Source organism: Nocardioides ginkgobilobae (genome assembly GCF_054781275.1).
This window is the reverse complement of the sequence record NZ_BAAGUS010000016.1, coordinates 1-91,081: the sequence shown is the minus strand read 5'-3', so window position 1 is coordinate 91,081 and position 91,081 is coordinate 1. Positions and strand designations below refer to the sequence as shown.

Sequence of the window (91,081 nt, the reverse complement as noted above, 5' to 3'; positions counted from 1 at the left end):
TCAACCTAGCTGCGCGAGAGGCGCAACCGAGCGAATCCGAGACGACATGCTTGCTCGGATCGCCGCCGTCTTGGATGCCGCCGGCAGGACACCGCGGCCGGAGCGCGAGTACGTCGCCACCAGTCGCCTCCCGATATAGCGGCAACCTTCGACGAGCGGGTCGGGGCTGTTGTGCCGGCGTCGAGCTGGAGCGGGTCCCGGCGTGCACGGACTCCGAAATCTGCACGCTCGCCCGTCCGCGCCGAAGCCGGCAGCGTAACGACTGCCAACGACACGCACCACCGATCAGTCTGACACCTCCCGGCGTGTCCGGGGACTCGGTTTCCTGAGTCACCCGGCGATTGCCGGTGTGCTCCAGTGAATGTAGTGGAGCTCTTCGGCCTTCGCGGGGGTGAGGTCGTCGAGGTACTCGTGGGGTCGCTCGGTGTTGACCCAGTCGACCCAGTTCAAGGTCTCGATCTCGACGTGCTCGACGTCGCGCCAGGGGCCTTCGCGCCAGATCAGTTCGTTCTTGAACGACCCCACGGTGGTCTCGGCCAGGGCGTTGTCCAGCGCATCGCCGACCGAGCCGACCGAGGGGTCGACTCCAGCCTCGATCAGGCGGGTGGTGAAGGCGACCGAGGTGTAGACGCTGCCGGCATCGGCGTGACTGACCAGCCCGGTCAGGTCGGTGATGCCTTCCTGGCGCCGGGTGAAGATCGCGTGCTCGAGAGCGTCGAGGACCAGAGCGGTCTTCATCGACCGCGCAGCACGCCAGCCGATGGTGCGGCGAGCGAAGGCGTCGATGACGAACGCGACGTAGACCGTGCCGGTCCAGGTCGCGACATAGGTGAGTCGGCTACCCATAGGCGATTGGGGGTCGCGGGGGCGAAGTCGCGATCTACGAGATCCGGGCTGCGTTCGTGGCGTTCGTCGGGTCGAGTGGTGGTGTGCTTGGACCCGTAGCGGGCGCCTTCCCAATCGTTGTCGCGGTAGAGCCGCTCCACGGTGCAGCGGGCCACGTCGTGGCCGGCCTCGCGCAGCTTGATCCACATGTTGCGTGAGCCCAGCCGGGCGTTGAGTCTGTTGCGCTCCCACATCGCCACGATCAGACCGATGACTTCCTCATCGCGCAGCTGGCGCCGCGTCGGCTTCTTCTCGCCCCACTCGTAGTAGGTCGAGGGGCTGATCTTGATGCCGTGCTCAGCCAGCTTGGCGCACATGGGCTCGACACCCAGCGCAGCCCGACCCCGCCGGTGGCGGGGTCGGGCACCTGGTGGTCCTTGTGCTCGGTGATGAACCTGACTACCGCTTCGCGGGCCGGTCGAGCTCGGCCGCGAAGAAAGCCGAAGCCGCCTTCAAGATCTCATTCGCTCGCCGCAGCTCGGCGTTCTCCCGCTTCAGCCGCTTCAGCTCCTCAACCTCTGCGGTGGTCACACCCGTGCGCTTGCCCGCATCGACCTCGGCGCGGCGCACCCGCGTCCGCACCGTCTCCGGTGCGCCGACCCCGAGCTTGCCGGCCACCGCGCAGATCGCTGCCCACTGCGAGCCGTAGTCCGGGGCCACCTCGTGGACCATCCGCACCGCCCGCTCCCGAAGTTCATCGGGGTACTTACTCGGTCGTGCCATGTTCTGGATCCTCCCAACGATGGGAGCCTCCGGACACGCCGGGAGGTGTCACTCTATGCCCGCTGGCCCACTGGACATTTCTTGGACAGCGAACTCAGGACCGTGGTCGGCGACTGTGCGTCGGCGTTGGCGAGTGGACCGCTCCGGCCGTGCCCGCAATGGGCAGCGCGGCACGGGCGGACCGGATGTGCTGGTCGACGAGTTCGGCCGCGGTCTCGCCTTGCCCGCTTTCGATGGCGGCGTAGATGGCGCGGTGGTCGGCGCGCAGCTGATCGGCGACCCCCTCCCAGTCCGGACCGAGCGCATGCAGCGCCTGCAGGATGGGGCGCCGCATCGAGTCGCGCAGCGCGATGGTCATGTCCGCCACCAGTCGGTTTCCACTGGCCTCGGCGATCGCGACGTGGAATGCCGTGTCAAGGTCGTTGAACGTCTCTTGATCGACGCCGGGACTATCCATTCCGTTCAGCGCCTCACGCATCGCGTCGAGATTCGCTGGAGCCGCGTTGCGCGCGGCTAGGGTGGCGCTGGAGCGTTCCAGCATGACGCGGGCATCGACGACGTCTTCCATGGGAAAGTTGGCCAGGGCAACGTGCAGCCGCAGCAGGCGGGTGAGGGCTTCGCTGGGCATCGCTGACACGAGGGTGCCGGAGTCCTTGCCCGATCCGACCGCCGACCGCACCACCCCTTGGGCCTCCAAGCTGCGGATGGCCTCACGCACGGCGGCTCTGCTGACCTGCAGGTGGCTGGCCAGGTCTCGCTCGCCCGGCAGCCGGTCACCCACCCGCAGCGTCCCCGCGAGGATCTGCTCCTCGATCTGGTCCACAACCAATTCATGTGAGCGACTGCGGGCGATGGGTTGCCACGACCCCTGATCGCTGCTCGGGACGTTCTCAAACGATGCGCGCTCGCTCATCGGCGACCTTCCACTCTTGACGGGTGATGGACGTCACTCTAGAGTCCTCTCTGTGGTCAGACCACACAGAGGTCGACCGTGGCCAGTATCTTCGACTGATCGCCCCTGTGGAGGTTCCCATGTATGTGCCCGATCTCGCCCCGATCGGAGACAGCCTCGCTTGGTCGTCGCTCGTGGCTGCGCTCCCGCTCATGACGATCTTCGTCACCTTGGGTTGGCTGCGATGGAAGGCCCACTTCGCCGCCCTCGCTTCGGTCGCGGTGGCCGTAGCGGTGGCCGTGGTGGCATACGGCATGCCGGTGGATTTGGCTCTGCTCTCGGCCTCCGAGGGTGCTGTCTTCGGTCTCTTCCCGATCATGTGGATCGTCCTGGGCGCCCTATTCCTGCACCAGCTCACGGTCGTGAGCGGGAAATTCGAGGATCTCCGCGCCACCTTTCACCTGATCTCCGACGACCCTCGCATCCAGGCAATCATCATCGCCTTCTGCTTCGGCGGCCTGCTGGAGGCGTTGGCCGGCTTCGGTGCCCCCGCCGCCATCTCCGGCGTCATGCTGGTCGCGGTTGGCTTCCCCGCGCTGCGCGCCGCGATGGTCGTCCTGCTCGCCAACACCGCACCGGTGGCTTTCGGCGCGATGGCCATCCCGATCATCACCGCCGGCACCCTGACCGGGATCCCGTACGAGGACATCGGCGCCATCGTCGGCCGCCAGACGCCGTTCCTCGCCCTGTTCGTTCCGCTCATTCTCGTCTTCGTGGCTGACGGTCGTCGCGGCGTTCGCGAGGTCTGGCCGTTGGCTTTGGCCGTGGGCGCAGTCTTCGGTCTCGCCCAGTTCGTCAGTTCCAACTTCATCTCCGTCGAGCTCACTGACATCATCGCCTCGCTCGCCGGACTGGCCGCCGCGGTGGCGATGCTCCGCGTGTGGCAGCCCAAGGGGTCGACCGAGGCCGCGGAGCGGCTGACGAGCATGCGTGCCGACGACGCTGAGGCCAGCGGGCTCGGCGGCGACGGGAACGTCGCGGTCCAGGCGAAGAAGGAGATCGACCAGGTCGCGCAGCGTGCCGCTCTCCTCACGCCCGGTCGCATCACGATGGCGCTGTTCCCCTACCTCTTGGTCATCGCGGTCTTCTCCACCGCCAAGCTCGTCCCCCCGGTCACCGACTTCCTGGCCGCGACCGACCGCTTGGTCGAGTGGCCCGGTCTGCACGGGGCCGTCGAGTCGGCCTCCACCGTCTACAAGTGGCAGTGGCTCTCCTCCCCCGGCACCCTGCTCGTCATCTCCGCGCTCATCGTCGGGCTGGTGCAGGGCGTGACGGTCGCACGTATCGCCACCACGTTCCTCGAAACTGTCAAGACGCTCCGCTTCGCGTTCCTCACGGTTGCCTCCGTGCTGGCGCTGGCCTATGTGATGAACTTGTCGGGCCAGACCCAGACGATGGGCCACTGGATCGCCGGCACCGGTGCCGCGTTCGCGTTCCTCTCCCCCATCCTGGGATGGCTGGGCACGGCGGTGACCGGCTCCGACACCAGCGCCAACGCGCTCTTTGCGACCTTGCAGCAGAGCGCGGCGGAGAAGGCCGGCCTCGACCCGACTCTGATGGTGGCCGCCAACACCTCCGGCGGCGTGGTCGGCAAGATGATCAGTCCCCAGAACCTCACCATCGCCGCTGCGGCGGTCGGCCTGGCCGGGCGGGAGTCCGACATCTTCCGCAAGCTCATCTTCTGGAGCCTCGGGCTGCTGCTGGCCTTGTGCCTGCTGGTCGGGCTGCAGTCCACCGTGCTCTCCTGGATGGTGTGACCCAGATGACCTCGCTTCCCGGCCACGGCATGCGTGTGGCGCTCTTCGCGACCTGCTTCAACGACACGATGTGGCCCGAGACGCCCAAGGCGGTTGTCACCGTCCTCGAGCGCCTCGGGGTCACCGTGGAGTTCCCGTTGGAGCAGACGTGCTGCGGGCAGATGTTCACCAACACCGGCTACGCCCGCGAGGCCCTGCCGCTGGTGGAACGCTTCGCCGACGTCTTCAGCGAGTACGACGCCGTCGTCGCTCCCTCCGGCTCCTGCGTCGGCAGCGTCCGGCACCAGCACGCCACCGTGGCCCGGGGGTGCGGACAACCGGCGCTCGCCGACCAGGCCACCACGACTGCCCGCAAGGTATATGAGTTCAGCGAGCTGCTCGTCGACGTGCTGGGCGTGATCGACGTCGGCGCAACCTTCCCGCACCGCGTCACCTACCACCCCACCTGTCACTCCCTGCGGATGCTGCGGGTGGCCGACAAACCGCTACAGCTGCTGCGGGAGGTCCGCGGCATCGACCTCGTCGACCTGCCCGAGGCCGAGGAGTGCTGCGGGTTCGGCGGCACCTTCGCGATGAAGAACGCCGACACCTCGGTGGCCATGGGCGCCGACAAGGCACAGCACGTGCGCGAGACCCACGCCGAGGTGCTGGTCGCCGGCGACAACAGCTGCCTGGCCCACATCGGCGGACTCCTCACCCGGCAACGCTCCGGCATCCGGGTCATGCACCTGGCCGAGGTACTCGCCTCCACCGAACGCGACTTCGCCGCCGAGAACGAGCTCGGCACAGCAGGCGACAACCCCACCAACCAGCCCACCGACCGGCCCACTGAGGAGGAGGTGACGGCATGAGCGGCACGTTCATCGGGATGCCGAAGTTCCAGACCGCGGCCAAGGAGGCGCTGGGCAACTCCCAGCAGCGCCGCAACCTGCAGCACGCGACCGGCACCATCCGCCGCAAGCGGGCCGGGGTCGTCGACGAGCTCGACAACTGGGACGAGCTCCGCCAGGCGGGAGCGGCGATCAAGGACAACGTCCTGTCCCACCTCGACACCTACCTGGTCCAGCTCGAGGAGTCCCTCACCCAAGCCGGCGCCACCGTGCATTGGGCGGCCGACGCCGAGGAGGCCAACCGCATCGTCACCTCACTGGTGAGGGCCACGGGCGCGGAGGAGGTCGTCAAGGTCAAGTCCATGGCGACCCAGGAGATCGGCCTCAACGAGGCCCTCGAAGTGGCTGGCATCAACGCCTGGGAGACCGACCTCGCCGAGCTCATCGTCCAGCTCGGGCACGACAAGCCCAGCCACATCCTGGTCCCGGCCATCCACCGCAACCGAGCCGAGATCCGCGAGATCTTCCTCCGCGAGATGGGCCAGGTCGGCACCCCGCCCCCCACCGGGCTCACCTCCAACCCCCGCGAGCTCGCCGAGGCCGCGCGGGTGCACCTGCGCGAGAAGTTCCTGCGCGCCAAGGTCGCCATCTCGGGGGCAAACTTCGCGATCGCCGAGACCGGGACCCTCGTGGTCGTCGAGTCGGAGGGCAACGGCCGCATGTGCCTCACCCTGCCCGAGACCCTGATCAGCGTCGTCGGCATCGAGAAGGTACTGCCGACGCTGGAGGACCTCGAGGTGTTCATGCAGCTCCTGCCCCGCAGCTCCACCGGCGAGCGGATGAACCCCTACACCTCCACCTGGACCGGCATCACCCCCGGCGACGGCCCCCAGGACGTGCACGTGGTGCTGCTCGACAACGGACGCACCGACGCGCTGGCCGACCAGGTCGGCCGACAGGCCCTGCGCTGCATCCGCTGCTCGGCCTGCCTCAACGTCTGCCCCGTCTACCAACGCGTCGGTGGCCACGCCTACGGCTCGGTCTATCCCGGGCCCATCGGCGCCATCCTCAACCCCCAGCTACGTGGCACCACCAGCGACGTGGACCAGTCACTGCCCTACGCCTCGTCACTGTGCGGCGCCTGCGGCGACGTCTGCCCCGTCAACATCGAGATCCCCGAGCTCCTCGTGCACCTGCGCACCCGCGTGGTCGACGAGCACCGCGGCGGCATCCCCTCGGGCGAGCAGATCGCCATGAAGGGAGCCGCCTGGATGTTCTCCGACCACCGCCGCTGGGAGAAGGCCCAGAAGGGCGCCGAGCTGAGCGGCCGGGCCCTCGGCAAGAAGGACACCATCGGACGCCTCCCCGGGCCACTCTCGGCCTGGAGCGACGCCCGCGACGCACCAACACCTCCCGCCGAGTCCTTCCGATCCTGGTGGAAGCGCGAGAAGGGAGACCCCCGATGAGCACCCGAGACGACATGCTCACCCGGATCGCCGCCGCCTTGGAGGGCGCCGACCGGATACCGCCACCCCAGCGCGAGTACGGCGCCACCACCCCGCTCCCCGACATCGCGGCGACCTTCGTCGAACGCGTCGAGGACTACCGTGCCGTCGTCGAGCGGGTCAATCCCGAAGGCATCACTGCGGCCGTGGCCGCAGCTCTGACCCGAGCCACACGCGTCGTCGTACCGCCCGGGCTGCCGCGCGAGTGGGTAGCCGCCCTCGACGGCGCGGAGGTGGTAGCTGACGACGGAGATTTGTCCCCCGACGAACTGGACCATTTCGACGCGGTTGTCACCGCCGCCGCGGTGGGCATCGCCGTCACCGGCACCATCGTGCTCGACCACGGCCCCGACCAGGGCCGCCGCGCGCTCTCGCTGGTGCCCGACGTGCACGTGTGCGTCGTGCGCGAGTCGCAGCTCGTCGGCGACGTGCCCGAGTCAATCGCGCCGCTTCGCCACGCCGTCGACGCCGGCCGGCCCCTGACGTGGATCAGCGGCCCCTCGGCCACCAGTGACATCGAGCTGGAGCGGGTCGAGGGCGTGCACGGACCCCGGACCCTGCACGTCCTGCTTGTCAGCACCGACCATCCCCTGCCGCCGGCGTGATGACGCGCGAGGAGGCGCACCACGGGTCGGCGAGCGCCGTGGTGCCGGTGTTCTTCCTCTCGGACAGCACGGGCATCAGCGCGGAGACCATGAGCAACGCGCTGCTGATCCAGTTCCCCGACCTGCGCTTCGACCGGACCGTGATCCCGTTCATCTCCACCGTCCAAGAGGCTCGTGATGTCGTGGCCCGCCTCGACCGCGCCATGGACGAGAGCCCCGCACCCCATTGGTGTTCACCACCGCCGCCAGCGACGAGGTACGCCTCGAACTGCGGCGCACCCGCTGCCCGGTCATCGACTTCTTCGACCTGCACATGGGCTCGGTGGAGTCGATCCTGCAGACCCGCGGGGTACGACTGCCCGCCCGGCTGCATGGCCTGTGGAGAGAGCCCGACGCCCGGACGCGGATCCTGCTTGCATCGCTCGCATGAGCGAATCCACCCACGTACACCCTCTGAGCGCGCAGGACACCCGGTGGCTGCTGCGCGAGGTCGAGGCCGTGCTCCGCACGCGCGGTCATACCTGGACCCTGGTCGACGGGCGCGCCTTCCAGCTGACGGACGGGCCGATCATGGGGCTCGACAACTTGGCGCGACGACTGCACCTGGCGCCACGGCGGGCATGGCGTCGTCTGGTGCAGGAACAGGTCACGACACTCCTCTCCGGCTTCGACCCGACGGCGGCGATCCGGGCTGAAGACCTGCGGGTGCGGCTCGTGGATCCGGCAACGATGCCCGACCTCGAGTACGAACCACTCCGCCCGCTGCCGGGTCTGCACGGAGTGCTGTCGGCCCAGGGTCCTGGCCTGACCGCACTGTTCGGCAAGCTCGACAACGTCGAGGTCGAGCGCGACGACGCCTACGTCCGTGCGCTCGAGAACCTCGCGGCACTCCCCCTGCCACAGCACGTACGTCGTCGCCTCGACCCCGACCTCCCCGGCTCGTGGGTCGACGTGCTCCGCGCCGACGACTCCTTCGGAGCCAGCCGCGTCATGGTGCTCCCGGAGGTGCTGCGCCGGACCCTGCGCCGAGAGATCCCACCGTCCGGCGTCCTGGTCGCGGTCCCCCACAAGTTCGAGATGTGGCTGCACTTCCCGGTCGATGACTCGGTGCTGGACGTGTCCGTGGAGATGGCCTTCGAGGCTCTCTGCGCCTGGGCCGAGGAGCCGTTCCCGCTGTCACCGCACGTCTACCTGGTCTCACCCGACATGCACGCCGAGGTCCTGGTGGCCGCCGACGCCGAAGGGGCGTCGCTGGACCACCGTCGCCTGCGGCAGCTCATCCGCAGCCTGCCGCCCTCAGCGGCTGCCTGACCCGACCGCTCGTCCGGGTTGCCCGGGTCGCCGGCGGACGACCGGCTACCGCTCCGCGCACACCGCGTCGAGGGCGACCCGGGCGGCCTCGGCGACCAGCGCGTCGCGCGGCTCGGCGTCCGCGGTCTCCCCGCGCGTCAGCACGGCGAGCACGATCGGCTCCCGGCCCGGCGGCTCGAGGACGGCGATGTCGTTGCGCGTGCCCCAGTCCGCGGTGCCGGTCTTGTCGCCGACCACCCAACCCTCGGGGGCCGCCGCGCGCACCAGGTCGTCGCCCGTCGTGTTGCGCCGCAGCAGGTCGACCAGCACCTGCCGGTCGCCCTCGCCCAGCGCGTCGCCGACCGCGAAGGCGGCCAGGCTCTCCGCGAGGGCACGCGGCGTCGAGGTGTCGCGCGGGTCGCCCGGCGTGAAGTCGTTGAGCGTGGGCTCGGTGCGCACGGCCTCGGTGGTCTCGTCCCCCACCTCGGCGAGCGCGCGGTCCAGGCCGGCCGGGCCTCCGACAAGCTCGAGGAGCAGGTTGGCGGCGGTGTTGTCGCTGACCGTGACGGCGGCCTCGAGCACCTCGGCGACGGTGAGCCCTCCGTCGACGTGCTGCTCGGTCACCGGCGAGTAGTCCACGAGGTCGGCCTCGGTCCACCGCAGCCGCCGCTCCAGGCCGGCCTCCGGCAGCCGGTCGAGCACCACCGCGGCCAGGAGCGCCTTCACCGTGGAGGCGAAGGCGAACCGCTCGTCCTGGCGATGCCCGACCGACTCCCCCGTGCCGGTGTCGAGCAGGTGCACCCCGACGCGTCCGCCCTCCCGACGCTCGAGCCGGTCGAGCCCGTCGCCCAGCGCGGCCTGACCCCCGGCGCACGTCGGGGTCGCCGGGCTCGACGCGGCCGATTCGCCGGACGTCGTACGGCGGTCCGGTGCCGTGTCGGTGGACCCAGCGTCCTGCTCGCCCGTCGTGGCGCAGCCCAGCGACAGCGTCGCCGTCGCGGCCAGGGCCACCAGCATCCCCTGCCTGCCTGCCGGTCGCCGCCCCCTCATGCGCTCCCCCAGGTCCGCAGGACGGCGTCCAGCTGCTCGAGCGCCCGCACCCACGACTCCTCGGCAGGCGGGCTGCTGCCGGCGAAGGCACCGCCGCCCTCCAGCTCGATGAAGCCGCGCAGCAGGCTGCCGACCAGGCGGGCGGCGTGCACCTGCTCCTCGGCCGGGACCGCGTAGCCCCGCAGGACCGCGAGCAGGTGGTCCGCGTGGCGCCGCCCCGCACCGAGGAGCTCCGCGTCGACGGGGCCGGCGCCCGCTGCTCCCGCGGCGGCGAAGCGGCCCGGGTGCTCCGCGGCGTACGCGCGGTGGGCGTCAGCCAGCGCCACCAGGGCATCGGCGCCGGCCAGCCCGGCGAGGGCGCGGTCCACGCGGTCGGCGAGCTCGGTCAGGGCCAGTGCGGCGACGGCCGTGCGCAGCTCCTGGGCGCCCGCGACGTGGGAGTACAGGCTGGGCGGGCGCACCCCCAGCTCGCGCGCGACGGCGCTCACCGTGAGCGCAGCGGCCCCGTCCCGGTCGGCGAGGCCGGCGGCCGTCGCCACCACCCGCGCCCGGTCCAGGCCGGCCCGGGTCACCGGAGCACCCGCCGCAGGAAGGCGCCCAGGTTGTCCTGCAGCCGCTCGGTGCGCCGCTCGGCCGGGATGGTCTCGGCCACCGTCGAGACAGAGGGCGCGGGCAGCGTGCCTCGGGCGTACGCCGAGCACCGCAGGTCCGCGCAGACCTCGGCACCCGTCGTGTTGCCGTCGCGGCCCGCGCGCCCGGCCCGGTTGGCGACCATGAGCGCGACGCCGCTGCCCGGGTGGACCGTGCAGCACCACGAGCACATGCGTGCCCGCCCGGACCCGCCCTGGTTGCGACGCAGCCGGACGCCCACGGGCTCGCCCTCGTGGGGCACGACGACGGCGGCCTGCAGGGGTGCGCGCGGGTCGACCCAGCCGAGGTAGTCCAGCTCGGGCCACGCGACGAGGTCGAGGTCCGGGACGGTCAGCCGGGCCACCTCGCCCCGGCTGCAGTTGACGAAGGAGCCGCGGATCTCGCGTTCGGTGAGGGCCAGCATGGCGACGACGCTACGTCGCCTATGCCCTATAGGCAAAACCCTACGACTCGTAGATGGCAGGACCGGTCAGGGCGCCCCCCGCGGCTCCTCGTGGTCCAGGACCTCGCTCAGCTCGTCGACGACCAGCAGGTCGTGGCGCACCTGCCCGGCCCGGAACGAGGCGCGCCCGATCAGGTGGCTCGACACCACGCTCGTGGTCATCTGCAGCACCACGACCAGGGCGAGCAACGCCACGGTCGAGGGGTCGCGCAGCCGCAGGCCCACCCCGAGGACGACCAGCACCGTCCCGAGCACCTGAGGCTTGGTCGCGGCGTGCATCCGGCTCAGCAGGTCGGGCATCCGCAGCACCCCGATCGCGGCGATCAGGGCGAGCAGCGCGCCGGTCAGCAGGCAGGCCGCCGCGGCGACGTCGAGCGCCACCGTCCACGTCATCGTCGGTCCCCCCGCGTCTCCTCGGCGCCGTCGCGTCCGGCCTCCAGGTCGTCGCTGCGACTGGCGTAGCGCGCGACGCTGGCCGCGCCGACGAAGCCGAAGCCCGCGAGCACCAGCACGATCGGCAGCGCGACCGTCTTCCCCGTCGACGCCACGTGCAGGCCGATGCCGCACACGGTGACGGCGACGAGGACGTCCAGCGCGACGCTGCGGTCCAGGATGGTCGGGCCGATGGTGGCCCGCACCGTCAGGAGGACCGCTGCGGCGACGAGCATCGCGGTCGCCAGGAGGAGCACGAGGTTCACGCGGCCACCTCCTCGCTCGCGCGGGGCGGCAGCGCGGCCAGGACCCGCTGCTCCAGCTCCAGGGCGCTGCGACGGAACGCCTCGGCCGCCTCGGCGTCCGGCACGTTCAGGACGTGCAGGTAGAGGGTGTGGGTGGAGCGCCGCGCCTCGACCACCACCGAGCCCGGGACCAGCGAGAGCATTGCTGCCACCAGGGTCAGCACGAAGTCCGAGGAGCTCTCCAGGTCCACGGCCACCACGGCGTTGCGGACGTGGCCCCGGGTCAGCACGACCCGCGAGACCTGCACGCTGGCGCGGACGACGTCGACGAGGAAGCGGCCCAGCAGCGCCAGCAGCCGGAGCGGACGCACCCGGGCGGCGAGGTCGACGGGCGGCAGCGGGAAGACCAGGCAGGTGCCCACCGCGACCAGCACGCCGCCCAGGACGTAGAGCGGCGCGACCGAGCCCCAGAGGGCGAGCCAGACCAGGGTCAGCACCACCACCGCCGGGAGCTGGACCGCGCGGTGCCGCGCCGGTCGCGAGGTCCCGTCGCGCCGGGTCCGGGTCACCGGGCTCATCGCAGGTCCTCCCCGAGGACGGAGGTGAGGTAGGGCCGCCGGTCGTGGAGGTCGACCGCCGCTCGGTCGCCGTAGGCGTAGAGCGGACCGGCCACCAGGGTCAGCGCCACGCTGAGCGCCACCAGGAGCCCGGCGGGCAGCAGCATGCCCAGCGGGGAGTCCTTCGTGTCCTCGCCGGCCTCGATCAGCGTGTGGAAGTCGCGGTCGGGAGTGTCGTCGTCGCCCAGGCGCCGCGCCTCCTCGATGTCCTGCTTGGACACCACCCCGCTGGGCGTGTGCACGTGGCCGCGGTGCTCGTGCACGAGCCCGGTGTCGTGGCCCGGGATCGGCTCGCCGTCCCCGCCGATGGCCGCGAGCGCCTCGTGCGCCTCGCGGGGCGTGCGCCAGAACGCCACCGCCCAGGTCTTGGCCACGGCGTACAAGGTCAGGAGGCTGGTCAGCGCACCCGCACCGACCAGGGTCCAGGCCAACCAGCCGTCGTCCGCCTGCGCGGCCTGGAAGAGCCCGACCTTGCCGATGAAGCCGGAGAAGGGGGGGATCCCCGCGAGGTTCATCGCCGGGACGAAGAAGAGCACCGCGAGCAGCGGGGCGATCCGCGCCAGCCCGCCGATCCGCATCAGCGCCGTGCTGCCGGCCCGGCGCTCCACCAGCCCCAGGACGAGGAAGAGTGCGGTCTGGATGGTGATGTGGTGGACGACGTAGAAGGTCGTGCCCGCCGTGCCGAGCCGGCTGGCGAGCGCGATCCCCATCACGAGGTAGCCGATGTGGCTGACCAGCGTGAAGGAGAGCATGCGCTTGATGTCCGACTGCGCCACCGCGCCCAGGATGCCGACCAGGAGCGTCAGCAGGGCCGCCCACAGCAGCAGGTCGGTGAGCGGGCTGTCGGGGAAGAGCAGGGTCTGCACCCGCAGGATCGCGTAGACGCCGACCTTGGTCAGCAGCCCCGCGAAGACGGCCGTCACCGGTGCCGGTGCCGTCGGGTAGCTGTCGGGCAGCCAGAAGGAGAGCGGGAAGACCGCCGCCTTGATGCCGAAGGTGGTCAGCAGCAGCAGCTGCACCAGCAGCGACACGTGGTCCGGGAGCTCCTCGAGCCGCACCGCGAGGTGGGCCAGCGTGAGGGTGCCGGTGGCGGCGTACACGACCGCCAGGCTGATGAGGAAGAGCGTCGAGGACAGCAGGTTGACCAGGACGTAGATGGTGCCGGCACGCAGGCGGGTCGCGGTGCCGCCGAGCGTCAGCAGCACGTAGCTGGCGAAGAGCAGCATCTCGAAGCTGACGAAGAGGTTGAACAGGTCGCCGGCCAGGAAGGCGTTGGCGACGCCGGCGACCAGCACCAGGAACGTGGGGTGGTAGACCGAGATCGGCGCACCCTCCTCGTCCTCGGTCATGCCCTGGGCGACGGAGTACGCCAGGACAGCGAGGGTCACGACGGCACTGACCAGCAGCATCAGCGCGGCCAGCCGGTCGGCGACCAGGACGATCCCGAGCGTCTCGGGCCAGCCCCCGATCCACACGGTCTGCGGGCCCTCCTGGTCGGCCTGCACGAGCAGCACCGCGGCGACCGCGACGACCGCGACGAGCACCAGCAGGCTGAGCCACCGCTGGACCCGCGGGTAGCTGGAGAGGGCGAGGGAGGCCCCCGCACCCAGGATGGGCAGCAGCACGGGCAGCGGGACCAGCGCGCTCACGTCGTGCCCCGCTCGTCGTGCAGCGCGACCACCGGGTCGTCCTCGGGCGCCTGACCGGCGTCGCCGCTGGAGTCGTCACCGGGGTAGTCCGACGTGGTGGCCTGGTAGGCGTCGGAGGTCGCGTCGCGCAGGGCGAGGCGACGCACGGTGGCGTCCTCGACGTCGTCCTGCACGTCGTCGTGACCGTTGAGCTGCCAGCTGCGGTAGGCCATGGCCAGCACGAAGGCGGTGGTCGCCAGGGTGATGACGATGGCGGTGAGCACCATCGCCTGCGGCAGCGGGTCGGAGATCCCCGTGGTCACCCCGTCCTCCACGATCGGGGCCCGGCCCGCGGGCCCGCCCGCGACCAGGAAGGCCAGGCTCACGGCGTTGCCGATCATCACCAGTCCGACCAGGACCCGCGACAGGCTGCGCTCGAGCAGCAGGTAGACCCCGCAGCCCATGAGCCCGGCCGTGATCATGACCAGCGTCAGGTTCACCTCCACGCCGGCACCTCCCCCGCTCTCGACACGCACCCCGACCGCGAACCCGTCCTCGTCCTCGTCCTCATGCCGGGCTCGCCTCCGCCTCGCGCAGCGCGCGCTGGATGTCGCGGTCGATCTGGGCACCGAGGGCCCGCAGCAGGTCGAGGACCAGGCCGACCACCACGAGGTAGACGCCGATGTCGAAGAGCACCGAGGTCACCAGCTTCACCTCGCCCACCACCGGCAGCACCGTCTCGAGGATCGCCGACTGCAGCACGATCCCGCCGAAGGCCATCGGCAGCACCGCCGCGAGCGCCGCGATCGCCAGGCCCAGGCCGATCAGCCGACCGGCGTCCACCGGTGCGGCCTCGTTGAGCTCGTAGCGGCCGCCGGCGAGGTAGCGCACGACCAGCGCCAGACCTGTCGTCATGCCTGCGGCGAACCCGCCGCCCGGGGCATTGTGGCCGGCCAGGAGCAGGTAGATGGAGACGACGAGCAGGGTGTGGAAGAGCATCCGCACGACCACCTCGAGGATGATCGAGCGCTTCTCCGGGGGAAGGGTCCGAGAGCCCGGCAGCCAGGCGCGCCGGCCGGTGGCCGTGGGGATCTTGCGCACGCCCTTCGGGTACGGGATGTCGTGGACCCGCCGGATGTCGGCGCCGCGCGCGTTGACGAACACCAGGCTCGCGACACCGGACGCCGCGGCCACGAGCACCGCGATCTCCCCCAGCGTGTCCCACGCGCGGGTGTCGACGAGCACGACGTTGACGATGTTGTAGCCACCGCCGTACTCCACCGCCTGCTCGGGCAGCGCGGCCGAGACCGGCTCGGCGGTGCGCGCGGAGCCGGCGACCAGCAGGAAGCCCGCGGTCACCACGCCGACCGCGAGACCGAGCGCGGCGCGGACGTAGCGCTGACGGCTCAGCGGGCGGTCGGTGAAGTACTCCGGGAGCCGGCGCAGCGCCAGCACGAAGACGACGAGGGTCAGCGTCTCGACCAGCACCTGGGTCAGGGCCAGGTCCGGCGCGCCGTGCAGCACGAAGAGGTACGCCGTGCCGTAGCCCGTCACGCCCACCAGCAGGATCGCGCGGACCCGCCGGCGGCTGCGGGTGGTCATCACGGCCGCGACGAGCACGACCGCGCCGACGGCCGCCTGCGCGGGGGTGTCCCACAGCTGGATGCGCACGTCGCCGAGGCCGGTGAGCAGCGTCGACCCGGGCAGCACCACGACGACGAGCAGGATGATGCCGAGGTAGGCCGCGGCCGAGCCGCGCTGCACGACACCGGTCACCTCGACCGCGGTGCGGTCCAGGAACCGCATGCCCGCGCGGTAGGCCCGCTCGCCGCTCCAGTCGTGGGCGAGCGCGGTCTGGAACCTGGCCACGGCCTCGCGGGCGAGGAAGAGCAGCGCGCCGCCCAGGACCGAGACGGCCGTCAGCAGGAGCGGCAGGCCCACCCCGTGCCAGAGCACCAGCTCGGGCTCGTGGGCGCCTGGCGGCAGGGTCCCGGCCTGCGGGGCGAGGAGCGTGGTGAGCGGAGCGCCCAGGAAGCCCAGGACCAGCGAGGCGGCCGCGAGCAGGACGGGCGCGGCCAGGAAGGCCGGGCCCGGCACGTGCACCGTCGGGCACTCCTCGACCGGGCGGCTCCCGAAGGCACCCCACACGAACCGGGCGGAGTACGCCGCGGTGAGGACCGAGCCCAGCACCACGCCGACCAGCACCAGCCACCCCGCGAGGCCGGCCAGGCCGGTGCCGTCGCCCTCGCGGGCCACGTCGACCAGCGCCACCAGGACGCTCTCCTTGGCGACGTACCCCAGCAGGGGCGGGAGCCCGGCCATCGAGGCGGCCGCGAGCGTGGCCGACACGGCGAGGACGGGCATCCGGCGCGCGAGCCCCGTGAGGCGGCGCAGGTCACGAGTCCCGGTGCTGTGGTCGATCACGCCGACGGTGAGGAAGAGGCAGGCCTTGAACAGGGCGTGCGCCAGCAGCAGGCCCAGGCCCGCCAGCATCGCGCTGCGGGTGCCGGTGCCGACGACGAGCACCAGGAAGCCGAGCTGGCTGACGGTGCCGTAGGCCAGGAGCAGCTTCAGGTCGTGCTGCCGCAGGGCGCGGACGCCGCCGAGCAGCATGGTCGCCAGGCCGAGCACGAGCAGGACCGCACGCCAGCCGGCGACCTCGGCGAACGCCGGCGCGAGCAGCGCGACGAGGTAGACGCCGGCCTTCACCATCGAGGCGGCGTGGAGGTAGGCGCTCACGGGGGTGGGGGCGGCCATCGCGGCGGGCAGCCAGAAGTGGAAGGGCACGAGCGCCGACTTGCTCACCGCACCGACCAGCAGCAGGTGCACGCCCACGGTGACGGCCGCGCCCGTGGGCGGGTCGGCGAGGACCTCGGTGATCCGGTAGGTCCCGGCGGCTGCACCGACGAGCAGCACGCCGACCAGCAGCACCAGCCCGCCGAAGGTGGTCACGACCAGGGCCTGGATCGCCGCCCGCCTGCTCGTGCGCCGCTCCGGGGAGTGCCCGATGAGCAGGAAGGAGAAGACGGTTGTGAGCTCCCAGAAGACGTAGAGCAGCAGCAGGTCGTCGGCCAGGACCAGCCCGAGCATCGCGGCGACGAAGGCGACCAGGACGCCGCCGAAGCGCGGCACCCCGGGCTCGTCGTCCTCGAAGTACCACGCGCAGTAGGCCAGCACGAGCGCGCCGATGCCCAGGACCACCAGGGACAGCACCCACTGCAGGGTCCCCATGGCCAGCGCGAGCTCCAGCCCGATGCCTGCGACCCACGGGTGCACCTCGACCAGGGTCTCCCCCCGGGTCACCGCGGGGCCCTGGGCGGCGACCCAGACCGTCCCCGCGAGCGGGACGAGCGCGACGACGACGAAGGCGCGGGCCCCTTGGCGCAGCAGCATCGCGGGCGCCAGCACCGCCGTCGCGAGCAGGGCGAGGATCAGCACCAGCACGGGGGATCCTTCCGGGTCTGGCGACGGGTCACGGCAGGGTCGAACCTACCGGGCCGGGCACCCCTCGACCGGAGGAGGCGAGCGGGCGGAGGGTCCTCAGTCGGAGGAGCCGGATACCAGGCTGACCGCGAGCAGCAGGTCGATCAGCTCCTCGACCCGGCGCACGTCGCAGCCGGTGCGCTCGGCGATCCGCTCCAGGCGGTAGTAGACGGTGTTGGCGTGCACGTGCAGCGCCATCGCCGCCAGCTTGGCGTTGAGGTCGCAGGCGACGTACTGGCGCAGGGTCTCCACGAAGGTGCCGCCCGAGGCGAGGTCCTCCTGCACGAAGGCGCGTACCTCGGGGCGGACCAGCCGGCGGGCGGTGCGGTCGTGGGTCTGCACGAGGTAGTCCAGGGTCGACATCGTCGACAGCGACTGGACTCCGGCCCGGCCGCGCAGCGAGCGGCGGGCCAGCCGTGCCTCCTCGTAGGCCTCGGGGACGTCGAGGAAGCCCTGGCGGACCGAGCTGACGCCGACACTGGGGAAGACCCCTCGACCCGAGAGTGAGGCGATTCCGGCACGGATGCGGGCCAGGGTCCGCTCCTCCCCGCTGGGGTCCACCGGCATGACGGCCACGACCTCGTCGTGGCGCACCACGACCAGCCCGCGGCCGGGGTTCGTGAGCGCACTGCGCAGCATCGCCTGGCTGGTCCGGTCCGCCGACTGCTCGGCGTTGACGGTGAACGAGCCGGCCACCACGACGAGCGGACTGTCCTCGGCGATGCCCACCTCGGCGAGCATCTGCACGCGCGGCTGGACCGTGGGCGGGCGACCCTCGAGCAGGTCGTCGAGCAGGTCGCGCGCCAGCCGGGCGGAGTCAGCCAGCTGGAACTGCTGGGCCTCGAGGTAGGCCTCGGCGGCCGCGGTGCTGCCCACCTCGATGGTGCGCATGACCTGGCCGACGATCGTCAGCGCGGCGTCCTTCGTCTCGGGGTGATGTGCGACGCCGTCGAGGACACCGTCCCACAGCTGGATCTGGCCGATCCGGAAGGCCTTCATGAAGTCTGGCAGGGCCACTCCGAGGTCGACCCGACGCATGGCGTGCCGCCCCGTCCAGGGGAAGTCGCGCCGAATCGGGTTGCGCCGGTCCTCGACGCTGCTGAGGAAGGCGCCGAAGACCTGGCGGCAGTGGGACTGGACCTCCGAGCGCAGGGTGCGGTCCTCGAAGGAGGAGTAGACGTCGACCTGGTCCCAGATCGCGGCGGTCGCCCCCTCGGCGATCTCGTCGACGCGCCCACGCACCCAGCCCGCAAGGAGGTCAGCCCCCTCGGCTGTGCCCAGGCGCCGACGAGCCTGCGGCACGGCTGGGGCGACATCGTCGTCGCCGGGCGCGCGCTCCACCGTCTCTGGTTGGTTCGCTGTGCTGCTCTCCGTCACTGTCCTGCCCGTCCTGCTCGGTACTCGGTCCCCGGCTGGTCCCGCCAGTCTCCCCCGGTGACCCCCGTCACACCAGCACCTGTCCACGGACTGCGCGTCCCGTGGCACCACCCGTCCGTCAGCTGGCCGGCGGGTGTAGTGATCGGGTCCCACAGAAGTCTGTGGAGCCGCACAAAGACGGCGGAGGGGCGTGGCGGCACGATGAGGCGCACGTCACAATCGACGAGCCCACCTACACATCTCCGCAGTGCCCCACCGGGCCCCACACCGGGTCGCACCCCGTGCGTCCCCACGACGACAGGAGCGCATGTGCTGAGCGCGCGCAACCTCGAGGTGGTCTACGACGACGTCGTGCTCGCCCTCCGAGGCGTCAGCCTCGAGGTCCCCGACGGCCGGATCGTGGCCCTGCTCGGCGCCAACGGCGCGGGCAAGACCTCGCTGCTGCGGGCCCTGACCGGCCTGCTCGACGTCCACGAGGGCGAGATCACGAAGGGCTCGGTGAGCCTGGACGGTGAGGACCTGCGGCGTACGCCGCCCGAGGCGGTGGTCCGCAAAGGCGTGCGCCAGGTGCTGGAGGGTCGGCGGGTCTTCGTCGAGCTCAGCATCGAGGACAACCTCAAGGTCGGCGCGCACACCGCGCGCGCCGAGATGGCCGAGAACCTGGAGCGGGTCTACTCGCTGTTCCCGGTCCTCTCCGACCGCCGCACCCTCACCGCGGGCTACCTCTCCGGCGGCGAGCAGCAGATGCTCGCCATGGGCCGGGCCATGATGTCCAACCCGCGCTACCTGCTGCTCGACGAGCCGTCCCTGGGCCTGGCGCCGCTGATGGTCGAGGCCATCCGGGACGTCATCGTGGAGATCAACAGCACCGGCACGGGCGTGCTCCTCGTGGAGCAGAACGCCTCGATGGCCCTGTCGGTCGCCCACCACGGCTACGTCATGGAGACCGGACGCGTCGTCCTGGACAAGCCCGCCGCCGAGCTCCTCGCCGACGACGACGTCCGCGAGTTCTACCTCGGCCTCCACCCCGGCGAGGACGGCTCGAGCCGCAAGTCCTTCCGGGACGCCAAGCACTACCGCAGGAAGAAGAGGTGGTCGGCATGAGCGCCGCCAGCCCGGTCGTCCAGCTGGACGACGTGCATCTGTCTTTCAAGGGCGTTAAGGCCATCAACGGCGTCAGCCTGCACGTGGAGCCCGGCGAGCTGTTCGCCGTCATCGGGCCCAACGGCGCGGGCAAGACGTCGCTGTTCAACGTCATCTCGGGTGTCTACCGGCCGCAGGAGGGGCGCGTCCGCTTCATGGGCGAAGACGTCCTGGGCAAGAAGCCCAGCGACATCGCCCGTCGCGGCGTGGCCAGGACGTTCCAGAACATCGCGCTCTTCGAGCAGCTCACCGTGACCGACAACCTGATGCTGGGTCGCCACCAGCACATCGAGTACGGCTGGCTCTCCGCCTTCGGCTGGTGGGGCCGGGCCAAGACCGAGGAGGTCCAGCACCGCAAGGTCTGCGAGGAGATCGTCGACTTCCTGGAGCTGGAGTCGTGGCGGGGCATGCCCGTGGGCCTGCTGCCGTACGGCGTGCAGAAGCGCGTCGAGCTCGGTCGCGCCCTGGCGATGCAGCCCCAGCTGCTGCTGCTCGACGAGCCGGTCGCCGGCATGAACCTCGAGGAGACCGAGGACATGGCGCGCTTCGTCCTCGACATCCGCGACGAGCTCGACGTCCCGATCATCATGGTCGAGCACGACATGGGCCTGGTCATGGACCTCGCCGACCGGATCCTCGTCGTCGACTTCGGGACCCCCATCACCACGGGCACCCCGGCCGAGGTCCAGCGCCACCCCGACGTCATCCGCGCCTACCTCGGACAGGAGCTCTCGTCGTGACGACCACCGCCGAACGCACCACGGGTCCGACCGGCCGCACCGGCACGACCACGCCGGTGACCCGGATCCGCGACCACGCCCGCACCCGCGCCGACGCCGTCGCGTTGCGCGACAAGCACCTCGGCGTGTGGCGGGAGTGGACCTGGGCGCAGTACTGGGAGCACGTGCAGCTCGCCGGGCACGCCCTGCTCGCCCTGGGCCTCGAGCCCGGCGACCGGGTCGCGATCCACTCCGAGAACCGGCCCGAGTGGCTGGTCGCCGACATGGGCGCCATGGCCGTGCGCGCCGCCTCGGTCGGTGTCTACCCGACCAACCCGGCGGCCGAGGTGGCCTACCTCCTGGAGGACTCCGGCGCCCGGGTGCTCATCGCCGAGGATCAGGAGCAGGTCGACAAGGCCCTCGAGGTCATCGACCGGGCGCCGCACCTGGAGAAGATCGTCTACATCGAGCCGCGCGGCATCCGCGGGCGCTACACCCACGAGAAGCTCATGTCGTGGGAGGAGTTCCTGCACCTCGGCGAGCGGCACCTCTCCTCGCACCAGGGCGCGGTGGACGCGATCGCAGCGGCTGCCGAGCCCGACGACCTCGCGACGCTGATCTACACCTCGGGCACCACCGGTCCGCCCAAGGGCGGCATGCTCACGATCCGCAACGTCGAGTTCGCGATCAGGATCCTCGCCGAGGAGGGGGCCTTCACCAACCCGCCGCCGGGACCCGACGACCTGCTGCTGTCCTACCTGCCGCTCTCACACGTGGCCGAGCGCATCTTCACGACCTGGTTCAACGCCGCGGCAGCCACCCAGGTCAACTTCGCCGAGTCCATCGAGACCGTCCCCCAGAACCTCCGCGAGGTCCAGCCGACCGTGCTCTTCGGCGTCCCGCGCATCTGGGAGAAGCTGATGGCCGGTGTGGAGATCCGGATCGCCGCCGCGAGTCGGCTCAAGCGCGCCAACGCCCAGTTCTGGCTCAAGGTGGCCGCGGGCATCGGCGACGAGCTGGTCCGCACCGGCGGCAAGCACACCGCCGCCACCCGGCTGAAGTACGGCGTGGGCTGGATCTTCTGCTACCGCGCCCTGCGCGAGCGGCTGGGCATGCGCCGGGTGCGGTACGCCGCCTCGGGTGCCGCCCCGATCGCTCCCGAGGTGCTGAAGTTCTTCATGGGCCTGGGCGTGCCGATGCACGAGGTCTACGGCATGACCGAGAACACCGCGGTGGCCACCGCCAACCGCCCGGGCCGGGTCCGGCTCGGCACGGTGGGCGAGGCGCACCCCGGGGTCGAGGTGAAGATCGACGAGACCACCGGCGAGATCCTCACCCGCCACCCCGGCGTCTTCGCCGGCTACTGGCGCAAGCCGGAGGCCACGGCCGCGGTCCTCCAGGAGGACGGCTGGTTGCACACCGGCGACGTCGGCGAGTGGGTCGAGGGCACGCACCTGAAGATCACCGACCGGATGAAGGACATCATCATCACGGCCGGCGGCAAGAACATCTCTCCCTCGCAGATCGAGAACGAGCTGAAGACCTCCCCCTTCGTCAAGGAGGCGCTGGTCATCGGCGACGGCCGCAAGTACCTCACGGCCCTCATCGGCATCGAGCTCGACACCGTGGGCGAGTGGGCGCAGCGCAAGAAGCTCGGCTTCAGCACCTACCGCGACCTCACCGAGAAGCCCGAGGTCGTCGACCTCGTCCGGACGGTCGTCAACGACGTCAACAGCAGGTTCGCCTCGGTCGAGCAGATCAAGGAGTTCCGCCTGCTGCCCAAGGAGCTGGACCACGAGGACGGTGAGCTCACCGCCACGCAGAAGGTCAAGCGTTCCGCAGTCACGAAGTCATTCGAGGAGATGGTGGAGTCCATGTACGGCGGTGGTGCCCGATGAGCACCTTCCTGGAGGCGGTGATCCGCGGACTCGGCACGGGCTCGGTCTACGCACTGCTGGCCCTGGGCTTCGTGATCATCTACAAGGCCACGAGCGTCATCAGCTTCGCGCAGCCGGCGCTGATGCTCACCGGGGCGGTCGTGACGTCGTACCTCGTCCCGGCCATGGGCGTGGTGCTCTTCACGGGCTTCTCGTTCTTCTTCTCGGTGGCCGTCGCGGCCATCATCACGGCGGCCTTCGCACTGTTGATCGAACGGCTGGCCATCAGGCCGATGGTGGGCAAGGCGGTCTTCGTGGTCGCCATCATCACCTTGGGCATCGACATCGCCGTGCGCGTCGTCGTCAACGGCTTCATCGGCCTGGGCGCCCGGCCCATCGGCTTCCCGTGGGGCCTGGACGCGGTCTCGGTGCTCGGCCTGGACGTGCAGATCCGGCACCTCGTGATGATGGGCACCGTCGCCCTGGTCATCACGGCGCTCTACTTCTTCTTCCAGCGCAGCAAGTACGGCCTGGCCATGCGCGCCGCCGCCCTCGACCAGGAGGCCGCGATGACCATGGGCGTGAGCGTGGGCGGCGTCTTCGCCCTCTCGTGGGCGATCGCCGGCGGTCTCGCCGCCATCGCCGGCTCCCTCCTGGCGACCGGGGCCGGTGTCGACCGCCAGCTGTGGATCGTCGCCCTGGTCGCCCTGCCCGCGATCATCCTCGGCGGCCTGGACTCCCTCGAGGGAGCCGTCATCGGCGGCCTGCTGATCGGGGTGGCCGAGGCGCTGGTGGGCACCTACCAGCGCGACTACGCCCCGTGGCTGGGTGACAACGTGGCGCTGGTCTCGCCCTACGTCGTGATGCTCGCGGTCCTGCTGGTCCGCCCCTACGGAATCTTCGGCACTGCAGAGGTGAGGCGCGTATGAGCACCACGACCACGACCAAGCCGACCGCCCCGAAGCGGTCCCTGCCCGGGACCGCCCGGGTCAGCACCAAGGTCTCCGGACGGCCCGGCTTCTACCGGTCCTACTCCCAGGAGCTGGCGCTCTTCAACACCCGACCCAAGCAGGTCGCGGTCGGGGCGATCATCCTGCTCGGCCTGCTCGGGCCCTTCGTGCTCGAGGACGCACTGCTTCGTACCCTGGCGATCGCCTTCGTCTTCGCCATCGGCGCGCTGGGCCTCAACATCGTCACCGGGCTCGCCGGCCAGGTGTCGTTGGGCCACGCCTTCTTCCTGGGCGTCGGCGCCTACACGGCCGCGGCGATCTCCGGCGACCCGGAGGGGCGCACCATCGGCTTCGGCATCGAGGAGATGTGGATCTGGCTGCCCGCCTCGGGCCTCGTCGCCGCCGCGTTCGGCGTCGCGGTCGCTCCCCTGGCCACCCGTCTGCGCGGCCTCTACCTGGCCATCGTGACCCTGGGCCTGGTCTTCATCGGCGAGCACGTCTTCCGCGAGTGGAGCGACCTCACCGGTGGGGCGGGCGTCGGTCGCTCGGCCGCGACGCCGCAGCTCTTCGGCTTCGACTTCTCCGAGGGCACCGAGATGTTCAGCCGCGAGCAGCAGCTCTACCTGCTGATGTTCGTGCTGATGCTGGTCTTCGCCCTCGGCGCCCGCAACCTCGCACGCTCCCGCGTCGGCCGTGCCTTCTCGGCCGTGCGCGACCGGGACATGGCCGCGGAGATGATGTCGATCGACCTGCCGCGCACCAAGGCGCTGGCCTTCGGCATCTCCTCCTTCTACGCCGGCTGCGCGGGCGGACTGCTCTACACCGTCTCGGGATTCTTCGACCCGGCGTCGTTCAACCTCCTGCTCTCGGTGCAGTTCATCGCGATGGTCCTCATCGGCGGTGCCGGCACCGTGGGAGGCACCATCGCGGGCGCCCTGTTCGTGTCGCTCCTACCGACACTGACCCGCGAGCTGCCCGCCTTCATCCCCCTGATCAGCCAACAGGTGACAGAGACACCCAACGTGTTCCAGGTCGAGCAGATCCTCTACGGACTCTTGATCGTGGTGTTCCTCTTGTTCGAACCTCGGGGCCTGTTCGGTATCTGGATGCGGATCCGCATCTACTGGAAGAGCTGGCCGTTCAGCTACTGAACGTCCGGATCAACGCAAAAGGAGAACTGCAATGAAGCTGCGCAAGATGGGGGTGCTCCTCGCAGCCCTCGCGATGGCCGCCACCGGCTGCCGCGGTGGCGACACCGAGGAGGGCGACGGCGCCATCTCGGCACCGGGCGTCAGCGACGAGCCGTGCCCGGACGCCGTCAACGAGGACAACGGGTGCATCTACCTGGGGACCATCTCGGACCTCACCCAGGGACCGTTCGCGCCGCTCGGCGTGCCGATCACCGACGCCCAGGCGGCGTTCTGGGAGCGGGTCAACGAGGACGGCGGGATCGGTGGCTACGACATCGACGTCACCGAGTACGTCCGTGACAACCTCTACAACCCCGAGACCCACGCCCAGGTCTACAGCGAGATCGAGGGCGACGTCCTCGCGCTGGCCCATACCCTGGGCTCGCCGACCACGCTCGCGATCCTGGAGCAGATGAAGAGCGCCGACGTCATCGGCGCCCCGGCGTCGTGGACGTCGCTGTGGGGCTTCGAGGACAACATCCTGGAGTCGGGCTCGTCGTACTGCGTCGACGCCATGAACGGCGTGGACTACTTCGTCGAGAACGAGGACATCTCGTCGGTCATGGCCGTCGGCTTCCCCGGTGACTACGGCGGCGACGCCGCGGCGGGCGCCGAGATCGCGGCCGAGGCCAACGGCATCGACTTCACCAACGTCGAGACCGCTCCTGGCCAGGAGGCGCAGTCGGGCGCCGTGTCGGCCATCGTCCGGCAGGACCCGGACCTGGTCATCCTCGGCACCGGTCCGACGGAGACCGCGGTCATCGTCGGCCAGGCCGCGGCCCAGGGCTATCAGGGCCAGTTCCTCGGCTCCTCCCCGACCTGGAACCCCGCCCTCCTGCAGAGCCCGGCCGGCCCGGCGCTCGAGCAGCTGTTCGTCCACGTGGGCCCGTGGGGCTCCTACGGCACCGACACGCCCGGCCACGAGGCCATGCGCGAGGCGCTGGGCGAGGTCGACCAGCCCAACGACGGCTACACCTCCGGCTGGGCGTGGAGCTACCCGATGAAGGCCGCCCTCGAGGAGTGGCTCGGCGGCGACTACGAGGGCACCCGCGCCGGTCTGCTCGAGGCCGTCCAGGCACTGGAGACCGTCGACTTCGAGGGCATGCTGCCCGAGGAGGCCGGCAACCGCACTGGTGACAACGACCTCTTCCGCCAGAGCGTGCTCTCGAGCGTCGACCCCGACGCCGACGCCGGCCTGGCGCTCCTGGAGGACTTCTTCACCGGTCCCACCGCCGAGGCCGCCGAGATCGACGGCGCCTGCTTCGAGGGCTGAGCCACCCCCGCTCCCCCGCAGCGCACGGCACTGCAGCACACCACGACGGCGTCGCACCCCCACCGGGGTGCGGCGCCGTCGCGCGTGCGCAGCCCACTGGGAGGGTGACCCCGGGGGTCCTAGGTTGGGGTGCATGGAGTTTCGATACCTCGGCAACAGCGGGCTCAAGATCTCGGAGATCACCTACGGCAACTGGCTGACCCACGGGTCGCAGGTCGAGAACGACGCGGCGACCGCCTGCGTGCGGGCCGCCCTGGACGCGGGCATCAGCACCTTCGACACCGCCGACGTCTACGCCAACACCAAGGCGGAGACCGTGCTCGGCGAGGCACTGGCCGGCGAGCGGCGCGAGTCGCTGGAGATCTTCACGAAGGTCTACTGGCCGACCGGTCCCGGCGGCAAGAACGACACCGGTCTGTCCCGCAAGCACATCATGGAGTCGATCAACGGGTCGCTGACCCGGCTGAGGACCGACTACGTGGACCTCTACCAGGCGCACCGCTACGACACGGAGACGCCGCTGGAGGAAACCATGCAGGCCTTCGCCGACGTCGTGCGGCAGGGCAAGGCGCTCTACATCGGCGTCTCGGAGTGGACCGCCGAGCAGATCCGTGCCGGCCACGCGCTGGCGAAGGACCTCGGGATCCAGCTGATCAGCAGCCAGCCGCAGTACTCCATGCTGTGGCGCGTCATCGAGGGCGAGGTCGTCCCGACCTGCGAGGAGCTCGGGATCTCCCAGATCGTGTGGAGCCCGATCGCCCAGGGCGTGCTGACCGGCAAGTACCAGCCCGGCCAGGCCCCGCCGGCCGGTTCGCGCGCCACTGACGAGAAGGGCGGCGCCGACATGATCAAGCGCTGGATGGACGACGACCTGCTCACCCGCGTGCAGCAGCTCAAGCCGCTCGCCGAGGAGGCCGGCCTCACGATGGCCCAGCTCGCCGTCGCCTGGGTCCTGCAGAACCCCAACGTCGCCTCCGCCCTGGTCGGCGCCTCGCGCCCCGAGCAGGTCCACGACAACGTGGCCGCCGCGGGCAAGAAGCTCGACGCCGACCTGCTCACGAAGATCGACGAGGTGCTCGGCGACGCCGTCGTCTCCGACCCGGGCATGACCGCACGCACGGCTCCCCAGGGCCGGGTCGCCTGACCCGGCGGCGGGTCAGGGCACGATCACGTCGTCCAGGGGTCGACGCGGCGAGGGGGCCAGCCGGGCCGAGGCGGTGTGCGGCCACCCCACCTGCAGCAGCAGCTGCGGGTGGGCAAGCAGCCCCAGCACGTCCTCACGGAGCCGCACGCGCACCTCCGCCACCTCCACGGGCAGCGAGACCGGCACCATGCCGAGGCCCTCGGACACCGCCTCGAGCCAGACCGCGCTCATCGCCTCCCCGGTGGCCAGCCAACCGTCGGGGCTGTCGTCGGGGTGGCACAGCGCCAGGACCGCCGTGTGCTGCGAGGCGCAGTCGTCCGGGGCGTCCACCTCGAGGGCCCCGCCCTCGCACCGACCGATCCCGAGGGGGTCGAGGAGCCGGTCGGGCACCAGTGCACCCGGCACGCCCGCGCCCTCGCGGTCCCCGCCCCACCACTCGGCCAGCTCGCCCGCGGTCAGCGGCGAGCCATCGTGGTGGCCCGCGGCCGCGGCCACCAGCCGCTCCACCGCCACGCGCTGCCGGGCGTCGAGCCGCACCGTCGTGACGCCGTACGACGCCGCCAGCTCGCCCAGGTGGCGCAACCGGTCCTCGGGCAGCTCCCAGGAGCTGAACGGCCTGCGGTCGGTGCGGCGCGCGACCAGCGAGGAGAGGGCGATCCGCTCGGCGGGACCTGCGTGCACGACCTCGCCGAGGTGCAGCCGGGCGACCAGGTCCGGCGGTCCGTCCGCGGGGAACCGCTCGACCGTCACGGCCCGGTCCACGGCGCGGGCCGCGACCACCGCGTGGTGCAGGGCCGCCCCGAGGCTGAGGGTCATCAGCCGCCCGCGCGGGTCCAGGACGCGCAGCTGCCGGTCGTGGTCGGCGAAGAGCTCCAGGACGTCGTCCGAGGCGATCCGCCAGCGCCAGGGCTGGGTGTTGTGCAGGCTGGGGGCCCGGGTGGCTAGGGCGACGACGTCGCGCGCGACCGAGGGCGCCCGCCCACCGGTCGTGGCACGGGTCATCGCGAGGGCGGTCTCGCAGGGGGCGTGGGACGTCATGGTCCCAGCGTGGGCCGGGCGTCGGGCGGCTGCACGAGCCGGAGGGCACGGCTGCGCGGGACCGAAGTCCTGCCCGGTTCAGGCGAGGTTCACGGCCCGTCAGGACAGCCGGTCCAGCAGGTCCTCGGAGAAGGCCACCTCGTCGACGCAGCGGCTGGTGCGCCCGGGCACGGCGACCTCGCGGGACATCCGCAGCGAGGCCCGCACGGCCGTGGGCGCGGCCCCCTCGACCCGGTCGCAGAGCTCGCGCGCCACGGCGAGCCCGCTCCCCCGCGGCACGACCCGGCTCACCAGCCCCGCGGCCAGCGCCTCCCGGGCGTCGAGCACCCGGCCGGTGAGCACCAGGTCGTCGGCGAGCCGGCGGCCCGCCAGCCCGGCGAGCCGCTCGTGGGCGCCGTGCTCGGCGACCAGCCCCTTCCAGGGCTGGGTGAGGGCGAAGGTCGCACCCTCCTCGGCCACGACGACGTGGCAGGCCAGCAGCACCTCGAGGCCGGCGTCGTGCGCCGCACCCGCGACGGCCGCAACGACCGGCTTGTCCAGGTCGGCGCGCCCGGTGAGGCCGGCGGCCCCGTGCGGCGGGGTGACCAGGGTGCCTCCCCAGCCGATCTCGGTGAGGTCGAGACCCTCGCAGAAGACCTCGTCGCCGCCGTGCAGCAGCAGGGTGCGCGCGACCGGGTCGGCCAGGTAGGCGCTGACGACCTCGTCGAGCTCGGTGTGCGCGAGCCGGTCGAGGACGGGGCGCAGCACGCCCACCTCCACCCGGTCGCCGACGCGCTCGACGACAACCCGGTCGAACGCGCGGTCCAGCCGCGGCCGCCGGAGCGGGTGCAGCCGGTCAAGGGTCGCCCGTGTGAGGGCCACCCGGTTGACGTGCTGGACGTGGCGGGCATGGACCCGCACCCCGATCGGCTCGACGTCCTCGTCGGCGAGCAGCCCCAGCAGCTCGTCGTCGGCCGCGGCCGTCGCCAGGAACCGTCGTCCGGCCAGGTCGCGGCAGACCAGCAGGGCGGTGCGGGTGCCGTCGCGGCGCGGCTCCACGCTGAAGGTCTCCACGACGGCCGGACCGTCGGCCACCTCGGTCCACGGCACCCGCGGGCCGGCGTCGAGCGCCGCCTGCACGGCCGCCGAGTCGTCGGGGACCCAGGGGCGCGGGCGGGCGGCGTACACGCCGACGGCGAACTTGGAGAGCTGGCCGCCGTTGGCGCCGACCAGGACCGTGGCGGCGGGGTCGCGGCGGGTGCGGCGCACCGCCTCGGCGACGGCGTGCAGCGAGTAGTTGCTGCCGGCGCCGCCGAAGAAGGGCAGCCCTCCGGTGAGCGTGAGCCGGCGCGGGTCGGAGGTGTCGATGCCCAGGGCGTCGGTGACGGTGGTGATCGCGACCGGGAAGCAGCTGTAGAGGTCCATCGCGTCGACGTCCTCGATGCCGAGGCCGGCGCCCTCCAGGGCGTGCTGCACCGCGGCCACGGTCGCGGGACCGCGGGAGAGGTCGGGGCGCTCGAGCATGGTCTGCTCGGCCAGGCTGGCGTGCCCGTGCAGGAAGACCCAGCGCTCCTGCGGCACACCCAGCGCGCGGGCCGCCTCGACCGAGGCGAGCAGCACGGCCGCACTCTGGTTGACCTGGTCGCGGGCCACCATGAGGCGGCGGTAGGGGTCGGCCACGACCCGGTTGTCGGCGGTCGTGGTGGCGACCTCCTCGACCGAGCGCACGGTGGGCGCCGCGGCGTGCGGGTGGGCGGCGGCGACCTCGCTCATGGGGGCCAGCAGCTCGGCCATCTGCCGGGCGTAGGTGCGCCGGTCCAGCCCCAGCCGGTGCCGGCGGGCGTGCTCGAGCAGGGCGTACTGCACCGGCGCGTTCGTCATCCCGTGCAGCACCTGGTGACGGGTGTTGACCAGGTGGGTGCCGCGCCCGCGGTCGACCTCGGGCCCGGTGACGTCCTCGTGGAAGTCCGGCCGCTCGCCTCCGGCGCCCGCGCCGCGGGCGAAGTGCCAAGTCGTCGAGGTGACGTCGGCACCCATGACGAGCGCGACCCGGTGCTCGCCGTCGGCGACCGCCTGGGCGAGCTCGTTGACCAGGCTCTGGGGCGTCTGCCCGCCGAGCGCGTCGTGCACGACGTACGACGGCGACGCACCGACCCGGCGCAGGACCGCCCAGGGGTAGGACGTCGGCGTGCCCAGCGGGGAGCCGAACCCCATGGCCTCGAAGGAGCGGGTCATCGCCGCCGCGTCCAGCGCCGCCAGGACCTCCGCCGGGTCGGTGCCGGAACCGGCGACCGCGTCGGCCGCCGCGGCGCGGACCGCGTCGGCGGCCAGGGCGGCCTCCGACCGCGCGACGTAGTCGGGTGAGCCGAGGGTCTCCGAGACCTCGCCGACGCCGATGAGGACCGGCGTCGTGGGGGGCAGCAGGTCGTAGGGGTCGGCGTCCGCGTGCACCGCAGAACTAGAACACGTTCCTGTTCGTGGCGGCAACGCGGGGTGCCGGGGCTCAGCCCTGGTTGACCAGGCGCCCGTCGGCGGTGACCGGGTGGTCCTCGTTGATGGCCACGACCGCCAGCGTCGGTCCGCGCTCGGCCACGGGTCGCCGGTCGAGGTGGATGCCGGCGATCATGCAGCGCACCGACCCCCCGGCCAGCTCGATGGTCGGGATGTCGACGGAGACGATCTCGCAGGACTCCTCGATCACCGCGACCTGGTCGGGCCGCAGGCTGGCCCGGGCCCGCGCCGACATCGCCATCACGTAGCGCCGGCGGCCGTCCGGGTGGCGCCCGCACAGCTCGACGGCGTTCCCGGCGAACTCGCGCACCTGCTCCTCGGTGAGCTCGACGAGGCGGCGGCCGTTGACGGTCAGCCGCTCGCGCACCTGCTCGCGCCGCACCGGGTCGGGGATGAGGTCGAGGGCCATGAGCGCGACGTCGGTGCCCACACAAGCCATGACGTTGGTGTGGTAGACGGGGATCCCGGCGGAGTCGACGGCGTCGAAGGCCATCGGCTCGTAGAGGAAGTCGGCGCAGAAGCGCTCCAACACCTGCTCGTCGGCGCGGTGGCTGCGCGCGACGTAGGCCACCCGTGAGACGTGGTCCAGCACCATCGCACCGGTGCCCTCGAGGAAGATGCCGTCCGGCTCGAGGCCGGAGTAGTCGACGACCGCCTGGACGCGGTACTCCGACTTGAGCATCTCCAGCACGTCGGCACGCCGCTCGTGGCGCCGGTTCGAGGCGTACATCGGGAAGACGCCGACCAGGCCCCCGGCGTGGGTGGAGACCCAGTTGTTGGGGAAGACGCTGTCGGGGCGGGTGTGGTCGTGGTCCTCGAAGACGTGGACGCGCACCCCGACCGCCCGCAGCGCGTCGGCCACGGCGTCCATCTCGGCCAGCGCCCGCGCCGAGATCACCTCCGGGGACTCCCCCGCCGGCACGTCAGACTGGAAGGCGTTGTCGGCAGCGGTCGCGGGGTTCGGCAGGAACCGGGTCGCGCGGACGAGGACGACGGCGGAGGGGGCTTGGGCGCTCACGGCGAGAGGCTAGGTCACCCCAAGGTGCGTGCGCACAACGGCGCGGACTGGGAACGTGTTCCACATGACGTCCCCCTCCAGCCTGCCCGACGACGCCTGGATCGGCAGCGACCCCGCCTGGCGCGGCGTGCGGCAGGAGTCCCTCGACGTCCTCGGCCGCCCCGTCCGGGTGCTGCGCGCCGACGCCGGCGAATCCGCCGGCCCCGGCGGGGGCACCCCGCAGCTGCTCGTGCACGGGCTGGGCGGGAGCGCGGCCAACTGGATCGAGGTGATCGCCCCGCTCGCCGCGCACGGCCCGGTGGTGGCGGTCGACCTGCCCGGCTTCGGGCACACCCGCGCCGTGCCCCACGACCCGCTCACCGTCGGCGGCCACGTCCGCTTCGTACGCCGGGTGCTGGACGCGCTCGGGTGGCAGACGGCCACCGTGCACGGCAACTCCATGGGCGGCCTGGTCGCCACGCACCTCGCGGCCCGCCACCCCGAGCGGGTCGACCGGCTGGTGCTGGTCTCCCCCGCGTTCCCGCCTGCGTGCGCGCTGCGCCTGGTGCCGCCCTCGGTGCCGACCCTCCAGGGCATCGTGACGATGGGCCTGCCCAGCATCGGCGGCGGCCTGCTCGCCGCAGCGACCCGCCGCGACGCCAACCCGGGAGCCCGCGCGCTGCTGGGCCTCATCTTCACCGACCCCGCGGCCGTGCGCCCCTCCCTCATCGCCGCCATGGCGGCCGACGCGCTCTCGGCCGACGCCGCCCAGGTCGCCGACCGCAGCCGGGCACTGCGCACCAGCACCCTCTCGATCGCCCGCAGCTGGGTCGACCCGCGCTGGACCTGGCGGGCGATCCGCTCCGTGGAGGCGCCCACCCTCGTCCTGGGCGGCACCGCCGACGCCCTGGTGCCTGCCCGGGTACTGCGCGAGGTGCTCGCCGCCCGCCCGGACTGGCACGGCGAGGTCATCACCGACCGCCGGCACGCACTCATGCTCTCCGAGCCGGAGGAGTACCTCCACCACGTCGGCGCCTGGTTCAGCCAGCACTTGCAGGCGGCCTGAGCAGCCACGCGGTCCAGACCGGCCGACGGGTCGCTCAGGTCGCTGCGAGGCGCGCCGATCGGTGCGGCACTGAGGGTCGACGGACCGCACTCCACACCGGGTCCGCCGCTCGTGAGCGGGACCCTGGCGCGCGTCGCGGGAGTGCGAAAGGCGCCGGGGGACCGCTCCCCCTCGGGCCTGCCGCCCCGGGCGTAGCGCCGCTCAGCCTCGCGTGAGCGAGCGGGCGATGACCGCGTTGGCGGCCCGTTGGAAGCCGGTCACGACCGCCTCCAGGGTCAGCTGGCGCAGCCGGGAGACGGTGTGCTCCATCTGGGCCGCCTGCTCCGGCGACTGCCCGGAGGCGCGGGCGGCACGGCGGTAGGGCTGGAGCACCTGGGTGCGCAGGATGGTGGTGAGCTCCTCGGCCAGCGCCTCCATGTGGCGCCCGATCGCCTCGGAGGCGGCCCCGAGGCTCTCGGCGCTCACGTCGAGGTCGAGCAGCTCCAGACCGGTCTCCAGGTTGGGCGCCGCCAGGTAGGTGCCCTCGTCGGTCTCCTGGAGGGCACCCATGACGACCAGGAGCGTCAGCTCGTCGTCGACGAGCGGGCGCCCGGCGCGGCGCTCGAGGGCAGCGCGGTCCACCGGCACGGGGGCCGAGGTCGTCCAGGAGGTCATCATCGCCCGCTGCAGGGCGAGGTCCTCGGTGGTGGCGTCCTCGGGCAGCCGGCTCACGACCCGCTCGATCGCCTGCAGGGTGAACCCGTGCTCCTGCAGTGCCCGCACCAGCTCCAGGTGCGCCAGGTGCATCCGGTCGTAGTAGGCCATCCGCCCGCGGCGTACCGGCGGGGGCAGCAGGCCCAGGCCGGAGTAGTAGCGGGTGTTGCGAACCGTCAGGCCGGCGGCGGTGGCCAGCTCGTCGACGGTCATCAGCCCGTCGAGGGGCTCGAGGGCGGCGGTCATGGAGGGCACCCTAGCCGCTGAGATGACACTTGAACTGTGACAGTCGTGCTGTCAGAGTTCTTCCACCGGCCGTGCGTGACGTGGGCCACCCACCTGCGCACTGCCTCCGCACCACCACCGCACCACCACCGGCACGACCCAGCGACCCCGAGGAGCCCATCTGATGGCCACGCCGACCTCCATCTACACCCAGGAGCACGAGGACTTCCGCGCCATGGTGCGGACCTTCATGGAGAAGGAGGTCGCCCCCCACATGGAGCAGTGGGAGAAGGACGGCCAGGTCAGCCGCGAGCTGTGGACCAAGGCCGGCGAGCAGGGGCTCCTCTGCTTCGACGTGCCCGAGGAGTACGGCGGGATGGGCATGGACGACTTCCGCTACAACGCGGTGGTCTCCGAGGAGCTCTCCCGCATCGGCGCGAGCGGCCCGGGCTTCCCGGTCCACACCGACATCATCGTCCCCTACATCACCTCCCTCGGCACCGAGGAGCAGAAGCAGCGCTGGCTCCCCGGCTGCGTCAGCGGCGAGCTGATCTCGGCCATCGGCATGACCGAGCCGGGCGCCGGCTCCGACCTCCAGGGCATCAAGACCAGCGCCGTCGACAAGGGCGACCACTACGTCCTCAACGGCGCGAAGACCTTCATCTCCAACGGCATCATGAGCGACATCGTCATCGTGGTCTGCCGCACCGACCCCGACGCCGGCCACATGGGCTTCAGCCTGCTGGTCGTCGAGCGCGGCATGCCCGGCTTCGAGCGCGGCCGCAACCTGGACAAGATGGGCCTCAAGGCCCAGGACACCGCCGAGCTGTTCTTCGACAACGTCGAGGTGCCCAAGTCCAACCTGCTGGGCAAGGAGGGCGAGGGCTTCATCTACCTCATGCAGAACCTCCCCCAGGAGCGGATCTCCATCGGCGTCCAGGCCGTGGCCGCCGTCGAGTACGTCCTCGAGCTGTGCCTGGCCTACGCCAAGGAGCGCGAGGCCTTCGGCAAGCCGATCGGCAAGTTCCAGCACAACCGCTTCGTGCTCGCCGAGATGGCCACCGAGGCCTACGTCGCCCGCACCTTCATCAACGAGTGCATCCTCAAGCTCAACGCCGGCGAGGCCGACCCGTCGCTGGCCTCGATGGCCAAGTGGTGGACCACCGAGCTGCAGGCCAAGGCCGTCGACGCGGGCGTGCAGCTGCACGGCGGCTACGGCTACATGAGCGAGTACCCCATCTCGCGCGCCTACACCGACTCCCGCATCTCGCGGATCTACGGCGGCACCACCGAGATCATGAAGGAGATCATCGGGCGCAGCATGGGTCTCTGACTCACCGCTGTTCTCCCGGCACCCCGCAGCACCCCGCAGCAGCCCTCGCCCGGCCGGCCCTCAGACCGGCCGGGCGAGCCTGCGTCCGGTGACCGTCGTGGGCCGGATCCGCACCGTCGCCGACTTCGTGCCGGTCGGCCAGGCCGTCGGGGCGTCGGCCGGGGCCGGCTCGAGCAGCACCCTGGCCACCCCCCGCACCAGGACGCTCCACCCCGTGCGCGCCTGGTCGTCGACGAGGTCGACCTCCACGGCCACCCGGCTGTCGTCGACCTCCCGCGCGATCGTGGAGTACGCCGCGGTGCGCACGACCACGGAGCCGGCCGAGACCGCAAGATTGACCGGCACGACCACCGGGCCGTGCGCGTCCACCCACGCGAGCCGGCCCACCGAGACCGTCTCGAGCAGCTGCCAGCAGGTGTCCTCGTCGAGGTCGATGAGGACGGGCTTGACCTCAGTGCTTCCCATGGCCCCAGCATGCTCCGCACGCCGCGCGGTGTCGCAGGGTCGAAGGTCCCCGCCCTCCCCGACCTGTGCCCGATCTCGGTCCCGGTCTCGGTCTCGCGCGGTCCAGACCAGTGCAGCACCCCACCGACCGGTGGTTTGCCGCTCTCGGTCCGGGGGCAGGAGCCCCGCGGCACGACCCGGTCTCGGCCGCGCGCAGCCCATGTCCCGGGGGTGGACTGCGGCGGAGGGGTTGGCCCCGGACCTCCGCGCGCGACCGTGTCCCGCCGAGCCGGCACACGTGTCCGGAAGGACGCGCTGGCTCGACCGACGACGGCTCGCCCGGCTCAGGTCCAGTGGCGGCGCATCACGGTCGCGACGTCGAACGGGTCACTGCCGCGCTGGGCCGCGAGCACCCCGGCACCCTCGGGCGAGCCGGTGTAGAGCGCTTCCCCTCCCCCGACCCAGTGGTCGAAGGCGCGCGCGTACGCGGCCGCGCGCTCGGCCCGCACGCCGAGCACGGTGGGGACCGGGTGCCACACGGTGCCGTCCGGCTCGAGCAGCCGTCCACGGGCCGCGGCGACCAGCTCGCTCGTGGGCCGGGGGCGGTCGAGCAGCAGGTGCCGCGGCACGACGTAGCGCGGCGACAGCACCGGCCCGAGCGCCTCGTCGAGCGCCCGGGCGAAGACCTCGGACTCCGGCTCGGGCACACCGGCGAGGCGGCAGCGGTACTCTCCCGAGGCGTCGACCTCCACCGCGAGCGCAGCCGCACCCGCGCCGACCAGGCCGCAGTCGTGGAGGGCGTCGGCCACGGCGCCGGCCACCTGCTCGACCGAGGGCGGCACCGCCGCGGCCGCGACCAGCGCGCGACCGCGGCCGGCCAGCGTCGTACGTCGCAGCAGCAGGGCGGCCACGAGCGCGACGGTGAGCACGACGAGCGCGACGACCGGCAGGTCCAGACCCGGCCCGAGCACGCCCGCGAGCAACGCGCCGCCACCGAGGACCGGCCCGCCCGGGGTGGCCTGCGGGACCGGCGGGCGCGGCTCGAGCCCGGCGAGGCGCACGGCGACCGGCACCGGGGTCGCGAGGGTACCCACCGTGCCCGCGCGCCGGGGGCGGACGCGGACCGTGCGGCCGGGCCGGTCGGCGTACGGCTCCCCCACGCGCCAGCGCTCGCGGATGCCGGCGCGGTCCTCGGCGCGCAGCACCATCCGGGCGTTGACCGCGTCGACCTCGCTGTCGGGCGGGGCGGCGTAGGGCGAGAAGGCGGGGTCGATGTGGCCCACCCCGTCGACGACCTCGCCGTCGGCGTCGACGCCGAAGAAGCCGGCGTGCTTGCGCACCAGCCGCAGCCAGTCGCGGTCGCCTTGCGGGTGCCGGTCGCTGACGCACACCACCGACCAGTTCACCGCGACCTTGTCGGGGTGGGTGGGGTCGGTGCGCAGCGCGCGGCCGCGGGTCTGGACGACAGCAGTCGTGGTCGTCACCGAGGTCAGGTCGACCAGGCCGCTGACCGAGCGGGCGTCCCAGCCCTCGCCGAGCAGCCCACGGGTGCCGACGAGCACCGTCGTGCCGCCCTGCTCGAGGAACCGGGTCACGTGCGGGACCCAGCGCCGGCTGGTCCACGGCCCCTCGAGCCGGTGCACCGCCCCGCCGGGCACGGTGGGCTCCGGGCTGACCCGCAGCGAGGCCGCGAGCCCGGCGTCGGTGGTGGCGACGTGCGCGACCAGCCCCTCCAGGGTGGGTACGCCGCCGGCGACCGTGCTTCCCGTCACGAGCAGCGCGTCGGAGCCCGCGGGGTCGCTGACCAGTGCCGCCAGCACGGCGTGCGCGGAGCCGGCCTGCTCCGAGAGCACCCCGCGCAGGTCGACCGGGAGCGTGGCGGTCGCGCTCTCGTGGTCGCAGAGCACCAGGAGCCGGCGTCGCTCCCCCAGCGCCTGCTGCTCCACCCGCGCGATCTCCACAGCCGCGTGCGTCTTGGCCTCCGAGCGGGCCAGCACCCGGTCGATCGGTGAGCGGCCGCGCCGCACGCCGTTGCGGGTCAGGACGTGGCCCACGGCGGGCAGCGCCCGGCGCACCCCCTCCAGGGCCGCGGCGTCGGCGGGGTCCTCGCTGCGCAGCAGGTGGCCGGTGGCCCAGTCCCCCACGAGCAGGACCCAGTCGTCGGCGCTCGGGTCGCGACGGTGCTCCTCGGTCGGCCGCGCACCCGGCGGCAGGGTCAGCATGCCGGCGTGGTGCAGGCGCAGCGCGGCGTCGGCCAGCCCGGGCTCGGCCGCGGCCAGCCGGGCCCACGAGGCGTCGGCCCCGGTGGCGGCGCCCGACGCGCTGCGCTCGACCAGCCGCCGGTCCAGCCACTCCAGGAAGGGCACGGAGCCGAAGCTCGGGTCGGCGAGGGCGGCGACGAGTTCGGCGAACCGCTCGGCGCTGGAGTCGACCCACGCCGCCTCGTGCGGGGTGGGCGGCACGAGCCACACCAGCTCGGCGAAGGGCGCCAGGTCGCCCTCGCGCACGACCGCGGGGATGGAGGCCTCGAAGACCGTGCCGCCGAAGAGGGTGTCCACCAGCTCGGCCTGCTCGCGGGTGAGCGCGGCGGGCGGGGTGGCGGTGAGGCCGAGCACCCGCGCGTCGGGCAGGTCGGCGAGCAGCTCGGCCAGCAGCCGGCCCCACACCTCGAGCAGGTGGTGACACTCGTCGAGGACGAGCAGCAGCGGGCCGGCGGCGCGCAGCTCCTCGACCCGGGCCCGGCCGTTCTCGTGCAGCCGCGCCACCTGGGACTGCTCCTCGCCCTGCTCGTCGACCTCCGCATCGGGGTCGAAGAGCGCGACCGCCTGGTAGGTCCAGGCGGTGAGGGCCAGGTCCAGCGCGGCCGCCTGCGCCTCCCACTGCCCGACGATCGCGGTGTTGGGCCCGAGCACGACCACGCGCTCGACCTCGCCGGAGGCCAGCAGCGCCTCCGCGGTCTCCAGCCCGACCCGGGTCTTCCCCGCGCCCGGCGGGAGCACGGTCCAGGCGCGTCGCCGGCCCGATGCCCAGGCCTGCTCCAGCGCGGTGAGCGCCAGCCGCTGGTGAGTGCGCAGCGGCGGCCGCCCGGCCTGCTGCCCCACAGCCATCAAGTCTCCCAGAAGATCCGGTCCACGACCGCGTGGGCGGTGCGCGTGTGCCGCAGGTGGTCGTCGACCATCGCCTCGGAGGAGCCCTCGGGGTAGCCGAGGATGCTCGCCACCGCCGCCCGCTCCCTCGGGTCGGAGGGCAGCTGGTCACTGGGCTTGCCGCGCACCAGGGTGACGGCGTTGCGGGTGCGACTGACCCGGCGCCAGGTCTGCTGCAGCAGCGCGGCGTCGTCCTCGTCGACGAGCCCGGCGTCGCGCGCGGCCGCGAGCGCCTCCAGCGTGCGAGGGGTGCGCAGCGCCGGCACCTGCCCGGCGTGTCGCATCTGGAGCAGCTGCACGGTCCACTCGATGTCGGCCAGCCCGCCGCGACCGAGCTTGAGGTGGGTCTGCGGGTCGGCCCCGCGCGGCAGCCGCTCGCGGTCCACGCGCGCCTTGATCCGCCGCACCTCCAGCACCTGGTCGTCGGTGATGCCGCCCTCGGGGAAGCGCAGCGGGTCGACCATCTCGGTGAAGCGGCGCCGCACGTCCTGGTCGCCGACCACGGCGTCGGCGCGCAGCAGCGCCTGGGCCTCCCAGACCTGGGACCAGCCGGCGTAGTAGGCGGCGTACGCGTCCAGGGTGCGCACCAGCGGGCCCTGGCGTCCCTCGGGGCGCAGGTCGGCGTCCAGCTCCAGCGGCGGGTCCCCGCCCGGGAGCGACAGCAGCCGGCGCAGCTCGTTGGCCACGGCCTGGGCGTAGCCGGCCGCGACCTGGGGCTCGGCTCCCGGCACCGGGTCGTGCACGAAGAGCACGTCCGCGTCGGAGCCGTAGGACAGCTCGAAGCCGCCGTAGCGCCCCATCGCGACGATCGCGAAGCGCGTCGGCGCCTCCTCCAGCCCGCGGGCCCGGCGCACGGAGTCCTCCACGACCTCCAGCGCAGCGGTCAGGGTCGCGTCGGTGAGCCGCGACAGGCCCGCACCGACCACGTCGACGTCGGTGAGCCCGAGCAGGTCGCCCGCGGCGATCCGGAACAGCTCGCGACGGCGTACGCCGCGGATCGAGCGGACCGCGGACTCCACGTCGTCGCGCCGGGCCGCACCGGCGCGCATCTCCTCGGTGACCACCTCGGCGCCTAGCGGGGAGAGGTCCTCGCCCAGCATCCGCACCCCGGCGGGCTCGCGCTCGAGCAGCATCGTGGCGTAGCGGGAGGTGGACAGGACCGCGGCCATCCGCTGGGCCACCTCGCCCTCGTCGCGCAGGGTGGCGAGGTACCACGGCGTGCTGCCCATGGCCTCGCTGATCCGGCGGAACCCGAAGAGCCCGGCGTCGGGGTCAGGGCCCTCGGCGAACCACTCGAGCATCGCGGGGAGCAGGGCGCGCTGGATGTGGGCGGCCCGGGAGACACCGGCGGTCAGCGCCTCGAGGTGACGCAGCGCCGCGGACGGGTCGGCGTAGCCCAGCGCGGCGAGCCGGTCGCGTGCCGCCTCCGGCGACAGCCGCGCCTCCTCGCCCGGGATCCGCGCGACCGCGGAGAGCAGCGGGCGGTAGAAGAGCTTCTGGTGCAGCCGTCGCACCTCGACCCGGTGGCGCTGCCACTGGTCCTGCAGCCCCGCGGCCGAGCTCTTGAGGAAGCCCATCGAGCGGCCGAGCCGGCGCAGGGCGTCCTCGTCGTCGGGCACGACGTGGGTGCGCTGGAGCCGGTGCAGCTGCAGCCGGTGTTCCAGGGTGCGCAGGAAGGCGTAGGAGTCGTGCATCGCGACGCCGTCCTCGCGCCCGATGTAGCCGCGCTCGGTGAGCGCCGCGAGGGCGGAGAGGGTCGTGGGGAGCCGGATGTGCTCGTCGGCCTTGCCGTGGACCATCTGCAGCAGCTGCACCGCGAACTCCACGTCGCGCAGCCCGCCGGAGCCCAGCTTGAGCTGGCGCTCGGCCTCCTTGGCCGGGATGTGCTCCAGCACCCGTCGGCGCATCGCCTGGGTGTCCTCGACGAAGCGCTCGCGCCCCGCGGCGGTCCACACCAGCGGCTGCACCATCTCGACGTACTGCCGGCCGAGCTCGAGGTCGCCGGCGACCGCGCGCGCCTTGAGCAGGGCCTGGAACTCCCAGGTGCTGGCCCAGCGCTCGTAGTAGCCGCGGTGGCTCTCCAGGGTGCGCACGAGCGGGCCGTTGCGGCCCTCGGGACGCAGGTTGGCGTCGACCGGCCAGATCTCGCCCTCGCCGGTCGGGTCCGAGCAGGCCCGCATCAGCTGGGCGGCGAGCTGGGTGGCCGCCCGGTTGGCCTGGTCGGGCGGGGCGCCCTCGACCGGCTCGTAGACGAAGATGACGTCGACGTCGGAGACGTAGTTGAGCTCGTGGCCGCCGCACTTGCCCATCGCGACCACCGCCAGCCGGGCCAGCGCGGCGCTCTCCCCCACCCGCTGGCGCGCGACGGCCAGCGCCGCCTCGAGCGTTGCCGCGGCCAGGTCGCTCAGCTCGGCCGCAGCGTCGTCCACGCCGAGGTGGTGGGCCAGGTCGCGGGCGGCCAGGCGCAGCAGCACCCGGCGGTACTCCACGCGCATGGCGTCCAGCGCCTCGTGGTCGGCCAGGGTGGCCGTCGGCGTCGGGTCGGCCGGGTCGGCGCCGACGGCCCTCAGCAGCCCCTCGCGGACGGCGTACGCCGCGGGGCGGGTGCTGCCGAGCGTCGGGTCGACCAGCTCGCGCCACTGGTCGGGGTGGCGGCACAGGTGGTCGCCGAGCGCCTCGCTGGCGCCCAGCACGCACAGCAGCCGCATGGCGGTGCCCTCGTCCTCGACCAGCTCCGCGAGCAGGCCGTCGGGGTCGGCGTCCTGCTCCCCCGCGGCCTGGCGCAGCCGCACCAGCTGCTGCAGGGCCAGGTCCGGGTCGGCGGTGCGTCCCAGCGTCCACAGCAGCTCCTCGGCCCCGGCACCGAGCTGGGCCACGTGCTCGGCGGCCCGCTCGGGGTCGGTGAACCCCAGGCGCAGCAGCGCGCCCTTGGACGTGGCGTCGCGGCTCACGCGTGCGCGCTCCCGTCGGCGCCGTCCTCGCGCCGGCGCACCAGCCGCAGGAACGCAGCGGCGAGCGGGCGCCAGGCCGTGGCCAGCTCCTCGCCGGCGGCCCGGACCTCGTCGTGGGCCCGCACCGTGCCCGGCCAGCCCGCCACCACGTCGACGTCGGCCTCCGGGTGCCACTGCACGCCCCAGACCGAGGGGGCGTGCCGGGCGGCCTGGACCTCGCCGCCGGGGGCGGTCGCGAGCCGGGTGCCGCCGGGCGGCAGCACGAGCACGACGTCGTCGTTCCAGTGCACGCCGCGGCGCGGGTCGGCGAGCGCGGCCGTCAGGTCGTCGGCGGCGGCCGCCTCCTCCCAGCCCACCCGCAGCAACCCCTGCTGCGGCCCGGCGGGGTTGCGACGCACCTGTCCGCCCAGCGCGCTGGCCATCAGCTGGTGGCCCAGGCACACCCCGAGCGCGGGTACGCCGCCGGCCGCGGCCACCCGCACGAGCTGCTTGGTCGGGGCCAACCAGGCGTGGTCCGCGTCGTCGTCGGCGCCCATGTGGCCGCCCAGGACGACCAGGCCGGCGTGGCCCGCCAGGTCCGGGGGCAGCGGCTCACCGGCGTACGGGCGGCGGACGTCGAGGGTGGCGCCGTCCTCGACCCACCAGCGCCCCAGCATCCCGGGCGGGCACTCGTCCTCGTGCTGGACGACCAGCAGCGTGGTCATTCCGCGGCCCCGGTCAGATGACCGGGAGCATCCGGTCGCGCTCGAACGCCGAGACCTGCCCGCGGTACTCGTCCCACTCCGCGCGCTTGTTGCGCAGCAGGAAGTCGAAGACCTGCTCGCCCAGGGTCTCGGCGAGCAGCTCGGAGTCCTCGGCGATGGTGATCGCGTCGTTGAGGTTGCGCGGCAGCGGCTTGATGCCCAGGCTGCTGCGCTCGCGCTCGGTGAGCGACCACACGTCGTCCTCGGCCTCACGGGGCAGCTCGTAGCCCTCGTTGATGCCCTTGAGCCCGGCTGCCAGCACGACGGCGTAGGCGAGGTAGGGGTTGCACGCGGCGTCGAGGGTGCGCAGCTCGACGCGGGTCGACTGGCCCTTGAGCGGCTTGTACATCGGCACCCGGATCATCGCCGAGCGGTTGTTGTGACCCCAGCAGATGTAGGAGGGGGCCTCGCCGCCGAACATCATCCGCTTGTAGGAGTTGACCCACTGGTTGGTCACCACGGAGATCTCGTTGGCGTGGGTGAGGATGCCGGCGATGAACTTCCGCGCGGTCTGCGACAGGGAGTACTCCGCGCCGGCCTCGTAGAAGGCGTTCTCGTCGCCCTCGAAGAGCGACAGGTGGGTGTGCATGCCCGAGCCCGGGTGGGTCGTGAACGGCTTGGGCATGAAGCTGCCCCAGATGCCCTGGGAGAGCGCCACCTCACGGATGACGGTGCGGAAGGTCATGATGTTGTCGGCCGTCGACAGCGCGTCGGCGTAGCGCAGGTCGATCTCCTGCTGTCCCGGGCCGCCCTCGTGGTGGCTGAACTCGACCGAGATGCCCATCGACTCCAGCATCGTAATCGCCTCGCGGCGGAAGTCGGCGCCCTCGGACTGCGCGGTGTGGTCGAAGAACCCCGAGCGGTCCACCGGGACCGGCTCCTCGCCGTGCGCGGGGAGGCTCTTGAAGAGGTAGAACTCGATCTCGGGGTGGGTGTAGAAGGTGAACCCCTGGTCGGCGGCCTTGGAGAGGGTCCGCTTCAGCACGTGCCGCGGGTCGGCGTACGACGGCTCGCCGCCGGGCATCTCGATGTCGCAGAACATCCGCGCCGTGGCCGGGCCCTCGCCGCTGCGCCACGGCAGGATCTGGAAGGTCGAGGGGTCGGGCTTGAGCAGCATGTCGGACTCGAAGACCCGCGCGAAGCCCTCGATGGCCGAGCCGTCGAAGCCGATGCCCTCGGAGAAGGCGTTCTCCAGCTCCGCCGGGGCGACCGCCACCGACTTCAGCGAGCCGAGGACGTCGGTGAACCACAGCCGGACGAACCGTACGTCGCGCTCCTCGAGCGCCCGGAGCACGAACTCCTCTTGCTTGCCCATGGCCAGAGCCTAGTGGGGCAGGTCGCGCTCCAGCTCGCGCAGCCAGGCCGCGGCGGACGCGTCCGAGGGCATCCGCCAGTCCCCGCGCGGCGACATGGTGCCGCCGGGGCTGACCTTCGGGCCGTTGGGCAGCGCCGAGCGCTTGAACTGGCTGGCGAAGAAGCGGCGCACGAAGACCTCGAGCCAGCGGTGGATCGTGGGGAGGTCGAACTCGCCGCGCTTGTCCTCCGGGAGGCCCGGGGGCCACTCCCCCTCGGTGCGGTCGCGCCACGCGTGCCAGGCCAGGAAGGCGACCTTGCGGGGGCGGTAGCCGCGACGCAGCACGTGGAAGAGCGTGAAGTCCTGCAGGGCGTAGGGCCCCACGGAGTCCTCGGTGCGCTGCGGGACGGCGTCGCCGACGGTCGGCACCAGCTCGGGGGTGATCTCGAGCGCGAGGATCTCGCGGAGCACCGCGGTCGTGTCCTCGGGGAACTGGCCGGAGTCGGCCACCCAGCGGATCAGGTGCTGCACGAGGGTCTTCGGCACGCCCGCGTTGACGTTGTAGTGCGACATCTGGTCGCCCACGCCGTACGTGCACCAGCCGAGCGCGAGCTCGGAGAGGTCGCCGGTGCCGACGACCAGGCCGCCGTGGTGGTTGGCCAGCCGGAAGAGGTAGTCGTAGCGCAGGCCCGCCTGGACGTTCTCGAAGGTGACGTCGTAGACGTGCTCGCCCGCGGAGTAGGGGTGCCCGAGGTCGGTGAGCATCTGCTCGGCGGCGGGGCGGATGTCGATCTCCGCGAAGGTGACGCCGAGCGACGCGCACAGGCGCGTGGCGTAGTCCTTGGTCTCCGAGGTCGTCGCGAAGCCCGGCATCGTGTAGGCCAGCACGTCGCTGCGCGGCCGGCCGAGCCGGTCCATCGCCCGCGCGGCGACGATGAGGGCGTGGGTGGAGTCCAGACCACCGCTGACGCCGATGACCGCCTTCGGCTGCCAGGTGTCGCTGCTCATGGCGCTCATGCGCTGCTCGAGACCGAAGACCTGGATCGAGTAGGCCTCGTAGCAGTCCTGCGCGAGCCGCGCCGGGTCGTCGGGCACGAACGGGTAGCGGTCGACCTTGCGGCGCAGCCCGAGGTCACCGGTGGGTGGGTCGAGCCTCAGCCGCACCGTGCGGAAGTCGTCGGTGCGCGCGGCGTGGGTGCGGCGGTTGTCGTCGAAGGACCCCTGGCGCAGGCGGTCCTGGCGCACCCGGTCGAGGTCGACGTCGACCACCGTGCGGCGCGGACCGTCCGGGAAGCGCTCGCTCTCACCGAGCAGGTCGCCGGCCTCGTAGACCATCGTCTGCCCGTCCCACGACAGGTCGGTCGAGGACTCCCCCGGCCCCCCGGCGGCGTAGACGTACGCCGCGGAGCAGCGGTGGCTGGCGCTGCGGGCCAGCAGGTGCCGGTCGTCGGCGCGCGCGACGGTGATCGGGCTGCCCGAGAGGTTGGCCAGGACCGTGGCGCCGGCCAGGGCCGCCTCGGAGCTCGGCGGCACGGGCACCCACATGTCCTCGCAGACCTCGACGTGCAGCACCAGGCCGGGCACGTCGGTGACGTCGAAGAGCAGGTCCGGGCCCAGCGGCGCCTCGCGGCCGGCGACCGTCACGGTCGAGCCGCGCCGGTCGTCACCGGGGGCGAAGTGCCGCTTCTCGTAGAACTCGCGGTAGTTCGGCAGGTAGGACTTCGGCGCCACGCCGAGCACCTCCCCGCGGTGGACCACTACCGCGCAGTTGAGCAGCCGGTTGCCGTGGGCCAGCGGTGCACCCACGACGAGCACGGGCAGCAGCTCGCGGCTCGCCTCGACGATGCTCGCCACCGCGGCGTCGACCTCGGCCAGCAGGGTGTCCTGCAGGTGCAGGTCCTCGATGGAGTAGCCGGACAGGCACAGCTCCGGGAAGACCGCCACCGCCACACCGTCGTCGTGGCACAGCCGCGCCTGCTCGAGGACCGCCGCGGCGTTGGCCGCCGGGTCGGCCAGTCGCACCGGCACCGTGCACGCCGCCACACGGGCGAAGCCCTGGGCGTAGGCGTTGTAGAAGTCCACGCGTGCAGTCTGGCAGGCGCCGGGCGGCGCTGCTTCGCTCAGTCGGGGTAGCCGTCGGGGTTCTGGGACTGCCAGCGCCAGGTGTCGGCGCACATCTCCTCGACCGTCTTCTGCGTGGACCAGCCGAGCTCGGCGTTGGCCTTCGACGGGTCGGCGTACGACGTCGCGACGTCGCCGGCGCGGCGGCCGACGACCTCGTAGGGCAGCTCGCGGCCCACGGCCTTCTCGAAGGCGCGCAGCAGCTCCAGCACGCTGGTGCCGCGACCGGAGCCGAGGTTCCAGGTGCTGATCGGCTCGTCGGTGGTCGTCAGCTTCTCCAGCGCGGCGACGTGGCCCGCGGCGAGGTCCTCGACGTGGATGTAGTCGCGCACGCCGGTGCCGTCGGGGGTGTCGTAGTCGTCGCCGAAGACCTGGAGCTTCTCGCGCCGGCCGACCGCGACCTGGGCGATGTAGGGCATCAGGTTGTTGGGGACGTCGGAGGGGTCCTCGCCGATGGTGCCCGAGGGGTGCGCCCCGACGGGGTTGAAGTAGCGCAGCAGCGCGATCCGCATGTCCGGGTCGGCGACGGCGATGTCGCGCAGGATCTGCTCCTGCATGACCTTGGTCCAGCCGTAGGGGTTGGTCGCGAAGGTCGGGCGGTCCTCGGTGGCGCCGGCCTGGTCGGTGCCGTAGACGGTCGCGGAGGAGGAGAAGACCAGCTTGTCCACGTCATGCCTCTGCATGGCGCGGACCAGGGAGAAGGTGGAGCCCAGGTTGTTCTGGTAGTAGTCCAGCGGCTTCTGGACGCTCTCCCCCACCGCCTTGTAGCCCGCGAAGTGGATGACGGCGTCGATGGTGTCGGTCGCGAACAGGTGCTCTGTCTTGTCGATGTCGGTCAGGTCGAAGGCGTGCACCGGGATGTGACGTCCCGTGAGCGCCTCCAGCCGGCCCACCACCGTCGGCTTGGCGTTGGAGAAGTCGTCGACCACCACCACGTCGTGACCCGCGGCCACGAGGGCGAGGACGGTGTGGGATCCGATGTAGCCGGCACCGCCGGAGACCAGGACGCGCATGGGCGGGAACCTAACCCGTGCGGGTGTCCGGCACCGAAAACGATGAGTCCGGGCGGCGGGTCGGGTCTGTGCTGGTGACCTGCCTCCCTGCTTCGTCCGCCCTCTCCCGCCAAGGAGCCACCGTGCCGCTCACCACCTCCTCCATCACCCCGTGCCTGTGGTTCGACGACCGGCTCGAGGAGGCCGCCGCGTTCTACACCGCGCTCTTCCCACGCTCCTCCGTCGGCACGATGACGCGGTACGGCGACTCCGGGCCCGGCGAGCCGGGCTCGGTCATGGCCGGCGAGTTCACCCTCGACGGGCTCACCTTCCGCGCCATCAACGGCGGGCCGATGTTCTCATTCACCGAGGCGGTCTCCTTCGCGATCTCCTGCGCCGACCAGGCCGAGGTCGACCACTACTGGGACGGCCTGCTGGCCGGCGGGGGTGAGGAGTCGATGTGCGGCTGGCTCAAGGACCGCTTCGGCCTGTCCTGGCAGGTGGTCCCGGTCCGGCTCTACGAGCTGCTCTCCGACCCCGACCCCGCCCGCGCCTCGGCCGCCCAGGCCGCCATGCTGGGGATGCAGCGGATCGTCGTCGCCGACCTCGAGGCGGCGGCCGACGCCGCGGGGGCGCGCCGGTAGGTCAACGCCGCGGGGGCGCGCCGGTAGGTCAGGCGGCGGGGAGCCGTCGACCCCAGATCCGGGGCTGGCACCTGCGGCCCGTCCGCTCGGGCCTCGGCGCTGTCGCCGCCCGCCCTCGCGGTGGCACCACCATCGTCAGCGCCTGTGCCGCTCTCGGCGATGTGCGGTGCGGCAATGTGCGGTGCGGCGAGGAACGCGACGGCCTGGACGCGGAGCTGGTCCATCGTGGGGCCGGTGTCGTCGGGGCCGGTGGGCTCGGGCAGGTGGTCGTGCAGACGGTGGGCCAGCGTGGTCACGGCGTGGTCGAGGGCGTCGATCACCGGCACGGGCCCGCGGACCATGAAGGTCGCCGTCCCCGTCGTCTCCTCCCCGGCGAGCGAGCCCGCCGAGCGCCTGAGCCGAGTCTGGCCAGACGCCGGCCTTGGCGGGAGTCTCTAGTAGCCCAGATTGATGCGGGTCTGATCGTGGAGGATCTGGTGCGCCAGGTAAACCAGATCTTCCACGGTGATGTCGGGCGCCAGCGGAGACCTGAGAGCGGCACCCGTTCCCACCCGATCGGCGCGCGCAGCGCGGGTCTCCCAGCCGCGTCACACCGCCGCGTTTCGTTCACAAGCGGCGTGGGCGATCCGGGCGAACCTGCCGGGGTGTCGGCGGCGCGCTCAAGGCGGCGACCGGACAACAGCAACCTCGGAGGTGAAGGACCGGGTTCGCCGGGGCGAGTACGTGGGGAGAGCACCACGCGCACCGGCGCGACAGCACGTGCGGCGGCGGTCCCGTGACCACCCTCGACCAGACCCGACTGGCAGTGCATCTCTCGGACGCGCACCACACGGCCCCCTCCCCCGACCAGCCGTACGCCGTCGTGCTGGACGGCCGGGCCGCGACCGACGCCCGCCCGACCCTGTCCACGGACCCCTTCACGTGGGTCCGCGCACGGATGGGCCGGCGCACCCGTGTGGAGGTGCTCGCGCTCGACTGGTCCGCGGACCCCACCGACGTCCTGCCCGCCCTGTTCGTCTTCGGCCCGAGCGCGACCCCGCTCGGCGAGCAGCCCCCGTCGTGACCACGACCACAGGTGCCGGAGGGCGGTCCCGGCCCTAGCCTGGTGAGCAGTCCGGGGACTCCAGCAGGGAGCCACGAGATGTCACGAGGGAGCTCGACGATGAGCAGCAGCACTCCGGAGGAGACCGCGCCCTACGGCAGCGGGACGCCGGCGACGACGCCTGGGGCCGCACCGGCGAAGCGGGTCCGCACCCACCACCTGCGCGAGATGAAGCAGCGCGGCGAGAAGATCACCATGCTGACGGCGTACGACATGTTCACCGCCGCCACCTTCGACGAGGCCGGGATCGACCTGCTCCTGGTCGGGGACTCGGCCTCCAACAACGTGCTGGGCAACGAGACCTCGCTGCCGATCACCGTGGACGAGCTGCTGCCGCTGACCCGCGCGGTGGCCCGGGCGAGCAAGCGGGCGATGGTCGTGGGCGACCTGCCGTTCGGCTCCTACCAGGCCTCGCCGGAGCAGGCCTACCTCACCGCGGTGCGGTTCATGAAGGAGGCCGGCGCGCACTGCGTGAAGCTCGAGGGCGGCACCGAGATGGCGCCGGTGATCGAGAAGCTCACCCAGGGCGGCATCCCCGTGATGGCGCACATCGGCTTCACCCCGCAGTCCGAGCACGCCCTCGGCGGCTACCGCGTCCAGGGCCGGGGCGAGAACGCCGACCGGGTGCGCCGCGACGCCAAGGCGGTCGAGGCGGCCGGTGCCTTCGCGGTCGTGATGGAGATGGTGCCCGGCGACGTCGCCGGCGAGATCAGCCGTGAGCTGGCGATCCCCACGATCGGCATCGGCGCCGGCAACGGCTGCGACGGCCAGGTGCTGGTGTGGCAGGACGCCTTCGGGCTGCGGACCGGGAGGATGGCGCGCTTCGTCAAGCAGTACGCCGACGTGCACCAGGTCCTGCTCGACGGTGCCCGCGCCTACGCCGAGGACGTCAGGGCCGGGACGTTCCCCGGGCCCGAGCACACCTTCTGAGGACGCCTGCCCCGAACGCACGGAGGGCCGTCCGCCTGCGCCCCCCCCCCTGCGCGGCGGACGGCCACTCGTGTTCCCCCGGTCCTCGAGCCGGTCCACCCCGGTCCGGCTCGACGTCCGTGTCGCTGTCCAGGACACCGACGCTACGAGGCCCGCACCCACGGCCGAGCCAGCCCTGGTCCACGGCTTGGTAACAGTCGTAGCGTCGGAGCATGCGGTCGACCCGGCACCCCGTCCTGCGCCGTCCCCTGCGCCGTCCTGTGGGCGCCCTGCTCGCCGCGGGCCTGCTGCTCGCCTCCACGGCGTGCTCGGCGGCCCCCGACCCGTCCGAGGCAGCCGACCCCGGCACCCAGGGCACCCGTCCGGTCGAGGCCGGTCGCGCCGTGCCGGACCTGCGCGTCGAGGTGCTCGCCGACGGCCTGGACCACCCGTGGGACGTCAAGCCGATCGGCGGCGGCCGGCTGCTGCTGACCCAGCGCGACCGGGCGACGGTCTCGCTGTGGGAGGACGGCGAGGTGCGCACCCTGGACTTCCCGAGCGAGGACGTCTGGGTCTCGGGCGAGACCGGCCTCCTCGGCCTCGAGGTCGACCCCGACGTCCGGCGCAACGGCCGGTTCTGGACCTGCCAGGGCGCCACGAACCAGGGCGGCGGGCACGACGTCCGGGTCATGGCCTGGCAGCTGTCGGACGACCTCCGCTCGGTCGAGCGCCGCGGGGTCCTGCTCAAGGGGCTACCGGCCACGTCCGGCCGGCACGGCGGCTGCCGGTTGCTCGTCGCCCGCGACGGGTCGCTGCTGGTCGGCACCGGTGACGCAGCGGTCGGCTCCCACCCCCGCGACCTCACCTCCCTCGGCGGCAAGGTGCTGCGCCTGGACCGCACCACCGGCAAGCCCTGGCCGGGCAACCCGTTCGTCGACGCGGACAACAAGCGGCAGCGCTACGTCTTCACCTACGGCCACCGCAACGTCCAGGGCCTCGCGCAGCGCGCCGACGGGTCGCTGTGGTCGGTCGAGCACGGCAGCTTCCGCGACGACGAGGTCAACCGGCTGGTCAAGGGCGGCGACCACGGCTGGCACCCGGTGCCCGGCTACGACGAGTCGGTGCCGATGACCGACCAGTCGCTGCCCGGTCGCCAGCGCGAGGCCGCCTGGCGCTCCGGCGACCCGACCATCGCCCCCGGTGGCGCCACCTTCGTGGTCGGCAAGAAGTGGGGCGGCCTGCGCGGCACGCTCGCGATGGCGGTGCTGAAGGACCAGCGCGTGCAGTTCCTGAAGTTCGACGCCAGCGGCCGGCTCAAGAACGTCCGCATCCCCGACGAGCTGCGCGAGCACGGCCGGATCCGCCAGGTCGTCCGGGCCCCCGGCAACGACCTGCTGGTGCTCACCGACAACGGCGACGGTCGCGACGTGATGCTGCGGGTCAGCCCGCGCTGACCGGGCACGCGCGGGCGTGACGCGCCTTGGCCCGCTCCGGCATGCTGGCCCCTCGCATCCCCCAGCACCGGAAGAGGCCTGAGCGCCCGCGTGGACACCCAGACCCTGACCAACCTCGGACTCGTCCTGCTCTTCGTGCTCGTCGGCGGGGTCTTCGCCGGCACCGAGATCGCCCTGGTCTCGCTGCGCGAGGGACAGCTCGACCAGCTCGAGCGGCGCGGCGGCCGCGGCGCCCGGGTGGCGGCCGTGGCCCGCGACCCCAACCGCTTCCTGGCCGCGGTCCAGATCGGCGTCACCGTCGCGGGCTTCTTCTCCGCGGCGTACGGCGCCTCGACGCTCGCCCCCGACGTGGCTCCGGCCCTGGAGGGGCTCGGGCTGCCCGATGACGCCGCGGACACGGTCGCGCTGGTGCTGCTGACCCTGCTCATCGCCTACCTCTCCCTGGTGCTCGGCGAGCTGGTGCCGAAGCGGATCGCCCTGCAGCGCTCCGCGGGCGTGGCCGTGCTGGTGGGGCCACCGCTGGACCGCTTCGCGACCCTGATGCGCCCGGTCGTGTGGTTCCTCTCGGTCTCCACCAACGCGGTCGTGCGGCTCTTCGGCGGCGACCCGCACGCGGTCTCCGAGGACATGAGCGAGGAGGAGCTGCGCTACCTCGTCGACCAGCACCAGGGCCTCGGGGACTCCGAGCGGGCGATCCTCGTCGACGTCTTCGACGCCGCCGACCGGAGCCTGCGCGAGGTCATGCGGCCGCGCGCCGACGTCACGACGCTGCCCGGCGCCTCGAGCGTCGCCGAGGTGCTCGAGGTCGTCCGGGTCAGCCCCTACTCCCGCTACCCCGTGGTCGGCGACAACACCGACGACGTGCGCGGCTTCCTGCACGTGCGCGACCTGCTGGACGCCGATCCCGACGCGCTGGTCGCCGACCTGGCGCGGGAGATCTCCTTCCTCCCCGCCACCAACCGGGTGCTGCCGACCCTCACCGCCATGCGACGCGACCGCAACCACATCGCCGTGGTGGTCGACGAGTACGGCGGCACCGACGGCATCGTCACGCTCGAGGACCTGGTCGAGGAGCTGATCGGCGAGATCGACGACGAGTACGACCCTCCGCGCGCCGACGTCGCCACCACTGGCATCGACGCCGGTCTGACGATCGAGGAGTTCGAGGAGCGCACAGGCGTCGCGATGGCCGACGGGCCCTACGAGACGGCGGCGGGCTTCGTGCTCGAGCGGCTCGGGCGGATCGCCGAGGTGGGCGACCGGGTCGCGGTCGACGACGAGCACGCCGTGGTGGTCACCGAGGTCGACGGCAACCGGATCACCCGGGTGCGGCTGGTGAGCACGCCCCGCGAGGACCAGGACCGGCCCACCGAGGACTGAGCGCGGGCCCGCCTCACCAGCCGAGCAGGGCCGCCCCGACCCAGATCACGACGAACCACACCACCAGGCACACCACGGGCACCCAGGCCACGCGCACCGGGTGCGGGGTCCACCACCGCACGGCCCGCACCGTGGCCGCGAGCCAGAAGACCAGCAGCAGGGTCTGGGCCCACCACGGCGTGAACGGCGCGCTGGCGGCGTACAGGAAGAAGCATGCGGCCATGCCGACCAGCCCGACGAAGGGCCAGGGCGAGACGTCGGTGCGGCGGTAGCGCCGGCCGCGCCCGAAGAAGCTGTTCGAGGAGGCCATGCCCGGTCCCGGCGCTCAGTCCTCGTCGACGGCGTCCCAGTCGTCGTCGGCGGCGTCCCACTGCTCGTTGCGCTCCTGGACCTTCTCCAGGGCCCGCTCTGCCTCCTCGCGGGTGGGGTAGGGACCGAGGCGGTCCTTGGCCGGGGACATGTCCTCGACGGTCTCCACACGACGCAGCCGCACGTTGTACCAGTACTGCTCGGGCATGCCTCCATCAGCCATGGGGCGACGGTACCCGGCAGCCGCCTAGGATCGTCGGACGTGACCGCTCCTGCACCGACCGTCCTCCCCGGCCGCGTCTCGCCCCGTCGCCCCGTGCCCGCGCACATCGCGCGCCCGGAGTACGTCGACAAGCCGGCCCCCGAGCGGTTCACCGGCTCCGAGGTCAAGGACGCCGAGACCATCGAGCGCATGCGCGCTGCCTGCCGGCTGGCCGCTCAGGCGCGCGAGGAGGTCGGCCGCCACGTCCGGCCGGGCGTCACCACCGACGAGCTGGACCGGGTCGGCCACGAGTTCCTCTGCGACCACGGCGCCTACCCCTCGACGCTCGGCTACCGCGGCTTCCCCAAGTCGCTGTGCGCCAGCGTCAACGAGGTCGTGTGCCACGGCATCCCCGACAGCCGGGTCGTGCTGGACGGCGACATCGTCAACATCGACATCACGGCGTACCTCGACGGCGTGCACGGCGACACCAACGCCACCTTCCTCGCGGGCGACGTCACCCCGGAGGTCCGCGCGCTCGTCGACCACACCCGCGAGGCGCTGGACCGCGCGATCCGGGCGGTGAAGCCCGGCCGCCGGATCAACGTCGTCGGCCGGGTCATCGAGGCCTTCGCCGCCCGGCACGGGTACGGCGTCGTGCGGGAGTTCACCGGGCACGGCATCGGCACCCACTTCCACTCCGGGCTGGTCGTGCCGCACTACGACGACCCCGACTACGACGACGTCATCCAGGTGGGCATGACCTTCACCATCGAGCCGATGCTCAACCTCGGCACCCACGAGTGGGACATGTGGGAGGACGGCTGGACCGCGGTCACCCGCGACCTGCGGCCCTCGGCGCAGTTCGAGCACACGCTGCTGGTGACCGCCGACGGCGCCGAGGTCCTCACGCACCCCTGAGGCCGGGTCCCCGACGCACGGCCCGCGACCGCGGGGTCAGGCCTCCGGCGTGATGCTCCCGGCGTCGCGCTCCCCGAGCTCGACGAGGCGGCGCTCCACGCGCAGCACCGCGACCTCGTGGTCGACCTCGCCGCTCATGACGGCAGCCAGCTTCAGGTGCGGCAGCGCCTCGGCGAGGCGGTGCTGGCGCTCCAGGCTGCGACCCAGCGCGTGCCGCGCCCACACGTCGTCGGGCACCTGCTCGACCACCGCGCGGAGGTCCTCCTCGGCGCGCCCCAGCTGGGCGCGCTGGAGGTAGGCCCAGGCCCGCAGCGACCGCAGCCCGGTGTTGCCCGGGTCCTCGTCGAGGGCCGGGGTCAGCACGTCGAGGGCTTCGCGGGGGGACTGGTCGCTGAGCAGCTCGTGCGCGGTGCGGTACGCCGTCGCGGCCTCGCGCGGCGCGGAGACCGTGAGCGGGGGGACCCGCTGGGGGAACTGGTCGCTCATGCCCTGCCAACGCGTGCCTCCGCTCCCGGATTCCCCCGCGGGTCCCGCGCCGCTACCCTGCTCGTGCGGATGGGCCGACCGGGCGACCGCGTCGCACCTGCGGGTGCGCCGAGGAAGGTCCGGGCTCCACAGGGCGAGGTGGTGGGTAACACCCACCCGGGGCAACCTGCGGGACAGTGCCACAGAGAACAGACAGCCTCCCGCCGAGCGATCGGTGGGCGGTGATGGTGAAACGGTGGTGCAAGAGACCACCAGCGACCGGGGTGACCCGGTCGGCTCGGCAAACCCCACCTGGAGCAAGGTCAAGAAGTCACTTCGGTGGCGCGCGTGCGTTCGAGGGCTGCCCGCCCGAGCACGCGGGTAGACCGCTGGAGGTCGTCGGCAACGGCGACCGTAGATGGATGGTCGCCCCCGATCCCGCGAGGGAGAGGGACAGAACCCGGCCTACAGGTCGGCCCATCCGCACCTCGCGGGCTGACACCTTCGTGCCAGCCATCCGGGACCTGCCCTGACCGGATCCGGCGGTCCCCTGCACAGATCGATCGGGCGGGTGGATCATCGAAGGTGCACGACGCGACCGGCTCCTGAGGGGAGCCGGGTCGCAGGGAGGTATCGGGTCCCACCCTCAGGCGGAGCCGGTGCCCACGGAAGCCCCGCCGCTCCCAGCACACGGCGGGGCTTCTCCCCGCTCTGGAGGCTCCGCGTCGCGCGCCGGCCGCCCTGGGGCCGCGTGCCAGGATGGCGACGTGTCGTGGGCGACGTGCGAGCGGGGGCACCTGCACTGGGGACCCCGCGGGGCCGCGGGCCTGCTCGTGGCCCACGAGGGGGCCGTGCTGCTGCAGCTGCGCGCGCGGTGGACCCACCGCGGCGGCACCTGGGCGGTGCCGGGCGGGGCCCGCGAGCGCGGGGAGTCGGCGACGGAGGCCGCGCTGCGGGAGGCGCACGAGGAGCTCGGCGTGGAGGCCACGGCGCTGGCCGTGCACGGCTCCCACGTCGCGCTGTGCGGCGGCTGGAGCTACGAGACGGTCCTCGCCCGACCGGCCGGAGCACCGGCGGCGCTCGGCTTGCGCGACCGCTCGGAGTCCGACGGGCACCGGTGGGTGGCCGCCGACGAGGTCGCGGCGCTCCCGCTGCACCCCGGCTTCCGGCGCGCGTGGGAGGACGACGCCAGCGGGCTGGCGGCCTTCGTCCGCCGGGGCTGACCGGCACCCGGCGCAGGCTCAGGCCGGGGCGAACAGCACCCGCCGCTGCGCCACGTCCGCCTCCACCAGTCGCACCCGCAGGTCCTGGCCCAGCGGCAGCGGCTGCTCCCCCTCGACCCGGGCCTCGACCGCCGGGCCGGGCACCACGACCCGCCCCCGCTCGGGACGGCGCTCCTCGACGTCGACCACGACGGCGTCCATCACCTCGCCGACCCGGTCGCGCAGCACGCCGGCCTCGACCAGGTCCAGGACCCCGCGCTCGTACGCCGACGCGGTCCGCCCCGAGCGCTGCATCGTCGCCGGCAGCCCGGGCAGCGCCTCCCGCGCCCAGGTCGGCACCTCGGTGCCGGCGCACAGCGCCACGCAGACCTCCCCCGTGTGCCGGTCCGGCAGCCGGCGAAGCGGCGCCGTCACGTGCGCGTACGCCGACGCGAGGGCACTGTGCAGCGGCTGCTCGGGCCGGGTGCCGTCGAAGGCGGTGTACCCGCCGCCGCGCAGCAGCCGGGTGCACGCCACGACCATCGCCGCGTGGTCGGCCCGGGTCGGGTCCAGGCCCCGGACCAGGTCGGCCCACGACTGCTCCGCGGCCCACCCGACGCCCAGCGCCCGGGCCGTGCGGCGCAGCCGCGCCACGTCGCGCGGGTCCGGCGGCGGCAGGGTCCGCAGCAGCCCCACGCCGCCCTCGAGCATCATCGCCGCGGCACTGAACCCGGTCAGCAGCGACACCTGCGCGTTCCACTCCTCGACGGGCAGCCGCGCCCGGTGCTCCAGGTGCCAGCGGCCGCCGTCGACCACGACGTCCTGCTCGGGGATCGGCAGCGACACCCCACCGCGCTCGACCTCGCGCGCGATCCGCAGCGGACCGAGCTCGGCGAGCAGCGCCAGGGTCCCGTCCGGCCCGTCCTCACCGGCATCGACCCGGCGCTGGGCCTCCTCGTAGGTCAGCTGCTCGCGGCTGCGCACCAGCGCGCGGCGCACGTCGGCTGCGACCCGCTCCCCGTCGGGACCCAGCCGGATCGTCCACAGCAGCGCCGGGCGCACCTCGCCGGGCAGCAGCGAGGCCGCCTCCTCACTGATCGCCGGCGGGTGGAGCGGCACTTTGCCGCCGGCGCCGTAGAGCGTCTCCCCGCGCCGGTGCGCCTCCAGGTCGACCGGGTCGCCGGGGCGCACGAAGGCCGCCACGTCGGCGATGGCGTAGTGGACGGTCCAGCCCCCCGGACCGTCCGGACCCGGCGCCCACCGCTCGACGTGGAGCGCCTGGTCCAGGTCGCGGGCACCGTCGGGGTCGATCGTCACGAACGGCAGGTCGGTGCGGTCCAGCTCCGGCAGCACGGGGCGCGCGGCCGCGGCGCGCGCGGCCTGCTCGACCTCCGCGGGGAAGGCCGGGGTGACCTCGAGCTCGTCCTGCAGCCGGCGTACCTCCTCGACCAGGAGGGTGGCAGGGACCCGCAGCACCGGATGGGAGGTCATGCAGGCACCATAGCCAGCACCATGCTGATCCTCCTGCCGCCCAGCGAGGGCAAGACCGCACCCCGCCGGGGCAAGCCGCTGGACCTCGACGCGATCACGGCACCCGGGCTGACCCCGGCCCGGGAGGCCGTCATCGACGCGCTCGGCGAGCTCTGCCGCGGAGACGTGGCGACGGCCGCGGCGGTGCTCGAGGTCGGCGCGACCCAGCACGACCTGGTGGCACTCAACGCCGACCTCGCCTCGGCGCCGACGGCGCGCGCCGACGCGGTCTACAGCGGGGTCGTCTACGACGCGCTCGACGCCGCCACCCTCTCCCCCGCGGCCCGGCGCCGTGCCTCGACCAGGCTCGCGGTCACCTCCAGCGTCTTCGGCGTGGTCCGCCCCGCCGACCGGATCCCCGCCTACCGGCTCTCGGGAGGTACGACGCTGCCCGGGCTCGGTCCGGTGGCGGCCCACTGGCGCGCCCACCTGGACCCCGCGATGACCGAGCTGCTCGGCGGTGGACTGCTCGTCGACCTGCGCTCCGCGGCGTACGCCGCCTTCTGGCGCCCCTCGGGCGACCTGGCGCCGAAGGTCGCCACCGTGCGGGTGCTCCACGAGGTCGACGGCGTGCGCAAGGTCGTGAGCCACTTCAACAAGGCGACCAAGGGTCGGATCACCCGGGCGTTGCTCGAGGACGGGGCCAACCCCTCGACGCCCGCCCGGCTCGCCGAGGCGCTGCGCGACCTCGGCTGGCTGGTCGAGGTCGGTGAGCCGAGCGCCAAGGGCACCCAGCTCGACGTGGTGGTCGAGGCGCTCTGACCCCGACGGCGGCGGCTAGAGCCGCTCCATCTTGGCGAACGGGCTGGGGATGCGCACCGAGGAGCTGCCGAAGTCGACGGTCACGCCGTGCGCGTCGACCGACACGACCCGGCCCAGGCCGTGCACGTCGTGGCAGACCCGGTCGTCCACCGAGTAGCTCTCCACCGCCTGCTCGGGCTCCGGCTGGAAGGGGCTGTTGGCGAGCGGACGACGGTTCGGGCGGGCAGGCATTCCTCGATTATGCGCCTCCCCCTGCCGGGTGGCACCACCGGCCGCCTCCCGCGCTCGCGCCGGGTGGCCGCTCGCGCCGGCCCGGACCGCTACCAGCGACCGGGGTCGAGGGTGGCGTCGCCCGGCGGGAGGGTGTTGTAGAGGCGCAGCGACCCGCGCGGGGCCTGCCCGGGCTCGGGGTAGAACGACACCACGCTGATCGAGGCCGGCGAGAGCTCCATCCGGAAGACCGCCTCCAGCGGGGCCCCCATCGCGTGCGCCACCAGCGTCTTGATCGGGGTCACGTGCGAGACGACCACGACGGTGCGCCCGGCGTGCTCCGCCAGCACCCGGTCCAGCCCCGCGAGCACCCGCTCCTCGACCTGCCGGAAGGACTCCCCGCCCGGAGGCGGCACCTCCAGCGACCCCAGCCAGGCGTCGAGCCCGGCCTGGTCCCGCTCGGCGACCTCCAGGAAGGTCAGCCCGTCCCAGGAGCCGAACTCCATCTCCGCGAAGCCCGGCTCCTCCGAGACCGGCAGGTTCAGTGCCGCGGCCACCACTTCGGCGGTCTCGCGGGTGCGGCGGACCGGGGAGGCCAGCACGGCATCGACCTTGTCGCCGAGGGCCGCCAGCCACTGCGCTGCCGCGCGCGCCTGCGCGAGCCCCTCCTCGCTCAGCGGCGGGTTGTCCCCGCCCAGGCCGCCGGAGAAGCGCTTGGCCGCGGTGTGCGCGGTGACGCCGTGACGCACCAGCACCAGGGTCGTGGGGGCCCCGGTGGGGGCCGACCAGCCGCGGTGGCCCGCCTGGTCGCGCTCCTCCTCGCCGCGCACCGCACCCGGGGACTCGATCTCCTCGATCAGCGAGTCCTCGTCGGGACGCTCGCCGCGCGGGCCGCCGGCGGGTGCCGCCTGGGCCGGACCCGGGGCCACCTCGTCGCCGTCCAGGGCCCGGTTGGCCAGGGCGTCGGCGGCGGCGTTCTGCGCGCGCGGCACCCAGGTGTAGGTCGTGCCCGGCGGCGCGACCTCGCGGGCCTCGGCGTGCAGCGGCTGGAGCCCGGCGTGCTTGACCCGCCAGGTGCCCTTCATCTGCTCGACGACCAGCTGGGAGTCCATCCGCACCTCGACCTGGGCGCCAGGCGCGTGCTCGGCCGCCAGCCGCAGCCCCGCAATCAGCCCGGAGTACTCCGCGACGTTGTTGGTCGCCCGGCCGATCGCCACCGCGGCCTCCGCGAGGACCTGGCCGGTCTCGGCGTCCCGCACGAGCGCGCCGTACGCCGCCGGACCGGGGTTGCCGCGGGAGCCGCCGTCGGCCTCCACGACGACCCGGGAGACCGCGCGGGGAGACCGGGTGCTCACAGACCGGACTCGGCGGTGCGGACGAGGATCCGCGAGCACTCCTCGCAGCGCACGACCGCGTCGGCCGGCTGGGCCTTGATCGAGGCAAGCTCGGCGGGGTCGATGCCCAGCTGGCAGCCGCTGCAGCGGCGCTGGACCAGGCGGGCCGCACCGACGCCGCCCTTGCTCTCGCGCAGCTTGTCGTAGAGCGCCAGCAGGTCCGCGGGGAGCCCCTCGAGGGCGGGACCGCGCTGGGACGCCACCTCGGCGAGCTCGGCGTCGATCTCGGCGAACCGCTCGTCGCGGGCCGCGGCCAGCTCGGCCAACCGCCCCTCGGCGGCAGCGATCCGGTCGTTGACCGCCGAGAGCATGCCCTGGGCGGCCTCGAGCCGCTCCATGACCTCGAGCTCCTCGTCCTCCAGCGTGGCGATGCGGCGCTCGAGGGACTCCAGCTCCCCGCTCATCCGCTCGAGGTCCTTGGGGTTGCTGATCAGCCCGGCGTCCATCCGCTCGCGGTCGCGCGTGCGGCGCGCCTTGACCACCTCGACGTCGGCGTCGACCTTCGCCTGCTCCGCGGTGAGGTCGTCGACGACGATCTTGGCGTCACGGGCCTCGTCGACCAGGGTCGAGCGGGTGCGCTCGAGCTCGGCGATCTCGGCCAGCTCGGGCAGGCTGCGGCGGCGGTGCCGCAGCTGGTCGCCTCGGGAGTCGAGCTCCTGGAGGTCGAGCAGGCGCAGCTGGGCGGTGGGGTCGGCTTTCAGCGGGACTCCTGGGTCGGGGCCGGTCGGGCCGGGAGGCGTCAGATGCGGTCGGTCCACGGGTCGGTGCACAGCGTGCTGACCCGGACCTCCACCGTATCGCCAGGCAGGTCCCGGAGCGCAGCCGCGAGGCGATCGCGCAGCACCGGGAGCCAGGTCCACTCCGCGGCCCAGTGCGAGACGTCGAGGAGCGCGGGACCGTCGTGCTCGAGGAACTCCGAGGCGGGGTGGTGACGCAGGTCGCTGGTGACGTAGACGTCGGCGTCGCTCCCCCGCAGCCGGTCGAGCAGGAAGTCGCCGGCCCCACCGCACAGCGCCACCCGACGTACGGGCCGGTCGGGGTCGCCGGCGATCCGCACCCCGTGCGCGGTGGGCGGCAGCGCCGCGGCCACGCGCTCGGCGAAGCCCCGCAGCGTGGTCGGCTCGACCTCGCCGACCCGGCCGGTCCCGGTGGGCTGCTGGCCGGGGTCGGCGAGCTCCACGACGTCGTACGCCGGCTCCTCGTAGGGGTGCACCGCCAGCAGCGCGGCCACCACGCCCGACCGCAGCCGCCGCGGCAGCACGACCTCGATCCGCTCCTCCTCGACCAGCTCGACCTCTCCCACCGAGCCGATCGCGGGATCGGCCCCGGGGAGCGGACGGAAGCGACCCCGGCCGGTGACCGAGAAGGAGGCCTGGTCGTAGTCCCCGATCTCGCCGGCGCCGGCCGCGGCCAGCGCATCGCGCACCCGGTCGGCGTCCGCGACGGGGACCATCACACCGAGCTTGTCCAGCGCGGGGGCCGGTGCGGGCAGGAGCGGGCGGACGTGGCGCAGCCCCAGCGCGACAGCCATCGCCTCCGAGACCCCGCCTAGCGCCTGGTCGGCGTTGGTGTGGGCGGCGAGCAGGGCGCAGCCGGCGCCGGCGAGGGTCAGCGAGGTGCGGCCCTTCGGTGTCTGGCTGGTGAAGCCGTGCACGCCCTTGAGGTAGAGCGGGTGGTGGGTCACCAGGAGGTCGGCGCCCCACGCGGCCGCCTCGCGCGCCACCGCCGGCGCCGGGTCGACGGCCAGCAGGATCCGGCGCACGGGCTGATCGAGGTCGCCGTGGACGAGCCCGACCCGGTCCCAGGAGTCGGCGGTCGAGGGCGGGTACCACCCGTGGACCAGGTCGACCAGGGAGCCCAGGGACGGAGGTGCGGTCGCTGACATGGCGGTGAGGCTAGCGGCCTACGCTCGGGACATGGCCCCCGAGAACCCCGCCCCTGCCGAGACCCCTGCCGACACCTCTGGCGGCACCGACGCCCCCGCGGGCGGCGTCGTGAAGATCAACGCCATCTCCGTGCCCCCGCCGGCGCGCGCGGAGCTGGAGCGGCGCTTCGCGGCCCGGGCGCACACCGTCGACGGCGCCGACGGCTTCCTGGGCTTCCAGCTGCTGCGCCCGGTCGCCGGGGACGACCGCTACTTCGTGGTCACCCGGTGGCGCGACGACGCCGCGTTCGAGGCCTGGCGCGACGGCGACGCCCGGGCGGCCCACGCCGGCGAGGGCAGCCGGCCGGTCGCCAGCGGTGCGGAGCTGCTGGAGTTCGAGGTCGTGCTGGACGTGCGCCCCTCCTGAGCGGGCTCAGGCCCTGGCGCGCGGCAGGCTGAACCGGAAGAGCGCACCGCCGCCGGGCGCAGACTCGACGACGATCTCCCCACCGTGCTCCTGCACGACCCGGCGGCACATGGCCAGGCCGAGGCCGTGCTCGCCCTCCTCCTCGGTGCTCACGCCTCTCTCGAAGACGGCCTCCCGGCGCTCCTCGGGGATGCCGGGGCCGTCGTCGGCGACGGTGACCTCGCAGCGCTCCCCCAACGGGCGCGCCGCGACGGTGACGTTCGCGGGCCCGGCGCGACCGCGGTGCTTGGCGGCGTTGGACACCAGGTTCAGCAGCAGCTGGCGCACCGACTGGAGAGAGACGTGCACCGCCGGCAGCGGCCGCTCCACGTGCACCCGCACCGCACTCTCGTCGACGAGTGAGCCCACCCAGCCCACGACGTCCTCGAGCGCGACGTCGACCCGGATGGCCTCGCTGCGCTGCACCGCCTCGTGCAGCAGGCCCTCCACGATGTCCTCCATGCCCTGCGCGGCGCGCAGGACCCGCTCGAGCTGGCGTCGGGTGCCCTCGGGGAGATCAGGGTCGGCCAGCACGAGGCCGACGTAGCCGGAGATCGTCGTGATCGGGTTGCGCAGGTCGTGGGCGAAGGTCTCCCCCAGCACCAGCAGGTCGGCGTTGGAGCGCTCGAGCTGCGCGACCGTCTGGCCCCAGACCCGCCGCAGCTGCTCCTCCACGGCGATCCGCCGGGCGATCTCGGTGTTGGTGCGCTGCAGGGCGGTGGTGAGCTCTGAGAACCGGTCGCCCACGAGCCGCACCACCAGGACCACGTCCCGCTCCCGCGCGGAGCGGCGCCGGCCGGTGATCGACATCTCCTGCGACCCCTCGGCCGTGCGCAGGCGCAGCCGTCCCGGCACCGGGCTGGTCGAGCGGCGGAAGCCGGCCATGAGCGCGTCGAGCACGTCCCCGGGGGTCTGCACGACCTCGAGGAGGGACCGACCCCGGCAGTCGCCGAGCAGCCGCACCGCGGCCTCGTCCGCCTCGACGACCAGCCCGTCGGGTGCGACCACCAGCTCGGCCTCCTGGGGCACCGCGAAGGGTGTCATTCCCCGAAGTACTCCCTGCCCGGGGCGTGCTCACCCGATCCCGGCTCCAGGTGGACGACCACCCGGCAGCGTCCGTCGCCCCGCGCGATCGTCTCGGCGAGCTCGACCTTGGCGTACCCCAGGTTCTCCGCGGCGATCAGCCCGAAGACGTTGGAGGTCATCATGCACATCGACTCCCTGCCCAGGACCTTCTCCTCGAACGGGCAGCGGCTGTTGGTGTACTCCAGCCGCTCCTCGCCGGACTCCTGCAGCACGAAGTCGCCGTGGATGCGGGCCTTGAGGTCCACGTGGACGGCCGCCACCTGCTCGCGGTCGAGCCGCGCGACGCCCATGGCCTCGCGGTAGGACTCGTCCAGCCAGGCACCCATCCGCCGCCCGACGACCGAGATGTAGCCGGCGGCGTCCTCGAGCCCGACGGTCTCCTCCAAGGTGCCGGCGAGCTCGCGCACGAGGGTGCGCAGGAAGAGGTCACGCTCCAGCCCGGTGTCGGGCACGACAGGGACCGCGACCTCCGCGACCTCGCCCACCGGGCTCGTCGTGCCGTCCTGAGTGCCCTGCGTCGTAGCGTCCACCACGGTGACCTTCCCCCCGGACGCCGCAGCGTCCACCCGCTGCCCACTGTAGGGCGGAGCGGGCACCCCCGGGCGGGATCGGTCTAGTTCACCGTGGTCGACCCCTCAGTTGACCTGGCGCTCGCGGCCCTCCCAGTAAGGAGCACGCAGCTTGAACTTCTGCAGCTTGCCGGTCGCCGTGCGCGCCAGCTCGTCGCGGAACTCCACCGAGGTCGGGGCCTTGTAGCCGGCTGCCTTCTCCTTGCACCAGGCGATCAGCTCGGCCTCGGTGACCTCCGCGCCGGGCGCGAGCACGACCAGCGCCTTGATCGTCTCGCCCCACTTCTCGCTGGGCACGCCGATGACGGCGACCTCGGCCACCGCGGGGTGCGAGAAGAGGACGTCCTCGACCTCGATCGAGGAGACGTTCTCCCCGCCGGTGATGATCACGTCCTTCTTGCGGTCCTTGATCGTGAGGTAGCCGTCCTCGCCGATCTCGCCGCCGTCGCCAGTGTGGAACCACCCGCCGGCCAGCGCCCGGGCCGACTCCTCCGGCTGCTCCCAGTAGCCCTCGAGCACCACGTTGGAGCGGGCCAGCACCTCGCCACCGCCCTCGCCGTGCTCGTCGGGCTCGCTGAGGGAGAGACGTACGCCGAGCGCCGGTGCTCCCGCCCGGGTCAGCAGCCCGGCCCGCTCCTCGGCGGGCAGGTCGTCCCACTCCGCCCGGGTGCGGTTGAAGGTCAGCAGCGGGGAGGTCTCGGTGAGGCCGTAGATCTGGATGAACTCCCAGCCGAGCTCCTCCTCCACCCGCGCCACGGTCCTCGTCGGCGGCGGCGCGCCGGCCATGATGATCCGCACCCGGTCGCGGCCGGGGATCGGCCCGTCCCAGTCCTGCGCGGCCTCCAGCACCGCGGCGGCCACCGCCGGCGCCGCGCACATGACCGTCACGCCGTGGTCGCGCACCCGGCGCAGGATCTCCGCGCCGTCGATCTTGCGGAGCACGACGTGCTGGGCACCCAGCCCGGTCATGGCGTAGGGCATGCCCCAGCCGTTGGCGTGGAACATCGGCAGCGTGTGGAGGTAGACGTCGCGATCGCTGACCTGCGCGTGCATCGCGAACGTGACGGCGTTGACCCAGATGTTGCGGTGGGTGATCTGCACGCCCTTGGGCCGGGCCGTCGTGCCGGAGGTGTAGTTGATGCAGGCGGTCGCGGACTCGTCGGGCTCCCAGGGCTGCGGCACCGCGCCCTCGGGCGCGTAGAGGTGCTCGTCGTCGCCGAGGACGAAGCGGTGCTCGGCCGTGACGTCGGCCAGGGCCTCGTCGAGCTCGGGGTCGACCAGCAGCACGCGGGCGCCGGAGTGCTCCACGATGTAGCGCACCTCGTCGGGACGCAGCCGGAAGTTCACCGGCACCAGCACCCGGCCCCAGCCCGAGACCCCGAAGAAGGAGGTCAGCAGCCGCGCGGAGTTGTGGCTCACCACCGCGACCCGCTCGCCCACGTCGATCCCGAGCTCGTCCAGGCGCGCCGCCTGGCGCGCGGCCAGACCGGCCAGCTCGGCGTACGTCAGGGTGCCGGGGGCGCCCGCACCGCCCAGCGGGGTCGCCGGTTGGTCGGGCTCGTCCAGCACGCCGGTCCGCTGCCCGTAGACCGTCGCGGCCCGGTCCAGGAAGTCGGAGACGCTGAAGGGCACGAACATGGGGGTTCCTCCTGGATCGCCTGGTGGCCGTCGGGGCGTGACGCACGCCACTCTAGGATCCCCGGGTTGGTGCGCGGCTGCCGCACGCACCGCCCGGCGCCGAGCGGCCCCGCGGCTGCGACGAGCGGTCCACGGACCGGCCCGCCCCCCGCACGTCCCGTTCGATGAGAGTCTTCTCATCCGCGCCTCACCTCGCTCCCACGGTGGTGCAGGATCGTGGCGTCATGACCGGGTTCTCGAAGGTGCTGCTGGGGCTGGCACTCGGCCTGCCCATGGGGGCGTACGCCGTCGGCAGCATCGTCTCCTCGGCCGCCGACGACCCCGGGCGGCGGGCGCCGATCATCCTCGAGGACGCCCCGGCACCGGCCCAGGACACCGTGCCCGGCCCCACCCTGCGCCCCTCGCCCGAGCCGACCCGCGGCGGTGACGACGGGGACGACGACGGCCCCGGTGACGACGACGAGGCGCGCAACCGTCCCGAGGTGGTCGTGCCCTCCTACGCCGACCGCGACGACGACGATGACGACGACCGGGGCGAGCGGGACGACACCACCGACGACGGGGACGACGACTGAGCACCCCGCCCGCGCCGCCGGCTCGCGGCCGCCCACGCACCGGCATCTCGGTCCGCACCCGGATCACCGCCGCCGTCGCCGCGCTCACCGCCGCCACCCTGGCCCTGGCCGGCCTGCTGGTCTACGCCATCGAGCGGGACCGGCTCGAGGAGCAGACCCGTGCGGCGGTGGACCAGGAGCTGCAGGAGTTCGGTCGGATCCAGGCCGAGGGGCTCGACCCCACGACGTCCGAGCCGTTCCAGGACGTCGCGGCGATGCTCGAGCTGTTCTTCCTGCGCAACATCCCCGACGACGACGAGCTGCTCGTGGGCTGGATCGAGGGGCGGGCCGACCCGGTCCGCTTCCTCTCCCCCGCCGCGGACCCGATCGTCGACGACGCCGCCTTCCGTGCGGCCGCCTCCGACGTCGCCCGCACGGGGGGCAGCGCCCGCTTCGAGGTCCCCGGTGAGGGCGAGGTCCTCCTCGTCGGCCAACCGGTGCGGTTCCGCAGCGACGCCGAGGCCGGCGCCCTGCTGGTCGTCACCCGCCTCGAGGTCGGCAGGGCGGCGCTGCGCGACACGATGCGCACCTACGCCATCGTCTCGGCCCTCGCGCTGCTGCTGGTGGCGGGCGCGGCCTTCCTGCTGACCGGGCGGCTGCTGGCACCCCTGCGCCGCCTGCGCCGCACCGCCGAGGAGATCACCGAGACCGACCTCTCGCGCCGCATCCCCGTCAGCGGCAACGACGACATCACCGCGCTCACCGGCACCGTCAACACGATGCTGGAGCGGCTCGAGGCCGCCTTCACCGAGCAGCGCCGCTTCCTCGACGACGCCGGCCACGAGCTCAAGACCCCGCTGACGGTGCTGCGCGGACACCTCGAGGTCCTCGACCTCGGCAGCCCCGAGGAGGTCGCGGAGACCCGCGACCTCCTGCTCGACGAGGTCGACCGGATGTCCCGGCTCGTGGGCGACCTGATCCTGCTCGCCAAGTCCGACCGGCCCGACTTCGTCCGGGTCGAGCCGGTCGAGCTGCGCGACCTCACCGAGGACCTGCTGGCCAAGTGCTCGGGGCTCGGGGAACGCACCTGGTCGATCGACGCCGCAGCCACGGCCCGGGTCGAGGTCGACGCCCAGCGCCTGACCCAGGCGGTGCTCCAGCTGGCCGACAACGCCGTGCGGCACACGCGCTCCGGCGACCGGGTCGCCGTCGGGACGGCGTACGACGGCAGCCGGCTGCGCCTGTGGGTCCGCGACACCGGACCCGGCCTGGCCCCGGCGGACCGCACCCGGGTCTTCGACCGCTTCGCGCGCGCCGACGACCGCGACCACGAGGGCTTCGGCCTGGGCCTGTCGATCGTCGGTGCGATCGCCGAGGCCCACGGCGGCCGCACCGCCTGGGAGGACCCGACCCACGACGGTCACCCCCGCGGCTCGCGGTTCGTCGTCGACGTGCCCGCAGCGCGGATCGCCGAGGACCACCGCGGCAGCGACGACCCGACCCGCGTCCTGCCGCTGCCCGGCACGTCCCGCACGCCTCGCACCCCCGGACGCCCCGACCGACCGACCCGCCAGCAGGAGGACAGCACGTGGCCCGCATCCTGATCGTCGAGGACGAGGAGCGGATCAGCTCCTTCATCGCCAAGGGCCTGCGCGCCGACGGCCACGTCCCGACCGTGGTCGCCGACGGGCCGACCGGGCTGGACCTGGCGCTGTCCGGCGACCACGACCTCATGGTCCTCGACATCGGCCTGCCCGGCATGGACGGCTTCGAGGTCCTCGACCAGCTGCGGGCGCAGGGGTCCCGGATGCCGGTGGTGGTCCTCACCGCCCGCGACTCCGTGGGCGACACCGTCTCCGCGCTCGAGGGCGGCGCCGACGACTACATGAGCAAGCCGTTCCGCTTCGCCGAGCTACAGGCGCGCATCCGGCTGCGGCTGCGCCAGACCGGCGGTGCCGCAGCGGGCGCCGAGGACGTGCTCGAGGCCGGCGGCGTCCGCCTGGACCTGCGCACCCGCCGCGCGAGCGTCGACGGCGCCGACGTGGAGCTCTCGGCCCGCGAGTTCACCCTGGCCGAGATCTTCATGCGCAACGCCGGGCAGGTGCTCTCCCGCGAGCAGCTGCTCGACCACGTCTGGGGGTTCGACTTCGACCCCGGCTCCAACGTCGTCGACGTCTACGTCGGGTACCTGCGCCGCAAGCTCGGCAGCGACACCATCCTCACCGTCCGGGGCATGGGCTACCGCTTCGCCACCTGATGCTCACTCGGCGCTGATTCGACGCTCACTCGGCGCTCGCGCGCGACGGGGCCCGGAGACGCAACGACCCCCGACGGCCTGGCGGCTGTCGGGGGTCGCGTCGGTGAGCGGATGTGGTCAGGAGCGCCAGCCCGCCAGCCGGGGCGCGGGCAGCCCGTGCAGCACCGGCTCGAGCACCTCGGAGACCTCGTGCGGCAGCGGCCGGTCCGCGGGCTCGGGCGAGAGCCCGGCCAGGACGACCTCCCGCACCGGAGCGGGTACGTCGCCGGGCAGTGCGGCCGGACCCTCGACGAGCTGGGGGTGCCGCTCGTGCGGGACCTCGGCCGACGGGTCGCCGTCGCGGAAGGGACGCACGCCGCTGACCGCCTCGAAGAGCACCGCGGCCAGGCCCCAGACGTCGCTGGCCGGACCGGGCACGCCGGCGCGGCCGCCCGGGTCGGCCTGCTCCGGCGCGAGGTAGCGGTCGGTGCCGATGACGTGCGTGAGACGAGCAGCGTCCTCGACGGGTCGGGCCACCGACAGGTCGATCAGCCGGGCCGGCGCCCCCATGATGATGTTGGAGGGCTTGACGTCCAGGTGGACCCAGCCCAGGCGCCGCAGGTAGTGCAGCGCGGAGGCCAGCTCGATGCCCAGCACGAGGTACTGCTGGGGTTGGAGGCGGCCGTGCCGACGCACCAGCGTCGAGAGCCGCGGCCCGTCGAGGTTCTCCAGCACCAGGTGCGGGCGCGGGCCGGAATCGGTCCAGCGCAGCGCCCGCACCACGACGGGGTGGTTGACCGTCGTGAGGGCCTCCGCCTCGCGGCGCAGCCCGCGCAGGGAGGAGGCGTCCTCGACCAGGTCGGGGCGCACCAGCTTGGCGACGACCGGACCCCAGGTCACCTCGTCGAAGGCGAGGTAGGCCTCGTAGGTCGCACCACCGCCGAGCCGGCGTACGGCGACGAGGTCCTCGGTGATCGCGTCACCCTCGCGGAGTCCCCAGCCGGTCATCAGCGGCGGGTGTCGTTGCGCGACTTGTCGTTGGTCGCGTTGGCCGTGGTGTCGCGGGTCTTGTCGCCGCCGTCACGCGTCCAGTCGCGGGTCCGGTCGCCCTGGCTGATGTCGCGGTCGCGGGAGATGCCGGTGACCCGGGAGTTGGTGTTGTCGTTGCTGGCCACGCCCGAGGTGTCCCCGGCGGTGTTGTTGGTGTTGTTGCTGTCACCGTTGACGGTGTTGGTGGCGTCGCCGTTGGTCCGGTTGGTGTCGTCGTCGTCATCGTCGTCGACGCTCATCACCACGTCGGCGCGGTCGTCGTCGCGCTTCCAGAACACGTCGGAGTCGGCGGCCTGGGCGGCGGGGAAGGCCAGCAGGCCGGCGCCGACGGCTCCGGCGATGGTCCCGAGCCCGAGCTTCACGGTGGTGCGCATGGTGTGTCCTCTCGTCCGTGCGGTCGGTCCTTCCGACCGCGACAGGAGCAATGGAACCCACCGGTGGTGAGGTCAGCGTGAGCCCTTGATGAGACGGTTCTCATCGCCGGTCCTACCCTGGAGGGGGGACGGCGGCGCGAGCACCGGGCCGCCCGGGAGCGAGGAGGTGTGCCGTGCCGGTCTGGCCGCGCGCGCTGGTCCTCGCCGCCACGGTCCTGGGTGTGGGCACCATCTCGCACGTCCTGGCCGACGGCCTGGTCCCCGGTCCCGTCGCGATGCTGGTCCTGCTGGCCGTGGCCACGCTCTCGCTCAGACCGTTCCTGCGCTCCCCCGCAGGCCCGCTGCGCCTGGTGGTCCTCACCGTCGGTGGCCAGGCGCTGGTGCACCTCGTGCTCGGCGCCACCGCCGGCCACGGCGGGCCCCAGCGCGCGACGACGGCCGTGTCGACCGGCCCCCTGCCTGCCAGCCCCCTGCAGCCGCACGTGGTCGACGGCCGACGCGTCGGCTCCCTGATGGACCAGTCGCTGGCCCTGCCCCCGCCGTCCGGCGCCCGCGCGGGCGAGGGGCCCCTGGCCCACGTGCTCGCCCACGCCTTCGCGGGCGGTCCCGCGATGCTGCTGGCGCACACCGCGGCCGCGGCGGCGGTCGGGCTCTGGCTCGCGCTCGGCGAGCGTGCGCTCTGGGACCTGCTGGTCCTGCTGGCCGTCCGCGCGTGTCGCGCCTGCGGCGCAGCCGTGCCGGCGACCCGCCTGCGCACGGCGTACGCCGCCCTCGCCTCGCTCCCCGACCCCGCTCTCCTGCGTCCGGCCGTCGTGCCGCCGCCGGTCCTGCGACCTCCTGGTCGCCACCACCCCCGGGCCGTCACCCGGCGAGGCCCCCCGCTGCTCCTCGGTTCCTGAGCAACCCGCTCCCCCCGTCGACCGACGGTGGCGGAGCCGTCCCTGCGCGAGCGCGCCCGGACGCACCCCACGGACCCACGAGGAGACACCTGTGCACGCCCACAGCACGATCCATCGCACCACCAGCACCACCACCCGCACGCTGCGGACCCTCGGCCTCGGCGCCACCGCCCTGGTCCTCACCGCTGCCCTCGCCGCCTGCGGCGAGCAGTCGTCGCCGGACCCGGCGGCCGCCGCGGCCAGCCCCACGAGCGCGGTCACGAGCACCGTCGTCGTCGGCGACCCCTGGGTCCGCGCGACGAAGGGCTCCGAGGATCCGTCGATGAGCGGGGCCTTCATGACCCTGGACAACCCGGGCCCCGAGCCGGTCACCCTGGTCTCGGCCTCCTCCTCCGTCGCCCGGACGACCGAGCTGCACGAGATGGCGATGGTCGACGGCGCGATGAGCATGCAGGCCGTCGACGACGGCATCGTGCTGGAGGCCGGTCGCGGCAAGGTCCTGGAGCCGGGCGGCTTCCACGTCATGCTGATGGGCCTGCGCGACGCCCTGGCCCCCGGCGACGAGGTCGACCTGTCGCTGGTCTTCTCCGACGGCAGCACCCAGGACCTCGTGGTCCCGGTCAAGGCCTTCACGGAGGAGGAGGGGCACTACCACGCCCCCGGCACCGGGGACCACGACCACTGATGGCCGTGCCCCGGGTCTCGCGCCGCGGGCTCCTGGGGTACGCCGGCACGACCGGTCTCGGCGCCCTCACCGGCGCCGGGCTGGTCGTGGCGGTCGACCCCGGCACGCCCGTCGGGCCGCCCGAGTCCATCCCCGCCGCACCCGTCGGGACCACCCTCGCCCCCTGGGGACCCCACCAGCCGGGGGTCGCCCAGGCCCCGCCCGCGGTGCTCGAGGCGGTCGCCCTCGACCTGCGTCCGGGCGTCGACCGCGAGGCGCTCGGACGGCTGATGCGGCTGTGGACCGGCGACATCGAGGCACTCACGGCCGGTCGCCCGGCACCGGGTGACCCGGCGCCGTGGCTCTCGGTGCCGGGCGCCGACCTGACCATCACCGTCGGCGTCGGCCGCGGCGCGCTGGGCAGCGACCGTTTCGGCGCCGGGCCGGCCGGCTTCACCGACGTCCCGCCGATGGTCCACGACCGGCTCGAGGAACGCTGGGGCGGCGGTGACCTCTGCGTCCTGGTCGCGGGCCGCGACGCCACCACCGTCGCCCACGCCGTACGCCGTGTGGTGGCCGACGCGCGCCCCTTCGCCCGCCTGCGCTGGACCCAGCAGGGGACGTGGAACGGCACCGCCCCCGACGGGTCGCCGCAGACGGGGCGGAACCTCTTCGGCCAGGTCGACGGCTCGGCGAACCCCCGGCCGGGCACGGAGCTCTTCGACCGCACGGTGTGGGTACCCGAGGGCCGCTGGGCCGGGGGCACGACCCTGGTGCTGCGCCGGATCCGGATGGACCTGGACACCTGGGACGGGCTGACCCGCGAGGAGCAGGAGCGCTCGGTCGGTCGCCGGCTCGCCGATGGCTCACCGCTGACCGGCGGCGGCGAGAGCGACGACGTCGACCTCGCCGCCCGCGACGAGCAGGGGCGCCCGGTCGTCGCGCTCGACGCGCACGTGCGACGCTCGCACCCGGCCCTGCACGGCGGGCGGCGGATCTTCCGCAAGGGCGCCAGCTGGACCCGGGAGGTGCCGGGCCCCCGAGGGCCGCGGCTGGAGAGCGGGCTGCTCTTCTCCTCCTACCAGGCCGACCTGGCCGACCAGTTCGTCCCGCTGCAACGCTCGCTGGACGAGCTCGACTCGCTCAACGAGTGGACGACCGCGGTCGGGTCGGCGGTCTTCGCCGTGCTGCCCGGCTTCGAGCAGGGCGACTGGCTGGGCAGGTCGCTGCTGGCGTGAGCCGGCCGGCGCCGGGTGGCTCGCTCAGAGCACCCCGGCGCCGTCCAGCACCAGGAGCAGACCGAAGAGCGCGAAGAGCGTGGCAGCGCCGTACCTGATGACGTCCTCGGGGAGCCGGCGGCCGAGCAGCGCGCCGACACCGATCGCCAGGGCGTCGGCGGCCACCATGCCCACGGTGCTGCCGATCCAGGTGCCCAGCCAGCCCTCCTGGGTGGCCAGGGTGATGGTGGCCAGCATCGTCTTGTCGCCGAGCTCGGCGAGGAAGAAGGCGACACCGACGGCGATGATCGCCGCGCCGGTGCTGCGCCGGGCCTTCTCGGCCTCGTCCTCGGTGAGCTCGTCGCCGCGCAGGGTCCAGGCGGCGAAGCCCAGGAAGGCCACGCCGGCCACGACCGAGATCGCCCCCTGGTGGTCGGCGAAGGCGTCGCCGATCCAGTAGCCGATGCCGACCGAGGCCAGGTGGACCACGGCGGTGGCGACGGTGATGCCGATGAGCACGTCGCGGGCGCGGTAGCGCGCGGCGAAGGTCATCGCCATCAGCTGGGACTTGTCCCCGAGCTCGGCCACGAAGATCACGGCCGTGCTCAGCAGGAAGGCGTACATGGGTGTTTCCTCTCCGGCCCGGTCGGAGAGCGGCCGCAGGGGACGCGCCTTCGACCGGGCGCATCTCTCGTGCAACCGGTCGAAAGTCTCGTCCGCCACCGCGGTGGCCCGCCGTACCGGGTGGTGCTCGGCCGGGGCCGGGCGCCGCCAGTGTGTCGACACGGCTGTTGAGGACTACTCCCTCTCGTGCCGCACAGGCTACCGCCCCGACCCCGTGCGGACGGGATCGGGGCGGCTCATCGCCACCTCGGGACTGCCCTTCTCGTGCAGGGTGTAGCGCCCTGGCCGGACGATCCCGGCACAACCTCACGGAGTGCTTCGACGCGGAGCCGGGATGCCTGGTGGGCGCAGAGGGGATCGAACCCCCGACCACCTCGTTGTAAGCGAGGGGCTCTACCGCTGAGCTATACGCCCGTGTGCAGGCGGACCCTACCGACGCCACGCGCGAGGCGGGAAACCGGGCGGCGGCCACGACAGGGACGGCCCGGCTCCGGGAACGGAAAAGCCGGACCGCTGGCGTCTCGGGTCACCAGCGGTCCGGCAGGTCCCACTCTAGGTCGTCGGCCTCCCATCCGTGAGGGTGAGCGACGAAAACCCTGTGCACGCGGGGAAATCTGCCCTCCGTGGTCTGGACCAGGACCGCTCCGAGCGGGTCAGAGAGCGGCGGCGGTGAGCTGGCGCAGGTGCTCGTCGAGGTCGCGCCCCTCGGGCATGGCGTTGTGCACGGCCCAGCGGATCGCGCCCTCGCGGTCGATGACGTAGGACGAGCGGCGCGGCGCGCCGGTGCTCTCGTCGAAGACCTCGAAGGAGCGCGAGACCTCTCCGTGCGGCCAGAAGTCCGACAGCAGCGGGAAGTTCAGCCCGTCGGCGTCGGCGAAGGCACGCAGGGAGAACATCGGGTCGCAGGAGATGGCGAGCACCTCGGTGTCGAAGGTCATGAACTCCGCCAGCCGGTCGCGCACCTGGGCCATCTCGCCGGTGCAGACCCCGGAGAAGGCGTAGGGGTAGAACAGCAGCGCCACGGCCTTGCTGCCGCGGTAGGACGACAGGGTGACGTCCTGGCCGAACTGGTCGCGCAGGGTGAAGTCGGGCGCCGGATCACCGATCCGGAGGCCAGGGGGCTCAGGACTCACGCGTCGTCCCGGTCGGCGAGCTCGCGCTTGAGCACCTTGCCGGTGGCGTTGCGCGGCAGCTCGTCGAGGAAGACCACGTCGCGCGGCACCTTGTAGCGCGCGAGGTTGTCCTTCACCCACGCCTTGACCGCGGCCTCGTCGAGGCCGGACCCGGACGTCCGGACGACGAAGGCCCGCAGCCGCTTGCCGAACTCCTCGTCCTCGACGCCCACGGCCGCCACCTCGGCGACCTCCTCGTGCGTGGCGATGCAGTCCTCGACCTCCTTGGGGAAGACGTTCTCGCCGCCGGAGACGATCATCTCGTCGTCGCGGCCCTCGACGTAGAGCCGGCCGTCGTCCTTGAACCGGCCCACGTCACCGGTCGACATCAGCCCGTCGACGACCTCCTTGCTGCCGCCCCCGGTGTAGCCCTCGAAGAGCAGCCCGTTGCCGACGAAGATCCGCCCGGACTCCCCGCGCGGGACCTCCTTGCCCTGCTCGTCGAGGATCTTCACGACGGTGGCGTACGGCGGGTGCCCGGCGGTCGACGGCGACTCGCGCAGGTCGCGCGGCCCGGCGATGGCGGCGTAGGCGACCTCGGTGGATCCGTAGGTGGAGTAGAGGTTGTCGCCGAAGCGGTCCATCCAGTGCAGCGCCAGCTCGCCGGGCAGCGCGGAGCCCGAGGAGGCCACGACCTCGACGCGGGACAGGTCGTAGCGGTCCAGGGTCTCGGCGGGCAGCGCGAGGATCCGCTGGAGCATCACGGGGATGACGACGATCGACTCGCACTTCTCGTCCACGACCGCCTGGAGGCAGCCCTCGGGGTCGAACTTGCGCCGCAGCACCAGGGTGGAGCCCAGCAGCATGCCGAGCGCCATGTGCCCGAAGCCCCAGGTGTGGAAGAGCGGCGCGGCGACGTGCGTGCGCCAGCCGTGCCGCAGCGGCATGCCCGAGAGCAGCGAGACGGCCGCGTCGATGCCGGCCTCCGAGCGGGGCGCACCCTTCGGCGTACCCGTGGTCCCCGAGGTCAGGATGATGATCCGGCCGTGCCGCTCCGGGGCGGAGAGGTCGCTGTCGTCGTGCTGCGCGACCAGCGCGTCGATGGTCGGGTGCTCGAGGTCCGCGGGATCGTCCGCGTCGCTCCAGCCGATGACGGTCGCCGGGACGTCGGCGCTGCCCACCAGGCCGGTGAACTCCTCGTCCAGCACCAGCGCCTGCGGCCGGTCGCGCTCGAGCAGCTCGACCAGCTGGGGACCGGAGAAGGCGGTGTTGAGGTAGAGCACGTCGGCGCCGAGCTTGGCGACCGCCACGCTGGCCTCGACGAAGCCGCGGTGGTTGCGGCACATGATCGCCACCGCGTCACCCTCGCCGACGCCCTGGGCGGCCAGGCCGCGGGCCAGCGCGTTCGTACGCCGGTGCAGCTCGCCCCAGGTCAGCTGGCCGCGCTCGTCGATGATGCCGACGGCGTCCGGGGTGCGGATCGCCAGAGAGGCGTAGCCGCCGGCAGGGCCGGTCCCCCACTCCCGCAGGGTGCGCAGCAGCCGGGCGAGGACCACCGGCGAGTACGGCCGGATGACCCCGGCCCGGCCGAGGACCTTCAGGCTGGTGCCGGCGGCGCCGACACCCTGACCGAGCTTGGACTGGCCGATCTTGGTGAGCACGCCCGGAGACTAGCGTCAGGCGGGAGTCTTGGGGGCCACCAGTCGGGTGGCTGCCCAGTCCTTGGAGACCGAGGCCGTCGTGGTCTGCGAGAGCCCCGCGATAGGGGCCGCCTCGGCGATCTCGGAGGCGTCGACGCTGTTGGGTCGTCCGACCTTGGGCGTGAGCAACCAGATGGAGCCGCCACCGACCAGGTCGGTCAGCGCGTCGACCAGGCCGTCGACCAGGTCGCCGTCCTCGTCGCGCCACCACAGCAGCACGGCGTCGACGACGTTGCCGTAGTCACCGTCCACGAGGTCGCCGTCGATGACGTCCTCGACAGCGACGCGGAGCTCGTCATCGGTGTCGGAGTCCCAGCCCAGCTCCTGCACGACCATGCCGGAGCTCAGCCCGAGCCGGCCTCCGACGTCGTTCGCAGGGCCTGTCTGGGTGGACCCGCCACCCGCGGTCGAGCTCACCAGCGCCTCCTCGTCGCGCAGCCGTCGGTGGCCGCGCAGGGTTACGTACGGCCCGTAGTCCATCGGACTCGCGCACCGAGCGCAACCCGTTCTCCCCAACAGGTGGGCGCTCCGAGCGCTGGCCCACCCCGCCCGACCCCTGCCCGACACCTGGCCCGAACCCCGGCCCGGTCGCTGCTCCGGGGTCTCCCGCACCGCTCAGCGGACGCCCGCGCACGGCCTCCGGGGCCTACTCGCGGGTAGATACCCTCACCCCTCCCTGCGTGCCACGATGGCGGGGTGACAGACGACTCATCCACCGTTCCTGGCACCCGCACCGGCACCACCCCGTCGGTCATCCATGAGGGCCTGCCCACCCAGCTCCCGGACATCGACCCCGAGGAGACCGCCGACTGGATCGCGTCCTTCGACGCGATGCTCGACGAGCGCGGACGCGACCGCGCGCGCTACGTCATGCTGCGGCTGCTCGAGCGGGCCAGGGAGACCCAGGTCGGGGTGCCTGCGCTGCGCAGCACCGACTACATCAACACCATCCCGCCCGAGCGCGAGCCGTGGTTCCCCGGCGACTACGAGGTCGAGCAGCGGATCCGCGCCTTCCTGCGGTGGAACGCCGCGGTGATGGTCTCCAGCGCCAACCGCAAGGGCCTGGAGGTGGGCGGCCACATCGCGACGTACCAGTCCTCGGCCAGCCTCTACGAGGTCGGGTTCAACCACTTCTTCCGCGGCAAGGACCACGAGGGCGGCGGCGACCAGGTCTTCATCCAGGGCCACGCCTCCCCCGGCATCTACGCCCGGGCCTTCCTCGAGGGCCGCCTCGACGAGCAGCAGCTCTACCGCTTCCGCCAGGAGGTCCAGCACGGGCCCGGCGCCGGTCTGTCGTCCTACCCCCACCCCCGGCTGATGCCGGAGTTCTGGGAGTTCCCGACGGTCTCGATGGGCCTGACCGCGATCAACTCGATCTACCAGGCCCGGTTCAACCGCTACCTGCACAACCGCGGCATCAAGGACACCTCGCAGCAGAACGTCTACGCCTTCCTCGGCGACGGCGAGATGGCCGAGCCGGAGTCGCTGGGCGCGATCCGGGTCGCGGCCCGCGAGGAGCTCGACAACCTCACCTGGGTCGTCAACTGCAACCTCCAGCAGCTCGACGGGCCAGTCACCGGCAACGGCAAGATCATCCAGGAGCTGGAGTCGAACTTCCGCGGCGCCGGCTGGAACGTCATCAAGGTGATCTGGGGCCAGGGCTGGGACGACCTGCTGGCCCGCGACGTCGACGGCGTGCTGGTCAACAAGATGAACTCCACCCCCGACGGGGCCTTCCAGACCTACTCGGTCGAGGACGGCGCCTACGTCCGGGAGAACTTCTTCGGCCCCGACCCGCGGCTGCGCAAGATGGTCGAGCACATGAGCGACACCCAGATCCAGAAGCTGCCGCGCGGCGGCCACGACTACCGCAAGGTGTACGCCGCCTTCGACGCCGCGGCCAAGCACACCGGGCAGCCGACGGTGATCCTGGCCAAGACCATCAAGGGTTGGACGATCGACGCCCTCGAGGGCCGCAACGCCACGCACCAGATGAAGAAGCTGACCCCCGACGACCTGAAGAAGTTCCGGGACCGGCTCTACCTCCCCATCTCCGACCGCGACCTCGAGCGCTCCTACGAGGAGACCGGTGCCGCGCCGTTCTTCCACCCGGGCGAGAAGAGCCCCGAGATGGAGTACATGCGCCACCGGCGCGAGGTGCTCGGCGGCTCGCTGCCCAAGCGGGTCGTGCGCAGCAAGCCCCTCACCCTGCCCGCGGACAAGGTCTACGACGAGCTGAAGAAGGGCTCGGGCAAGAACTCCGTCGCCACGACCATGGCCGTCGTCCGACTGCTCAAGGACTGGATGCGCGACCCGGGCATCGGCCAGCGGATCGTGCCCATCGCCCCCGACGAGTACCGCACCTTCGGCATGGACTCGATGTTCCCGAGCGCGAAGGTCTACAACCCGCAGGGCCAGCGCTACGAGTCGGTGGACCGCAAGCTGCTGCTGAAGTACACCGAGTCCGAGAAGGGCCAGCTGCTGCACGAGGGCATCTCCGAGGCCGGCGCGATGGCCTCGGCCACGGCCGCCGGGTCGGCGTACTCCACCCACGGCGAGCCGATGATCCCCTTCTACATCTTCTACTCGATGTTCGGCTTCCAGCGCACCGGCGACTCGGTGTGGGCGATGGCCGACCAGCTCGCGCGCGGCTTCCTCATCGGCGCCACCGCCGGCCGCACCACGCTGACCGGCGAGGGCCTCCAGCACGCCGACGGCCACAGCCCGCTGCTGGCCGCCAGCAACCCCGCGGTCGTGCACTACGACCCCGCGTTCGCCTACGAGGTCGGCCACATCATGAAGAGCGGCCTCGAGCGGATGTACGGCACGTCCGAGGAGCACCCCCAGGGCGAGGATGTCATCTTCTACCTCACCGTCTACAACGAGCCGGTCCCCCAGCCCGCCGAGCCCGAGGGCGTCGACGTCGAGGGCATCCTCAAGGGCATCCACCGGGTCGCCACCACCGACGGCGAGGGCCCCCGCGTCCAGCTGCTGGCCTCCGGCGTCGGGTTCCCGTGGATCGACAAGGCCGCCCGGCTGCTCGAGGAGGACTGGGGCGTCAAGGCCGACACCTGGTCGGTCACCTCGTGGAACGAGCTGGCCCGCGACGCCGTCGCCGCCGAGGAGTGGAACCTCCTGCACCCCAGCGAGACCCCGCGCACGGCGTACGTCGCGGACAAGCTGGCCGGGGCCGGTGGTCCGTTCGTGGCGGTCTCGGACTACATGACCGCGGTGCCGATGCAGATCGCCCGCTGGGTCCCCGGGGACTACTGCGTGCTCGGGGCCGACGGCTTCGGGTTCGCCGACACCCGCCCCGCTGCGCGCCGGTTCTTCAACATCGACGCCGAGTCCGTGGTCGTGCGGAGCCTGCAGGCGCTCGCCGACGCCGGCGAGATCGACCCGGCATTGGTGCAGAAGGCGTTCGACACCTACCGGATCGACGACCCCACCGCCACGCGCGGGGTCAAGCAGGAGGGCGGGGACGCCTGACGCGGGCGCCGGGGGCCTCAGGCTCCCGGCGTCACTGCCTCGAGCGGCGCGACGACGGCGACGTCCGGCACGTGCCCGGTGCGCAGCAGCTGGCGCCACCTGGCCCGCGAGTACGTCGCGGGCTGGGTGCTGCGCACGAAGTCGGTGACGATCTTGGCGAAGCGCTGCGGGTGGTCCTTGTGCGGGAAGTGGCCGCTGTTGGGGATGATCTCGACCCGAGCGTCGGGGGCCAGCGCCGCGGCGTTGGCTGCGTGGCTGACCGGGATCACCCGGTCCTCGCGGCCCCACACCACGCACATGGGCATGGCCTGGGTGAGGTAGGCGCGGTCGGCCATCGTGACGATCTGGCCCTTCCAGTCCACGACGGCCCGCACGACGTGCCGGATGGCGTGGCGGGCAGCGGGGTCCTTGAAGGAGTCGTAGATCTCCGCGACCTCGGCGAGGTCGCGGGTGTCGCGCAGCGGCAGCCCGGAGAGCGCCCGCATCCCGGCGACGGTGGCGTGCCGGATGCCGGGCAGCGTCGCGACGCCCATGGCCTGGTGGAAGCCGGGGGTGGTGATCGCACGGATGGCGGGGCTGACCTCGGGGCCGAGGCCGCCGGAGGCGACCAGCACCAGCCGCTCGGTGCGCTCGGGGAACTGGTAGGCGAACTGCATCGCCACTCCGCCGCCGAAGCTGTGGCCCACCACGGTGACCTTGTCGATCCCGAGCACGGTGAGCAGGTCGCGCACGCCGTTGGCGTAGCCGCCGACGCTGTAGTCGGCGCGGGGCTTGTCCGAGAGGCCGTGGCCCAGGAGGTCCGGGGCGATGACCGTGAACCGCTTGGCGAGGTCGTCGATGACCGGCTCCCACGTCGTGTGGTTGCAGCCGAGCCCGTGCAGGAGCAGCAGCGCCGGGCCCGTGCCCACCTTCACGAAGGCGCGACGGTGGCTGTGGATCGTGAGGTACTGGACCTCGTGGCGGGTGCTCGGCACCGCATCCTCCTCGCGTCTCACGGTCCGCCACCAGCCGGCAGCTGCCGGTCGGCCACGGTTGCGTGGGGCAACTGTTGCCTAGATTTCCCTTGCAGGTAAGGGGATTCACCCAATCTTGACCTTCTCTCACCCGTCGGTGTCAGGTCGCGGGAGCGCCCTGGGCGCACCACAGCGGGCCCCGGCGGCCGCTCGGGGCAGGTCTGCCGGTCGGCGGCGATGTCCTACCGTGGCGACGTGCCGCGCACCCCCCAGTCCCCCCGTGCCTCGGCGGCCCGCCGGCTGCGCCGCTCCGCGGGGGCGCTGAGCACGCTGGCCACCGCCGGCATGGACGAGCAGCTCCCGTGGTTCCGCGAGCTGAGCGCCGAGGACCGCTCGTGGGTGGGACTGATCGTCCAGGCGGGCGTCCAGGGCTTCGTGGAGTGGTACGCCGCGGGCGCCGACGCCGCCCACGCCTCCGGCGGACCCGAGGGCGGCACCGAGCTCGCGGCCTCGGTGTTCGGGGCGGCGCCGCGGGCCCTGACGGGTGTCATCACGCTGCAGCAGACCGTGGACCTGGTGCGGTTGACCATCGACGTGGTCGAGGCCTCGGTCGACGAGGTGCTCGAGGGCGAGGACGCCGACGCCGTCCACGCCGCCATCCTGCGCTACGCCCGCGAGGTCGCCTTCGCCACCGCGGAGGTCTACGCGCGGGCGGCGGAGTCCCGCGGCGCCTGGGACGCCCGGTTGGAGGCCCTCGTCGTCGACGCCGTACTCCGCTCGGAGACCGACGAGACCCTGCTCTCCCGCGCCAGTGCCCTGGGCTGGCAGTCCCGCGGCGACGTCGCGGTCGTGATCGGCCACCTGCCGGCCAGCCGCTCGGAGGCCGACGTCTTCGACCAGGCCCGCCACCTGGCACGTGCCCAGGGCCTGGACGCGCTGTGCGCCGCCCAGGGCGACCGCCTGGTGCTGCTGCTCGGCGGGGTCACCGACCCCCGCTCCGCGGCCACCGCCCTGCTGGCCTCCTTCGACGAGCGCGCACCCGTCGTCGTAGGCCCGGTCGTCTCCGACCTCGCGCAGGCCCAGCACTCCGCCCGCGCGGCCCAGACCGCGCTCCGCACGTCCGCGGGCTGGCCGGACGCGCCGCGGCCGGTCCTCGCCGACGAGCTGCTGCCCGAGCGGGTGCTGGGCGGTGACGGACACGCCCGCCGGCACCTGGTGGAGGAGGTCTACCTCCCGCTGCTCGGCTCCAGCGGCGCGGTGGAGACCCTGCACGCCTACCTGGAGGGCGCGCGCTCGATCGAGGCGGCCGCCCGTGCGCTGTTCGTGCACGCCAACACCGTCCGCTACCGGCTGCGGCGCATCACCGAGCTCACGGGCCACGACCCGATCACCCCGCGCGGCGGCCTGGTGCTGCAGCTGGCCCTGGTGCTGGGGCGCCAGTCCGGACGCGTGCGCCCCGACGTACCCCTGCGTCCCACGCAGGCCGCCGAGGCCGCTGACGACGCCGCGGGCCCGTCCGACGGCGCCGGGGCCTGACCGGCACTCGTTGTAGGAACCCCACAACTACGCGGCCTGGAACTTCGTGCAGGTCCCGCGCGATTCGTGGACCTCCCACCAGGCAGAGTGGAGCACGTGCTCGTCATCGTCGCCCCCGGCCAGGGGGCCCAGACCCCCGGCATGCTCGTGCCCTGGCTGGAGGATCCCGCCTTCGAGGCCCGCTTCCGCTGGCTCTCCACCGTCGCCGGTCTCGACCTCGTCGAGCACGGCACGACCTCCGACGCCGAGACCATCCGCGCCACCGAGGTGGCCCAGCCGCTGCTGGTCGCCACCGGCCTGGTGGCCGCCCTCCAGCTCTTCCCGCACCCCGCCGACGCCTTCGAGCGGATCGGCGCCGTCGCCGGCCACAGCGTGGGCGAGATCGCCGCCGCGGCCGGTGCCCGGGCGATCACGGCCGAGCAGGCGATGGTCCTGGTCCGCGAGCGCGGCCTGGCGATGGCCCGGGCCGCCGCCGCCACCCCCACCGGCATGACCGCCCTCCTGGGCGGGGACCGCGACGAGGTGCTCGGCAGCCTGGAGCGGCACGGGCTCACCCCCGCCAACGACAACGGCCCCGGGCAGGTCGTGGCGGCCGGCACCTTGGAGCAGCTCGCGGCGCTCCAGGCCGACCCGCCCGCGAAGGCGCGGCTGATGCCGCTCGCGGTCGCCGGCGCCTTCCACACCCACCACATGGCACCGGCCGTCGACCACCTCGGCGCGCTCGCCCGCTCGGTCTCGGTCCACGACCCACGCACCCGGGTCATCTCCAACCGCGACGGCCGCGTGGTCCACGACGGCCGCGAGGTGCTGCGGCGCATCGTCGGCCAGATCGCCGCCCCCGTGCGCTGGGACCTGTGCATGGAGACGATGGCCGACCTCGGCGTCACCGGGGTGCTCGAGATGCCGCCCGCCGGGACGCTGACCGGCATCCTCAAGCGCCAGCTCCCGGGGGTGGAGACCTTCGCCCTCAAGCACCCCGACCAGCTCGACGACGCCCGCGCGTTCTGCGAGCGGCACGGCGAGTCGGCCGGCATGGAGACCTCCCCGACCTGGCGGATGGTGGTCTCGCCCGCCAAGGGCACCTTCCACCTCGACGCCGAGGCCGCCGACAGCGACGTGCTGCCCGCCGGCGCCCCGATCGGCGGTGTGGCCAGCCTGCGCGACACCGTCTCGGTGACCGCCGCCCACGGCGGCCAGGTCGTGGAGTGGCTGGTCGAGGACGGCGACCTGGTCTCCCCCGGCCAGCCGCTGCTGCGGCTGCACCCCGAGGGCGCTGCCTGATGCCCGTCCCCGCCACGGGTCTGCGCGACCATCGCGGCGCCGCCCACGCGCGCCTGCTCGGCATCGGCGCCCACCGCCCCGGCCGGGTCGTGCCCAACAGCGAGGTCGTCGCCGGCATCGACTCCTCCGACGAGTGGATCCGCCAGCGCTCCGGCATCGAGAGCCGGCGCTGGGCCACGCCCGAGGAGACGGTGCAGGTCATGGCGGTCTCCGCCGGTCGCCAGGCGCTCGAGCGTGCGGGCCTGGACGCCCGACAGGTCGACTGCGTCATCGTGGCCACCGTCAGCCACCTGCTGCAGACCCCGGCACTGGCCACGGCGGTCGCCCACGAGCTCGGCACCGACGGCGCAGCGGCGTACGACGTCTCGGCCGCGTGCGCCGGCTTCTGCCACGGCATCGCCCTGGCCTCGGACCTGGTGCGCGGCGGCAGCGCCCGCCACGTGCTCGTGGTCGGGGTTGAGCGGCTCTCGGAGATGACCGACCCGACCGACCGCGGCACCGCCTTCATCTTCGCCGACGGCGCGGGCGCCGCCGTGGTCGGTCCGGCCGACACCCCGGGCATCGGCCCGGTCGTCTGGGGCTCCGACGGCGAGCAGTTCGACCTCATCCGCAGCCGCGAGGACTGGCGCGACGTCCTGGCCTCCGACAGCCCCCGGATGCCGCACCTGGTGATGCAGGGCAGCGCGGTCTTCCGGTGGGCGTCGTTCACGATGGCCAAGGTCGGCCTGCAGGCGCTGGACCGCGCCGGGCTGGGCGTGGAGGACCTCGACTGCTTCGTCCCCCACCAGGCCAACATGCGCATCACCGACGCCATGGCCCGCTCCATGCGCCTGCCCGACACCGTGCGCATCGCCCGCGACATCGTCGACCAGGGCAACACCTCCGCAGCCTCGATCCCGCTCGCGCTGGACCGGATGATCGCCGAGGGCGACGCCCGTCCCGGCGACACCGCGCTGCTCATCGCCTTCGGCGCCGGCCTGGCGTACGCCGCCCAGGTCGTCGTCGTCCCCTGACCAGTCCGGTCCGGGACCGCACCACCCGCAGCAGAACCCGTCACCACCCACCACCAGAAGAGGACCCACGCATGGCCACCACCGAAGAGATCCGCTCCGACCTCGCCGAGATCGTCAACGAGGTCGCCGGCGTCGACACCGACGACGTGCAGCTGGACAAGTCCTTCGTCGACGACCTGGACGTCGACTCGCTGTCCATGGTCGAGGTCGTCGTCGCGGCCGAGGAGAAGTTCGGCGTCTCCATCCCCGACGACGAGGTCAAGAACCTCAAGACCGTCGGCGACGCCGTGGCCTACATCGAGCGCGCCGCCTCCTGATGTCCTCCACGCGCGTCGTCGTCACCGGCCTCGGGGCCACCTCGCCCGTCGGGGGCGACGTGCCCTCCACCTGGGAGGCCCTGCTCGCGGGGCGCTCGGGCATCCGGGCGCTCACCGAGGAGTGGGCCGCCGACCTGCCCGTCCGGATCGCCGGACGGGCGGCCGTCGAGCCCACCGAGGTGCTCGAGCGGGTCCAGGCCCGCCGCCTGGACCGCTCCTCACAGCTCGCGATGGTCGCGGCCATGCAGGCCTGGACCGACGCCGGGCTGGACGGCGCGGTGGGCGAGGGCGGGCTCGACGGCGACCGCGTCGGGGTGGCCTTCGCCTCCGGCATCGGCGGGGTCACCACCCTGCTGGACAACTACGACACGCTGCTGGCGAAGGGCCCGCGCCGGGTCTCCCCGCTCGCGGTCCCCATGCTCATGCCCAACGCCCCCGCCGCGCAGGTCAGCCTGCACGTCGGGGCGCGGGCCTTCGCCTCCACCCCGGTCAGCGCCTGCGCGTCCGGCAACGAGGCGATCGCGCTCGGCCTGGACCAGCTGCGCCTGGGCCGTGCCGACGTGGTCGTGGTCGGCGGCACCGAGGCGGCGATCCATCCCCTCAACATCGCGGCGTTCGCCAACATGATGGCGCTGTCGAAGACGGCCAGCGGCCCGGAGGGCGGGGACCCGACGACGGTCTCCCGGCCCTGGGACACCGCCCGGGACGGCTTCGTCCTCGGCGAGGGCTCCGGTGCCCTGGTGCTGGAGACCGAGGAGCACGCCCGGGCCCGGGGGGCGCGCATCTACGCCACGGTGCTCGGTGCCGCGGTCACCGCCGACTCCCACGACATCGCCCAGCCCGACCCCGAGGGGCGCGGCGGCACCCGGGCGATCGCCCGGGCCCTGCGCGAGGGCGGCATCGACCCCGCGGACGTGGCGCACGTCAACGCCCATGCGACCTCGACCCCGCAGGGCGACGTCGCCGAGGGCCTGATGCTCCACGCCACGCTCGGCTCGCACGCCACCGACGTGGTGGTCACCTCGACCAAGTCGATGACCGGCCACCTGCTCGGCGGTGCCGGCGCGCTCGAGGCCGTCGCCACCGTGCTCGCGGTCCACCACCGCACCAGCCCGCCCACGATCAACCTCGACGACCAGGACCCGCGCGTCGAGCTGGACATCGCCACCAAGCAGCGCGACCTGCCGCTGGGCGACATCGTGGCCCTCAACAACAGCTTCGGCTTCGGCGGCGCCAACGTCGCCGTGGCCTTCGGGAGCATCTGATGAGCGTCGACACCCAGGTCGTGCCGCGGCCCCGCCCGGCCGGCACCGCACCCTCCGCTCGCGAGGAGGACCCGCGGCACCCGCTGCAGCGCCTCGCCGCGCTGCTGGACCCCGGCTCGCTCGAGCTGATCTCCCCCGTCGACGACTCGGGCATGCTCGCGGCCGTCGGCACCGTCTCCGGCACCCCGGTCGTCGCGTTCTGCTCCGACCCGACCGTCATGGGCGGTGCGATGGGCGACCTGGGCTGCCGGGTCGTCGTGGACGCCTACCACCGCGCCCTGACCGACCGAGTCCCGATCATCGGGCTCTGGCACTCCGGCGGTGCCCGCCTCGCCGAGGGCGTGCTCAGCCTCCACGCCGTGGGGCGGATATTCCAGGTCATGACGCAGGCCTCCGGCCGGGTGCCGCAGGTCTCGGTCGTGCTCGGCCCCGCGGCCGGCGGCGCGGCGTACGGCCCCGCGCTCACCGACGTCGTCATCCTCGGCCCGGAGGGCCGGATCTTCGTGACCGGGCCCGACGTGGTCCGCTCGGTCACGGGCGAGGACGTCGACATGCGCCGGCTCGGCGGCCCCGAGCCGCACGGACGCCGCTCCGGCGTCGTGCACGTCCTCACCGAGTCCGAGGCGGAGGCGCTCGAGCGGGCCCGCTCGCTCGCCACCTTGCTCGCCGCGCAGGGCAGCCTCCAGGTCGCCGACGTCGAGGACCGCGACCTCGGTGCACTGCTGCCGGAGTCGCGCAAGCGCGCCTACGACGTGCACCCCCTCGTCGAGCAGCTGCTGGACGAGGGCACCGTCGAGGAGCTGCACGCCCGGTGGGCCCCCAACATCGTCACCGCGCTGGGCCGTCTCGGCGGGCGCACCGTCGGGGTCGTCGCCAACAACCCGCTGCGCCTGGGCGGGTGCCTGGACTCGATGTCGGCGGAGAAGGCCAGCCGCTTCGTCCGCATGTGCGACGCCTTCGGCATCCCGCTCGTCGTGCTCGTCGACGTCCCGGGCTACCTGCCCGGCGTCGGCCAGGAGTGGGACGGCGTGGTCCGCCGCGGCGCCAAGCTCCTGCACGCCTTCGGGGAGTGCGTGGTCCCCCGCGTCACCCTCGTGACCCGCAAGACGTACGGCGGCGCCTACATCGCCATGAACGCCCGCTCGCTCGGTGCCACTCGCGTGCTGGCCTGGCCCGGCGCGGAGGTTGCGGTCATGGGCGCGGTGGCCGCGATCCGGATCCTGCACCGGCGCCGCCTGGCTGAGGTCTCCCCCGAGATCAGGCCCCAGGTGGAGGCCGAGCTGGCCGCCGAGCACGAGCGGATCGCCGGCGGCGTCGAGCGGGCGGTCGAGATCGGCGTCGTCGACGAGGTCGTGGACCCGGCGCTGACCCGGAGCGCCATCGCCAGGGCCATCGACGAGGCGGTCCAGTCCCAGGGCGTGCGCCGTGGCCACCACGGCAACATCCCGCTGTAGCCCGCCCTCCTGACCGCGGAGCGGACGGGCATGTGCGTAACCTGGGACCCGTGTGCGACGTTGTGATGACGTCCATCACAGGGAGGTCCTCCATGACGACGCACCAGCCGGCCACCCGGCGGATGCTCGCCCCCGTCGCCGTCGCCACGGCCCTGCTCGGGCTGGTGCTCGCCCTCGCACTGGCGCCGGTGAGCCCCGCCGGGGCCGCCAAGGACCATCCGTTCGCCGAGTTCGCGAAGACCTTCCGCGGTGACGGCACCCTCAAGGAGGGCTGCGCCAACTACCGCTACCGCTACAAGATCACCCCGCCCGAGGACGCCGACACCTGGGCGCTGGAGACCTTCCTGGTCGACCGACGCGGCGAGACGATTGCTTCCAGCGGCCTCCTGGACGGCGCGGACCCCAAGCGGGGCAAGGACCGGTTCCGCTTCTGCCGCGAGAACACCGTGCCGGGGAAGTTCCGCCTGCGCGGCAAGTTCACCTACAAGGTGGGCTTCGACACCTTCGACGGCTGGATCGACCCCACCAGGTTCAGCCTGCGGCTGGGCTGAGACCGACGCGCTGCCGCGCGTGGCTCACACGACGTGGTGCAGCCAGCGCACCGGCGCGCCGTCGCCGGCGTGCCGGAAGGTCTCCAGCTCGTCGTCCCACGGCTTGCCGAGCAGCTTGTCGATCTCGTGCAGCAGCGTCACGTCGCCGAGGGCGGCCTTGACCACGGCGGCCTTGAGCCGGTCCTCGGGGATCATGATGTCGCCGTGCAGGCCGGTGACGGCGTGGAAGACACCGAGCTCGGGGGTGTAGGAGTACCTGCTGCCCTCCGAGCCGGACGTGGGCTCCTCGGTGATCTCGAAGCGGAGGTGGTTCCAGCCGCGCAGCGCCGACGCGACGTCGGCCGCGGTGCCGACGGCACCGGTCCACGAGAGCTCGGCACGGTAGGCGCCGGTCTGCGCGGGCTGCGGGGTCCACTCCAGGTGCACGGGCGCACCGAGGACGCCGCCGACGGCCCACTCCACGTGCGGGCACAGCGCCGACGGCGCTGAGTGCACGTAGAGGACGCCCCTCGTGGCGGCACGGGTGGCAGTAGTCGTCGTGGTCACCTGGACCTCCTTCATCTCCGGCGCGAGCTACGCCTTCCCCAGCGGGCTCGCCGTCGAGATGACCCGGACGTCAGGTCAGCACGGTCGTGGCTGTGCAGTTGTGGTGGTTCCGGTGCCCATTGTGACGGATGAGGCTGCTGAGCACCAGTGCCGGGCCCGGCGCGGCGCTCAGGGCGGCGATCAGGACCGGCGTTCAGGACCGGGCCACACCCTGCAGCGACATGACGGTCGACAGCACCTCCTCGGCGATGCCCAGACCGCCGAGGTGGCTCTCGCCGTCGATGACGTGCATGGTCGCGTCGGGCAACCGGTCCACGACGTGGGCGCCGTGGTGGAAGGGCACGATGTGGTCGTCGTCGCCGTGCCACCACCGCACCGGCACCCGCACGTCGGCCAGGGCGAAGCCCCAGTCGCGGGTGAAGAGGATCAGGTCGTGGATGGGCGCGCTGGTCTGGAAGCGGCTGCCGTTGAGCAGGTCGTCGAGGAACATCGCCTTGAACTCCGGGCGGGCCAGGAGGTTCTTGTCCCCCGGGGGCTGCACCGCGGCGTAGAGGTCCAGGCCGGGGCCGGCCACGGGGCGCGCCAGGCGGATCAGCTGGGTCAGGGCCACGCCGATCGGGACCCGGCCGGCCCGCAGCAGCGGCGAGAGCCAGCGGGCGAGCTGGATGATCCCGCCGGTGGCAGCGTCGGGACCCAGCACCGGAGCGACACCGCCGAGGACGGCCACGCCCTCGACCCGCTCCGGCAGCGCAGCGCCCGCCGCCAGGACGTACGGGCCTCCCCCGGACAGCCCGACGAGCCGGACGGTGTCCACCGCCAGGGCGTCGAGCAGCAGCACGAGGTCCGCGGTCCAGTCCACGAGGTTCGGGTAGAGGTGTGGCGTGGAGGAACCGATCCCGGGCCGGTCGATGCCGATGATCCGGAGCCCGTGCTCCTCGGCGTACGCCCTCGCCTCGAGCGGGATCTGCCGACGCGCACCGGGGGTGCCGTGCATCCACACGATCGCCGGCCCCCGCGGGCTGCCGTACTCGGCGAAGCTGAGCCGTCGACCGTCGCGCACCGCGACGTTGCCCTCCAGCGCGGGCCTCTTCACGTCCTTCACGCTGCGTAGTGTGGCAGGGCTCACGACCCCCCACCTACAGGTGCACGCTGGCCGGATCCACGATGTTGGCGAGGTCGGTCAGCGCGCCCAGCGCCGTGCCGGTGCCGACCACCCGAGGTCCGTCCTCGACGTCGAGCACCACGGCCGTGGCGTTGTCACGTCCCCCTGCCTCGAGCGCGTGCTGCACGAGGACCGCCGCAGCGGCGCCGGGCATCCCCAGCCGCAGGACCTCGGCGATCCGACGCTGCGGCACCAGGTCGCTGACACCGTCGCTGCACAGCAGCAGCCGGTCGCCCGGGGCCAGGTCGAGCAGCACCACGTCTGCAGCCACCGACTCCGGCGGGACCTCGGCGCTGGAGTGGAGGGAGCGCATCACGACGTGGCGCCATGGGTGGGCCAGCGCGTCCTCGGCGGAGATCGTGCCGTCCTCCACCAGCTGCTGGACGTAGGTGTGGTCGCGGGTGATCCGCGCGAGGCTCTGGTCGCGCCAGAGGTAGGCCCGCGAGTCCCCGACGTGGGCCAGCGCGACCGTGCTGCCGTCCGTGGCGACGCAGGTGAGCGTGGTGGCCATCCCCTGGCGGCTCTCGTCCTGCGCCACCCCTGCCTGCAGCGACGCCAGCGCCTCGGCGACGGCCTCCCGCACGACGATCCCCGGCGGCGCGCCGAAGCGCGCCAGGGCGGTGGCCGCGACGACGTACGCCGCGGTCGCGGAGGCGACCTCGCCGGCCGCCGCTCCACCGACCCCGTCCGCGACGACGGCGACGTAGGGAGCGAGGTAGGCCGCGTCCTCGTTGTGGCTGCGACGACGACCGACGTCGCTGACCCCGGCACCAGAGAACCTCAGCACGGCTCCTCCGTCCCCGCTCGCCTCAGCCGTGACCCCGATGCCACGGGTGGGTGCGGTCCGCGCAGTCAAGCCGCCCGCCCCCCGAGCGGTCAAGACTCCCGGGGGTGGGGTGGCCCTACGCTGCCTGCATGGCCGAGCCCGACGACTCCCCCGCTGACCGGGAGCGTGCCGCGGGTCCGGCCCCCTCGCTGGGCGTCGCCCGGAGCCGCTGGCGCGGCGTCGTCGTCGGCCTGGCCGCCACGGCGGTGCTCCTGGTCACCGTGTCCTGGTGGGCGACCCACCCCGGCGACCTGCCGGTGCGTGAGGGACATGTGACCGCGGTGACCACGCCGGGTCGCGCGGTGTACGTCGGGATGGTCTCCGGCAGCGAGGTCGACCGCACCCTGCGCCTCGGAGGCGTGCACGTGCGCACCGAGGCCACCGTCCCGGTCGAGGTCGTGCCCCTGCTGTGCCGGGGTGGCTCGGTCAGCGTCACCTCGGACGCCGCCCCCTTCTGCTCCGACCTGGTCGACCCGACCGGGCAGCAGCTGCGCCCCGGGGACTCCCTGGTAGTCCGGGTGATCGGGCAGGAGGCGGGTGCCGCCTACGTCGGCCGGGTGTCGCTGACCTTCCGCAGCGGGCTGCAGGTCGGGACCAGTCCGGCGGGCACGCGTGCCGTGGTGGCGATCGTGCCCCCCACCGCGTCCTGACCGCCCACCGCGTGCGCCGCGGACACGTCAGGCGCGGTCGGGCTCAGGCGCCCGACTGGTCCTGGGCCTTCTCCAGCACCGCCGCACGAGCGGCGGCATCGGTCAGCTCGTCGGCGTCGATCGCGTCCGTGCGGTGGAACCACATGAGCGCCTCCGTCGCACGACCCGCGGCCTCGAGGGTGTCGGCGTAGGCGTAGCGCAGCCGCACCACCCAGGACTCGCGGCTCTTGGACATCAGCGGCGCCTGCTCCAGGACGCGCAGCGCCGCGTCGAGCTGCCCCATGTCACGTCGCGCCCCGGCCTCGACGATCGTCATCTCTGCCTTCGCCGGCGAGGCGAAGTTGGCCACCGACGGGCTGTGGGCCAGCTTCACGGCCTGCTCGGGCTGACCGAGCGCCCGGTGGCAGTCGGCCATGATCGGCAGGTAGTCGGTGGCGCCGTTCATCCGCTTCGCCGCGCGCAGGTCCGCGAGCGCCTCGGCGTAGTGCCCGGCTGCGTACGCCGCCTCGCCGGCGGCCTCGCGCACGACTGCGAGCCGCGGGGCGCGGGCGCGTGCGGCGAGGGTGTGCTGGTAGGCGGTCTCGGGGTCCTCGTCCACCAACTGCCCGGCGGCCACCAGGTGACGGGCGACGCGGGCGGCCAGCTTCTCGGGCAGACCCTTGAGCTGGTTGGCCACGGCGCGATCGAGCTCCTTGCCGGTGATGTCCTCCGGCAGCTCCGGACCGTCGTAGACGGCCTGGTCGGCGGTCCGGGGGCCACGCTCGTCACGAGCACCCCGGTCGCGAGGACCTCCGCGCGAGGGTCCGCGGCCGTCGCTGCGCCGCTCCCCGCCGCGCTGGTCGGCGCCGCGACGGGCCTGACCGTCACGCGCCTGGCCATCACGGCCGCCCTTGCTGCTCGGCTTGGAGCCGCCGGCACCGCCGCGTCCTCGGGGTGCTCCCGAGGAGCTGCCTCCTGCCGACGGACGGCCGCCTCGACCGGGCTTCTGGTTGCCGGAGCGCTCGTGAGCCACGTCTGGTCGTTCCTCTCTGAAAATGCACGTAGGGGCCACCTTGCGGTGGCCCCTACGGAGTGTATGTCCGGCGGCGTCCTACTCTCCCACGACCTCGCGATCGCAGTACCATCGGCGCTGAGAGGCTTAACTTCCGGGTTCGGGATGGGACCGGGTGTTTCCCTCTCGCTATGGCCGCCGTAACTCTT

General features: G+C 73.1%; 83 protein-coding genes, 1 tRNA gene, 1 rRNA gene, 1 other RNA gene and 2 pseudogenes. 41 read left to right on the top strand and 47 right to left on the bottom strand.

Annotation, left to right across the window (positions count from 1 at the left end; all coding sequences use genetic code 11):
• Positions 1-330: 330 nt before the first annotated feature.
• Positions 331-1,608: pseudogene (locus ACYVID_RS14795) on the bottom strand (IS3 family transposase).
• A gap of 94 nt (positions 1,609-1,702) precedes the next feature.
• Complete coding sequence (locus ACYVID_RS14790; RefSeq protein ID WP_460738318.1) at positions 1,703-2,431, bottom strand: FadR/GntR family transcriptional regulator; 729 nt, start codon at positions 2,429-2,431, stop codon at positions 1,703-1,705.
• 116 nt (positions 2,432-2,547) lie between these two features.
• Between ACYVID_RS14790 and ACYVID_RS14785 the strand changes: the two genes are divergently transcribed.
• From ACYVID_RS14785 to ACYVID_RS14755, 7 genes and pseudogenes are all read left to right on the top strand, one after another.
• Complete coding sequence (locus tag ACYVID_RS14785; protein WP_460738320.1) at positions 2,548-4,317, top strand: L-lactate permease; 1,770 nt, start codon at positions 2,548-2,550, stop codon at positions 4,315-4,317.
• Positions 4,318-4,322: 5 nt separating this feature from the next.
• Positions 4,323-5,168, top strand: a complete 846-nt coding sequence (locus ACYVID_RS14780) for a (Fe-S)-binding protein (protein ID WP_460738317.1) — start codon at positions 4,323-4,325, stop codon at positions 5,166-5,168.
• A complete protein-coding gene (locus ACYVID_RS14775; protein WP_229856586.1) occupies positions 5,165-6,613 on the top strand; it encodes a LutB/LldF family L-lactate oxidation iron-sulfur protein in 1,449 nt (482 codons plus the stop codon). The genes ACYVID_RS14780 and ACYVID_RS14775 overlap by 4 nt, the downstream gene beginning before the upstream one ends.
• Positions 6,610-7,257: a LutC/YkgG family protein gene (locus ACYVID_RS14770; RefSeq protein ID WP_460738315.1), complete on the top strand. Its 648-nt coding sequence runs from the start codon at positions 6,610-6,612 to the stop codon at positions 7,255-7,257. The genes ACYVID_RS14775 and ACYVID_RS14770 overlap by 4 nt, the downstream gene beginning before the upstream one ends.
• A pseudogene (locus ACYVID_RS14765) lies at positions 7,257-7,394 on the top strand (hypothetical protein); the annotation flags it as partial. The gene ACYVID_RS14770 and the pseudogene ACYVID_RS14765, both read left to right, overlap by 1 nt.
• Before the next feature lie 92 nt (positions 7,395-7,486).
• Positions 7,487-7,687: a hypothetical protein gene (locus tag ACYVID_RS14760; protein ID WP_460738323.1), complete on the top strand. Its 201-nt coding sequence runs from the start codon at positions 7,487-7,489 to the stop codon at positions 7,685-7,687.
• Positions 7,684-8,568 carry a hypothetical protein gene (locus tag ACYVID_RS14755; protein WP_460738322.1) on the top strand — a complete coding sequence of 295 codons (885 nt, stop codon included), beginning with the start codon at positions 7,684-7,686 and terminating at the stop codon, positions 8,566-8,568. Before ACYVID_RS14760 ends, ACYVID_RS14755 begins: the two co-directional genes overlap by 4 nt.
• A 45-nt stretch (positions 8,569-8,613) precedes the next feature.
• On the opposite strand, the gene bla is transcribed toward ACYVID_RS14755, so the two are convergent.
• The 10 genes from bla to ACYVID_RS14705 all read right to left on the bottom strand — a co-directional run bounded on the left by bla (position 8,614) and on the right by ACYVID_RS14705 (position 18,337).
• A complete protein-coding gene (gene bla, locus ACYVID_RS14750; RefSeq protein WP_460738313.1) occupies positions 8,614-9,558 on the bottom strand; it encodes a class A beta-lactamase in 945 nt (314 codons plus the stop codon).
• A gap of 35 nt (positions 9,559-9,593) precedes the next feature.
• Positions 9,594-10,169, bottom strand: coding sequence for a TetR/AcrR family transcriptional regulator (locus ACYVID_RS14745; protein ID WP_460738312.1), 576 nt, complete (start codon positions 10,167-10,169; stop codon positions 9,594-9,596).
• On the bottom strand, positions 10,166-10,651 hold the full coding sequence (locus ACYVID_RS14740; protein WP_460738310.1) for an FBP domain-containing protein: 486 nt from the start codon (positions 10,649-10,651) through the stop codon (positions 10,166-10,168). The genes ACYVID_RS14745 and ACYVID_RS14740 overlap by 4 nt, the downstream gene beginning before the upstream one ends.
• Positions 10,652-10,717: 66 nt before the next feature.
• Complete coding sequence (mnhG, locus tag ACYVID_RS14735; RefSeq protein WP_460738308.1) at positions 10,718-11,083, bottom strand: monovalent cation/H(+) antiporter subunit G; 366 nt, start codon at positions 11,081-11,083, stop codon at positions 10,718-10,720.
• A complete protein-coding gene (locus tag ACYVID_RS14730; protein WP_460738306.1) occupies positions 11,080-11,388 on the bottom strand; it encodes a monovalent cation/H+ antiporter complex subunit F in 309 nt (102 codons plus the stop codon). The genes mnhG and ACYVID_RS14730 overlap by 4 nt, the downstream gene beginning before the upstream one ends.
• Positions 11,385-11,945, bottom strand: coding sequence for a Na+/H+ antiporter subunit E (locus ACYVID_RS14725; RefSeq protein WP_460738304.1), 561 nt, complete (start codon positions 11,943-11,945; stop codon positions 11,385-11,387). Before ACYVID_RS14725 ends, ACYVID_RS14730 begins: the two co-directional genes overlap by 4 nt.
• Positions 11,942-13,633, bottom strand: coding sequence for a Na+/H+ antiporter subunit D (locus ACYVID_RS14720; RefSeq protein WP_460738303.1), 1,692 nt, complete (start codon positions 13,631-13,633; stop codon positions 11,942-11,944). Before ACYVID_RS14720 ends, ACYVID_RS14725 begins: the two co-directional genes overlap by 4 nt.
• Positions 13,630-14,118 carry a Na(+)/H(+) antiporter subunit C gene (locus ACYVID_RS14715; RefSeq protein ID WP_460738301.1) on the bottom strand — a complete coding sequence of 163 codons (489 nt, stop codon included), beginning with the start codon at positions 14,116-14,118 and terminating at the stop codon, positions 13,630-13,632. The genes ACYVID_RS14720 and ACYVID_RS14715 overlap by 4 nt, the downstream gene beginning before the upstream one ends.
• 61 nt (positions 14,119-14,179) lie before the next feature.
• Positions 14,180-17,056, bottom strand: a complete 2,877-nt coding sequence (locus tag ACYVID_RS14710; RefSeq protein ID WP_460738299.1) for a Na+/H+ antiporter subunit A — start codon at positions 17,054-17,056, stop codon at positions 14,180-14,182.
• Between the two features lie 96 nt (positions 17,057-17,152).
• Positions 17,153-18,337, bottom strand: a complete 1,185-nt coding sequence (locus ACYVID_RS14705) for a PucR family transcriptional regulator (protein ID WP_460738297.1) — start codon at positions 18,335-18,337, stop codon at positions 17,153-17,155.
• A 444-nt stretch (positions 18,338-18,781) separates the two neighbouring features.
• Between ACYVID_RS14705 and ACYVID_RS14700 the strand changes: the two genes are divergently transcribed.
• The 7 genes from ACYVID_RS14700 (at position 18,782) to ACYVID_RS14670 (ending at position 26,768) form a co-directional block, all read left to right on the top strand.
• Positions 18,782-19,576, top strand: a complete 795-nt coding sequence (locus tag ACYVID_RS14700; RefSeq protein WP_460738295.1) for an ABC transporter ATP-binding protein — start codon at positions 18,782-18,784, stop codon at positions 19,574-19,576.
• Positions 19,573-20,355 (top strand): ABC transporter ATP-binding protein, encoded by a 783-nt coding sequence (locus tag ACYVID_RS14695; RefSeq protein ID WP_460738294.1) that lies wholly within the window; start codon positions 19,573-19,575, stop codon positions 20,353-20,355. The genes ACYVID_RS14700 and ACYVID_RS14695 overlap by 4 nt, the downstream gene beginning before the upstream one ends.
• Positions 20,352-22,232: an AMP-dependent synthetase/ligase gene (locus tag ACYVID_RS14690; protein WP_460738292.1), complete on the top strand. Its 1,881-nt coding sequence runs from the start codon at positions 20,352-20,354 to the stop codon at positions 22,230-22,232. Before ACYVID_RS14695 ends, ACYVID_RS14690 begins: the two co-directional genes overlap by 4 nt.
• Positions 22,229-23,140: a branched-chain amino acid ABC transporter permease gene (locus tag ACYVID_RS14685; protein ID WP_460738290.1), complete on the top strand. Its 912-nt coding sequence runs from the start codon at positions 22,229-22,231 to the stop codon at positions 23,138-23,140. Before ACYVID_RS14690 ends, ACYVID_RS14685 begins: the two co-directional genes overlap by 4 nt.
• On the top strand, positions 23,137-24,312 hold the full coding sequence (locus ACYVID_RS14680) for a branched-chain amino acid ABC transporter permease (RefSeq protein WP_460738288.1): 1,176 nt from the start codon (positions 23,137-23,139) through the stop codon (positions 24,310-24,312). The genes ACYVID_RS14685 and ACYVID_RS14680 overlap by 4 nt, the downstream gene beginning before the upstream one ends.
• Positions 24,313-24,343: 31 nt before the next feature.
• The gene (locus ACYVID_RS14675; RefSeq protein ID WP_460738286.1) at positions 24,344-25,624 is read left to right on the top strand and encodes an ABC transporter substrate-binding protein; all 1,281 of its coding nucleotides are present in this window, start codon (positions 24,344-24,346) and stop codon (positions 25,622-25,624) included.
• Between the two features lie 133 nt (positions 25,625-25,757).
• Positions 25,758-26,768: an aldo/keto reductase family protein gene (locus ACYVID_RS14670; protein ID WP_460738284.1), complete on the top strand. Its 1,011-nt coding sequence runs from the start codon at positions 25,758-25,760 to the stop codon at positions 26,766-26,768.
• 12 nt (positions 26,769-26,780) lie between these two features.
• Here ACYVID_RS14670 and ACYVID_RS14665 read toward each other — a convergent pair whose 3' ends face one another.
• From ACYVID_RS14665 to ctlX, 3 genes are all read right to left on the bottom strand, one after another.
• Complete coding sequence (locus tag ACYVID_RS14665) at positions 26,781-27,806, bottom strand: Acg family FMN-binding oxidoreductase (protein ID WP_460738282.1); 1,026 nt, start codon at positions 27,804-27,806, stop codon at positions 26,781-26,783.
• A gap of 99 nt (positions 27,807-27,905) precedes the next feature.
• A complete protein-coding gene (locus ACYVID_RS14660) occupies positions 27,906-30,236 on the bottom strand; it encodes an enoyl-CoA hydratase-related protein (RefSeq protein WP_460738281.1) in 2,331 nt (776 codons plus the stop codon).
• 52 nt (positions 30,237-30,288) lie between these two features.
• Complete coding sequence (ctlX, locus tag ACYVID_RS14655) at positions 30,289-31,314, bottom strand: citrulline utilization hydrolase CtlX (protein ID WP_460738279.1); 1,026 nt, start codon at positions 31,312-31,314, stop codon at positions 30,289-30,291.
• 64 nt (positions 31,315-31,378) lie between these two features.
• Between ctlX and ACYVID_RS14650 the strand changes: the two genes are divergently transcribed.
• Positions 31,379-32,359 carry an alpha/beta fold hydrolase gene (locus ACYVID_RS14650; protein ID WP_460738277.1) on the top strand — a complete coding sequence of 327 codons (981 nt, stop codon included), beginning with the start codon at positions 31,379-31,381 and terminating at the stop codon, positions 32,357-32,359.
• Positions 32,360-32,560: 201 nt separating this feature from the next.
• On the opposite strand, the gene ACYVID_RS14645 is transcribed toward ACYVID_RS14650, so the two are convergent.
• Positions 32,561-33,298: a MerR family transcriptional regulator gene (locus ACYVID_RS14645; RefSeq protein WP_460738275.1), complete on the bottom strand. Its 738-nt coding sequence runs from the start codon at positions 33,296-33,298 to the stop codon at positions 32,561-32,563.
• Between the two features lie 163 nt (positions 33,299-33,461).
• On the opposite strand from ACYVID_RS14645, the gene ACYVID_RS14640 reads away from it, so the two are divergent.
• On the top strand, positions 33,462-34,610 hold the full coding sequence (locus ACYVID_RS14640; RefSeq protein ID WP_460738273.1) for an acyl-CoA dehydrogenase family protein: 1,149 nt from the start codon (positions 33,462-33,464) through the stop codon (positions 34,608-34,610).
• A gap of 60 nt (positions 34,611-34,670) precedes the next feature.
• Here the strand turns inward: ACYVID_RS14640 and ACYVID_RS14635 are convergent, their stop codons facing one another.
• The 7 genes from ACYVID_RS14635 to galE form a co-directional block, all read right to left on the bottom strand.
• Complete coding sequence (locus ACYVID_RS14635) at positions 34,671-35,075, bottom strand: pyridoxamine 5'-phosphate oxidase family protein (protein ID WP_460738271.1); 405 nt, start codon at positions 35,073-35,075, stop codon at positions 34,671-34,673.
• Between the two features lie 323 nt (positions 35,076-35,398).
• On the bottom strand, positions 35,399-38,161 hold the full coding sequence (locus ACYVID_RS14630; protein WP_460738269.1) for a DEAD/DEAH box helicase family protein: 2,763 nt from the start codon (positions 38,159-38,161) through the stop codon (positions 35,399-35,401).
• The gene (locus ACYVID_RS14625) at positions 38,161-41,151 is read right to left on the bottom strand and encodes a bifunctional [glutamine synthetase] adenylyltransferase/[glutamine synthetase]-adenylyl-L-tyrosine phosphorylase (protein WP_460738267.1); all 2,991 of its coding nucleotides are present in this window, start codon (positions 41,149-41,151) and stop codon (positions 38,161-38,163) included. Before ACYVID_RS14625 ends, ACYVID_RS14630 begins: the two co-directional genes overlap by 1 nt.
• Positions 41,148-41,855 (bottom strand): type 1 glutamine amidotransferase, encoded by a 708-nt coding sequence (locus ACYVID_RS14620; protein WP_460738266.1) that lies wholly within the window; start codon positions 41,853-41,855, stop codon positions 41,148-41,150. Before ACYVID_RS14620 ends, ACYVID_RS14625 begins: the two co-directional genes overlap by 4 nt.
• 13 nt (positions 41,856-41,868) lie before the next feature.
• Entirely contained in the window at positions 41,869-43,209 is a 1,341-nt protein-coding gene (locus tag ACYVID_RS14615) for a glutamine synthetase family protein (RefSeq protein ID WP_460738264.1), read from the bottom strand.
• Between the two features lie 9 nt (positions 43,210-43,218).
• Positions 43,219-45,270: an NAD(+) synthase gene (locus tag ACYVID_RS14610; protein WP_460738262.1), complete on the bottom strand. Its 2,052-nt coding sequence runs from the start codon at positions 45,268-45,270 to the stop codon at positions 43,219-43,221.
• 38 nt (positions 45,271-45,308) lie between these two features.
• Positions 45,309-46,322 carry a UDP-glucose 4-epimerase GalE gene (gene galE / locus ACYVID_RS14605; protein ID WP_460738260.1) on the bottom strand — a complete coding sequence of 338 codons (1,014 nt, stop codon included), beginning with the start codon at positions 46,320-46,322 and terminating at the stop codon, positions 45,309-45,311.
• Positions 46,323-46,444: 122 nt separating this feature from the next.
• On the opposite strand from galE, the gene ACYVID_RS14600 reads away from it, so the two are divergent.
• The 5 genes from ACYVID_RS14600 (at position 46,445) to ACYVID_RS14580 (ending at position 51,790) form a co-directional block, all read left to right on the top strand.
• Positions 46,445-46,945, top strand: a complete 501-nt coding sequence (locus ACYVID_RS14600; RefSeq protein WP_460738258.1) for a VOC family protein — start codon at positions 46,445-46,447, stop codon at positions 46,943-46,945.
• Between the two features lie 775 nt (positions 46,946-47,720).
• Positions 47,721-48,008, top strand: coding sequence for a hypothetical protein (locus ACYVID_RS14595; protein WP_460738256.1), 288 nt, complete (start codon positions 47,721-47,723; stop codon positions 48,006-48,008).
• A 99-nt stretch (positions 48,009-48,107) separates the two neighbouring features.
• Positions 48,108-48,977, top strand: coding sequence for a 3-methyl-2-oxobutanoate hydroxymethyltransferase (gene panB / locus ACYVID_RS14590; protein WP_460738254.1), 870 nt, complete (start codon positions 48,108-48,110; stop codon positions 48,975-48,977).
• Between the two features lie 212 nt (positions 48,978-49,189).
• On the top strand, positions 49,190-50,410 hold the full coding sequence (locus tag ACYVID_RS14585; protein WP_460738252.1) for a PQQ-dependent sugar dehydrogenase: 1,221 nt from the start codon (positions 49,190-49,192) through the stop codon (positions 50,408-50,410).
• A gap of 90 nt (positions 50,411-50,500) precedes the next feature.
• Positions 50,501-51,790, top strand: a complete 1,290-nt coding sequence (locus ACYVID_RS14580) for a hemolysin family protein (protein ID WP_460738250.1) — start codon at positions 50,501-50,503, stop codon at positions 51,788-51,790.
• Positions 51,791-51,803: 13 nt separating this feature from the next.
• On the opposite strand, the gene ACYVID_RS14575 is transcribed toward ACYVID_RS14580, so the two are convergent.
• Together ACYVID_RS14575 and ACYVID_RS14570 are read right to left on the bottom strand one after the other, a co-directional pair.
• Positions 51,804-52,100 (bottom strand): hypothetical protein, encoded by a 297-nt coding sequence (locus ACYVID_RS14575; RefSeq protein WP_460738248.1) that lies wholly within the window; start codon positions 52,098-52,100, stop codon positions 51,804-51,806.
• Between the two features lie 15 nt (positions 52,101-52,115).
• Complete coding sequence (locus tag ACYVID_RS14570) at positions 52,116-52,322, bottom strand: SPOR domain-containing protein (protein ID WP_460738246.1); 207 nt, start codon at positions 52,320-52,322, stop codon at positions 52,116-52,118.
• A gap of 39 nt (positions 52,323-52,361) precedes the next feature.
• On the opposite strand from ACYVID_RS14570, the gene map reads away from it, so the two are divergent.
• On the top strand, positions 52,362-53,222 hold the full coding sequence (gene map, locus ACYVID_RS14565) for a type I methionyl aminopeptidase (protein ID WP_460738244.1): 861 nt from the start codon (positions 52,362-52,364) through the stop codon (positions 53,220-53,222).
• A 36-nt stretch (positions 53,223-53,258) separates the two neighbouring features.
• On the opposite strand, the gene ACYVID_RS14560 is transcribed toward map, so the two are convergent.
• The gene (locus ACYVID_RS14560) at positions 53,259-53,708 is read right to left on the bottom strand and encodes a tetratricopeptide repeat protein (RefSeq protein ID WP_460738242.1); all 450 of its coding nucleotides are present in this window, start codon (positions 53,706-53,708) and stop codon (positions 53,259-53,261) included.
• Between the two features lie 70 nt (positions 53,709-53,778).
• Here ACYVID_RS14560 and rnpB point away from each other — a divergent pair.
• Both rnpB and ACYVID_RS14550 read left to right on the top strand, forming a co-directional pair.
• Positions 53,779-54,171: RNase P RNA component class A (gene rnpB / locus ACYVID_RS14555), an RNA gene on the top strand.
• A gap of 283 nt (positions 54,172-54,454) precedes the next feature.
• The gene (locus tag ACYVID_RS14550; RefSeq protein ID WP_460738240.1) at positions 54,455-54,910 is read left to right on the top strand and encodes an NUDIX domain-containing protein; all 456 of its coding nucleotides are present in this window, start codon (positions 54,455-54,457) and stop codon (positions 54,908-54,910) included.
• Positions 54,911-54,928: 18 nt separating this feature from the next.
• Here the strand turns inward: ACYVID_RS14550 and ACYVID_RS14545 are convergent, their stop codons facing one another.
• Entirely contained in the window at positions 54,929-56,380 is a 1,452-nt protein-coding gene (locus tag ACYVID_RS14545; protein WP_460738238.1) for an RNB domain-containing ribonuclease, read from the bottom strand.
• A gap of 21 nt (positions 56,381-56,401) precedes the next feature.
• On the opposite strand from ACYVID_RS14545, the gene yaaA reads away from it, so the two are divergent.
• Positions 56,402-57,181, top strand: a complete 780-nt coding sequence (gene yaaA, locus ACYVID_RS14540; protein ID WP_460738236.1) for a peroxide stress protein YaaA — start codon at positions 56,402-56,404, stop codon at positions 57,179-57,181.
• 15 nt (positions 57,182-57,196) lie between these two features.
• Here yaaA and ACYVID_RS14535 read toward each other — a convergent pair whose 3' ends face one another.
• The 4 genes from ACYVID_RS14535 to ACYVID_RS14520 form a co-directional block, all read right to left on the bottom strand.
• Complete coding sequence (locus ACYVID_RS14535; protein ID WP_300642928.1) at positions 57,197-57,412, bottom strand: hypothetical protein; 216 nt, start codon at positions 57,410-57,412, stop codon at positions 57,197-57,199.
• Between the two features lie 89 nt (positions 57,413-57,501).
• Entirely contained in the window at positions 57,502-58,746 is a 1,245-nt protein-coding gene (locus ACYVID_RS14530; RefSeq protein WP_460738234.1) for a bifunctional RNase H/acid phosphatase, read from the bottom strand.
• Entirely contained in the window at positions 58,743-59,543 is an 801-nt protein-coding gene (locus tag ACYVID_RS14525; protein ID WP_460738233.1) for a zinc ribbon domain-containing protein, read from the bottom strand. Before ACYVID_RS14525 ends, ACYVID_RS14530 begins: the two co-directional genes overlap by 4 nt.
• On the bottom strand, positions 59,525-60,670 hold the full coding sequence (locus ACYVID_RS14520) for a Nif3-like dinuclear metal center hexameric protein (protein ID WP_460738231.1): 1,146 nt from the start codon (positions 60,668-60,670) through the stop codon (positions 59,525-59,527). The genes ACYVID_RS14525 and ACYVID_RS14520 overlap by 19 nt, the downstream gene beginning before the upstream one ends.
• A gap of 31 nt (positions 60,671-60,701) precedes the next feature.
• On the opposite strand from ACYVID_RS14520, the gene ACYVID_RS14515 reads away from it, so the two are divergent.
• Positions 60,702-61,076 (top strand): antibiotic biosynthesis monooxygenase family protein, encoded by a 375-nt coding sequence (locus tag ACYVID_RS14515; protein WP_460738229.1) that lies wholly within the window; start codon positions 60,702-60,704, stop codon positions 61,074-61,076.
• A gap of 6 nt (positions 61,077-61,082) precedes the next feature.
• Here ACYVID_RS14515 and ACYVID_RS14510 read toward each other — a convergent pair whose 3' ends face one another.
• The 3 genes from ACYVID_RS14510 to ACYVID_RS14500 all read right to left on the bottom strand — a co-directional run bounded on the left by ACYVID_RS14510 (position 61,083) and on the right by ACYVID_RS14500 (position 64,408).
• Entirely contained in the window at positions 61,083-62,159 is a 1,077-nt protein-coding gene (locus tag ACYVID_RS14510) for a sensor histidine kinase (RefSeq protein ID WP_460738227.1), read from the bottom strand.
• Positions 62,156-62,767: a methanogen output domain 1-containing protein gene (locus ACYVID_RS14505; protein WP_460738225.1), complete on the bottom strand. Its 612-nt coding sequence runs from the start codon at positions 62,765-62,767 to the stop codon at positions 62,156-62,158. The genes ACYVID_RS14510 and ACYVID_RS14505 overlap by 4 nt, the downstream gene beginning before the upstream one ends.
• Positions 62,768-62,836: 69 nt before the next feature.
• Positions 62,837-64,408 (bottom strand): AMP-binding protein, encoded by a 1,572-nt coding sequence (locus ACYVID_RS14500; protein WP_460738223.1) that lies wholly within the window; start codon positions 64,406-64,408, stop codon positions 62,837-62,839.
• 224 nt (positions 64,409-64,632) lie between these two features.
• Here ACYVID_RS14500 and ACYVID_RS14495 point away from each other — a divergent pair, with 224 nt between their 5' ends.
• The 3 genes from ACYVID_RS14495 to ACYVID_RS14485 all read left to right on the top strand — a co-directional run bounded on the left by ACYVID_RS14495 (position 64,633) and on the right by ACYVID_RS14485 (position 67,219).
• On the top strand, positions 64,633-64,983 hold the full coding sequence (locus ACYVID_RS14495; RefSeq protein ID WP_460738221.1) for a hypothetical protein: 351 nt from the start codon (positions 64,633-64,635) through the stop codon (positions 64,981-64,983).
• 167 nt (positions 64,984-65,150) lie between these two features.
• Positions 65,151-66,566 carry a sensor histidine kinase gene (locus ACYVID_RS14490; protein ID WP_460738219.1) on the top strand — a complete coding sequence of 472 codons (1,416 nt, stop codon included), beginning with the start codon at positions 65,151-65,153 and terminating at the stop codon, positions 66,564-66,566.
• Entirely contained in the window at positions 66,551-67,219 is a 669-nt protein-coding gene (locus ACYVID_RS14485) for a response regulator transcription factor (RefSeq protein WP_460738217.1), read from the top strand. Before ACYVID_RS14490 ends, ACYVID_RS14485 begins: the two co-directional genes overlap by 16 nt.
• Positions 67,220-67,336: 117 nt before the next feature.
• On the opposite strand, the gene ACYVID_RS14480 is transcribed toward ACYVID_RS14485, so the two are convergent.
• Together ACYVID_RS14480 and ACYVID_RS14475 are read right to left on the bottom strand one after the other, a co-directional pair.
• Positions 67,337-68,206, bottom strand: a complete 870-nt coding sequence (locus tag ACYVID_RS14480; protein WP_460738215.1) for a serine/threonine-protein kinase — start codon at positions 68,204-68,206, stop codon at positions 67,337-67,339.
• Positions 68,206-68,622: a hypothetical protein gene (locus tag ACYVID_RS14475; protein WP_460738213.1), complete on the bottom strand. Its 417-nt coding sequence runs from the start codon at positions 68,620-68,622 to the stop codon at positions 68,206-68,208. The genes ACYVID_RS14480 and ACYVID_RS14475 overlap by 1 nt, the downstream gene beginning before the upstream one ends.
• A gap of 173 nt (positions 68,623-68,795) precedes the next feature.
• Between ACYVID_RS14475 and ACYVID_RS14470 the strand changes: the two genes are divergently transcribed.
• The 3 genes from ACYVID_RS14470 (at position 68,796) to ACYVID_RS14460 (ending at position 71,423) form a co-directional block, all read left to right on the top strand.
• Complete coding sequence (locus ACYVID_RS14470; RefSeq protein ID WP_460738211.1) at positions 68,796-69,521, top strand: hypothetical protein; 726 nt, start codon at positions 68,796-68,798, stop codon at positions 69,519-69,521.
• 91 nt (positions 69,522-69,612) lie between these two features.
• Entirely contained in the window at positions 69,613-70,206 is a 594-nt protein-coding gene (locus ACYVID_RS14465) for a copper chaperone PCu(A)C (RefSeq protein ID WP_460738210.1), read from the top strand.
• Positions 70,206-71,423 carry a Dyp-type peroxidase gene (locus ACYVID_RS14460; RefSeq protein ID WP_460738208.1) on the top strand — a complete coding sequence of 406 codons (1,218 nt, stop codon included), beginning with the start codon at positions 70,206-70,208 and terminating at the stop codon, positions 71,421-71,423. The genes ACYVID_RS14465 and ACYVID_RS14460 overlap by 1 nt, the downstream gene beginning before the upstream one ends.
• Before the next feature lie 24 nt (positions 71,424-71,447).
• On the opposite strand, the gene ACYVID_RS14455 is transcribed toward ACYVID_RS14460, so the two are convergent.
• The 5 genes from ACYVID_RS14455 to ACYVID_RS14435 all read right to left on the bottom strand — a co-directional run bounded on the left by ACYVID_RS14455 (position 71,448) and on the right by ACYVID_RS14435 (position 75,255).
• Complete coding sequence (locus ACYVID_RS14455; protein ID WP_460738206.1) at positions 71,448-72,026, bottom strand: TMEM165/GDT1 family protein; 579 nt, start codon at positions 72,024-72,026, stop codon at positions 71,448-71,450.
• A gap of 339 nt (positions 72,027-72,365) precedes the next feature.
• Positions 72,366-72,440: transfer RNA gene (locus tag ACYVID_RS14450), tRNA-Val, on the bottom strand.
• A 239-nt stretch (positions 72,441-72,679) separates the two neighbouring features.
• Complete coding sequence (locus ACYVID_RS14445; RefSeq protein ID WP_460738204.1) at positions 72,680-73,159, bottom strand: peroxiredoxin; 480 nt, start codon at positions 73,157-73,159, stop codon at positions 72,680-72,682.
• Complete coding sequence (locus tag ACYVID_RS14440) at positions 73,156-74,799, bottom strand: AMP-binding protein (protein ID WP_460738202.1); 1,644 nt, start codon at positions 74,797-74,799, stop codon at positions 73,156-73,158. Before ACYVID_RS14440 ends, ACYVID_RS14445 begins: the two co-directional genes overlap by 4 nt.
• A 15-nt stretch (positions 74,800-74,814) precedes the next feature.
• Complete coding sequence (locus ACYVID_RS14435) at positions 74,815-75,255, bottom strand: DUF3052 domain-containing protein (protein WP_460738200.1); 441 nt, start codon at positions 75,253-75,255, stop codon at positions 74,815-74,817.
• Between the two features lie 279 nt (positions 75,256-75,534).
• On the opposite strand from ACYVID_RS14435, the gene aceE reads away from it, so the two are divergent.
• Complete coding sequence (gene aceE / locus ACYVID_RS14430; RefSeq protein WP_460738198.1) at positions 75,535-78,327, top strand: pyruvate dehydrogenase (acetyl-transferring), homodimeric type; 2,793 nt, start codon at positions 75,535-75,537, stop codon at positions 78,325-78,327.
• Between the two features lie 17 nt (positions 78,328-78,344).
• On the opposite strand, the gene ACYVID_RS14425 is transcribed toward aceE, so the two are convergent.
• Positions 78,345-79,301: an alpha/beta fold hydrolase gene (locus ACYVID_RS14425; protein ID WP_460738196.1), complete on the bottom strand. Its 957-nt coding sequence runs from the start codon at positions 79,299-79,301 to the stop codon at positions 78,345-78,347.
• A gap of 234 nt (positions 79,302-79,535) precedes the next feature.
• Here ACYVID_RS14425 and ACYVID_RS14420 point away from each other — a divergent pair, with 234 nt between their 5' ends.
• From ACYVID_RS14420 to ACYVID_RS14390, 7 genes are all read left to right on the top strand, one after another.
• On the top strand, positions 79,536-80,816 hold the full coding sequence (locus ACYVID_RS14420) for a PucR family transcriptional regulator (RefSeq protein WP_460738194.1): 1,281 nt from the start codon (positions 79,536-79,538) through the stop codon (positions 80,814-80,816).
• A gap of 96 nt (positions 80,817-80,912) precedes the next feature.
• Positions 80,913-82,097, top strand: coding sequence for an acyltransferase domain-containing protein (locus ACYVID_RS14415; RefSeq protein ID WP_460738192.1), 1,185 nt, complete (start codon positions 80,913-80,915; stop codon positions 82,095-82,097).
• A complete protein-coding gene (locus ACYVID_RS14410) occupies positions 82,097-83,110 on the top strand; it encodes a beta-ketoacyl-ACP synthase III (protein ID WP_460738190.1) in 1,014 nt (337 codons plus the stop codon). Before ACYVID_RS14415 ends, ACYVID_RS14410 begins: the two co-directional genes overlap by 1 nt.
• Positions 83,111-83,181: 71 nt before the next feature.
• Positions 83,182-83,427 (top strand): acyl carrier protein, encoded by a 246-nt coding sequence (locus ACYVID_RS14405; RefSeq protein WP_460738188.1) that lies wholly within the window; start codon positions 83,182-83,184, stop codon positions 83,425-83,427.
• Positions 83,427-84,692 (top strand): beta-ketoacyl-[acyl-carrier-protein] synthase family protein, encoded by a 1,266-nt coding sequence (locus ACYVID_RS14400; RefSeq protein WP_460738186.1) that lies wholly within the window; start codon positions 83,427-83,429, stop codon positions 84,690-84,692. The genes ACYVID_RS14405 and ACYVID_RS14400 overlap by 1 nt, the downstream gene beginning before the upstream one ends.
• Positions 84,692-86,146 carry an acyl-CoA carboxylase subunit beta gene (locus ACYVID_RS14395; RefSeq protein WP_460738184.1) on the top strand — a complete coding sequence of 485 codons (1,455 nt, stop codon included), beginning with the start codon at positions 84,692-84,694 and terminating at the stop codon, positions 86,144-86,146. The genes ACYVID_RS14400 and ACYVID_RS14395 overlap by 1 nt, the downstream gene beginning before the upstream one ends.
• A gap of 92 nt (positions 86,147-86,238) precedes the next feature.
• Positions 86,239-86,697, top strand: a complete 459-nt coding sequence (locus tag ACYVID_RS14390; RefSeq protein ID WP_460738182.1) for a hypothetical protein — start codon at positions 86,239-86,241, stop codon at positions 86,695-86,697.
• A 24-nt stretch (positions 86,698-86,721) separates the two neighbouring features.
• Here ACYVID_RS14390 and ACYVID_RS14385 read toward each other — a convergent pair whose 3' ends face one another.
• The 3 genes from ACYVID_RS14385 to ACYVID_RS14375 all read right to left on the bottom strand — a co-directional run bounded on the left by ACYVID_RS14385 (position 86,722) and on the right by ACYVID_RS14375 (position 89,192).
• On the bottom strand, positions 86,722-87,243 hold the full coding sequence (locus ACYVID_RS14385) for a DUF3145 domain-containing protein (protein WP_460738180.1): 522 nt from the start codon (positions 87,241-87,243) through the stop codon (positions 86,722-86,724).
• A gap of 193 nt (positions 87,244-87,436) precedes the next feature.
• Complete coding sequence (locus tag ACYVID_RS14380) at positions 87,437-88,345, bottom strand: alpha/beta fold hydrolase (RefSeq protein ID WP_460738178.1); 909 nt, start codon at positions 88,343-88,345, stop codon at positions 87,437-87,439.
• Between the two features lie 34 nt (positions 88,346-88,379).
• On the bottom strand, positions 88,380-89,192 hold the full coding sequence (locus tag ACYVID_RS14375; RefSeq protein WP_460738176.1) for a PP2C family protein-serine/threonine phosphatase: 813 nt from the start codon (positions 89,190-89,192) through the stop codon (positions 88,380-88,382).
• A 128-nt stretch (positions 89,193-89,320) separates the two neighbouring features.
• On the opposite strand from ACYVID_RS14375, the gene ACYVID_RS14370 reads away from it, so the two are divergent.
• Entirely contained in the window at positions 89,321-89,881 is a 561-nt protein-coding gene (locus ACYVID_RS14370; protein WP_460738174.1) for a hypothetical protein, read from the top strand.
• A gap of 43 nt (positions 89,882-89,924) precedes the next feature.
• Here the strand turns inward: ACYVID_RS14370 and ACYVID_RS14365 are convergent, their stop codons facing one another.
• Together ACYVID_RS14365 and rrf are read right to left on the bottom strand one after the other, a co-directional pair.
• On the bottom strand, positions 89,925-90,893 hold the full coding sequence (locus ACYVID_RS14365) for a tetratricopeptide repeat protein (RefSeq protein ID WP_460738172.1): 969 nt from the start codon (positions 90,891-90,893) through the stop codon (positions 89,925-89,927).
• A 65-nt stretch (positions 90,894-90,958) separates the two neighbouring features.
• Positions 90,959-91,075, bottom strand: a 5S ribosomal RNA gene (gene rrf / locus ACYVID_RS14360).
• Positions 91,076-91,081: the final 6 nt, after the last annotated feature.

What these genes read in the sequence shown, in the direction of transcription:
- ACYVID_RS14785 (WP_460738320.1), top strand. Translation starts at nt 2,548, where the DNA reads ATGGACGTCACTCTAGAGTCCTCTCTGTGGTCAGACCACACAGAGGTC.
- ACYVID_RS14780 (WP_460738317.1), top strand. Translation starts at nt 4,323, where the DNA reads ATGACCTCGCTTCCCGGCCACGGCATGCGTGTGGCGCTCTTCGCGACC.
- ACYVID_RS14775 (WP_229856586.1), top strand. Translation starts at nt 5,165, where the DNA reads ATGAGCGGCACGTTCATCGGGATGCCGAAGTTCCAGACCGCGGCCAAG.
- ACYVID_RS14770 (WP_460738315.1), top strand. Translation starts at nt 6,610, where the DNA reads ATGAGCACCCGAGACGACATGCTCACCCGGATCGCCGCCGCCTTGGAG.
- ACYVID_RS14755 (WP_460738322.1), top strand. Translation starts at nt 7,684, where the DNA reads ATGAGCGAATCCACCCACGTACACCCTCTGAGCGCGCAGGACACCCGG.
- ACYVID_RS14740 (WP_460738310.1), bottom strand. Translation starts at nt 10,651, where the DNA reads ATGCTGGCCCTCACCGAACGCGAGATCCGCGGCTCCTTCGTCAACTGC.
- mnhG (WP_460738308.1), bottom strand. Translation starts at nt 11,083, where the DNA reads ATGACGTGGACGGTGGCGCTCGACGTCGCCGCGGCGGCCTGCCTGCTG.
- ACYVID_RS14725 (WP_460738304.1), bottom strand. Translation starts at nt 11,945, where the DNA reads ATGAGCCCGGTGACCCGGACCCGGCGCGACGGGACCTCGCGACCGGCG.
- ACYVID_RS14695 (WP_460738294.1), top strand. Translation starts at nt 19,573, where the DNA reads ATGAGCGCCGCCAGCCCGGTCGTCCAGCTGGACGACGTGCATCTGTCT.
- ACYVID_RS14685 (WP_460738290.1), top strand. Translation starts at nt 22,229, where the DNA reads ATGAGCACCTTCCTGGAGGCGGTGATCCGCGGACTCGGCACGGGCTCG.
- ACYVID_RS14680 (WP_460738288.1), top strand. Translation starts at nt 23,137, where the DNA reads ATGAGCACCACGACCACGACCAAGCCGACCGCCCCGAAGCGGTCCCTG.
- ACYVID_RS14675 (WP_460738286.1), top strand. Translation starts at nt 24,344, where the DNA reads ATGAAGCTGCGCAAGATGGGGGTGCTCCTCGCAGCCCTCGCGATGGCC.
- ACYVID_RS14670 (WP_460738284.1), top strand. Translation starts at nt 25,758, where the DNA reads ATGGAGTTTCGATACCTCGGCAACAGCGGGCTCAAGATCTCGGAGATC.
- ACYVID_RS14665 (WP_460738282.1), bottom strand. Translation starts at nt 27,806, where the DNA reads ATGACGTCCCACGCCCCCTGCGAGACCGCCCTCGCGATGACCCGTGCC.
- ACYVID_RS14650 (WP_460738277.1), top strand. Translation starts at nt 31,379, where the DNA reads ATGACGTCCCCCTCCAGCCTGCCCGACGACGCCTGGATCGGCAGCGAC.
- ACYVID_RS14645 (WP_460738275.1), bottom strand. Translation starts at nt 33,298, where the DNA reads ATGACCGCCGCCCTCGAGCCCCTCGACGGGCTGATGACCGTCGACGAG.
- ACYVID_RS14640 (WP_460738273.1), top strand. Translation starts at nt 33,462, where the DNA reads ATGGCCACGCCGACCTCCATCTACACCCAGGAGCACGAGGACTTCCGC.
- ACYVID_RS14635 (WP_460738271.1), bottom strand. Translation starts at nt 35,075, where the DNA reads ATGGGAAGCACTGAGGTCAAGCCCGTCCTCATCGACCTCGACGAGGAC.
- ACYVID_RS14630 (WP_460738269.1), bottom strand. Translation starts at nt 38,161, where the DNA reads ATGGCTGTGGGGCAGCAGGCCGGGCGGCCGCCGCTGCGCACTCACCAG.
- ACYVID_RS14620 (WP_460738266.1), bottom strand. Translation starts at nt 41,855, where the DNA reads ATGACCACGCTGCTGGTCGTCCAGCACGAGGACGAGTGCCCGCCCGGG.
- ACYVID_RS14615 (WP_460738264.1), bottom strand. Translation starts at nt 43,209, where the DNA reads ATGGGCAAGCAAGAGGAGTTCGTGCTCCGGGCGCTCGAGGAGCGCGAC.
- galE (WP_460738260.1), bottom strand. Translation starts at nt 46,322, where the DNA reads ATGCGCGTCCTGGTCTCCGGCGGTGCCGGCTACATCGGATCCCACACC.
- panB (WP_460738254.1), top strand. Translation starts at nt 48,108, where the DNA reads ATGAGCAGCAGCACTCCGGAGGAGACCGCGCCCTACGGCAGCGGGACG.
- ACYVID_RS14585 (WP_460738252.1), top strand. Translation starts at nt 49,190, where the DNA reads ATGCGGTCGACCCGGCACCCCGTCCTGCGCCGTCCCCTGCGCCGTCCT.
- ACYVID_RS14575 (WP_460738248.1), bottom strand. Translation starts at nt 52,100, where the DNA reads ATGGCCTCCTCGAACAGCTTCTTCGGGCGCGGCCGGCGCTACCGCCGC.
- ACYVID_RS14570 (WP_460738246.1), bottom strand. Translation starts at nt 52,322, where the DNA reads ATGGCTGATGGAGGCATGCCCGAGCAGTACTGGTACAACGTGCGGCTG.
- ACYVID_RS14560 (WP_460738242.1), bottom strand. Translation starts at nt 53,708, where the DNA reads ATGAGCGACCAGTTCCCCCAGCGGGTCCCCCCGCTCACGGTCTCCGCG.
- ACYVID_RS14545 (WP_460738238.1), bottom strand. Translation starts at nt 56,380, where the DNA reads ATGACCTCCCATCCGGTGCTGCGGGTCCCTGCCACCCTCCTGGTCGAG.
- yaaA (WP_460738236.1), top strand. Translation starts at nt 56,402, where the DNA reads ATGCTGATCCTCCTGCCGCCCAGCGAGGGCAAGACCGCACCCCGCCGG.
- ACYVID_RS14535 (WP_300642928.1), bottom strand. Translation starts at nt 57,412, where the DNA reads ATGCCTGCCCGCCCGAACCGTCGTCCGCTCGCCAACAGCCCCTTCCAG.
- ACYVID_RS14520 (WP_460738231.1), bottom strand. Translation starts at nt 60,670, where the DNA reads ATGTCAGCGACCGCACCTCCGTCCCTGGGCTCCCTGGTCGACCTGGTC.
- ACYVID_RS14515 (WP_460738229.1), top strand. Translation starts at nt 60,702, where the DNA reads ATGGCCCCCGAGAACCCCGCCCCTGCCGAGACCCCTGCCGACACCTCT.
- ACYVID_RS14510 (WP_460738227.1), bottom strand. Translation starts at nt 62,159, where the DNA reads ATGACACCCTTCGCGGTGCCCCAGGAGGCCGAGCTGGTGGTCGCACCC.
- ACYVID_RS14500 (WP_460738223.1), bottom strand. Translation starts at nt 64,408, where the DNA reads ATGTTCGTGCCCTTCAGCGTCTCCGACTTCCTGGACCGGGCCGCGACG.
- ACYVID_RS14495 (WP_460738221.1), top strand. Translation starts at nt 64,633, where the DNA reads ATGACCGGGTTCTCGAAGGTGCTGCTGGGGCTGGCACTCGGCCTGCCC.
- ACYVID_RS14480 (WP_460738215.1), bottom strand. Translation starts at nt 68,206, where the DNA reads ATGACCGGCTGGGGACTCCGCGAGGGTGACGCGATCACCGAGGACCTC.
- ACYVID_RS14475 (WP_460738213.1), bottom strand. Translation starts at nt 68,622, where the DNA reads ATGCGCACCACCGTGAAGCTCGGGCTCGGGACCATCGCCGGAGCCGTC.
- ACYVID_RS14460 (WP_460738208.1), top strand. Translation starts at nt 70,206, where the DNA reads ATGGCCGTGCCCCGGGTCTCGCGCCGCGGGCTCCTGGGGTACGCCGGC.
- ACYVID_RS14455 (WP_460738206.1), bottom strand. Translation starts at nt 72,026, where the DNA reads ATGTACGCCTTCCTGCTGAGCACGGCCGTGATCTTCGTGGCCGAGCTC.
- ACYVID_RS14410 (WP_460738190.1), top strand. Translation starts at nt 82,097, where the DNA reads ATGCCCGTCCCCGCCACGGGTCTGCGCGACCATCGCGGCGCCGCCCAC.
- ACYVID_RS14405 (WP_460738188.1), top strand. Translation starts at nt 83,182, where the DNA reads ATGGCCACCACCGAAGAGATCCGCTCCGACCTCGCCGAGATCGTCAAC.
- ACYVID_RS14400 (WP_460738186.1), top strand. Translation starts at nt 83,427, where the DNA reads ATGTCCTCCACGCGCGTCGTCGTCACCGGCCTCGGGGCCACCTCGCCC.
- ACYVID_RS14395 (WP_460738184.1), top strand. Translation starts at nt 84,692, where the DNA reads ATGAGCGTCGACACCCAGGTCGTGCCGCGGCCCCGCCCGGCCGGCACC.
- ACYVID_RS14390 (WP_460738182.1), top strand. Translation starts at nt 86,239, where the DNA reads ATGACGACGCACCAGCCGGCCACCCGGCGGATGCTCGCCCCCGTCGCC.
- ACYVID_RS14370 (WP_460738174.1), top strand. Translation starts at nt 89,321, where the DNA reads ATGGCCGAGCCCGACGACTCCCCCGCTGACCGGGAGCGTGCCGCGGGT.